A 114316-nucleotide genomic window follows, 5' to 3' on the forward strand; every position below is an offset into this window, starting at 1 on the left:
CAACGATGTGCTGCAGGTGGTGATTGCAGATGCGGTGGTAGGGGCTCCGGGCGAGGTGGTCAAAACGGACACTCCGGCGGATCGCATTCGGGTGGAACGCTTTGGAAAACCTTCGCTGGTGCTGGCACGATGCGCAGGGGTGGACCAGTCCGCCTATGAAGCGACATTTGCTGTGGCGAATGAAATTTTCAGGAAGTACCGCGGAGCGATGGGCGTGAAGAGCTTGATTCCAGCTGAGTTGTCGCGCTTGCCGCGGAGCAAAGAATCAAAACCCGCCGCGGGGAATCATTAAGAAAGATTGTGAGAGGACGATGACAGAAGAAATTCGCAATGTGGTGATTCTTGGATCTGGATGCTCGGGATTGACGGCGGCAATCTATGCGGCGCGCGCAAACCTGAAGCCACTGGTGCTGGAAGGTCATGAGCCGGGAGGCCAGCTATCGATGACAACGCTGGTAGAGAACTTTCCCGGCTGGCCGGATGGAATTCATGGGCCGGAACTGATCGAGAACATGCGCAAGCAGGCAGAGCGGTTCGGGACGGAATTCAAGCTGGGGCACGTGGATGCCGTGTCGGCGACGGAGCGCCCGTTTGTGCTGACGGTGGGCAAAGAACAGATCAAGACTCGCACGATTATCGTGGCAAGCGGCGCAAGCGCGCGCTGGCTGGGGCTTCCAAGCGAGCAGGCGCTGATTGGTCATGGCGTGTCATCGTGCGCGACTTGCGATGGATTCTTCTTCAGCGGCAAAGAGATTACGGTGATCGGCGGCGGTGACTCGGCAATGGAAGAGGCACTGTTTCTGACGCGCTTCGCAAGCCGGGTGACGTTGATCCATCGTCGTGACGCGTTCCGGGCCAGCAAGATTATGCTCGATCGCGCAAAGGCGCATGACAAGATTCACTTCATGACAGATACGGTGGTCGAAGAAGTAATGGACGTAAACGCAAAAGAAGTCACGGCGTTGAAGCTGCGCAACCTGGTCACAGGGAAAGTTTGGGATTTTCCTACAAGCGCGATGTTCCTCGGCATTGGGCATACGCCGAACGCCTCGATGTTTAAAGGCATTCTGGAGACCGATGCCGACGGTTATTTGAAGACTCGCGACTACGTTCACACAGGCGTGCCGGGGATTTATGCGTCCGGCGACGTGGCGGACAGGCGCTATCGGCAGGCGATTACGGCCGCAGGGACTGGCTGCATGGCGGCACTCGAGGTGGAGAAGTATCTGGAAGAGATAGGAAGGTAAGACGCCTCTCAGAGCGTACAGCGCAAGGCAGGAGGCGCTCCCCACATCCTGCTAGCCTCACATATGCCGAAGGATGGCATATGTGAGGCTTTCCTCTACTCCACATAGCAAAGAAAAAACATCAGCACATGCCGCACGGTACTGCTCGCGCAGAAGATCCCAGAGTTGGAAAAACGCCAACTCTGGGCCACCCTGGATGAAGATTTCTTCGCCTACACCTGCTCGAGTTGGGCGGTGAAGTGGCGCAGGAAGGGCGGTTCGTAGGTGAGGCGGAGGCCGCGGATTCGGTCACGGTTGTGCCACACCTCGGTGATGACTTCGATGACGTAGTCGATGTGGCTCTGGGTGTAGGTGCGCCGTGGAATGGCGAGGCGGACGAGATCCATTTTGGCAACTTTGCCGAACATGAGTGAGCCGATCTCGACGGAGCGGATTCCGCCCTCAAGGTAGAGTTCCGCGGCGAGCGCTACTCCGGGAAACTGCTCGAGCGGGATGTGCGGAACGAAGGCGCGAGCATCGAGGTAAACGGCGTGGCCTCCGGGCGGCAGCACGAGAGGAATTCCCTGCTCGGCGAGGTGGTTGCCGAGGTATGCGGTGGAGGCGATGCGGTAGCGGAGATAGTCTTCATCGACTGCTTCCTGCAAGCCGACGGCGATGGCTTCGAGGTCGCGTCCCGCGAGGCCGCCGTATGTTGGATAGCCTTCGGTTAGGATGAGCAAATCTTTTTCCTGCTGCGCCAGAAGGTCGTCATTGGTGCAGAGGAAGCCACCGATGTTGGCCATGCCGTCTTTCTTGGCACTCATGGTGCAGCCATCACCGAGGGAGAACATTTCCTGCGCGATCTGCTTGGGAGATTTGTCTTCGTAGCCGGGTTCGCGCAGCTTGATGAAATACGAGTTTTCGGCAAAACGGCAGGCGTCGAAGTACAGAGGAATGCGGTGCTTGCGGCAGACGGCACTGACGGCGCGGGCGTTGGCCATGGAGACCGGCTGGCCTCCGCCGGAGTTGTTGGTAATGGTGAGCATGACGAGCGGAATGCGCTCGCGACCAACGCGTGCGATGGTTTCCTCGAGGGCAGCGACGTCCATATTGCCCTTGAACGGATGAATGAGTCCGGGCTGCTTGCCTTCCGGGATGACGAGATCGAGCGCTTCGGCGCCGACGGTTTCCACGTTGGCGCGGGTGGTGTCGAAGTGGGTGTTGTTGGGAACGACATCGCCGCGCTTGAGAATGGTGCTGAAGAGAATGCGTTCGGCGGCGCGTCCCTGATGGGTGGGGATCACGTGCTTATAGCCGAAGATGCTTTGCACCGAGTCGCGAAACCGTATGTAGCTGCGGCTGCCGGCGTAGCTTTCGTCGCCTTCCTGGATGGCTCCCCACTGATAGGTGGACATGGCTCCGGTGCCGGAGTCGGTGAGCAGATCGATGAGCACATCGTCGGCTGGCAATAGAAACAGGTTGTAATGCGCGGCGCGCAGGAAACGCTCGCGATCTTCACGCTGAGTCCAGTGGATGGGTTCGACACTCTTAATGCGGAACGGCTCGATGATGGTGCGAATGGGCATGGGATGTCCTTTTAAGCAAACTGGACATTTTAGTGCGGGGAAGGAAGATCGGGAAAGAACTCTGGAAGCCCGGGCAGGACGAGAATCCACAAAACAAAAAGCCCGTGGGATTGGATCCACGGGCCAAGGTCGATGTAAAACGCTATTCCTTGAAATCGAAATTGATGACGCAGAAGTCGCCTTCGAACTTTGCCTGCTTTACGGCTTGTTGAGCGGCAGAAGCAAGGACAGGATTTCCGCCCAGCACTTTGGCCTCACGCACACTGCCCGTGGACGTGAGCTGAAGCTGGAGACGCACAGTTCCGGTGATCTTCATCTTGCGGGCCACGTCAGGGTAAACGACCTTGAGCGGTCCGCTCTTGCTTCTGCAGACTGGTTCCTCTGCAAAGGCCGAGGCCGAGAAGAGGACCAGGGCAGCAGTGAAAATTAACGCAGCTACGCGACTTGAAAACAGTTTCTTTGGATGTGCCATGGCCTATGCCTGGAAAAGTAAGTTGCTGATCTATGTTACTGATCCAGAGCTGAATGGGAGTAGTTACTTTGGGACGTGCACTAACGAGGTTGATTCCCCGCAAAGGCATGCCCCCGTTGTCGCGGTCAGAGTTGCGATGAAATCAGCGCATGATACTGCTCCTCGCTGAGCGGAACGACTGAAAGGCGTCCCTGCCGCAGGAGAGGCGAGTCGGCAAACAATGGGCTCTGCTTGATGTGGGCCAGGGCGGCAGGATGCTTGATGGCCACGCCAGCCTTGATCTTCACCACTGGAAGCTTTGGATCGGAGGCATCAACGGAGAGCACGGATGCGGTGCCTACGGCCTGCCGCTCGTCTCCAGTGTGGTAGATGATGAGCTTGTCTCCCTTGCTCATCTCACGCAGATGTTTGACGGCTGCGGGGTTGCTGACACCATCCCAGATGGTTTCCTTTTCCTGCTGGAGCTGCTGAAAGGAATAGACGTCGGGTTCGGTCTTGAGCAGATAAAACATAGCCTGCATTTGTAGCACAGGTGAGGCGGATTGCGCTCAGTTCCGGAGCCGCCCGATTGCTACTGTATGGCGGTTTTCGGTGTCGAGACTTGGAGCAGCAACTTTTGTAGCTGCGGAGTCAGGGCCTGAACCTGATCTTCGAGGAGCCGCCATTCACGTTTCGCCTCGCGCTTGCGTCCGCAGCGAACCGCAGCATCGAGCGCCTCGGCCGTCATGGAAACCGTGCCAAAGCCAAAAATCATGAGGCTGTTGCGCAGTTGCTGCACGGCGTGATCGGTAGCAGGGTGTGTGCAGCTCTCGATGGTAGATCGCACGGCCTGCATGTGCCGAGGCAGCTCGCAAAGAAAGCGGGTGCAGAGCTGGATGAGTAGTTCAGGATCTCCTCCGGTGTGGGCGAAGAGGTGGTCGCAATCGAGAGTAATGGAGTCGGTTGTGGCGGCTTGCACTCGGGTCAGCTTGGAGAAATTCTCATTCATGGCGCTTTCTGCCTCAATTGGTGTTATCGGCAGAACAGGTTGAGATCTGAAGTGAGTTCCGGGCGAAAAGAGCTTAGTTTTCGCGGGTGCGCAACTTTTGATATTGAGCTGAGTTCATGTATGCAACTTCGGATTTTCCGAGGCTTATTTCAGAGAGAGCTCTTGGAGGTAGCGCGACCGAGGGAGTAGTATTTTGGCAACGGCCCTAAGGGCCTCACTGGGGTGAAACCGATTTCCAGGAAGTGAACTTAAGGTGGAGAGGGTATCTGTCTCTCTATCCGCGAAGGTTTTGCCTGTAAACACAGCAAGGCCGGGTTAGCCGGCTATTTCGAATCACTAGGAGACGAATCAGTGAAACGCTTTATGACGATCACCGCAATGCTGGCTCTGAGCACCGGAATGATGTTTGCTCAGGATGGCGCAACGCTGTTCAAGAAGTGTGCCATGTGCCACGGCGCCAATGGCGAAGGCAAGTCGGCCCCGGCCATCAAGGGCAAGGACGTGACTGGCGTTCTGACCAATGGCGGCAAGAAGGCTCCCCACGCCAGCAAGTACGCTGGTCTGACTGACGACCAGATCAAGACGGTCGCAGAGTACGTTAAGAACCTGAAGTAGTAATTCATTCGCGCTTCGTCCCAGGCCAGCCACTCATCGGCTGGCCTTCCTATTTTCGGTGAGCAGAAGTCAGAGGCAAAAAAAGCCGGCATCGCTGCCGGCTAATCGTCACCTCAGGAAACGAACTTACTGCATCCGCACCCTGCGGCTGCGCTGCTGAAGCAAGGATGGAGGAACGCCAAACTTGGCGCGGAACAAATTGGAGAACGTGGGAGCACTGTGGTATCCGACAGCACGGCAAATGGCGGAAACCGGAGTGTCGGTGGTCTCAAGCAGCTTGTGAGCCATCTGCATGCGGCGGTCGGCTAGAGCACGCAAAGGCGTGATGCCATAGACCTGGCTGAATACACGATGGAAATGATGCGGCGACATGCAAGCGACGCGAGCAATCTTCTCGAGACAGAGCTCTTCGTTGTATGCGTCCTGAATGTAAACGTACGCACGCTGGATGCGTCGATAGAGCTCGGCACGCGTTCCGGGACGCACGCTGTCGATGGACTCGATCTGCCGGCTGGCGGCGCTATACACAAGCACAACGCATTCGGCGACGGCACGGAACTTATCGGCAACGCTTTCAAAGCTGTCGCCACGCAGACAGGCACTGCTCAAAGACCGGAGCTTGGGGCCAATCTCAAAAGCTGTCTCGTGCTGAATGCATTCCGGGAAGCGCACGACGATGCCATCACGATCCATGTCGAGCGATGCGGTGAGCGGCGCACTGAAACTGCGCGCGATCTCCGACATGTACTTCTGCTCGAAGACGAGAGAGACGGCCCGAGGAGTTGTGTTGGGCTCGACACTGATCTCGCCGCGCTGGCCTTCATTGAGCACAAGGAAAGTCGTGGGGGAAATCTCGTAGTGGCCGCGGTCAGTGCGAATCTTGAAACGATCCTGCAGCGAATACCGCAACGAGAGCGGGCTGACAAACGAATGTGTACCCGGGCGCAGAAGTCCGCTGGCGAAAAGGTTTTTACCGACCACGGTCTGGTCGGTCACCTTTCTGGCCTCGCGATCTTCTACACAAACCATGTTCAAATCGTTCATCTGCAATGCTTCGACTTCAAGTCCGTTCAACATTCTGCTACTCCCAGGCTTAGTGATCTTGGTGATCATGTTCCCTACCCATTGGATTGCCGCGAGACTTTCTCAAAGTTCCCGGAAGATCGAAAAATCGTATTTCTTTACAAAGTCTTTACAAATCCGGGAAATTGTTAACCGAAACGAACTGTAAAAGCTCGCGCAACTCTACAGAAAACCACCGCAAACAACGCAAACACAGAGCCGGCGAAAAAGTCGCTGCAAAAAAGACGGGAAAAACAGAGCTAAGTTTACGGGCCGCCCGTTTCAATACGGCGCGGCCCAGAAAAATTCCGGTACTCAAGCGCTTACATCAGTGGCCCACGTGGACTTCGCCAGCCTTTGGCTTACGAGCCAACAAAACCAGCGGCATCACAGCCAGAGTGACAAAAGCCATGATGAGAATTGTGTCGCGATACGACAGCACCGCTGCTTGCTGCTGCAATGTGCCGTAGATCGCTCCGTAGGCGCGCTGCATGGAACCTGGTCCGGACCCCATGCGGGACGCATACATCCCACTCATACTCCTGAGCATGTCCTGCATGTGAAGATTGTTTGCTGTGTGGGAGGCGAGATTGGACTGATGGACCTGCATCCGTCGAGCAAGCATGGTCACAACAAATGAGATTCCAAAGCTGCCGCCAAGGTTGCGCATGAGATTGATCATGGCCGAGATTTGATTGTTCTGCTCCTGCGGCACTCCCATGTAAGAAATCGTATTGATGGGGATGAAGAGGAACGCCAATCCAATCGACTGATAGACGCGGTACATCATGGCAGTCTTGAAATCAACGCCAAGGTACAGCGAACTCATGTGAAACATAGACACGGCCAACGCGATGAATCCGATTGTGATGAGTTTGCGCGGATCGACGCGCGATACGAGCACGCCAACGATCGGCATCATTGCCATGACGACCAGACCACCGGGAGATAGAGCCATTCCGGCAAGCTGCGCGGTGTATCCCATCACAGTTTGCAGGAACTGCGGAATGAGCACGGTGGTGCCGTAGAGCACAGCTCCGAGAGCAAACATGAGCAGATTACTGACGGCGAAGCTGCGATTTTTGAGCAGGCGCAGATTGAGAATCGGATGCTGCTCGCGCCACTCCCAGACGACGAATGTAACAAGGGCAATCACGGTGAGAGCGGTGAAGAGCTGGATGAAGTGAGAAGACAGCCAGTCTTCACGCTCGCCCTTGTCGAGCACCACCTGCAAGGCTCCGAGGCCAACAGAAATCAACGCAAGGCCCATGTAATCGACAGGCGAGTGCTTGGCACGCTCGCGCGCATCGTCGATCCACGGTGGGTCTTCCACCATTCGCGATGACAAGAATAGAGACAGTATTCCTATGGGCACGTTGATGAAAAAGATCCAGTGCCAGGAATAGTTGTCGGTGAGATAGCCTCCGAGCGTTGGACCGATGGCGGGCGCGAGGACCACGGCCATGCCGTACATGGCGAATCCCATGCCTCGCTGTTCGGGCACAAACGTATCGGCAAGAATCGCCTGCTCGCTCGGTCCGAGACCTCCGCCGCCAGCGCCTTGCAAGATGCGGAAGAAGATCAACATCGGCAGCGATGTGGAGAGTCCGCACAGCAACGAGCTGAGTGTGAACAGTAGGACGCAAGTCATGTAAAAACGCTTGCGGCCCATGCGATCACTGGCCCAGGCGGAGATAGGAAGCACGATGGCATTGGAGACCAGATAACTGGTCAGCACCCACGTGGATTCATCCTGTCCGGCTGAAAGCGACCCAGCAATGTGTGGCAGTGCAACGTTTGCAATGGATGTGTCCAACACCTCCATGAACGTGGCGAGCGTTACCGTCATCGCCACAGCCCATGGATTGTGACTGGGGCGCCATCGGGGGCTGGCGCCTGCCGTCGCTACTTCACTCAACGAACTCGCACCTCGGGAACCACTGAGAGCCCTGGACGCAAACGATCATCGCGATTGAAATCGGGCTTGTTTCTATCATCAAAGTCGAGACGCACAGGAACACGCTGAACCACTTTCACGTAGTTTCCGGTGGCATTTTCAGGGGGGAGGAGACTGAACTTCGCTCCGGTTGCGCCGCCAACACTGGTGACATGCGCGTGGAATTTCTGGCCTCCGAGTGCATCGACACTGACCTCAACGGGCTGGCCGGGACGCATGTGCTCGAGCTGAGTTTCCTTGAAATTCGCGGTGACCCAGATGTCGTTGAGCGGCACGATGGAAAGCATTTCCTGACCAACCTGAACGTTCTGTCCGACCTGCGCATTGCGGTTGCCGACTACGCCGTCGACGGGCGCAACGATCTTGGTATAGCCAAGATTGAGTTCAGCCTGCTGAAGTGCGGCGTTGGCGCGAGCAGCCTGCGCTTCACCGGCGCGGGCGCGTGCCTGCGTAACGGAAATCTGCTTGGGCGTGACCTTGGCATTGGAGAGGTTCGCGTTGGCTTGCGAGAGTCGCGCCTTGGCCTGATTGACGACTTCCTGTGCGGAACGCACGCTAGCCTCGACGGCCGTTACAGTGGCATTCGCAGAGGTGGCGGCAGCAACAGCCTGATCATATTGCTGCTGAGAAATTTCTTTTTTGGACACGAGCTGCTGATAACGCTGCAAATCGGCATTGGCGGTCTTCGCGTTGGCCTGGGCCTGCACAAGGCGGGCTTGCGCTTCTTCGACCTGTTTGGTGGCTCCGGAGATAGCTGCCTGCGCGTTCAGAACATCGGCCTGCGCGGAGCTGATCTGGCTGCTTGAACCTACCTGCGAAATCGGCACGTTGAAACGCGCAGCTTCAGAGCCGGCAACGGCGTCCATGTAGTCGGCACGGGCGCGCTCAACTGCCACCTGATAGTCGCGATCATCGATTTCGACGAGTACGGTGCCGGCCTTTACAAACTGTCCCTCTTCCACGTTGACCTTGGTGACGTGGCCGCTGACGCGAGCGCTGATGGGATAGATGTAGCCATCAATCTGCGCATCGTCGGTGCTCTCAAACTTGCGGCTGTGCCACCAATAGACGAGCGCTCCGATCACGGCCACTACGACCACGACGCGAAGCACCGTGGAGAGCCACGGCTTGCGCTCAAAAAGTCCTGCTTTCCGCTCGGCCTCAGCCGGTGGGTTCTGTTGTTCGATCGCCATTCAATTTCTCCGAAAAATGCATTTAGAACGGGCGGCCATGTGGCGCCGCAGTCAATTTCGAGTTACTTCACTGGAGCCGGGTTTGGCTGCGCTGCTCCGGGAGCAGGGTTGCTATCGCTGAGCACCTGGCGCAACGTCTGCTCGGCTGCGCCCATGGCGCGCGCAAGCAGCACCTTGGCAATGTTGTGCGAATAAAGGCTGCTGATGTACTGCTGATTGGCCGTGGCCAGCGCTTCCTGGGCCTGGATGACTTCAATGTTGTTGGTAACGCCAGCGGAGAAGCGATCTTGCGATTGCGTTAACGTCTGCTGTGCGTAGTCAAGCGTGGCCCTTGCCACCTCTACCTGCTCGGCGGCGGCGTTTACATCGAGAATGGCGTTGGCCACATCTTGCTCGATGCGTCCCTTGAGATCGTTGCGCTGCGCCCGGCGCTGCTGCAAAACAGCTTCGGCCTGGCGAATATCAGCCTCGATCTTGCCACCCTCGAAGATGGGAATACGCACCCCGGCGCTCACTGTCCATGTGGAGAAAGCGTTGCTTGGCCGCGTGCCGATGGCACCGTAGTCACCGTTGATGCCGAGCGACGGAAGCCGTTCGGCTTCGGCAGCTTTCTTCTGCAACTCGGCGGCCTTCACTTGCTGATCAGCAGCAAGGAAATCAGGACGTGCAGCAAGCGCGCGTTGGAGAGCACCTTCCTCGGAGAGCGCGGGGAGCGGCTTGTATGGAACACGGCTCACAAGCGCAATCTGCTGATGCACGGGAAGCCCGAGAACACGCAACAAGGTGATGCGCTGCTTTGCGAGATTGTTATTCGCCTCGATGAGATTCTGGCGCCGCACCTGTAGTTCGACGCGCGAGCGAAGTGTATCCACGTTCGGGCTGAGTCCGGCGTTCTCACGATCGGTGGCAAGCTGGAACAGGGCTTCGGCGGTCTTGAGTTCCGCGGTAGAAGCCTCGACCTGGCTCTCAGCAGCAATAACAAGCAAGTAACTGGCAGCGACGGCCAGGGTGACCGTCTCCTTGGCGGAGGTGAAGTTGTACCCTGCTGCACGCACGTTGGCGCTGGCGGCACGAGTGTTCTGAATATGATTGAAATCGATCAGGTTCTCGGTCATCGAAATACGCGCGTCGGAGTTGCTGAAACGGACGGCCGGAGCGATGTTGATTCCCGGAATCGAAAGGTTAAAACCCTCCGCCTGAAGGTTTGCCTTGACATAGCTCTCACGCAGACTGCCATCGAGGTGAGGCATTAAGTTGCTCAGTTCGCGAAGACGCGCGGCCTTGGCTTGCTCGGTGGCCTGTCCGCTGAGCACGATTCCCAGGTTGTAGCGCAAGCCGCGATTGATAGCGTCTTCGACGGAAAGGTTGAGCACGCCGGGCTGAAGTTTCTCTTCGGAAACGCTGCCTGAAAAAGGGCTCTGATTGCCAGACGCCAGCAACTGATCGAGGGATTGTGGGACGTTGAGAGAGGAAGCGCCACCGCTAAGTTGCTGAGCACCGGCGGGAAGGGACAAAAGCGAAATTAGCAGCCAGCCGTAAATTACTCTTGCGTGCATTATTGAATCTCCAACCGACTTCGACTATCCTAGAAAATCATACGCTTGATTTAATTGTCAAACAGATGGATTGTTAAAAAGCGTAGAAGGATTCAGCAGAGCGCGAACAAAATGACGAAGTCGGAAAAACTAAAGTGCGCCCTTGGACGCTTGGCCTGCCAGGACCGAAGCGAGCGAACTCGCCAGCGCCTGATCGAAGTTGCAGTGGAAGTCTTCTCCGAACTGGGCTACGAAGCAGCGAGCACGCGAACCATTGTAGAGCGAGCGCAGGCAAACCTGGTCTCGATTCCCTATTATTTCGGCAGCAAACTGGGCCTGTATCACGCAGTAGCCGAGTACATTGGGTCGAACATCATCGAGCGGTTTGGGCCAACGTGCGAACGGGCACGCCAGGGACTTTCAAAACCAGACCTGACGCGAGATGAAGTTCTGCGAATGTTCATCGAATTCATGGTCGAGTTTGCCCACGTAATGCTCGGGGAAGAAACGCCAACCGCGTGGGGCCAGTTCATTTACCGTGAGCAGTTCGATCCCACGCACGCTTTTGAGATTATTCACTCGAAGTTCCTGCCCATGCTGGAGTTGGGTTTCGATTACGTTTCGCGGCTGACGAACCGGCCAGCAACGGCTCCTGAAACACGCATCCAATTCATGGCTATTCTTTCGATGGTGAAGTTTACCCGCGTGGATCGCGCATCGGTATTCAGGACGATGGGCTGGAAATCATTTGGCAAAGAAGAAACCCGCATTGTGGAGAACATGATGCGGAACAACATTAGTGCAATATTTGCCCATTCAGCCTGAGTTTACGGGCATTGAACGGCTGAAATTGGCTGTCGGATTCGGCAGTGGATTGCGGCAGGTGCGGAATCAGTTACCATAGCTATGGAGGATGTCGCTAAATGGCAGTTCCAGTCTCTCAAATGTGGGCGGTGAGTAGTTATGTGCTCAAGAACCGACTGCAAGGGCGCAAACACTACCCGCTTGTCGTGATGCTGGAAGTGCTCTTTCGTTGCAATCTTGCCTGCGCAGGCTGCGGCAAGGTGCAGTATCCCGCACACATCCTGAAAAGCCAGCTAACACCGGAAGAATGCTTCCGCGCAGTGGAGGAAGCAGGCGCGCCCATCGTGAATATTCCCGGGGGCGAACCGCTGCTGCATCCACAGATTGGCGAAATTGTGCAGGGCCTGATCGATCGCGGCAAGTATGTGTATCTGTGCACGAATGCACTGCTGCTGAAAGAAAAGATGCACCTGTTTAAGCCGAGCAAGTTCTTCACCTTTACGGTGCATCTGGATGGCGAGCGCGACCACCACGACTTTTCGGTCTGCCGCGAGGGCACGTATGACATCGCGGTGGAAGCGATGAAAGAGGCCATCGCAAAGGGCTTCCGGGTAACGACGAACTCGACACTGTTCGATGGCGCTGATCCGGCGAGCGTGCGGCACTTCTTTGACGACATGATGGAAATGGGCGTCGAGAGCATGATGGTTTCGCCGGGATATAGCTATGACAAGGCTCCAGACCAGGAACACTTCCTCGGCAAGGAACGCACGCGCGAGCTGTTCCGCCAGATATTGAGCAATCGCAAGCGAAGCTGGAGATTCAACGCGACTCCGCTGTTCTTCGAGTACCTGATGGGCAAGCGCCAGTACGACTGCACTCCGTGGGGCATTCCGACGTACACGATGTTTGGCTGGCAGAAACCTTGCTATCTGCTGCAGGACGGCTACGCAGATTCGTTCAAGGAACTGATCGAAGAAACGAATTGGGACAACTACGGCGAGAAGAGCGGAAATCCGAAATGTGCGAACTGCATGGTGCATTGCGGATATGAGCCCTCGGCCGTGAACCACACCTTCGGCTCGCTTGGCGGACTGGCGGCAACGGTGAAAGGCATGCTCTCGACCTACGACGATCCCGAGGCGCTGGCCGCATTGCAGGCTCCGCGCAAGGCCGCACAGCAGGCTTCGCTGGTGCAGATAGATGGCACGCCGCAGGAGACGCGATGAGCATCGAGGGGATGACTACCCAGGAGATGGACGTGACGCGCGAGACATTGCAGGGATGGGTTCCGACGCTGGCAGATGAAAAGGAGTTGCGCACGGCACTGGAACAGGCGTTTGACTATCGCGGGGATGTGACCGTCTCGCTGAAGAACGGTGAAACGGTGGTGGGATTTGTGTTCGACCGCCGACCGGGTGACACGCTGGCAAACTCTTATGTCCGCATCCTGCCGCAGGACAGCTCGAACAAACGCGATATAGCTTATGCCGACATCGCGGGCCTGGCTTTTTCGGGACGGGACACGGCGGCTGGAAAAAGCTGGGAAGCGTGGGTGAAGAAGTACATGGAAAAGAAAGCGGCAGGCGAAACGGGAATCGGACTGCATCCGGATGAACGCGAGTAGGTGCTGGTGTTCTGCACAGCTTTGCGTTCGCCGCTCGATTTGTTATATTGAAGCTGTTCCTGTGGCGCTATCGTCTAGGGGTTAGGACGTGAGATTCTCAATCTTAAAACCCGGGTTCGATTCCCGGTAGCGCTACCAAAGCCTTTTCAACAAGTTAGGCTTCCTCTTCTAAGGTCTGATTTTCCTCACCGTGACGTGAAACGTGACGTAAGCCTTCCGCACGCTCCGCGTTTCTCTTGTTCAGAAGATCTTTTGCTTTTCCAATGCTCGGGTGCATATAACGCGCCGTGGTGGTGACGTTGCGATGCCCCATCAGTTTTCCGACGAACACAATGTCCCCGCTCATTGCCAGCATGTCGGTGCCGAAGGTGTGCCGCGCTGCGTACGGAACCAGATCACTCGGCAGCTTCTTCTCTTTCCGCATCTTGGAAAACGGACGCCAGAGATTCGGCCAAAGGTGCCCTGTCTTCGCCTTTTTCGACGGAAACACCCATTCGGACTTCTGCTCCCACTTCGTTCTCTTCTTCTTCCGCTCCTCAAGTACCTGCTTTAAGCGGTCGCTCATGGGAATCCAGCCGTCCGTGTCCTCGGCTTTGACCCGTGGATTGTAGATGTGTTGGTTTTCGAAGTTGATGTGTTGCCACCGCAGCGCGACCGCTTCCTGATTGCGCATCCCGGTATCGAGCATCAGCAGGAAGACATCTTTCCAGGGCTGAGGCAGTGATGCGAGGGTTAAGCTCTCAGTCTCGCCGCTGAACGTTGCCGTACGCTTCTTTTCTCGCGCCAGCTTGATCTTGGGCGGTTTCGCCAGGTAACCCCACTCACAAGCTAAATGCATCATGCGATTCAAAGTGCGCAAGCTGCAGTTCACGTGCGAACCCGATCCCTCGAACTGGGTCGTGTCGATCACCTTGGTCGTGATCGCGTCCAGACGCATTGCGGCGAGCGGCTTCGTGAGCAAGATGTTCAACCCGGTGCGGTAGTACGCTTTTGTACCGGAACCTCGCCGCGTCTTTTCCATGTATTCGGTAAAGGTGTCGGCGAAATCGCGAAACAAAGGCGGCTTTTTCGCGGTGGGCGAAAGTTGACGGTTTCGTGCTTTCGCGATCAGCTCAGACTCCACCGATCGGGCACGGGCCTGCGTCTTCTCTTTGGTTGACCCGCGGTAGCGGACTCCCCCTTCCGTGAAGTCGTACCAGAAGACGTCGCTATCTTTACGCCTGAAAAGCGCCAAGGCATTTCTCCTATGCGGCCCGCACGGATGGAATGCGCTTGTTGGCTTTGACGTAGGCGTGTACGTCAGCCTCATCATACTTGATTCTTCCGCCTAATTTGACGTACGGAAGCCCTAGTCCCGCACACCGCCAATATCGAAGAGTGCTCTCCGGAAGACCGAGAATCTCGGAGACCTGCTTTGTGCTCAACAACCTTACTGTGTTGCTCCAGTCGGCTTTCATTGCTGACGCTCCTTTCCGGAGCGATGAGCCGATTGGAACCAGTGGTCGAGATCGGAGGCCCGGAAACGCCAGAGCTTCCCAATCTGCGTTCCGGCGATCTTCCCCTGGCGCGCCATGCGCTGGAGAGTTTTTGGGTGGATCTTGAGCAGAGAGGCCGCTTCGTCGCTGTCGAGTAGGCGCTCGAACTCCACGGCTTTCTGCAAGGACAGGTTGGGCTTTTGAACCGCAACGGACATTTCGGAACTCCTTGGGCTGGTCAAGGTGTTTTCGCAGATTCGGAGAACCTGCCAGAGTGCCCAGAGAGTAGTGCGAAATGAGGAGAGTGTCTAAGACTTTGCGGGAACGGATATATAGACGGCAGCTATAAGGAGGAGTTCGCGAGACTCGATTCAATCGGCGATGTTTGCGGCCCCCACCACATCTTAGGACGACCATGCTCCTCAGGCTGCGCGCCTGAGGAGCATACTTGCCGCTTACGTAGATCGATCTGATGACCAACCGAACCGTCTTGAATTAAGATTTCAGGAAAGGACTCAAAGTCAGACGGTTTTCCCCAACTCTGCGAGCATCGCCTCAATCAGCTTCGTGGCCATGTTCTGTTGCTCGCAATGTTTGTAGATGAGCTCGAACGCGTGCTCATACACATTTCGCTTGACGGCAGAAAGCTTGCGTAAGTTACGATGGGCTTTCTGTGCCCTTATCGAGCGACTTGTGCTGTTGCACATTCTCTCGACTTCTGCAGAGAGCTCCGACCTCAAGCTCTCGGGGAACAGAGACTTGACTGCGATCTTACGAAGCTCGTCAAATTCGCACGCCATCTCCGCTTCAAGTGTTCGCCGACCACTTTCCCCAAAAGCGCCTTTCGCGAGGATGTCGAGCTTTTCCTGAATCTTGCTTCTATGTTGTTCGAAGCGTCTTACCCAGTTTCGTTGAGTGGAACTGGTTCGGCACCGTGCACCAATATCCCTAGCAACAACTGAAATATGATTTACGAGATTGTCGAAGTGGATGTTGTGTTCAAAATGGTCACGCCTTCCATTCGGAACAATTCGCCGGTCAACAATGTGAATTTCGCCGACTGTCCATGAGTTGAATCTTGGCTCCTGAAAGCAGTCCTGCACCAGATCATTTCCACCCACTTGGATGTTTCCGGTTCTGAACCTTAGCCCGCGGATCTCGGGAAAAGGAATGGCCCCTCTATATTCGTGGTGCAAAACCCAACCGACAGCCGCCTCTCCACCATCGTTTGCAGGAATACGCACAATCTCAGGTTTTTCGACAAGTTGCAGCTGTCCACCAGACGGGAGATTAAGCGTGTCTCGGTGCGGACGCAAAACGAGCCCTGTCACGCCGGAGACACTTACATTGAGGCGATTCTTCGCAAAAACATCGCCCAAAGAACCCTCGATGAATTCGCCTTGCGTGAAATCAGGTGAGAATGGAACGGGAGCAACTTGTGACAGGTAATGGTATACGTGGTGTGGGTTCAACAGCGCGTCGCTACTGTGCCTTACGACACCCTTAAGCTCAACCTCAAATCCATGATCGCGAAGGTCCGAACAAGTAGTCGGTCGTATTTCGACACACTGAGAAACAACATCCTCAAGAGTCTTACAATCCGAGGCCCGCAGAGCAATCTTGATTTTGCGGCAGTCCCATTTCATCTCATAAGCAAAGCTCTCACCGGCAGCGCGAGAGCGGAAAGTCAACTCTTGGCAGAAGCCGAGCGCTGCTAGTCTGCCGACACCTCGGAACCCCCGAGCATTAGTGCCACGCTTTGTGCTCGCACCAAATGCACTCAATCGCTGCTCAAATTCGCTAGAGCCCACCCCCGTGCCGTTGTCCCTGATTCGAATTCTGCGGTTGGCTTGATCAATTATTACATCTACCTTGCCGGGGTCAGAGCTACTAAGAACTCCGATTGTTCGGGCGTCATCGATAGCATCAGCAGCATTCTGGATATATTCCCGGTACAGCGTGATCGGATCCACGTACATAGAAGTACTGAGGAGTTCCAGTATGTCCTTACCGACCGTAAGTGGTGTCGAGCGCTGTTTCCAAGGATGCTCGGGCAGCTTCAAGTCTACAACCGCTGTACTCATAGCAGTGTCAATTGTCCTTCCAAAGCCATTCTCTTGTTTTCGCTCATTGATGCCTCCGACAAACCTGCATCTTCAACGCGTTCGTCGTCTGGAATTTCGATATCTCTTCTTGTCTGTTTTGCACGCTTAGACCACAGCTTTGCCTCTTTCTCTTTTGCCAGTGGGATGTAATGTTGAAGCACATCCTGCACTGCTCTGTTCTCGGTATTCATCGTGAGCTTTGAAAATTCCCTGGGATCTGACGAGGACAGAAGCGATAGAAGCTCCCGCTTTTCGGAGTCAGACAGATGAGACATTTTCGTGCGATATTCCTCGAACTCCGCTCTCCCGCCCTCATGCTTGTACCAAAATCGGTTGAAAATGTAATGATGTGGGTAGAGAAGGAGCTCATCGAAGTGTTCTACGCTTTCACCAAAGGCCTCGAAGAAGAACTCGGGATTGCCACTGACCACACCATGTGTCGCTTGGAGAATGATTTGCATTGAGCGAAGCTGATATCTTGTCCATTTTTCGCCAACGTGACCCCGGTCGGCTCTGTCAGTGGGCTGAAACCGCATCGGAAACGACCAAATGCGAATACCTAATTCATTGTTCAAATCTACATTCAGGCGCATTCTCTCGTACAAATCGGCAGGTGTGTCATGGAAGTTATAAAGCATGTAATTCGATAATTCGTCTAGTCCAAACCCATGTGCAATCCTGATTGCCGTTTCGTATGGCTTGCGGACCCCGAGATGATCGAAGGCAATCCTGAGAGGCTTAATGCAGATAGAAGCAAGTTCGCGCAGATACATCGGGTCCTTGCACAGTATCCGTGCGTCAACTCCTTGATTGAAGTCAACCCGCCTCTGCACGGGGATCTTTCTGGATCTGAGCTTTGCGCCAGGAGCGAACCCTAAATCACGAATTTCCGCGATAATTTCTTTGAATTTCGCAGACGCGACGACGTTGTTGTCCATCAAGGTGAGATCTTTCTTTTCACCGTACAGGCGGCTCACGCCGTTAACTATCGCCGTAATAGACTCTGTGTCTCTCTGATCACCTTCAAGCTTTGGCACGCCACAGAAACTGCATTTGCGAATGCAGCCGCGCGAAGCATAGGCGAAGTAGGCATCTGAGACAGGGTATTTGTATGAAATCTGATCGAGAATACTGTAATCAGGAATCAAGTCCTCAATCGGAGTTCCGAAGCGGTCGTCGGAGTAAAGCTCTTCCGAGAACTCGTCAAGGTGCAGAGCTTCGGCAGGTGAAGAACCAAGGAGTCCTTTTATAAAGCGAATCCCATGCCATCGAGGCTCCTGGAGGAACTTTTCGTGCATAAGCGACGCAGCTATTCCGCCCACAAAAACTTTGTCTGCTTGACCATTAGCGGCATATAGCGCGAAGTCAATTGCTTCTGCGATTCTCGCGAACTCGAACGAAAATAACGTCGTCACATAGATGCGATCCCATGCACTAGTAAGAACAGTGCGGTCTTCCCCCTTAATGAAACGCACTTCGTCTTGTTTCCCAAAGGGACCGTGGTACTGAGCAATCTTCATCAGCCCAAGAGGGGGATATTTGTTCCGGTAACCAGGTTCAATCAAAAGGATCTTTTTTCCAGCCATTAGACCACCCTAAGCTTTCGTTGCGCTCGCTCATTCCGAATGATTGTTATTGCGGTTTTCACTCCGCCTTCCCCGCCCAATCCACTTAGGATCCCACGAGAGCTCCAATCCAACTCAGGCAGAAACTCTGATAGCTTTGCCTCAAAGTAACGCTTATCAGGCACTTGCCCACTAGCTTCCTGGTATAGGTCCGCGGCGATCGACATAAGTGCGTATACGCCAACGCCCTTGGTGACTAGATACTTTCGCGGATTATCCCAGGCATCTCGGATTACAACAGCTACGGCAGCCCAGAAATCGATGACGACTCGCGCGACCTCTGCCGCTCCATTAAGACGCAGAGCCTTGGTCTGAAGCAGAAATCTCTTCACCGCTTTTTGCATTGTTCTCAACGATGCACGACGTCTCAGGCCCGAGGTGCTAGTTCCGCCGAAATCAAGCTGCCGGTGCCAAGGCGAGTCGCTGTTGTTATTCAGCTGAAGGGCGATGAAGAGTTCAGGTCTTTCGGCCGCGAGGTCCTGCGCAAGCCCAGCATCGTGAAAATCAAGAAGACTCGTGCTCAGCCCTTTGGCTTTACTGTTGATAACGCTGAACACTTCCATTTCTGCTCGTTCGTTGAGACCCAGAAAGCACATGAAAGGAAGTTCCACGTCCAAATCGTTCAAGTACCCCAGTCGATGTTGGCAGTCAACTTGCGCCAGTATTTTGCCCGCGTCCGGCGAGATGTTCATGAATGCAAGGTTCTGCGGCCCCGTTTCGATTGCACAGACAGCTTCGTTCCCAGGGCGCAAATTGAAGGTCAGCGGAATCGTCGAGCTAGTCGATTTTTGTATGTACTTCCGGAAATCGAGGCTGTGTTGTGGGTTGAACTTGCGCTGATAACCGCGACCCGTGTCTTGATCAAGAACATCAGCGAAGCTGAGCCTGTGAAGTAGACTTGCCGGAGCAAAACCGAGGAAGACATCTCTTGTAGCTGACCTTCCAATGACACCTGAAATGCGGACTGGAACAAACATGTTCATCACCCGAGCGTCGTACTTGAACTGATTTCCGTAGCAAACTGCATTCATCCGATGCAAGTATGCCACGATAAGCCTGCACATGGAAGGCTCGAATTGCTGCGCTGCGCTGGTGGGCGTATCAGTTTCATGTTAAAGGACTTACATCTTGAACTCCGTTTTAAAGAGCAGTACTCTGATTGAGCTCTTAATTTGCAAATATTGAGGGAAAAATGACGAACGCCGGAGTGTGCGTTGGTTCGAATGTTGGATCTGCCGTAGTTGAGGTACTACGCATTAAAGACATCCAACTGGACAAGGACAATCCGAGAATCCGTAAATTCTTGGAGGCCTACGGCGACAATCCGACACCAGAGCAGTTCTACCTTGCTCTCGGTGCGGCTGGCGATGACGAGAGCGACAGCAGTACCACCTTTGAAAAGCTCAAGAATTCCATTCTTAGCAATGGTGGGATCATTCAGCCCATCATTGTAAACAGACGCAGTGACGGCACACTAATCTGTGTCGAAGGCAACACCAGACTCGCACTCTACAAGAACTTCCTCGAAGAGAACAGACCCGGCAATTGGGCTCAAATCCCAGCTCTGGTTTACGCGGGAATGGCTGAACTTCAGGTCGATTCTATCCGGCTACAAGCGCACCTCGTCGGAATTCGGCCTTGGGATCCTTACTCCAAAGCCAAGTACCTACACCATCTGCACGTTGATAAACAGGTTCCACTTTCCCAACTCTCGGAGCTTTGCGGCGGTCGAAGTAGGGAAATTGGCGAATTCATCACTGCCTACTCGGAGATGGAGAGGTACTACAGACCGATTGTCCCCGAAGGAAGTTTCGACACGAGCCGCTTTTCAGGTTTTGTGGAATTACAAAAACCCGGCATCAAAGAAGCGGTTCTCCAGTCAAATCATTCGTTAGCAGATTTCGCTAAGTGGGTTCATGAGCAAAAGCTCTATCCTCTGAATACGATCAGGCTGCTCCCTCGGATATTCAGGCACCCGCAAGCAACTGAGGTATTTCTACGACTAGGTGCACGCAAAGCTGCCGAGCTACTGGAAAAGCCCTCCCTCGATACTGCACTGTCGCAAGCAACTATCAGCCAGCTCGCTGGAGCGATCAGCACCGCAGTATACAACCTCACCTTCGCAGAACTCGAAACACTTAAGAAAGACCCCGGTGGTGAAACGGTGCAAAGCTTCACCGAAGCGGTGGACGCTCTGAATTCTCTTTTGAAAGTTGTACAAGAAGGATGAGCGAATCAGCGGAACATATTCAACTCGTCAACCGGATATTGCAGTACGTTCGGTGTGGCTTTCCACCGGAGCGTTTTGTAGTTTGTACCGATCTCCCGGGAAGCATCGACAAGCCGCCAAGAGTGTACGGGTTTGTTCCTGACGTCTTTGCACAAAATGCACCTAGGACCACGGTCATCCTGGGAGAAGCAAAGACAGCTACGGATTTGCAAACGGCGCACTCTCAGAAGCAGATATATGAGTTTCTCCGGTTTGTCGCGGCGCAAGAGCAAGGGCTCTTCCTGCTCGCCGTTCCTTGGCAAGCTTCGTTGTTTGCTCGAAGGCTACTTTCGAGCTTTTTGGTTGATTGCGGCGCAATTCAGAACCCTACGACGGTGATACTCGATGGAATCACAAACGGAGCCACGGTTACACCTCAAGCGTGAACGTGATGACAAGCTCGTTGCCAAACTGAATGCGTTTGTATATCAGTCGGAAGCGGTTCAAGCTCTCGCCAATCTTGACTATGGCGCGGTGTTTCACGAACCAGGGCTAGGGAAGACGAAAATTGGGGTTGATCTGATTCTTTTTTGGTTGACCCATGACGTCGTTGATTCCGCAATAGTTGTAACGAAGCGAGCGCTCATTGAGAACTGGAAAAGCGAATTGTCCGCTCACTCCTATCTTGAACCAAGAATTCTAGGGCAAAATCGTCACGCGAATTTCTATGCGTTCAACAGTCCCGCGCGGCTGTACCTGACCCATTATGAGGTCTTCCATAAGGAACAGAAACGTTTAGATCTGTTTTTGAAAACTCGCCGCGTTGGCATTGTGCTTGACGAGGCACACAAGATCAAGAATCCAGAATCAGGGATGACCAAGGTGTTCTTTGCTCTCGCAAAGGGGTTCAAACGCCGAGTGATAATGACTGGGACACCCGTAGCAAACCGACCGTATGATATCTGGGCTCCGATATTTTTCTTGGATGCTGGCCGGTCGCTTGGTAATCAGTTTTCCGAATTCAAAAGTCAGCTGGATCTCTCAAATAAGTTGTCATTTGATCCCGCACGCGTAGCAAGATTTCAGGACGCTCTTGCGTCCTTATTCGGGAAGATTTCTCCGTTCTCGGTTCGTGCGACTAAGGCATCTGCGGGAATCGTTCTTCCACAGAAAGAGATTTTCAATGTTGCCGTGACGTTGGAAGACCGACAGCGGGAACTTTATGACCATTTCAAAACAGAATGTGCAGCTATAGTCGTACGAAATGGAGTTCCTCAGCTCGATCAAGCGGACGAGATACTCAAGCGGTTGATACGGCTCGTCGAAGTTGCCTCTAATCCTGCGCTCGTAGACCAATCTTATCGCCGTGAGCCGGGCAAACTCCCGGTGCTGCGCTCCATGATTGAAGAAATAGCTGATTCGGGTGAGAAAGTAATTGTATGGACATCCTTTACTGAGAATGTGAATTGGTTAGCCCGCGAATTGCATGAATTCGGAGCTGTGCGGATTAGCGGGAAAATGGTGTATGAGGAACGAGCCGTATCGCTCAATCGATTCAAGCAAGACTCAGACACCCGGGTCTTGATTGCTACTCCTGGCTCTGCGAAGGAAGGTCTTACTCTTACAGTCGCAAATCATGCGATTTTCTACGACCGCGTCTTCAGCCTTGATGATTACTTGCAGGCACAGGATCGAATTCATAGAATTTCCCAGGAACGCAAATGCTTCGTACACAACTTGGTCGCGGATGACACGATAGACGACTGGGTAGATGTGCTGCTCTCCGCAAAGAAACTCGCAGCGATGCTCGCCCAGGGCGATATAACCCGTGCTGAGTATCAGAAAGACGCTAGCTATGTGTTCGGAGCAATGATTCATGATGTCTTGGGCTTGGGAGATGAACAATGACCGGTGCAGCAACGGCTGAACAGGCGAACAATGTACTCCTCGTACGTGGGGTAGAGATACCTACGCAAACGCGAATGCTGGAACAGACCAAGCTTCGGTTCTATGCTGATAATCCACGCGTGTATTCGGTTTTACGCGGTGATGGACACGTCCCTAGCCAGCAGGAAATTCAGGACCGGCTGCTGGAGATGGACCATGTAAAAGCACTCGTGCAGTCCATCAAGACGAATGGGGGCCTGATAGAGGCGCTCGTGGTGAAGGATGGTGGCTTCGAAGTGCTCGAAGGCAACAGTCGACTTGCCGCGTATCGACACCTAGCAAAGGTGGATCCGATCAAATGGGGGAGAATTAAATGCACAGTCCTGCCGGCCGACGTTGACGAGTCCTTGATATTCGCTTTGCTTGGGGAGTTCCACATAAAGGGGAAGAAGGACTGGGCACCTTACGAACAAGCCGGGTTTCTTTATCGTCGCCTTCAGCAACATCGTCAAGACGTCAAGGCACTTGCGCTCGAGATTGGAATCTCCTCTCAAAAGGTTAAACATCTCGTGGAAACCTATGGGTTCATGCTTTCTCGTAATGAAATGGATATCAATAGATGGAGCTACTACGACGAGTACTTGAAATCAACTAAGATCAAGCAGGCTCGTGTCACGTATCCTGACCTCGATGACCTTATCGTAGGGAAGATCAATTCTGATGAAATTGAGCGAGCAGTTGATGTCAGGGACAAGTTACAAGTCATATGCTCCGCTCCCGGGGCTGCACTAAGCAAATTTGTATCCGGCGAGTGGAGCTTCAATAAGTCATATCGCCATGCATGTCGGTGCGGTGGCGACAACGTACCCTTGAAGAAATTAATCGCTTTTCGGAAGTGGTTGACGTTGAAAGAGACTCGGGACGAGCTTTCGTCCACAGACGGTCAAATGCGATCGAAACTTCGATTTGAAATGAGAAAAATCAGTGCGGGCAGTTCAGCACTGCTGCGCAAGCTGAAATAAACGCAGAGTGCAGGCGGAAGTGCTGGCAAAAGGTAAACTGAAAGGCTATAACGTGGAACAGACTAGGAAGCCCACCACAACAAAAGACAAGAGCGCGCCAGCAATCCTATTGCAAACCACGCCCGCCGTCTATTTGACTGTTCTTCCCGGCTCATGGCTTCTGACGCACACAACCCCTTCGTGGCGACTGAAAGATCCACAAAGAGGTTTCCAGCGGTTGGTGCGGGAAGACCGCGCGAAGCAGATTGCTCGGACCGTACTCGATCAAGGGAGAACGTTCCCTAACGCTATAACGCTGGCAACGGACATCAAGGCCCTAAAAACCGAGGGTAATGACATTGTTCTCACAGATAAGGCAAAATTCCTCGTCGTAGATGGACAGCATCGGCTGTGGGCACAGAATTTCTCGCAAAAGGATGGACAGTATGCATGCATTGTTCATCTGGGGAAATCCGAGAAAGAGATGGCGGAGCTATTTCTCGAAATCAATGACAACCAAAGGAAAGTTCCTTCTTCGCTACGATGGGATCTCGTCAGGTTAGTTCGGCCAGCTGGGGATCAAGCAGCGGTCACAGCTTCGGAGCTAGTCTTCGAGCTTTCAACACGAAACGATAGTCCGTTTTACTATGCAATCGACCTTACAGGAGAGCAGAAGGAGGTGAGCATAAAGCAAGGCTCGCTTGCCCCGGAACTCAAAACTCTTGTAAGTCGGGTGAACAAGGCGATTGAACCCACTTTCGAAGAGTATGCCACTTTACTCATTCGCTTTTTCTCTGCAGTGCGGTCGCTGAACCCCGCTGGTTGGGGCGACCCAGCTAGCACCTATTACAAGGCAAGGGTCCTCCGTGCATTGGTCCGCCTCCTCCTTGACCTAGTTTTGCAGACCAAATCACTCGATAAATTGACAGCCGATTTCTTCTTGAAGGAGCTTAGGAAGATCGATCCGGCGACCTTGTCTGAAGAGCGGGTCCGCGCGGCACAGGGTTCCGCAGGCGTCACAGATCTTTATCAGGAAATGAAGAAACAAGTATTCGCATAGGACCGTGATGCGCCTGTTAGATATCACCGAAGCTAAATATTTCTGTAGGCCACTTCCCGCGCATGTGCCAGGCGCAGGCCAGTCCTTGGCGGCGTTTCACGAGAGCCTCAGCCCAAGGATCACGAGACTTACGGAAGGTACTGCATACTTCGACGTACACCGAACTAGCCTCCTGAACTCTGTGGAAAGATGGATTCTGTTTGGGGTGGCCGGATATAGGCGTGCGCTAGACATGTTCATACCCAGCAACGCTCCATGGGCACATGTAACCTTGTACTATTCTTCTTTTTTTGGGGCAAATGCGATTCTCGGCATGTTCGGCGTATGGTCCCACTTCAGCCGTCTCGTAGATGTCGAGCAAGGAAGTCCTAACACTCAGATTTTTAGAATCACGCGCCGTGCGCAATCTCCTTCCGGATACACAGGAAGTCACAAGGTATTCTGGGATTTCTTTTATGAGGGCTGCAACGCTATCTCTCCCTGGGTTCCCTCCGAGCTGGTATCCGTGACAATCCCCGTAAATCACGACCGTGCTTGGCAGATAGGTGCACGCAATTTGATCAACTATGACACCTTCGAAGCCTTCAGTTCTGCTCTCCATCTCGACTCCACCTTCTCGCCCAAAAAGCTGAGGTCTATAACCGGTCCTTTGGCTCAGCAATTGGAGGTGACTGAAGGGATGTTGAGGCTAGCGCTGTATTTTGCTAATTATCTCGGGGTTGACAGTTTTGCGTATCAAGGACTGGGGAACGGTAAGCGTAGTAAGGTGTTGCGGTCTCTCGTTACCAAGGTCCCACCTGGTCTAATCACCCAATCTGTATTGCAAGAGCTGCTTAAATAGGCTCTCGCGTAATCCTAATCCTCCTGACATCGTATTCGGAAGCTATTGGGGGAAGATTGCATAGCTGGCTCCGCGTCTTCTTTCCACTTCTGACTCGTCAGGTGGACGCCGCTGCGCGGCTCGGACGGGCGCTTCGGCAGCGCCGGTTTCGCGCCAAACAAAAGACACGTTTGTCACTCACCGCGCCTCCACTCGCGCCCTGCCACCCTCCGGAGTCCTCCGTTCTGTCCTTTTCACCGTTCCGCCCGTTTTTGTCCGCTGTCGCGGCAAGTGAAGAACAAAAACAGCCGGAACCGGCAGAAAAGGAAAAAACAATGGAATTTACAAGCAACAACGACAGCAACCGCAGCAGCAACTCTTCGTTCGTCGCCTCGCTTCGCGCCGACGGAAGACCGAGCACACAGGCCGTCATTGCCGCCAACATCGAGCACTTGATTGAGCAGCTAGAGCAGGGACACTCCGAGGTTCTCGCGCAGTACCTCACCACCATGGCCCGTTTCCATAAATACAGCTTTGGCAATGTGCTGTTGATTGCCAGCCAGAAGCCCGATGCAACCAACGTTGCCGGAATCTACACATGGAACCAGCTTGGCCGCCGTGTTCGTCGTGGCGAGAAAGGCATCATGATCTTTGCTCCGATGATCTCGAAGAGGCGCCGCCAGACAAGCGACGAGAGCGATTCGGACAGCCGGAGCCCCGAGCGCCCGTTGGTCGGATTCCGTCCGGTTTACGTTTGGGACATTACGCAGACCGATGGCGACCCGCTGCCGAGTTTGCATGAGGTTTCGGGCGATGTGGGCAAGAACCTTGCACGGCTGGTGCAGTTCGTCATGAGCCGAGGCATTACGTTTGGCTACTCGGAAGAGATTGCCCCCGCACGTGGCGTTTCCTTCGGCGGCAAGATTCAGCTTCTTCCCGACATGACCGAGGCCGAGCAGTTCACCACGCTAGTGCATGAAGTGGCGCACGAGTTGTTGCACAAGGCCGAACGCCGCAGCCTGATTACCAAGCGAGTACGTGAAACCGAAGCCGAGGCAATCGCGTTTGTCGTCGCGAAAGCTATTGGACTCGAAACCGGGACCGCCGCCAGTGACTACATCCAGCTTTACCACGGAGACGCCAAGCTCTTGCAGGAGAGTCTCGAAATCGTGCAGCAGACCGCAGCCGTGATCCTCGGGGTACTCAGCCCCGAGGAGGCACCGCGACAAGCCGCCGCCTAACCGAAGAGAACCGAGAGACGAAGGAGAACCCCGCGATGAGTTCACAGCCGAAGTGTGTCTCGATGCCGAAACCCAAACCGCAACCCAAGCCGAAAGGAGCTATTGCCATGTCCACGAATCCCGCCGCTGTCAGTGAATACCGCAACCTGCCTATCACCGCGCTGGTTGAGTCTGCGACCAACCCGCGCCGCCGCTTCAATCAAGAGCACCTTCACGAGTTGGCGAACAGCCTGCAAAGCCAGGGCGTGCTTGCGCCCCTGCTGGTCCGCCAGGTGGAGGAAGACAAATACGAAGTCGTAGCGGGAGCACGCCGCTTGCGTGCCGCCCGCATCGCCGCTCTCGAATCCGTTCCGGTTCGAGTCGTCGAACTGTCCGACGCCGCCGCGATTGAGGCGCAGTGCGTTGAGAACTTGCAGCGCGAAGACATTCACCCACTGGAAGAAGCGCTCGGCTTTCGCGCCCTTCTCGATCTAAAAGACGCCGCCTACACTCCCGCGACCATTGCCGCACGCAGCGGGAAGAGCGAAGCCTATGTGCTAGGCCGCATCAGGCTAACCGAGTTAATCCCGCCGATTGCCGAAGCATTCCTTGCTGACCGCATCGGCATCGGTCATGCTTTGCTCATTGCCAAACTTCCTGCCGCGCAGCAACAGGCCGCATTCACCGCCGCTTTCCGCAGCATGTGGACGAGCGAAGGCAATCAACAGGTATTGATTCCGGTACGCGAGTTGGCAGCGTGGATCGAGTCGAACATCCTGCTGGAGCTTGCGGCAGCACCGTTCAGCAAGCAGGACGAGAAGCTATTGCCGGAAGCCGGAGCTTGCACCAATTGTGCGAAGCGTACCGGGTTCAACACGCTTCTGTTCTCGGATGTGCGTAAAGATAGCTGCACCGATCCGGCGTGCTTCCAAGCCAAGTTGGACGCGCATATCGCCCAGACCATCGAATCGAAACCCAAGCTAGTGCAGATATCGTCGGCATGGAGCAGCCGCGAAGGAGCGCCTCTCGGACGCAGCCGCTACACGGAGTTGGAGATCAAGAAGGCAAAACCGAATGGAAGTGGTGCGAAGCTCTCTCCCGCACAGAAGCCGTGCGAGAAGATGGCTGAGGCTATCGTGATGGACGGCGGCAAGCGCGGCCAGATCGTCAAAGTTTGTTCCGATCCCAACTGCCGGGTGCATCATCCCGAGCGCCCCTCTCCGCAAAAGCTGGAACGCGAACGCGCCGAGGAACGCAAACGCATCGAGCAGGACAAACTCGCCATCACCATCCGGCACCGCATCCTAGCCGCAGTACTGGCCAAGGTGGGAACGCCGCTCAAAAAGGCCGACCTTGTGCTGATTGCGCAGTATGCAGTGGCAAAACTGCCGTACTCGCAGGCGCAGACCTTGGCGAAGCGGCACAAGGTAGAAGCCGACAAGAGCAGTGCCTCGGTGGAGTCGTTGCTTGCAAAACGTATCGCAAGCTATGACGAAGCCGGAGTCTGCCGTGCTCTGTTGGAAATCGGTCTTCTCGATGTGGCGTACCAGCGCAGCAAGGGAGCCGAAGATCCTCTGCTGGAGGCGGCAAAGCGGTATCGGATCGACACTGCCAAAATCGAAACCATCACCAAGGAACAGGCTGCCGCCAAGAAGCAGCAGAAAGCAAAGTCACAGACGAAGAAGACGGCTGCCTAACCTATCACAATAACCTTGGTAAACAGCGGGGTGCATTGGCACTCCGCTGTTCTTTTGTGCAAAACATTCAGGCCACAAGCATACAATCAAACGAATGCTCCCGAAACTGTCCGCCAGTGCCGCCCAGCTAGTCGAGGAATTGTATCGGCCTGACTCCTTCTGGAGGCGATCACAGCAGACGAAGATTGAAGCGCTCTCGGCAATCGCGCTGCAAGGCGAACTTGCGGCTCTCCCTGAAATTGCTCCGATGTTGGTACACAGTTCTTCAGAGATTGTTCGAGCTACCGCATCCACCATTGAGGCTCTCTTTCAACGCGCGGAGGTGATCGACCTCCCATCGCTGGATGAAGCCGTTCGAACTATCTCATGGTATCGACGAGGGCAGTTCTCCGAATGGGTTGAATTGAAACCGGACGTCCTGAAACGGCTAGACAGACTTGCAATTGATTCGACCTCCGTCCTGGGTATCTTCTCGTTCCATCGCAATGGTTTCGTGCGTGAGCACGCAATTCGCCGCTTGGCGAAAAAGATCGGAGGCGCTGAGCTCCCCTTTCTTCTGCTCCGGATTAATGATTGGGTGATCCCGGTGCGAGAAGTTGCCCGGCAGTTTGTACGGCAACGATTCAATCCGGAATACGCGTCGGCGTTCGTTCAGTATCTTGCCTTGATCAACCGCTTAAGGGCTGCGCGGCGCAGTGACCATACGGCCCTGATAAGTGAAGTCGAGGAATTCTTGCTTGCGGCAGGAATTGAAGCTCTTCAAACTGGGCTGTCATCGCCGAATACTCAAACCAAACGAACCTGTTTCAAACTTCTGTTGACGTCGCCCAGTCCAGCACAGCTTCCAACACTATCCCGAGCTATCGGAGACATTGATCCAACAGTTCGACTTACTGCGGTAGCTCAGGTTCGTTTTCTGCAGAACTCGAATTCTCGGAAAGAGTATTTGATCACGGCAGCACGGGATCGATTTGCTCCCGTGCGCAAACTTGCACTAGAGATCGGAATCGAGCTCTGTGAATCACCAAAAGAGCGACTCATGAACGCTCTCTGGGATTCCCATCCCTCGGTCCGTGGAGTTGCGCAGTTTCATCTAGCGCAATTAAGTGTTGACGTAGCCGCTGTGTATCGAAGAATTGTGCAGGACGCAAAAGGTGATTTGGCCCCTGCAATATCCGGACTCGCCGAGGTTGGAAAGAGTGATGATGCTGAACTCCTCGCCCCCTTTGCTGAATCGGAGCTCATCCCAGTTCGCCGTGCGACAGTTCGTGCCATTGCCCGCCTAAATCCTGATCGCCACATTGACCTGCTCCTGAAGTCGCTCGCAGATCATTCCGGAAGTGTGACGCGGGAATCTGTCAAAGGACTCCTCAAGGTACTGCCGATGGTTCGGGGCGAGCAGCTTTGGCAGGTCTTTGCGACGACAACCGATCATCACGTCCGCGGGCGTTCTCTGTTCCTCCTTGCTCGGCTGAGCAAATGGGAAAGTCTTGGCTATCTTCTGAGAGCTATCAGTGAGACAAGCGGCACGACCAAGGTGAAAGCCGATCAGTATCTGGAGCGTTGGCTTTCGCGCTTCAACCTCACGTTTGTCACGGCGACCACAACCCAGAAGGAACGCGTAACAGCGGCGCTCAGAACGTGTGATGACAACGTTCGTAAACGACTGCAGTTCGTGCTAAACGAATAGAAAGTTTGAGCTGCGATTCTGCTCCAAGCAGTTCCTTCGCTGCCTTAGAAATCCGTGGGCAGCCGTATCGTTTTCTCCAGTTCCGTCCTCATAGACCACGGCTATAACACCCGCGCCTAAGAAGTATTAGACAGCCACTCGCAACGGCCATACTCTCTCGCTACTCGAAGCCGCTTGCAACGCAGCTTCGCAACAGTTCACGAGGATGGCAGATGAAGATCAAGCGAGTTTCCTTTTCCAATATCACGCGAACATCGGCGGTCGTGCTCGGCTCGTCGCTCGCCGCATTCGCACAGAGCGCGGGCGGTTCTCCCTGGGAGAATGCGGTCAATGTCCTGAAGCAATCCATGACCGGCCCGATCGCCACAGGCTTGAGCCTCGTGGCGATCGTGATTGGCGGTCTGACGTTCGCCTATGGCGAAGGCCATTCAAAACGGGCCTTGGCGGGCATCGTCTTCGGAGTCGGCATGGCCATCGGCGCGGCTAACTTCATGGCGTGGATGTTCCCCTAATCCGCGAGGGGATTCGCATGCTGGTGCGGCGCACGAACCGGGTTCACAAGTCGATGAACCGGCCATTGACGCTGCTGGGAGCGGAGCGGCGCTTGTTCTTCACCGCCCTGATCGCAGCAGCCGGAGTATTCAACCTTCTGCACAGTCTGTTGGGAGCATTGGTTCTGTTCATCATCGGTCTGGTCGCAGCGCAATGGGCCACGCGGTATGACACCGAGATTCTGCGAGTGCTGCTGAACTCTTCGAAGTTCCGCGCACTCTACGATCCGGGCAAGTATTCGGCGGAGAAGATCGAGATTCACGATGCTACGTTTGGAACCAATTCGGAAGCCGTTTCTGGAAGCTGGCGCTCTGCATAGGCAGATCAACCTGTTCGGCTTTTGGGACGAGCACACCTTCCTCACCAAGGCTGGCGGTCCCGGCCTGGTATTGAAGGTCGAGGGCATCGATTACGAGAGCCTTGATTCGGCGGCACGCGATTCGTCAGTGAAGCGTCTCGAAGCGGCATTCCGGACTTTGGACGAGCGGACACGCGTCTATCAGATTCTCCAGAAGGAGCCCGCCGATCCAATTCCCGCAGAAGTGGCTTCGAACTCGCTGATCGAGGCCGCCGCGGAACATCGCGCGCGGCATCTCGAACAACGCACGAAAGAGCTCTACAAGCTGAGCGTATATTTCGTGCTTATTCGCGAGAGGTCATCGGGCGCATCCGGCAGGTTCGCAGTGTTGCAGGAGCTTCCCAAGGCTCCGTTCAGCACAATGCGACGCCTCTTCGAGAGCTTCGTATCGGAACAGACCCGCATCCTCATCGGTGAGCAGATTGAGGCGAGCGTGCAGCAATTGCAGCATCGCGCAGCCAGCTTCATGAAGCAACTTGAGGACTTGCTGCAGATCGAGAAGCTCGGCGCAGCGGAGGCGTTCCGCGTCCTCCATCGCTGCCTCAATTTCGACAGCTGGAAGCGCGATGCCGCCCAACTTGTCCGCTCCGATGCTCTGGATTTCCAGTTGTGCGACAGCCAGGTCGAAGGACATCGCGGATATCTGCGAGTCGGCGATCAGTTCGTAAAGGTGCTTACGCTCAAAGAAGCACCGGGTGAAACGTGGCCACTCATTCTCCGCGACCTTCTGGAAGTTCGTGCGACGTTCTCTGTCGTGAGCGAATGGAAGGCCATCGACAACAACAAGGCACGCAAGATCATCCAGAGCCGCAGGCGGCACTTCCATAATTCAAAGACCTCGTTCTTGAGCAACCTCAGCGTTGCCGAACATAAAGGCCCGGCCGATGAGTTGGTCGATGATTCGAAAGAGGCGGCGGTGGCCGATCTTGGTGATTGCCTCACCGCGATCGCCCACGATGGCAAGTACTTCGGCGAGTTCTCGCTCTCGTGCATTCTCTACGGCGACAGCTTGCGTGAGATTGACCGCGCCACACCGGAATTCGTGCGGGCCTTCACCAAGTACGACGGAGCCTTGTTGGAAGAACGCTTCAACCTGCTGAACGCCTTCTTTGCCACTGTTCCCGGCAATTCGGCATTCAATCTTCGCAAGCTATATCTGCTCAACACCAACTATGCCGACCTCTCGTTTCTTTTCACGGTTCATACGGGAGAACAACGCAACCGGCATCTTGGACGAGAGTATCTGGCCGTGCTGGAAACCGATCAGGCGACGCCCTATTTCTTTAATCTCCATCAGCAGGATGTCGCGCATACGTTGATTCTTGGCGCGACCGGTTCGGGCAAATCATTCCTGCTGAACTTCCTAATCCAGAATCTGCAGAAGTACAGCCCACAGACCTACATATTCGACCTTGGCGGAAGCTTCGAGAACCTGACCGGGATGTTTGGAGGATCTTACCTGAACGTCGGATCGTCGAACCAGGACTTCACGATCAATCCGTTCAGCCTGACGCCGGATCAGACGAACCTCAACTTCCTATATGCGTTTTTGAAGGTGCTGATCGAAGGCAGTGGCCGCCACGAGATGAGCGGTACGGAGGAGCGCAATCTCTACACCGCGATCGAGCGCATGTACAAGCTTGATCCGAAGACACGGGTCCTCACCAATTTCGCCGCCATGGTCGGCCCACTTGGCGAGCATCTTTTGCGCTGGACACGCGCTGGGCAGTTCGGTCATGTCTTCGACAACCACGAGGACACGCTTACGCTCAAGCCGTTTCAGACGTTCAATTTCGAAGTCGCCTCGATCTATCCCGATGTACTCGAACCGTTGCTGTTCTACGTCCTGCATCGGGCGAGCAGCCAGATCGAATCGCCGGACAATGCTGGCCAGTTCAAAACGTTCGTGCTGGATGAGGCTTGGATGTTCATTCGAAATCGGACCATTCGTGACTATGTGACCAAAGCGCAGAAGACCTGGCGCAAGAAGAACGCCGCGATGATCTTGGCCACGCAATCTCTTCACGAGTTGGCGCGCTCCGAAATGCTTGAAATCGTTACGGAAAGCTGTCCGACGAAGATCCTGCTTGCGAATCCCGATATTGACGTTCCGCTCTATCGCGACGCATTCCATTTGAACGACACGGAGCTGGAGCTTCTGGCGTCGCTCGTTCCGAAGCGCGACCTGCTGGTGAAGACTCCGCAGGGAGCAAAGAAGCTGCATTTGAGCGTGGACTCGTACTCCTACTGGATGGCGACGAACACGCCCAGAGACAACATCCAACGGCAACAATACTTCCGGCGCTACGGCGTTCAGGAAGGACTGCTGCAGCTTGCTCGCGATCATCCGGTGGAGACGCGGGCGAGCTAACCCAACACACTGAGATTGGCGAACCAACACAGTCCAGACGACCGATAGGAGAACTGCGCTTTGAAAACGATTCTGACCTCAATCCTGTTCATGGCGGTGACAATTGTCGCCAGTGCCCAGAGCACCGCGCGAGTGGTCAAGTACCACGCCAACGACATCATCTCGATCAAGGCGAAGATGCGTTACACGACCATGATTCAGATTCCGCCCACGGAGAAGATTCTCCAGGTTGCTACCGGCGACAAGGACTTCTGGATCATCGATGCCGTGAACAATTTCTGCTTCTTGCATCCGGCGAAGAGCGGTATTCACAGCAACCTCAATCTGATCACCGACAAAGGGAACGTCTACACGTTCACGCTTGATGAAGCCGATTCCAATCCCGATCTGAAGATTGTGATCGAGCCATCGGACGGTGCCGTTCTGACGGCTGCGACAGGGATGCCGCAACTGGTGCCCGCTGCCGAGGTCGAAGGCTACAAGGCGCAGCTGCAACTTGCCCAACTGCGTACCGTTGAAGCCATCGATCAGGTCAAATCCGAGTATCCGACCAAGAACGTCAAGTTCGACTACCAATACAAGAACGACAAGCCCTTCGAGATTGCGGCGATCTATCACGACGAACGCTTTACCTACATCAAGTCCGATGCCGCCGAAAAGTTCACGATCTACGAAGTGAAGGATGACAAGCCAAACCTCGTGGAATTCCAACTGCGGGACGGAACCTACGTTCTGCCGAAAGTCGTGGACCGGGGCTATCTCGAAATTGGCAAGAAGCACATGAACTTCGAGCGGAAGCAGTAGGAAGGCAAGGAGTAAGGCAATGTCCAGCACAGCAGCCAATTTGCCCGAACGGGATGGAACGGTCGCCCAGGTCCAAGATAAGACGCGCCTGCCAGAGGGCGTCATCTCGCGACGCGCGCAACAGTATCTCGTTCTCGGAATCGCGGTCGTGATCGTCCTCGTCGCGCTGTTCTCACGCAACCGCCAGCCGAGAGTGGTAGCCGCTACCCCGGCAAGCGCCACACCGCGGATCCGCGAGGGCAACGAGCGCAAGCTCGCCGACTATCGGGAAGAGTTGGCAGCGCAGCAGCGAGCCGCCGACTCGGCCCATGCACTGCCGCAACTGCCGCCTCCGTCGAATCCTATCTCGGAGAAGAACGGAGGTACGGTGAACGGCACGCGCTCGGGGATCGGCCAAGCGGAGAACCAATCCGCGACGGCCCAGGAGCGTGATCCTATTGCGGATGCCGAGCGCCAGCGCTCGTATACTTCACGCTTCGCGTCGAATCTCGCGTTCTCCACTGCTCCGCAATCACTGAACAAGTCCGAGGAGCTGTCACGGCTAGCATTGGCCGAACCGCGTACCCCATTCCCAATTGCACCGGAGAAGGAGGAGGCGAAGAAGCCTGTCAATGCCAACGTGAACAGCGCAATCGGACAGCCCTATGTACTGTTCGAAGGTACGACGGTCGAGACCGCTCTTGTAAACCGGTTGGACGGTGATTTCTCCGGCCCAGTGAAGGTAATGGTAACCAATCCGGTTTACTCCCACGACCGCCAGCATGTGGTGATTCCGGAGGGGACCAACATCCTCGGGGAGGTTCGGCCGGTTCAGGGCCTCGGCCAGCGAAGACTTGCCGTCGTCTTCCACCGGATGATTATGCCGGACGGCTACAGCGTGGACCTCGACCAGTTCCGCGGGCTGAACCAGCTTGGGGAGACCGGCTTGAAGGACAAGGTTAACAACCACTATCTCCAGATCTTCGGGGTTTCGATTGCCTTGGGGGTGATTGCCGGGGCGGCAGAGGGCTCAGCATCGAACGTCGGGATTTATGCCAGTGGCACGGACGCCTACCGGCAAGGTGCCGCTGCCGGAGTCTCCCAGTCTTCGACGAGAATCCTTGATCGATTCTTGAACATCAATCCTACTCTGACAATTCGTGAAGGACACCGGGTCAAGGTCTACCTGACCAACGACCTGCTGCTGCCCGCCTACGAAAATCACACGGTCCCACCCAACATCTAGGAGACAGACATGAGGATCACGGTGACGTTCATTTTGGGGCTCTTGATGTTCATGGCAGGCTGCAGTTCATCAAAACCCGCGCCCAAACCGCTCAGCGAATACAAGAAATTGACTCCTGAGGAAGCGGCGAAGATCGTCCGCGATGCAGAAGCTCAGCAACCCTGCTCGGAACGGAATCTCGTCAACGCTACTGAAGAACAGAAACGGAAGTGCGATCCGACAAGGGGAATGCTGGACAATATCAAGCCGAAGCAGCCCGTGAAGAAGGTCGCGAACACAACTCAGAAGCAATAACCGTTTAAAAGTCTAATTTGACCGGAGGTGCTCCCATGCGGAGGACAACAGTAGCCCTTGTTTTCTCTTTTTTGACCTTTCTCACCAACATCGCGCATGCGCAGTGGGCGGTGTTCGATTCGACGAACTACGCCAACGCTGTTCGAGAACTGCATCAGGCAGAGCAGCTCTACACAACCGCGAATCAGACACGAGATCAGATCATTCAGGCGTACAACCTGGCACGTTACATGTCACAAATGCCACAGAACCTTGCCCAACGGTATACAGCGCAGTTCTCGACATGGAAAACGCTGACCTCCAACAACAGTTTCGGAAACACGAACCAATGGATATTGGCTGCGAACGGACAATGGAACACCTCGCCTGCCGGATATCAATCTGCTGGAATCACTCTGCAGACGCCTACTCAGTCCGCTCTGTCAGGACTCGACGACAGATCACAATCGCTCGTGAAGGCTCAATACGCCAGTGCGGAATTGGGCGACGGCGTTTCGACTAATCAACTTGCAACCGTTAGCGAAGTTCGCGCAAGATCTGTTGCCCTGAATCAGCAGCTCGACAATCTCACCAGAGATTCGTACTCCACAGACCCTTCGCAGCAGTCAGAAATGGCAGTGCTCGGCAAGATCAACGCCGCAACGCTCATGCAACTGCGCTCACAGCAAGACACTAACCAGATCCTTGCAACGAGTGCGCTTCAACAGCTGATTGCGGCCAAGGAACTGTCGGACCGCCAGAAGCGGGCACTCAATTCCGCGCTGTATTTTCAACAGAACTTCCGGGATTCCAACAGCAAAGTCACTTCAGGGATGACCCGCAGTATCGAGTCCATTTCGTTCGACACGCATTGAGCTGATGTTGTGAGCTACGCCAAGGGAGGGTTGCGCAAGTGGAGCAAACGAACGTATTTCAGTTCATCAACAACTCAATATCTGATTTGTTGACCAACAAACTCGGCTTCCTTGAATCGTCTGGGTTGAATCTTTTCCGAAGCCTCGCGGTCATCATGATCGCCTGGTTCGGAATCAAAGCTGCCCTTTCGAGTTCACAAGGAGGCGGCGGATTCAATTTCGCAAAGTTTGCAGATCTGTTGCTTTTGATCGCCGTTGGCTTTGCGATGATGACCTACTACACCGCGCCACTCCCCGGCATGAATAACAGCTTCAGTGAACTGGTTACGAGGGAAGCGAGTTATGTTTCAGCACAAATTGGTGGAAACCAAGCCGAACTCATCAGCACGGCGATATCCAGTGCCGAAGAACAGCTTGGAAGTCCTCCGGGTGTGTTCAGCTTCCATGAGGAATTGACATACTTCTTTGTCTACACGGTTCTTGCAATCACGGAGGGTGTTGCCATCGCCGTAATTGCGTATGGGTTCATCGCGACTGCAGTTTGCGTTCTGGTGGGTCCGTTGTTCATACCGTTCTTCATAGTTGGAAAGCTCGACTGGCTTTTCTGGGGATGGTTCAGGGCTTTTCTGGGGTTCGCCCTCTACCAAGTCGTAGCAAATGCCTTCATATACATAGTCGCGAAAGTCTTGCTCGGATTACTCGCCGTCATCGGGCCAGTCACGATCTCAAACGCTTACGTTCTCATGCCCGCGCTCGTAGTGACGTTAGCTGTGTGCGTCTACGGGCTGGTAAAGATTCCCGAACTTACAAGCGCAATTGTCAGCGGACGCGTGGGGATCTCCGCGTCTCCGTTGGGGTAATCCATGAGCGAATCGAAAGTCTTGATATCCGGTCGTGCCGACGCCTTGAAGTCGATTGGCCGAGAGAAATTCCTAGAGGCGTACGCCGAGCCGGTGGTGCTCAACTCCTATCTCAGGGTTGCCGTCTTGGTTCTGGCGATCGCCGTCCTTGCTTTGGCATACGTTGCGATCCGCACCAACCAGTCGATGCGGGCGGTGAAGCCGCTTGTAGTTCGCATCAACGACGTCGGAAGGGCCGAGGTGGTCAACTATGAAGTGTTCGCGTATCAGCCGCAGGAAGCTGACAACCGCTACTTCCTGTCGCAGTGGGCGCAGCTCTTCTACGGGCGCAACCGTTTCACTGTCCAAAAAGACTTCACCAAGTCGTTGCAGTTCCTCAACGGCGACATTCAGAGCGCGGTCATCGAGCAGAGCAAGAAATCGAAGACCATGGAGACGTTTCTGACAGATCCATCCGCACCAAACATCGACGTGGAAATCAAGAACGTCGCTATCGAGGACCTTCGCAAGGCGCCCTACCGGGCTCGAATCGAGTTCCTGAAGATCTATTCCAGCCCCGTCGATCATGCCGAACTGAAGCGTGAGCGGTGGACCGCGAACGTCGTGTACGCCTTTCGCGATCAGGTGCCAAATGACATGCTGCTCATCAATCCTCTGGGATTGACTATCACCTATTTCCGACAGGATCAGGCGTTCGAGGCGGAGGCCAAATGATCGCCAATGCCCTCCTGGTCGCGACGGCGATTCTGCTAGCTCTCCTGTTCCTCGTGATGGGACAGCTGCGCTTCCTGATTCCGTGGCGAGACTACATCGTGCGCCAGTATTGGCCGGCAATGAGTCTGTATTGCGCCATGCTCTTCGTCAACATCACCGCCGTGGTCGTCGTGCTGCAACGGAAGTTCCTGCTGAAGGATTCTGGACAAAAGCTTGTCCACTTCGACAAACAGATTCACACCGGTCAGAACGCATTGTCTGACGAGATTCGCGGGATTGCTCCCGAGGAGGATTGAGATGTCGCGCACCGATGAGTTTGGATTGAATTCACCACACCCAGGGGAGAAGCCGGAAACACGGACTTCACACGAACGAACTGCCGAGATTACGGACCGGCTTGGTCTCACCCGCGAAGCAGCGCACCGGGAGATGGAGCGTTTCCGTGGCCTCGCCGAGTACGAGGTTCGAAAGATCTTCGGCCAGCGCAGCGCCTTGCGTGAACCGGTTACACCAGAGCCCAAGCGGAAGAAGAACAACCGGGCGTCGCAGACCGAGCAATACCGTGCGGAGCGCTCCAGTACCCCCAAAGATGAAAGCCGTCGCGACACTGACCGTCAGCAGAAGTTGGCGCTGGAGTAGTGGATGGACAATCGCAGAGACATCAATCGGCCGGACATTCGACGGGTACAGATTGGAGCCGAAGAGGCGGCACTAAATGGAAACGCCGCTTCGCCGGTTCCACCGACGCTGGAGCAGCAGATGGAGCAGCTTCGGAATCAGCCTCGCCGCGAGGTCTTCAATCCCAGAACGGAGATCAAGAGAACATCCTCAGCAGAAAGTCCTGAAGAGCCAAATAGGAGAATCCCTCGCGACCCCGGACGTCAGTCTCTCCCCCGTCGTCCAAGTCGCGAGCGCGGACCGGAGCAGGCTCCATCTTTGCATCTTCGACCGCAGGAACAATCGATTCTGTCGGATGTTGGCCGCTTTCGAGTGGTCAGTGTCGCCGATCTCGAACGGTCCTTGTATCCCGGCCAAACTCGACAGCTCCAAAACGACCTAGCCTATCTTCGAAATCAGGGGTTGATCGAGACACACACCCTCAACATGCGTCGCGACGGAAAGTCGAGCCGCATCGAGCAGTTCCAGGCGGTAGTGCTCACAAAGGCTGGGCGGGACCTCACACAGCGGATCTGCGAACTTCCCTCAGACCAACGGCTCTATCACGGCATGGTTAAGCACCGCGACGCTGAACACGACAGCCAGATCTACCGGGCGTATCAGAAGGAGCTTCCTGCCATTGTTGAACAAGGCGGCAAGAACGTACGGGTCCGACTGGATTTTGAATTGAAGTCTGAATTCAACCGCCGTGTTTATCAGCAGGGAAAGCAAGATCCCGAAGCTGAACTCTCAACGCTGAAGCATCAAGTTGCCGCCGAAATGCAGCTCCCAATGCACAACGACCGGGTGGTTGTCCCCGATGCGCGCATCGAGTACGACCGCGCGGACGGCATGGCAGGCCGTGTTGAGATCGAAGTCGTGACCGCTGCCTATCGTCATGGTCACGTTGCAACCAAAGCTCAGGCTGGATTCAAGCTCTACATGTCGAACGGTGACATAGGCCGACTGGGTGGAGCGGTCGCCGACGATCACGACCTCATGTCCGAGGTGTTGAGCCTGTGATTTACGACGACAAGATTCAGGATCTGATCCGGATGGGATACACAGCTAGGGAAGCTGCTTTTCTCGTGCTCGTATGCCGGGTCTCCGGCTACTTCACGCGCGCACAATTCAATGCTTTCGTACGCAGAGAGTCTGGCGGATTGGCGCAACAGCTGATTGACCGGGCAATCCAGAAAGAGCACGTCCGCGTGATCGAGTGCAGCCGTAATTGGCATATCTACCATGTCAAGGCGCCGGTCATTTATCTCTGCGTTGAAGGTTCTGATTCGACCAGCCGACGACTCAAGGGCGACGAAGAGATTCGTCGGAGACTGCTGGTGCTTGAGTCCTGCATTCGGCGAACTGGCTCCAAGATTCTTGCCACTGAAGACGAAAGGGCTCGCTTCTTCTGCGAGCTCGACATTCCCCGAGAGAAGATTCCTTGGCCATGGAACTCTGCTAAGAGCGCTGCTCGTGAAACAAGTAATGCTTCGCGGCGACTACCAGTCCTAGTCACCCAGCAGAAGGCTTCGATTTCCAAGATCACGTTCATTTATGCCGACCCTGGATTCGGCTCTACAACTCCGTTCGAGCGTTATCTCCATACTCTTATGCCGCTCTTCATGTCCCTTCAGTCTGCTGAGCTTGTATATGCCTGCGAGCCTGGATCGAGCGCTCGCACAGCGGAAGCAGTTTTCGAGAAAACCCTCCGCACTACTCTCCCTGGAAACTCACGAGAACTGTTTGCGCTGGGCGTCGAGCACTTCATTTCCTTTCTCGAAGCTGAACGGCGGTGGACGGAAAACGCCTCTGATCTTTCAACCGAGGACGTGCGACTTCTGAACGAGGGCGAGCCTCTGTATACCGCCCCGTTGCACTCCGAACTCCGATCAGCGAATACAAAAGGCACTGAGATTTTGCTGCGGAGGTTGGCGGAAGTGGGCATTGCATCAAAGTCTCGCTTTGCATTTGTGCCGGAAGTGGTTCAACTGCCTCGAACATTGGAGCGCGACAGAAAGAAACGAAATGCACGAGTTTCACAACTCAGCATGCCGCTCAGTGCGTGAATCAGGTTGAGGCATTGGATGTGGTGGAGAGCAAAGATGTTATGCCGATCAACATGGCCACACAGAAAACGCGAAACAGGCCGGAACGACCCCGATTTCGCTTGGCTCAACCGCTCGCACGAGGATTCGTGCTGGTCGTTCCGGCCCGTTTCGCAAGTAGTCGAGAAATGAGCACTGCAATACCGAACCAATGGGACGTCAGAAGGAGATGGAAATGACAAGACTAAAAATTGTACGTAATAACCGAGATGAACGCAGACAGCTGCTGCAAGCCAAACTCAGCACATCGCTGATCGATGACATCAATTTGATGTGCAAATGGTCAGGCAATGAAAAGAGCTATGTGATTGGTGAACTCTTGCGCTATGCCTTGGCAATGGAGCCGGATTTTCAGGCATACAAACAGTCTCTGCAAACGAGCGGAACGACGGCTATTAAGAGGGACGCGGGCACGGAAAAGCCGGCCGCAACACCGACGCCTTTGGCGAAGTAGTCGGGGAAGCACGGGAGCCACAGATGCAGCGTGAAACTTCGTCCCTCCAGCGAACACTGCACTCGGTATTCGTCGAGCAACGTTTGTTCACGTGCGCCGTGCTGAGTGCCTCCATTGGAACCGCATGGCTGATCGGATGGCCATTTCCAACGGATAACGTGTTCTTGCTCCACATCCAGGCGATGCGGCCGGCAATCTACAACTTTTTGCTCTGGAGCTACCAGGTGCTCGCCTTCGCGACACCGTTTGTCCTGCTCTCGGCATTGGCATCGTTTCTCTTCGTGCATTGGTTCCAGCCGCGAGCATTGGAGAATGCTGGACAGCTTCCACCCTACCCGGCGATCAGAGAACGACAACATCTCACCGCCATACTCGGCGAAGTCCATCACCAGACCGTCATCAAGCCTGCCACCAATCCTCTTTGGCTGACCGTACCTGAACAGGGACTTTATACGGGTATTGCGATCTTCGGCTCTATCGGTTCCGGCAAAACACAAGCTGCCATACTTCCGCTCATGCGGCAGCTATTTGGCTACAAGGCTTCGAGCCATACCGAAAAGCTGTCCGGTCTTGTGCTGGAAGTAAAGGGCGACCTGTGCAGGCGGCTGCGCGGAATACTTCTCCAATGTGGGCGTGAAGATGATTACGTCGAGATCGGGTTCAACACCAATTGGCGTTACAACCCATTGCACAATGATCTGGATGCGTATGCTCTCGCGTACAACATCGCATCGCTGCTCACCAATATCTGGGGACGGGGCAAAGAGCCATTTTGGCAGCAGTCCTACACGGACCTGGTGAAGTACATCATCATTCTCCACAAAGTGAAGAACGATTACGTGACGCTGTTCGATGTCTATGCAACCGCAATCAGTCCCGCACTGTTTGAGGAGTTGCTAATCGAAACTGGTGCCAAGTTCAAGTCGCCATCGTGGGTGTCCATTCAGCGCGATGATTATCGACGCTTCGAGTCCCACTTGAGCCGCTATGGATTCCAGTTCGATCGTGAGCTGGGTGTGTTCATGTCGAAGCTAACGCGAGAATTGGAGCAGGCCATCGCCACGGAAACTGATATCGAAGCAACGGTCTATGAACCAGTTCCTATAGACGGCATCAAGCGTCAACTGTTCGAAGCCGTTGACCGTTGGTATTGGGAGCATTGGAAGCACCTGCGCCCGGATATCAAGACCTCGGTTGTCCAAGGCATCGCCGTCTTCCTCTCGTTATTCGATACCGACCCCATTGTGAAGCGCATCTTCTGTCCTCCCAAGGAACTCTACGAAGGCAAACGCTGTGCCGATGATCCGGATGGAGTTGTCATGCCGCCGTTCAGCGATTTGATCGAAGAGGGTAAGGTATGCGGCTTGAACTTCCCGGTCGCGCTGAATCCCGGTGTTGCCAAAGCAGTAGGAACAATGATGAAGCAGGACTTTCAGCGTGCTGTGCTGCTACGCATCCCGAAGATGGAGGAGCATCCTGAACAATACTTCCGTCCTACCGTCTTCATGTGCGACGAATACCAAACCTATGCGACCGTCGGCGCCAGCGATCCGAATGGAGACGAGCGCTTCCTTAGCCTATCGCGCCAGCCGAAGTGCATCCCGATCATTGCAACGCAGAGCGTGAACTCCATAAAGGAAGCACTGCCCGGAAGCGGATACAAAACGCTACTCCAGGCATTCCGAACGAAGGTGTTCCTCACTACCTCCGATCCTGAAACAGCGCGTTACGCCTCGGAGCTTTGCGGCAAGGTGGATAAGACTCGGATTAATTACAGCATCTCCGAGAGCAGCAGTGATGCGCACGTGGGTTTGCTCAGCGGAAAGGCATCCTCGAATCGTGCCTCGGTCTCAGCATCGAAAAGCTATCAGCGACAGAAAGAAGCATTGTTCGACGACAAGGTTTTCTATCAGCTCAAGAACGCACAGGCCGTGGCTGTGGCCTATGACGGCATCAATCCACTGCCGCCGACCTATCTCTTCCTCAAGCCTGACTTCATGCCCACTGAACTGACATGGTTTGAGCAAAACGAGAGCGGGTTTGATCCGCAACATGCGTCTGGAGTCGCAGCATGAGCTTCGAGCTGATCATTCCGTTTCTTCGTCCCATCGAGTCGCTATTCGCAGATGATGAGATCAGCGAGATCATGTGCAATCCGGATTCGACTTGCTGGATCGAGCGCGAAGGCATCGTAACGCGATGGCAGGACAGAAAATTCGCCACTGGAGAACTTCACGCAGGGCTGGAGGTGATCGCCAATCGCTTTGGCAAGCAGTTGGACGCGAGCCACCCAATCCTGAACGTACGGTTGCCAGATGGGAGCCGACTATCGGCAATCATTCCGCCGGTAGTTGGACCGGAGCCGTTGTTGAACATTCGCAAGTTCGGGAAGCGCCAATTCTCATTAGATGACTTGGTACGATGTGGCACCGTAACCTCGGACATCGCCGATACACTCCGCAAGTCCATCGTTGCACGCAAGAACATCCTTATCTCGGGCGCAACTGGAACGGGCAAGACCACCCTGCTCAACGCCATTGCCAACGAAATACCGGACGAGGAACGGATCTTCATGATCGAAGACACAGCGGAAATTCGACTGAACAAGCCGCACGTCATCTCGTCGGAGTCGCAATCCGATACCCACAAGCAAGAAGTGTCGTTTGACACCCTGCTGAAAGCCGCACTACGCCACCGCCCCGATCGCATCATCCTTGGCGAAATACGTGGACCAGAGGCGAGGACATTGCTTGATGCCATGAACACCGGCCACGACGGTACACTGACCACGATTCATGCCAGCAGCCCGGAAGGCGCACTGAACAGAATTGCAGCGCTTGCGATGAGGTCAAGCGGACAAGTCAGCGCTATGCATACCCAGGAAGAGGTACGGCGCAGTATCGATGTCGCCGTGCAAATCGAGCGTAGGCACGGACGGCGCATCGTTACCCAAGTCTTACAATCCTCTATCTAGTTCTGCGCACGGAGCTGAGCAGTACTGTGGCATACAGGCTGAAATCGGATATCTTGCCAACATGCGCGACAATTTTCTCAAGGTCGTCCGACCTCTCGAAACCGATTACACGCCTTACGGCAAGGCAGAGCGCGACGGCTCCGATTGCTCGTCAGGGTGTCGCCACTTCGCACCACTGGCTGGCGAGTTTGGAGAGGACTGGGGAGTTTGCAGCAATCCGAATTCGCCACGGGCTGGGTTGCTTACGTATGAGCATCAGGGATGCGCCGCGTTTGAACCGATCGTGCTCGATCGAACGCTCACCGATGCACAGCTCAGAAGCCTGATCGGAGAAGCAAGCGAGATCCTGAATGATCGTCGTGGCAAACGTTTTGATCCGCATGCGCGAGACTCGTTAGCCTTGCCCAATAAAGAAGGCGAGTTCTCCTATGACGTGAGGACGTTGTATCTCACGCGTCTGAAGGGACACTTTCCTCGAATCTTCCGGTTGGAGCCGCACGCTCGTGGGTTCGTCGCCATTCCTCTGCGGACCAACTCGCCCGGAAAAGACTATTCCATCATCAGGGGGCGTTACTCTGCAAAGAATGGCGAGGTGTTCAAGATCGTCCGCGAAAGTGGCGAATACTCGTATCAGGTTCCTTTCAACGGCGAACTCCATAATCTCAAGCAGTATGGACATTTGCCGCACGTCGGACTTTCTGCGCTCGAAGCGCTCAGGAGCTTTCTGGAAAACGTAGAAAAGGAAGTGTTCGAGAAGATCAGTCAGGGTGCAGATTCATCGCTGGCGTACGCCAAGGGAGAACTCGAGCGAACCCGGGATAACATCCAGCGCTGGTCGAACCGCGAATTCCTGGCTCATGAGGTTCCGAAGAATGCGCAGGAATTGCGGGAAATGTTTGATGCCGAAGAGAAGTATCTCGCGGATCTTCCAACCCGGATCACAGATGCCACGGCACTCATTGAATGGCTGAAGGGGATCGATCGCTCCAATCCGACGCTTCATTCTGTTCCGCCACCGCTACCAAAGCGCACCACAAGGAGGTAAGTCCTTCCGCCGGGTCGAGATGGTCGGCGCGTGGAGGATCACAACTCAGGGTCGTGTTCGGAATCCACGGAAGACGCGTGTTCCGGACAACGCGTCTGAATCCAGCCACCACGATTTGGCTTTCCCGGTTTTCCGCACTCCTCACAAGTACTGAAAGAGTCTCGTTCTGCGTCGGCGATCACATCCAAAATGGCGTCGCTTGCAAGATTCGGATAGAAGCGAAGTCCGCCGTACTTTTCCTTGACCTGAACGATCTCGAACTTCTCGCCCGTCTCTTCCTCAAACTGTTTCGCGAGTGGTTCCAGTCGTTCGCACAGGTTCCAGACGATCTCGAACCAGCCATCACCGTGCTCAAAGCCAAAAGGCATGAGCGTGTGCTGGATCGATCCATGAACGTCGAACCACGATGGCCAACGCTCGACAATTCGCTGCTCTAGTTCTCGTCTCATTGATACTTGACTTCGCAAATTTAACCGGCCATTGCGACGGAGAGGCATGGGTGCCAGTATCTTCTATTTCTGATGCCAGGGACCTGCTGGTGGCCATCTCATTGAGACCTCGGCGCCCATCGCGATTGCAGTTACGACTGGCATCAGAAAGGTTCTCAGGGCTGCGATCACGTTCTCAAGTTCGATCGGCTGGATGTAGCTTTTATTCTTGTTGACGAATGCTCTCCACTGCGTCTGTTTTGCGGGATCGCGTGAGAAATCTTCAGTCAAAACTAGCGGAATACTGCCTGGCCGGGGAGGAGCCGTTCGCCTCCGCTGGAAGGTGTTTGCGATTGCCTTCTGGAGTGTCGTTCCCTCGAATGGAAACTCGCGCTGCAAGATGAAGATGTCATACAGATCTTTCATCCTGCTGTTGGCGATGCCGAGTTTCACCATGGCCTCGAACTTCTCGGCAATAGACGTTTCCATGGGATATGCCAATAGCTTCGGGCGAGGCAATTCGAGCATAGTGGGATACTCGGCAGGTAGCGCTTTGGGCGTCACCGCATCCCCGAAGCCGATGTCAATCTGCACCGGCAGTTTAGCGTTGCCGAGACTGCCAGTGAACGTGACACGAATACCTTGATACTCGTCCTGTTCCTTAATTCGTTCGGCTACCACCGTCGCGCCGTCGAACTGACATCCGTCATCTATGGGTACTTCTAGGCTGCAGACATCTTGGAAGATCCGGACAAATCTTTCCGGAGCAGCATCGCCGTGGGCGAGGAAGTCCGCGTCGCGCGTCGGACGGTAGCGCTGAGCGGTCCAAAGCTCAAAGAGCAATGCGCCTTTAAGAACGAAGGTTTCGCAGTGCCTGGATATTGAGAGTCGGTAGAGCAGGCGTTCGAGACCATACTTCGTCAGAGTGAGGGTGAAATCCTCGGCACGTTCTTTGGACAGGTTGAGGAGGCGCTGATGAATCGATGCGATGACGTTCTTGATCTCAGCCATCAGAGGCTCTCCAAGTACGGTCGCATGACATTGGCGACGCGGCAGACCTTAGCTGCAGCCCAGATATCGTCCATTGAGGCTTTCTTTTTACGATGAGTGTCTCGCAGTGCCTCAAGTGCGATGTCGATTCCGATCTTGTTGCGGAACTTGAAACAGTCCGCGACTGTCTTGGCGGGACTGAAGATATGCACCTGTTGCCCTTCGATCCGGTGTTCCTCAACTCCAAACTCAAGTGCCTTGGAAGAAAGCCGGACAAGGCGAACCGGCGGATAGCCTTGTTTCGGAGCCCATGCTTTGATACCCAGCGCAACCCAGACCTCGTGCGGGCTTTGGGTCGTAATCTGATGGTAGCGCAGAGCCGAAAGAAGGCAGATCACACCCTTTGGGATCTTCTGGCTCACTTCGATCAGGCTCTGGTGTTCGGAGACTTCGGCATCGCTCGGAGCATAAAGTCCTCGCTGCAGTTTGCGAAGCACTCCCTCATGCACAAGTCGGCCAAGATAGTTCCGTGGGATCCCGAGCTCATCGAGGTCTCGCGGCCTAAGCATGCCTCTACGTCTGGCAAGAGACTTGAGCACTTCCGCTTTTGTTTGAGCCTTTTCAGTCATGTACCAAATCCTCGGTAATTATACATAACTACCGAGAAAATGAAACATTTGACAGCTCCCGCCTGCTTGGTTGGGCGGCGACTACTTCTGCAAAGAAGGCGTTCGATCACGCGAATCTCAAGATTTCGCGGACGTCCATGACCGCACAAACGTCGTGCTCAGAAACCCAGCCCTCTAACCACCTGCAAACACGCTTATTCATGCGGCGACCGATCCTCCATCTGTCGTCAGCGTGCTGCCGAGGCGTTTCAGCGATGAGAGAAATGCCTCTAATTGCGGGGTCTTTCGGCGTCTCAAGTGCGCCACACCAGTGTGCAGTGTCAAGGGATTGCCCTTGATCGGCCGAAGCACGACGCCCGAACAGACGAACGGAGTGAAGCACTTCCGGATAAATGTGTATCCCGCGCCATCCGCTACAAGGCACAATGCCTCCGGAAATGTTGTGACCTCGTGCGCGATATTGGGCTTCAGTCCCGCACGTTTGCAACTGTCCGACAGTTGCTGAAAGACCTCGGGATGGAGGTTCTGCGGGAACGATACCACTGGCAAATCTTGGAGATCGGCGAGTGCCACTGCGCGATGACGAAGAAGCGCGTGCCCATCGGGAAGAGCAACGTATAGTGACTCCGCCAGTACCGGTTCGATCACAAGCTCGTTGTCGATCACAGGGAGGATGACCAATGCCGCGTCAATTCTGCCCTCGTGTAGCTTCGATAGTTGCTTCCGCGTGAAGTAGCTCTTCGTCGAAAGGGTGAACTTTGGAGTCGTCGTTCCCGATAAGGAGCGAACGGAAGCGATCAGATCGGGATTCACGTATGGGGAATAGCCAATCTGGAGGTGCGTGGAATGACGCACGAAACGAACGACCTTGGCCGCTTCTTCGCTATGCTGCAGAGCCTTGCGCCCTTGCTCGACAAAGAGCGTGCCCGCCTCAGTCAGACTCACATCGCGCTTAGTGCGTTCGAATAGTCTGGTCTCAAGTTCCTCTTCAAGTTCAATGATCTGCTTGCTCAATGTCGGCTGGGAAACATGCAGCCTACGAGCGGCCTTTACAAAGCTCAACTCCTCTGCAACTGCCACGACATACCGTAGCAATCGCAACTCTATTCCTGGGTACATGTCTTTCTTTCGCTCCCACTATTAATTAGTGCCTATCGGAAGAATGGCGAGAGCGGATTGGGAGAGTGATGCTGCTTCAGGTACACGGGTTGGCGAGAGACATTCTTCTTGGGCGGAAAATTTTGCAAAGATTACCGGCAGTGCCAAACCGTTCCAATGGACTCCCTTGACCGCCAGCCGCTGAATGGTAGGTATTCAACATCGTCGGCGATGATCGGGATCGCGAAGCGACGCTTATATCAAGGTCTTCGTTTGCCACGCACCGGTGACGAAGAATTGAATCCGACGAATTTTCAAACGGCGCGCGGAAGAATTCCTGAACAAAAGGCGTTCTCAGGGCTGATCTCAATGGTTGGATGTCCGGGTACCCGCTAGGCCGAAGTGCTTTACCAAGGCAGAGCTGCCGATGCAGAATACCTGCATGCCTCTTTCAAAGCAATCTTCCGGGGTCACGCTCGCGGTTGATGCATTGATCCGGATCATGTCGGTTGATGGTTTCCGGAAGTTCTCGGTTTTACTTGGTGCCGGTGCTTCCATCTCCTCGGGTATGCCGACTGCGCAACGGTGCATCTGGGAGTGGAAACGAGAGATCTTTATCACCCGGAATCCCACCCTGAAAGATGCCGTGGGCGAGATCTCGCTGCAAGGCACACAGCGCAGAATCCAACAATGGCTCGATCAAGCCCGAGAGTATCCAAAAGACGGTTCTGCCGAGGAGTACTCAGTTTATGTGGAGCGCTGTTTTCCCACCCAACAGTCACGGCGAAGCTTCTTTGCAAACTATGTGAAAGCGGCAATACCTCACACCGGTTATCAGCTGTTAGCCATTTTTGGGGCCCACAATCGCCTTTCCACAATTTGGACGACGAACTTCGACGGACTTTCAGCCCGGGCCTGCTCTGCGCTGAATGTGTCAATTGTCGAAGTGGGTATCGACACGCAGCATCGCTTCACCGAAGCTGCGAACGCTGATTCTTTTCGCGTCGTTTCAATGCACGGGGACTACCGCTATGACGCCCTTAAGAATACGACAGAAGAGCTCAGGGAACAGGAACGCCAGATTCGGGAGGCACTCACAGAAGAAATCATAGATCGTGACCTTCTCGTAATGGGCTACAGCGGTCGGGACCAATCTCTGATGAAAGCATTAGCTGAGGGCTACAGTCGGCCAGGAGCGGGCCAGCTTTTCTGGGCGGGGTACGGGCCGGAGGTAGACCCGGCGGTCGAGGACTTGATTCGTGTGGCGCGGAGTCACGGTCGCGAGGCGTTCTTCATACCAACCGATGGGTTCGACGACATTTTGACCCGGCTAGCCCTGCGCACCTTCACAGACATGCCGCTCGCCAAGGTGAGGGCAATTCTCGAACAGTTTCCTTCACGCACCATTGAGACGCAGGCGTTCAAAGGTCCGTCTCAAGCTCCAACGGCGCTGATCAAGAGCAATGCGCACCCCCTCAACTTTCCAAAATCCGCGATGAAGTGTTCGATCCGCCTTGCCGACGGAGTGGACTTGCGTGAGTGGGTCGACGAGATTTCTTCGCGGGTCGATGTCCCCTTTGTAGCAGCGCGAGATCATGTCTTCGCCTATGGCGACCAAGCAAAGACCTCAATGGCATTGGGTTCGGCGGCACAAGGAAATCCGACGCCGATTACCCTGAGTGAGTTGGATGTCGAAAAGGATGGGCGACTTCAGTCCTTGGTCCGGCGTGGTTTGTTGAAGAGCATCACAGACGAACTTGAACTGGATACCGATCACGACCGACGCAGCTGGGAACGCCAAGCATATAAGACGATCAATGTCGACGGAGCCCTGTTCCACTTGCACCGCGCATTCTCGCTGCGCGTCCTGCATGTAGCGGGTAAATCACACGTTTCCTTTATGCCTGAGGTCGTCGCGAAGGATCAGTCCGGAGCGTTCCCCGAGGATGCCCTCCTCATGATCATTCGGAATCAGGTATATGGGTATCAGCACAACGATGTGTTCGACAGCGATCTGAAGCACTGGCTGGGGAAAATCGTGAATCGAGAGCTCGCATGCGGCAATGCGGGTTCATTCAAAGTCCTCGCAACCCCGCTGTGCGCAGGCTTAGTGCAGGCGGGACGTAGACCTCTGCCGGAATCTCAGAGGAAGTTTTTGCACCAAACCGGTTTTGTCGCGAAAGACACTGATCTGATCTTTGCCAGTACCGATGCACGGAGAGAGGTTCACGATCCAAATCCGCTCAGAGGCCTCGTTCAGAACAAGCCTTGGGATTTCGAGATGACTCATTCCGGCCTGGCGAGGAATATCGAAATCGCTGTTCTTTGTCCCCGTGATTTTGATAACCGCATCCTCTCGTTTTTGCAGCAACTCCATTCGCACGCGACACCGGAAAGGACCGAAGCTGATTATCTTCAGGAATTTCCTGGATTCTCGCAAGCCTTCGGTTTGCCATTGCATATACCCTCCCCCAACGATGCTACTTGGATTCACGTTGACGATTCTGGGATTGGAGTTAGCTCGTTCAGTGGGAAGCAATTGGCTGAGCGCATTGCGAGTGGTCTCGATGTCATTCGAGCGGCTAATCCGGCAGCCATTTGCCTGATCTTTATTCCAAAGCGCTGGCAACATCTGGAGAAAAAATCCGACAGCCAAGAGGAGTTCGATTTACACGATTTACTCAAGGCGTACGCAGCGCGTCGCGGTCAAAGTTCGCAGCTAATCCGCGAGAAGACTTTGACTGGAGGGCAGGTGTGCCGTGTGCGTTGGTGGCTTGGTCTCGCGCTTTATGCTAAGGGCATGCGCACGCCTTGGCGCATCGACACGCTCGACAGCGACACCGCCTTCGTCGGGATCGGCTACAGCATTGACCGGCAACGCTCAGATAACGGTCATATCCTTCTTGGATGCAGCCATCTGTATAGCGCACGAGGAGAGGGGTTGCAGTTTCGACTCGGCAAGATCGAGAATCCGATATATCGCAACAAGCGCCCATATATGTCCCTCGACGATGCCCGCAGAACAGGTGAGACAATTCGTCAACTGTTCTTTGATGCCAAGCTGAAGCTGCCAACCAGGGTCGTGATCCATAAGCGCACACCGTTTCGCAAAGAAGAGCAAGATGGACTTACGGCCGGTCTTGAGGGCGTTCCACAGGTCGAGATGTTGGAAATCAATTTTGAAGAGTCTTTGAGATATCTTGCCTCTTCGATGCGAGATGGTAAGCTCACCGTTGACAAGTTTCCCGTGTTCCGCGGAACGACAGTTGTGCAGAGCGACGACACTGCACTGCTTTGGGTACACGGTTCTGCGCCGAGTGTCGTAAATCCAAATTTCCGTTACTACCAAGGTAAGAGACGAATTCCCACGCCGCTCATTCTTCGTCGCTACCGCGGTCTTTCTTCGATTGAACAGCTTTCGGCTGAAGTATTGGGGCTGTCCAAAATGAACTGGAACCATTTCGAGTACTACTCACAGCTCCCAGCCACTCTTCTTTCCGCCAGTGCGATAGCAAAGGTTGGTCCGTATCTCAGCGGCTTCTCTTCAGCGCCATACGACTACCGCCTTTTAATCTGAGTGGAGTGGCGGATCCACGATTACGAGGCCAAAAAGGCCGCAGCGAACGTGACGCTGTGTAATTACTCTCGGGTCGTGGGGGCATAAATCAGGCTGTCTAAGACGTCGTATCTATCAACCTTAACGTGGCAAACACGTGACATAGAAATACGCGTTCCGACCAGTATCGACGTCGGGGTCTCCTTAAACTTGATCTTAAAACCCACGAAGAAGACGTGACATAAACGTGACATGAGCCATCAAAATTGCCCGTCTCTTGCCAACTTTTCCAGCGATTTACAGCGTCATTCCGTCCGTGCGGGCCAGGTTCGTAAAACATTGTAATTTCGGCAGTTGCGAGATACTGAGAACGTTGGATCCAACATGCAACCGGGTAAATTCTCAATCTTAAAACCCGGGTTCGATTCCCGGTAGCGCTACCAAAAGCTCTGAAAACCGCCTAGTTGGGCGGTTTTTGCATTTGTGGCTATTTGACTCTCGATTCCGTAGAACCCAGAGTTGGAAATTCGCCAACTCTGGGCCACCTGCCCCTGGGTTTGTAGTCAATGTGCCGGAAGAAGCGAGGCACAAGCGCATATTGTCAGCTTGTACCCCGCCTCACTACTAGGCCACAGCTTGAGATTCCAGAGCTTGCTCCGCTGTCTCTGCCATCTGGGAGCTTGTACAGCTCCTCTGCTCTAGGTAGGCATCTACGGCTACTGTAGCGAAGGCAAACATCTGGTCGATTAGTTTCTTCAGACGGGCATCCGAAATCGGTTCCCCATTCTCTTTGATTTCTCGACCAAGAGCCAAAAGCCGTTCTGCCCCGGTTGGGCCACCACGATGTGACCCCGCAGCCTCGCTCGTAGCTGCGCGTTTACGTGACCACACGGAGGAGGACTGCAACTAGCTGACAGGCACTCTTCCGTTATGGCTTCTTCTGTGTGTTAGACATTACCTGCAACATACGTCATCGGGCGGGTGCTTCGCAATGAGCACGAATGATCTTGGTACGACAATGCCTCTGAATCCTTCTCAACGTACTCGATTCCGATAGATTCGTACTTTTACAGTACTACGAGCCTTTTCGCTATAGGGAGCAGCCCCAATGTTTATGCGCTCATTTGTTATGCTTGAAAACTACGAGTGCGACGAAACAGCCCTTCAAGACACTAACCACAATGATTCTCTATACCTACAGTCAACTAGCCTTAAAGAATCGTTTATGTAGCGGTACGTCCATACTATGAGGGAGCAAACCTGTTGACAGCTCTATTACTTGTACAGCTTTGTTCCGGTACCACCGCGTAGACATTGAGTAGGGACGAGCCCTACCATGAGTGCATCGGTGGTTCAATTCATGGTTGGGAGTGTGGAGACGCTTGCGGACTGCACTCTTGTGCTTCGGTTCTGTGCCGTATGGCGAGGGAGGGAGCAACATGCTACAGCGAGTGACTGAACTTTTTGAACGAATCCTAGCGGAACTCCCCGCGAATACAGCGCGACTGAATGTCTATCGAGTGTCCAAGGGTGACGGGAGCATAGTTGAGCTACTGCCGACAAATCCCAACTCCGCATCTGTAGGAGTTCACACGGAGGACAACCTTGATCGCTTCGTTGATATCAGCTTTGGGCGAATTGGAACTTGGGAGTTTCCTTGGGAGAGTCGCTTCAAGAGTGACGACGAGGAGCAGATATTAGCTGAAGTCGAGGACATGTGCCGAGCGGTCATTGCAGGCAGATGCGAGGAGATTCGCGGTCTGTTTTCGCTAACGAGCAAAATCTTCGTTGAAGGCTACACGTACACCGTCATAGATATGCCGATGTTGCCGATTCCCCCGTTCGGGACGCGGAAGTATGAGCCTTACTCCTCACCCCAATCTTCCTGACCTACTTCGGTGGTTGTTCTGCTTTCTCATCGTCCATATTCCCGGAGATAGCCGAGCAAACCACAAACACCAAGAACGCTCCGAACATCATCACAACCTGTCCAAACGAGCGCATCGGCATGACCAAAAAGACCACGAAAGCAACTCCAGCCAATGCCCTTAGAGCTTTGACCACGGGGCGTTTTGCCATGTGTCTCAACTCCTCGCCTCGATTATCCTCTCGATCAGCAATTCTGAACACTGTGCATTTTATGCAATGCTTCGGCGAGACGTTCAATGCGAGTTAGCCATTCCCAAAGCTGGTTCCAGTTCAGAATGGTTTGCGCTACCAAAAGCTCTGAAAACCGCCTAGTTGGGCGGTTTTTGCATTTGTGGCTATTTGGCTCTCGATTCCGTAGAACCCAGAGTTGGAAATTCGCCAACTCTGGGCCACCTGTCCTGTCCTGTCAGTTACTCATCAGGTGGTCTACCAACTGCACTCATAAACAAAGCCGCCGAAAAGGCGGCTTTGTACTTTGCAGGTGCGGCGAGAACACTCAGGTCGCGGAAGAAGCTTACGCCGGCCTTCCGTCCACACTCGCTCCCAAATCGAGGAGAAGCTGATCCAACTGCTCAAATTGCACGGGATACCCGCTGGTGCTTCCGGAGGCGATCCCTTCGTCGAGCGCTTCTTTCGAAGGATAGAGGTCGTGCAGGACCACGACGGTCTCACCGGCGTTTTCTTCGAAGGTCACTGTCGTGACGGCCCCGGGTTCCTCCCCTTCATCGTTCGTCCAGACGATGCGCTTGGGGGGATTCACTTCGACGTAGCGACCAAAGAAAGGCATTGGCTCCCCGGTCGAGGGATGGCGGAAGACCAGACGGTAGGTGCCCCCTGTGCGGGCATCAAGCTCGCAGGAAAGTAAGGAGACTCCGAACGACTTCGGTGCCCACCACCGCTGGAACAGTTCGGGTTTGGTCCAGGCACTGAAAACGACATGCGCCGGGCCGTTAAAGACTCGAGTGACGACGAGTTCACGATCAGACTTGCGTTCCACGGTCGTGTTGTTCTTCGTCGCATTGGTGTCGCTATCTTTTCTTTTGTCCATGGGGTTTCTCCTTCTGTTTCAATTCCTCGACGATCTTGTCTAGTTCATCAAAGCGTTCGGCCCAGAGCTGGCGGTATCTCTCGATCCATTCCGCCTCTTGGTCCAGCGTATGCAGGCCCAGCCTGCAGGTCCGCACGCGCCCAATCTTTTCGGTCGTGACGAGCCCCGCCTGCTCCAAGACTCCGACATGCTTCTTCATCCCTGTCAGGGTCATGTGAAATTTTTCGGCAAGGTGGGTGATCGAAGCGTCCTCGCGTGCGAGCTGTTCCAGAACGCCGCGCCGGGTGGGATCCGAAATCGCGGCGAAGGTCGCATCGAGAATGGGCTCACTATACTGAACCATGTGGTTCAGTATATAACAAGAGTACGGCGACATGCAAGGGGCCGAGGCGCGCTTGGCTGCCCGAACTCGGCGGGGGCGCAAGCGCCCTGAATCCGCCCCGTTGGGTTGAGCGCATGTTGGAACCGCGCCAACTTAGGGGGGCGCCCGTCATCTTTGTCTCTGGGTCAGACGATGATTCATACTCACGGAATGAGCCCACGCGAAAATTGTGTAGTTGAAGCGATTCGGTGCAAGGTGCAGGAGCAGATTGAACGGACGGGACACCTGATTCGGCTAGTGCCGCAGGACAGACTCGAGTGGAATCCGCAATGGTATGGGAATTCGTGCGATCCAGGGCATCTGCTCGGGCATTTGCTGGAGTGTCTTGCAGGATTTTGTGCGGTGTTTAACGCAGCGTTTCCAGGGCAGATGGAAGGGGTGGAAGAGCTTCGCCGGCAGCAGGTGAATCATCGGTGTGCTCCGGAGGAAGCGCTGGATCGCATGGGGGCGTATGAGGCGGTGATCAGGCAGGGATTCGATCTGTGTGACGATGAGGATTTGAGACGCGAGCTTCCGACGCTGTTTGCGGCCTCGGAATCAGTGGCAACACTGCTGCTCGGAAATTTGGAGCACCTGATCAACCACAAGTATCAATTGTTTGTGTATCTAAAGATGATGGGAGTTCCAGTCGGTACGCCGGATCTTTACCAGTTTCGCGGTGAGGGCTGATGAACGGTCTGGACCGCGCATCATGAAGGCGGTCCAGGCATAGGCTATCCGGGGAAATGGAAACGAAGCTGGCGGCGTGAAGCGATGGCATAGCCGTTGACCTTGGCCGGGACGAAGATCCAGCGGCGGAGGGTTTCCATGATGGCTTCTTCGACTCCGTTGCCAACCGCCTGTACGACCTTGACCTGCGCGACTGCTCCCTGATCGTCGATGATGACGTCAAGCACTACATCCTTGCCGCGGACCGGTTCCGGAATCTTGCCGTGAAGGATTGGCGGGTCAGGCGTAAAGACTGGAAGCGCGGTCTTGATGGTGTGGTGGAACATGGTGAAGCTGCTGGGGGCAGCATTCATGCGCCATTGGGGGAACGGAACGATGCCCTGCAAATCTTCACCCTGGGAGTTCTCGTCGCCGGGATCGCTGGCCGTTGCGGCACCATCGGCTTTGGCGGAAGCCAGAGTCGGAGCGGGCTTTTCGGGTTGCGACTTGGGCGAGGCCTCCTCGGGCTTGGGTTCAGGCTCCGGGACAGCGGCGCTTTCTTTCTGGAAATAGATGGGCGTGACGGTTCGAGCGGTAACGGCCGTGTGACGGAACGATGGGCCCATCATCGGCGACTGCGGAAGCATGCAGAGGAGTATCAGCGCCGCGGATTGCAGCCCCAGAGAGAAAGCAACCGAGACAGTTTGCTTCGATTCGGAATTGCGATCGACGAACGTAAACATATGGAAATACTCAGGAGTATAGAAGCCAGACTCCGGCGCGAACATCAGCGCTTTGCCTCAGCGCCGGGCATGGTGAATACATTAGTTTCGCTGTAATCCAGTGTAACCCCACCAGAGCTGGTGTAGCCAGTTTGACCGGGCGTCGAGGGAGCCCGGCGGCACAGGTTTGCGTGGCTTAGCCGTTGGCTCCTTCACGAACACGACGGGCCTCGTAAGACTTGAGGTGGACGTAGGCGACGCGCAGCATGGGACTGGCAATTCCCTCCTGATCGCCACGGCTCAGGAGGTCTCCGACCATGTGATCGGCCTCGGTATGAGCGCCACGTTCCATATCGCGGAACATGGAGGCGGCGAGGGCGGAGCCAGGCGCGGTCAGCAGGGTCTGGCTTTGCTGCAACGAGGCGGGGCGGGGCGTGTAGCCGTGGGCGGTGGCGATGGCCGCGCACTCGGCGAGGATGGTGGTGGCAAGGTCGGCACCACCGGCGGTCACGATGTCTCCGATGGGCGCGCGCATGAGGCAGGTGATGCTGGCAAGCGAGGCGATGAAGACCCACTTCTCCCACATCTCCTGCAGGATGCTGTTGCTGAGGCGTGCGGTGAAATTGGCACCGGAAAAGGCAGAAGATATCGCCTGAATGCGCTGCGAACTTGAGCCGTCACGCTCACCGTAGGCCATGATGTGGAAGTCGTTGAGGTGCGCGATGCGGCCGCCGGGTTCGAGCACGGTGGAGATCATGGCGAGACCTCCGAGAACGCGGTCGGAGCCGAACTGCCGATCGAGCACGTCGAGATGACGCATGCCATTCAGGAGCGGCAGCACCACGGTGTTGATACCGACGGCGGGCGCGAACGAGGCGATAGCGTCATCGAGATCGAAGGCTTTGCAACTGAGCAGGACGAGGTCAAAAGGTGTGGAGAGTTTGTCGGCGAGGACGATGGCGGGTTGCGAAATGCTTACGTCACCGGCGCGGCTTGTAATCTGCAGGCCGGAGGCGGCGAGTTCAGCAGCGCGGCGCGAGCGCACGAGAAAGGTCACATCCTGTTTTGCTTCGAGCAATCTGCCACCGAAGTATCCGCCGATGGCTCCAGCACCCACCACGAGAATTCGCATCGCTTGACCTCTTGCTTAAGTTGATGATTCTAAGATCGACTGCTCCAGCAGAAAGATTCAACAGTTCGCTCAATCGCACTGAGGCGAACGTGGCTGTTGTTTATACGTGAACATGAAAGAGATGGTCGAGCAGGAAGAGCATTGCCACTCCGACGAAGAGAAGGAGGGGCATCCTGATTCCGGGCTCGCGGTTGACCTCGGGCACGATGTCAGAGGCGGCGACGTAGATGGTTACACCGGCGGAGATGGGCAGGCCGACAGCGACTCCGTGGCGAACCATGACCATGCTGAGCACGCCGAGCAGGGTTCCGCCACCGAGGACGACGGAGGAGGCAAAAGCGCGCATGGCGCTGCTTCCGCTGGCGAGCATGACGGAGGACACGGTGAAACCTTCGGGAATCTTGTGCAGAAAGATGGCGATGAAGACGATCCAGCCAAGCCAGTTGGAAACAAGGAAGCCGGAGGTGATGGCGATGCCATCGAAAAATGCGTGGATCACTAGTCCGAAGAGGACTGTGACGCTCTTGTGCTCGGAGACGAATTCGTCGTGGTGGGTCTCTTCGCCGAAATGGAAGTGGCCGGAGACGACGTGTTCGCAGAAATGGATGATGAGATAGCCGAGCAGCACGAGAAAGCCGGCACGTCCGCCGCTGCCGCCTTCGAGATCGACGGAAGCGGGAACCATCTCGGTGATGGAGGTGGCCAGCATGAAGCCCGCCCCGAGGGCCATGAAATATTTGAGGTAGCGCTGCTCCCATTCACGATGGGCAAGCAGCGCGCCTCCGGCGATATTGGCGGCTCCGGCTGTGAGTCCAAGAACGACGCTGAGTGCGACGGGTGTCATCGCTTAGCCGCTGTGCCGGATGTGGAGAACGTCACCATCCTGCACGATGTATTCCTTGCCTTCGAGCCGCAACTTGCCGGCGGCGCGAGCAGCAGCCTCTGAGCCGAGTTCGAGAAGCGTATCCCAGTGGATCGTTTCGGCGCGGATGAAGTGCTTCTGGAGGTCAGTGTGAATGGCTCCGGCTGCATCCTGCGCGCGAGTGTTCTTCTCGATGGTCCAGGCGCGGCATTCGTCTTCGCCAACTGTGAAGAACGACATGAGGCCGAGCAGCTCGTAGCTCTTGCGAATGAGGCGGGTGAGGCCGCTCTCGGTGAGGCCGTAGCTGCCGAGAAATTCGGAAGCTTCTTCGTCGCTCATCTCGGCTAGTTCGGCCTCGACCTTGCCGCAGATGGCGGTGACGCCAGTGTTGAGCTTGGTGGTGTATGGAGTAAGACCGTACTTCCCTACCGCAGCTTCGAGGTCGGTTCCGAGCGTGGTGCTCTCGCTGATGTTGAGGACGTAGAGGATGGGCTTCTCGGAGAGGAACATGAAGCCGCGAACGATCTTCTTCTCCTCTTTAGTCATTTCCATTTCGCGCAGAGGGCGCTCGGTTTCGAGGAATGCCTTGGCGCGAATAAGGAGCTCGTTCTCCTTTTCCAGCTCGGGAGTCTTGCGCTTGAGAAGGTCTTTCTTCATGCGCTCAAGACGCGACTCGACCTGTGCGAGGTCGCTGACCATGAGATCAAATTCGACGTTGGAGATGTCGCGAACGGGATCGAGAGTTCCGCCGACGTGAGGGATCGAATCGTCCTCGAACACGCGAACCACGTGCATGAGCGCATCGACGGTGCGAAGGTTGGCGAGATAAGCAGATTCCTTCAGCGCTTCCTGGCCGATTGCTCCCATGTCGGCAAACTCGACCTGCGCGTGCACAAGCTTGCGGGGATTGCACTGGGCGGCGAGGCGGTCGAGCCGGTCATCAGGCACCGTAGCGATACCAATATGCGCTTCGCGCGGGTTGGAGCTGCGGTTAGAGACATCCGCCTTGGTAAGTATCTTGAACAGCGAAGTTTTGCCTACCTGCGGCAGGCCGATGATTCCAGTCTTCATAGGGATGATGATCGATTCCGTTTCACGATTCGCGCCGGATGACGACGTCTTACATTACAGATCGGCGCGACAACAAGGCCCACAGATGAACGCGTCCTCATCCATGATAAACGAGAGAAGGGATTGCGAGCCGCAGCTTGTGAAAAGAGAGCTTATAGATCCGGAAAACCGCTGCTAGTAACGCCTTACGTTGACCGTGTGCTCGCGCGCTACAAGGAACAGCAACGCCAATCCGCAGACGAAAACGGTGCCCTCCATGCGGGTACTCCAGACGTGGAGACGATTGAACAGGACACGACGCGGATCATCGTGCGGAATGTTGTCGATGACAACCATCTCATTGCGCAGGTTGTTCATATGGCGTTCGACGCCGAAATGAGCGAAGAGCGTGATGGCCAGCATGGCGACAAGCAGAAGGTCGCGACCGTGAAAGGCAGTGTCCTCGCGCTGGAGCATTCCGAGAAGTATGGAACAGACGAGGAAGACGATGCCGCAGACAATACCGATCCAGTGCAGATGGTAAAGCGAACGGGTGACGACCATTCCGGCAAGCTGGCGGGTAGGCAGGATGGAGAATAACGCGGGCGCGACCACGGCGGCGAAAAAGAAGATGGAGCCGATCCACAGGGCCAGCGAGAGTAGCTTAAGAAAACGCAGTGCGGTCACGAATCGTCTCCGAAATGATGATTGCTGCTTAAACCGGAACAGGAACGCTGTCCACGACCTCGCGCAGGATCTGCTCTGCCTGCTCGGCACGGCGCAGCGTGGAGGTGTAGCGGGCGCTGATGACCAGGCGGTGCGCAAAGGTCGGAATGACGAGGCGCTTGAAATCGTCGGGCGTGCAGTAGTTGCGCCCTTCGAGGAAGGCCATGGCCTGGGCCGCGTGATACAGCATGAGTGAGCCGCGGGGCGAAACGCCGAGCGAAAGCTGCTCGTGCCGGCGCGTACGCTCAACAATGGCGAGGGAGTAGTCGATCAGGGAATCATCCACACGCACGGCGGAGACTTCATCCTGCAACGCGAGCACATCGTCAACCGAGAGCACGGGATGCATTTCGTCGAGACGGGCGGCACCAGCATTTCCGCGCAAAATTTCGCGCTCGCCACCAGCTTCCGGATAGCCCATGCGGGCGCGGATAAGGAAGCGGTCAAGCTGCGATTCGGGAAGCGGATATGTGCCGTGATGCTCGACGGGGTTTTGCGTGGCGATGACTAAAAATGGATTGGGCAGTGGATGAGGGTGGCCATCCACGGTGACCTGGCGCTCACTCATCGCTTCCAGCAGCGCAGATTGCGTCTTAGGAGTGGTGCGGTTGACCTCATCAGCTAGAAGAACATTGGTGAAGATAGGACCGCGCTTGAACTCGAAACGCTCCTCAGAAGCCGAGTACACGGAAATGCCAAGTACGTCGCTGGGAAGCATGTCGCTGGTGCACTGTACGCGGCGGAAGTCGCAATCGATGGCACGCGCCAAGGCATGGGCCAACGTCGTTTTGCCGACGCCGGGAACGCCCTCGATGAGGAGGTGTCCGCGAGCGAGAATAGCCACTAAGGCAAGGCGAACGACGTCGTCTTTGCCACGAATGATAGAGCGCAGTGCGCGCTCAAGTTCAGCCGCGTGTTGAAGAGTGATTCCCGGTGCCTGCGACATCCAGTCGATTGTATCTGCTCTGGATGGCGGGCGAGTAAATAAAAACGCCCGCCGGTTCCCTGTCGAGAGTTAGAAAGTGCTCGGCTGCATATGAGTGAGCCGTGCAATGCGCTCAGCCGTGGGCGGATGCGTGGAGAACAGGCTCCCGAAGCTGATTCCGCCAAGCAGCGGCTGAATGATGTACATGTGCGCCGTTGCCGGCGAAGCCTGCAGCGGTACCCGCGTGGCATAGCTCTCGATCTTGCGCAGAGCACTCGCCAACGCATACGGGTTGCCGGTGAAGTGCGCGCCAGTGGCATCGGCCTGGTATTCGCGCGAACGCGAAACCGCCATTTGAATGAGCATTGCCGCAATTGGGGCAAGGATCATCATGGCCAGAGCGCCTAGAGCTCCCCCGCCGCCTTCACGGTCGCGGTCGCGCCCGCCACCGCCGAACATGGCAGCGTATCCGGCCATGCGGGCGAGGATGGTAACGGCTCCGGCGAAAGTCGCAGCAATGGAGCTGATGAGAATGTCGCGATTGCGCACGTGTCCAAGCTCGTGAGCCAGCACGCCTTCGAGCTCATCGTCGGTAAGCAGGTCGAGAATGCCAGCTGTGACGGCGACGGACGCGTGCTCCGGGTTGCGCCCGGTGGCAAACGCGTTGGGCGAGGCGGTCGGGATCACGTAAATCTTGGGCATGGGCAGACCGCTCTTGGCACAGAGGCGCTCGACGATCTGGTACACGCGAGGAAGCTCCTCCCGTGAAACTGCCTGGGCGCCACTGGAAAGAATGGCCAGCTTGTCGCTATAGAAGTACGAGAAAAAGTTCATGACGGCGGCTAAACCAAGCGCCATGACGGCGCCGTGCTGTCCGCCGATGGCCTGCCCGACGAGAACAACGAAGATGGTCATCGCCGTAAGCAGGAACGCGGTTTTCAGATTGTTTCCCATGGCTGTCTATGTAGATGCTACCCCAATGCGATTGGACGCGCCAACGCGCGGGAGGCGAGCAAGCCCCTCAGTAGCGGCAACCTGAGATAAGAGTGGCCCTAGGCGGCGTAATCGCGATAGAAAGTCTGCTCTGATTCCTTCTCTTCGCTACTGGTGTAATCGGTGAACCCCGTGGCCAGGGTTCCGGCGATGGCCGTAGCTTCGAAGAAGCGCGATTGGGCGTCATCGTCAAAGCCCATGAGGTTTGGGATGGCTGCTGAAATCCCGGCAAGTCCAGCATCGATGCGTCCGTGAGTCTCAAAGCTCATGGCCGGAACGACTCCGCCGGGGTAATCGGTGAACAGCGCGTTGAGCAGGGTTCCAGCACCACAGAGAATGGCGGAAAGAGCAGCGCTCTTGTGCCGACGCCAGAACAGCACGCCCGCGGTAAGCAGCACTCCGGCAACGGAATAGTCAATGACAGCGTGGGCTCCGGGTCCGAGCACTTTTGGCAGACGGTTGGAAACGATGGATGCACCCTTATGCAGCAAGGCCATGTTGATCAGTCCCTCTGCTAAGGAAAGATGCAAGGCGAAAGCTGGGTGTTGGCGAGGATAGGAAGCCGGAGAGGGTTGCGATCCCAGGCTCACGCCCAAAGCGGGCGTGGACCTGGGCAAGATCATAGATTCATGACTAGGAGTTTCGGGTACGGGACAGGGCGCGCTGGAGGGTTTGCTCAATGGCGGAACGTGCCTTGGCATATTCCTCGGGCGAAAGTTTTCCCTGCTGATGTTCTACTTCGAGTTCGAACAGCTCCTCCTTGAGCGCGGCAAGAAGCAGGTTGCCCTGCGGAACCGCCGGCGCAGGCGAAATTGCGACTGCGGCACGCGAGGAAGGCTGTGCAACAGGCATGGAAGCCGCCACGAGTTCTTCTTCGGCTTCGGCCTGCTTCGTGCGCTCGTGTGTCCAGATGCCGCCGCCGACGAGAACGGTCAGCAGCAGGGCGAGGATGTACCAGCGATACTTGGCGAGTGCGTCGGGAGCATCGATTGGCTTGCCGAGTCCGCCGCCGGGACGATTTTCAGCCGCGCCGCCACCCATGGCTCCTCCGCCCTGATTGGGAGAGGCGTCGGCTTGCTCTTCCTGAATGGTGCCGGTGCCGGAAACAGAGTAGCTGAGATCCTGACCGGCTTTGGCCTTGAGGCTGACCTGCACGTTGCTGCCGGGCTGGTTTGTCATGGCCTGGAACTGCTTGGCATCGCGCGGCGCAAACGTCATGGTCGTGGGCAGCACCAGAACGTAGTGATCGAAATCGCGGGTGAGCGCAGGAGTGACCGACAGCTTGCCGCTATAGGGCATGTGATACGAGACCTGAAAGCGCGTCTCGCCGGGCTTGAGCGGATAGGAGAAGGCGTAGTGATTCTTCTCTTTCCCGGGGGTGGTAGTCGTGGTAATGGGCTGTCCGTTGGGCCCCTGGGCATCGGCACCATCGATCTGTGCGCCATCGGGGAGGACAAATTCGAATGTGGCGGGGGCCGCCAAGGTTTTCGGCGGGTTGCTGGCGTTGCGAACAGCGAAAAGCTCGATTCCCTGCAGCGTGGAACCCTCCGCCTGGAAGCGAACAACATCGGCAGAGCCGCTGATGCCCTCGACCGAAGGTGCGGCGTCATAGACGCTTACATCGACATTCGTCGATCCGGGCGGAAGCATCTTGAAATAATTCACGCCGCCGCGCTCGGCACGGACGAGACGCGGGCCTTGGGCGGCGGGGGCATCGATCTTGAACTTGCCTTGCGCGTCGGTCTTGGCAGTTCCCAACTCGGCCATGCCGCTGGTCGGATCGACAAGCGCAACGCTTGCTCCGGCAGCGGGCTTGCCGGTGGTGGTGTTGGTCACGGTGCCGGTGACCGGATCGGCATAGGATGCGGCAGCAAACAGTAACAACGAAGCAAGCAGCGAAGTGAGGCGGGTGAGTTTGCGCATCAGGCGTGCACCTCGCGGCGGCGGCCGGTTTCCTGCTCGAGCTGCTCGATTTCGGCAAGGATGTTGGCGGCTTCCTGCTCCATGGAGTCGCGCATGGAGCCGAAATCGGCATCGCTCAGCTTACCTGCCTTGTATTCAAAATTCAGGTCGCGGAGGTTCTCGAAAGTCTGCTCCTTGCGCTCGTAGAGGAAGGCGAGCCGAGTTTTCTCCTCGGCGTGTTCGGCGCGCGCGGGCCTGAATACATAGGCAAACATCGCTACGGCAAAGACGGCACAGACGAGGATGAGAAAGCTGGTGCCGGTACCGTCAGGCGGTGTGGACTGCATTTGAAGCATGGCGATCAAAGCGTTGTCTCCTCGCGTGCGCGGCGGCGGAACTCATCGAGTTCGCCGGGAGTAGAGCTGGCGGAATCCGCAGAGGTAGCGGGCGGGGCTGGTGGGGTACGTCGCTTCCAGGCGCGGACGACCAAGACGACGGCGACAAGCGCGGCAATGAAAATGACGACTGGCATGATCCAGGCCACGCGATTGAATCCGGTCGTGGTCGGCGCCGAGAGCACGGCGGGGCCGTACTTTGCAACGAAGCCTGCGAGCACCACATCGTCGCTGTCGCCGCGATCCATCGAGAGCTTGAGTTCGCGGCGCATCTCTTCGGAGGTGGAGCAGCCGACGTGATTGCACTCGAGCAACACCTGTCCGCATCCACACTCGCACATCAGGTTGTGTCCGAGGCGGTCAAAGCGCTGGCCGGTGCGATCTCCCGCCGCGCCCATGAGCAGCAGGGCGCTCGCGATGAGCAGCATAAGGGTCCAGCGGTGAAGCGTATTGCGCAGCAAGGTTTTCATTAGTCCGATCCGGCCTCCACCGGAGCACGACTTTCGACTACGCGATCAATAGAGGCACGCGGGCGCTGCGGCAAAGGCTCCTGCTTGCGCTTGGCCTGCATGTTGGGGAACAGGGCGATGATGGTGCCGATCAATATGAAATGCGCTCCCGACCATATCCACCAGACGAGCGGATTGAGGTGCGCCTTGATGATGGGCCGTCCGGTGTCCGGATTCTTGCCGGTGTACACGAGGTAGAGGTCTTCCATCACGGTGGAGCGGTTGGCAACGATGGTCGCCGGCTGTCCGCTCGCTTTGTAGAATCGCTGCTCGGGGAACATGGTCGTGATCTGCTTCCCGTTCTTATAGATGTCGAGGATGGCCCACTCGCTCGAATAATTTGGCTTGTCGTCCTGTGTGTAGGAACGGCAGACGAGCGTGTAGGGTCCGAGGGACATCTTGTCGCCGAAGCCCAATTCCTGCTCGGTGTTCTGGTAGAAGGCGACTCCGGCGAAGCCGATCATGGTGACAATGACGCCGAAGTGCACGATGTATCCGCCGTAGCGTCGCGTGTTGCGGCGCGTGAGCAGATACATGCCATGAAAAACATTGCTGTTGTTGTGGCGCGCAATGACCCGTCCGCCGCGAATGAACTCACTGAAGATGGTCGCGGCGACCAGCACGGAAAGCATGATGGTCATGAGCGCGTAAAAGTAGCTGATATCCACCCAGGGCTTCATGCCACGGGCGGCAAGCACTAAGGCAACGGCGATTGCGATAAGCGCGGGAACAAGGAAGTTCCTGCGAATGCTTTCGGTCGAAGTCTTGCGCCATGCGAGCAAGGGGCCAACGGCGGTGAGCAGCAGCAGGCAGAGCGCAATGGGGATGTTGACCTTATTGAAGAACGGCGGGCCGACGGTGACCTTGTGCCCGGTAACCCACTCGCTCAAGACCGGGAAGAGCGTTCCCCATAGCACGGCGAAGGCGGCGACCAGCAGCAAAACGTTGTTGAACAGGAAGCTGGATTCGCGCGAGACCAGCGACTCGAGCTTGTGCTCGCTCTCCAGATGCGAGCGATTGCGCAAATAGAAGTACGTGCAGGCGGCGAACGTAATCGCGAGGAAGACTACGAAGTAAGGACCAATGTCCGATTCGGCGAAGGCGTGCACGGAGCTGACGACGCCGGAACGCGTGAGGAAGGTGCCGAAGATCGCAAGCAGGAAGGTGGAGAAGATCAGCCACATGTTCCACACCTTCATCATGCCGCGCTTTTCCTGCATCATGACGGAGTGCAGGAACGCGGTGCCGGTGAGCCATGGCAACAGCGATGCATTCTCAACCGGATCCCATCCCCACCAACCGCCCCAGCCCAGCACCTTGTAAGCCCAGTAGGAGCCAAGGAATATGCCGCAGGTGAGGAACAGCCATCCCACCATGGTCCATCGGCGAGTGATATGAATCCACTTTTCGCCGGGATAGCGCATGATGAGCGCGGCAAGGGCGAAGCTGAAAGGTACGGTCATGCCGACGTATCCGAGATAGAGCATGGGAGGATGAATGACCATCTCGGGATACTGCAGCAGAGGATTGAGGCCGTTGCCGTCAGGCGGTATGGTTCCCGCAACGAGCGCAAACGGGTGCGCGGCGAAATTCACCAGCGCGAGGAAGAAGATCTGCACGGCGCTGATGATGACCGAAGCATGCGCGACGAGTCGCGTATCAACCTTGTGCCGCAGGCGCAGGATTAATCCATAGGTCGCCAAAAGCCAGCACCAGAAGAGCAAGGAGCCCTCCTGACCGGACCAGAGCGCGGCAAACTTATAAGGCCCCGGCAGGGCGCGGTTTGAGTGGTGCAGGATGTAGGCTACCGAGAAATCGTTGTGAAACGCACAGTAAACCAGCACCGCTGAAGCCGCGGTCACAGTCAGGAACACCGCGATTCCGGCACGACGGGCGGTTTCGCTGAGCCGGTCATCGTTGCGCAAAAGCGCAAACAATCCGGCGGCGAACGCGTAAACGCTTAATGCCAGCCCGAGCAGTAAAGAGAAGCTTCCAATTTGAGGCATCTTGGTGAGGGACAACAAAATCTGGAGTTATTGTGCACGATAACTAGACGATGTCACAAGTCCGGTACCAAAGCGGCACTGCATGGAACCAAGTGCAATTTCGAAAACGGCGAAACGGTATTACGACGAAAATGCGGCCGGTACTAGGGTCGGGAACTTTATTCTGAGCAGGTCATCATAACGGAATCCAGATAGGAGTCCGGCCAATGAGACCTCCTGAATTACTGAGTTCGCTCATGCGGACTCTTTTTTATTTCTGGCTGCGTTTTTGACTGCCGGCCCGGTCTTATTCATCTCTCGCAACAGAAGTTTTGACCATGCGAATGAACTGATCGGGAGGAAAGGGCTTTTGCTGCACGCTTACGTTCAACCCCTCGTATTCTTCTTCGATTCCAGGCATGCCGCTGAGCACCAGAACCGGAACCGACGGCTGGGTGATACGTAGCTCACGCACGAGGTCCGCGCCAGTGCGTCCGGGCAGGAAGTGATCGGTCACGACAATACCGATCTTGTCCCCCATGGTGCGCAGAAAGGCGAGCGCGCTCTCGACGTTGGTCGCAACGTGAACGACGAAACCAGAATTGCGGAGGATAGCTTCTCTGATCCGCAACTGCATGGGGTCATCATCGACCATTAATACTTGTAGTGAATTCACTATGATTTGTACTTCGCGCGCACCTCGGCCTCCGCGCGGTGCCAATCTGCTTCGTGGGAACCATGCTGGCCGCCGCGAGCGCAGTAGAACTCGTATGCGCGACGGCGAATTTCATCGTACAGCTCAGCCGCTGTGGGCTGTGGAGTGCGCGCCGACGAAGGCTGCGGAGCCGGTGACGGAGCGGTCTTGGCGATCTGCTCGGCGACAGAGTTCTTGGATGCCTTAGAGGCAGCGCTCTTTTTCGCGGCAGTCTTCTTTGCAGCCGGTTTATCTGCAGACTTCTTTTCTTTTGCCATCCTTCTCTCAATCTCCAATAGCACGAGTCAGGTGAATGAAAAAACTCAATCTCATCCCCTGCCTGTTTCTAATATACCGCTTGAAGACGGCGCAAAATCACTCTCTCAGGCAAATTGCGCGATTTGCAATGTTGAGCACAAGGATGCGTGATGATGTTTCGCTTGGTGCATGCAGAGATTCAGTCGCCACGTTTCGTTTGCTAAATGACGCGCATTCGATGTGGAGCACGCAGCGAGGCAGCAGTCCCTTGCTCCTGTATATTGTTCCATTCGGAGGAGCACTATGCGTTTGCGTCTTTTCATCATGCTGCTGATATCAGTTCCACTGATCGCACAACTCAGCCCGACGAAAGCGAACAACTTTGATCAGAAGACAGCGCAGTTCATGTACGAGTGGCTTGCACTGTCTCCGGTGAATGCATCGCAGGCTGGATATCACAAGCATGTCGAAGCGCGGACAGGAAAAACAGTAGAGCTGGATGCTGTGCTGGATGATCTTGGGCCTCAAGGTGTGGCGGCGCAAAAGACGTTTTACCAGCAGTGGCAGCAACGGTTCCGAGCCGTCGATCGCAAGGCTCTCGACAAAGAGCAGGCAGCGGACTGGCAACTGATCGACGATCAGATTGGTTATGCGCTGCTCGAACTGGACCGCATCCAGAGCTATCGGCATGACCCGACGATCTTTGTTGAGTTGATCGGCAATGCACTATTCCTACCTATGACGCAGAGCTATGCACCACAGGAAGTGCGCATGGGGCATGTGCTCTCGCGCATAGAACAGATTCCACGGGCGCTGGAACAAGCGAAGCAGGCGCTCACGGATGGCGACCCGATCAAGACATCGACGGCAATCGATGAAAACAAGGGCAACATCGATCTGATCGAATCGACGGTGAAGAACGCGATTCCTGCAGGCTCTCCGCTCGAGGCCCGCTACAACGCTGCGGCTCCGAAGGCAGTTGCCGCCCTGAAGTCGTTCTCGACATGGCTGCACGATGTGTATGAGCCACGAAAAAGTACGGTGACGTGGCGGCTGGGTGCTCCGCTGTATGCAGAAAAGTTCCGGCTGGTGATGGAGACTCCGGTAACGCCAGAGCAGATGCTAGCGGCCACCGAACAAGAGATGCGCGACGTGAGGGCCGACATGCTGCGATTGGCCGAACCGATGCACAAGGAGATGTATCCCACGCACGGAGCGCACACAGACCTGCGAGGCGAAGAACGGGAAAACCTGCTAATCCAGGAAGTGCTGACGCGAATTTCTGACGATCATGTGAAGCCCGCAGATTTGCAGAGCCACATTGAAGGCGATCTGAACAGCATCATCGCCTTCATCCGGCAGAAGAAGATCGTCGATCTTGGACCGCGAAATAACTTGAAAGTGATTCCGACGCCGCCTTTCATGCGCGGAACATACTCGGTAGCAGGTTTCCATGCACCTCCGCCGCTGGAACCTGCAGCCGAAGCGCAGTATTGGGTGACGCCGATTGATCCCAGCACGCCGGCGGAGAAAGCTGAGTCAAAGCTGCGCGAGTACAACAACTACACGCTGCTGTGGCTCACGATTCATGAAGCTCTCCCCGGTCACTATGTACAGTTTGAGCATGCAAATGACGTGCAGCCCGAATCGCGACGTCTGCTGCGGGCCACGCTGGGCAATGGCGCCTATGTCGAAGGCTGGGCCGAGTACATCGCGCAAGTCATGATGGACGAAGGATTCATGAATAACGATCCGAAGTTCCACATGGTTATGCGCAAGATTCGTCTCAGGGTTCTGGCCAACACAATTCTCGACATTCGCATGCACACCTTGGGAATGACGGACGAGCAGGCGATGGACCTGATGACCAAACGGGCGTTCCAGACGCAGGCTGAAGCCGAAGGCAAACTGCTACGAGCAAAGCTGACCTCGGTGCAACTGGTGACCTACTACGTTGGACTGCACGACTGGCTGGCGCTGAGAAAAGACTACATGGCTCAACAGGGTGCGGCTTTCAGCAATGTGGAATTTCACGATCGCGCGCTGAACGAGGGACCGCTGCCGATTATGCTGCTTCGCGGAATCCTGCTCAAGAAATAGAGGCCGATAGCTAGAAGGGCACAGCTTTGGGTTCGCGGCAGGCGAGTGCGGCGGCGCGGAATGCTTGTTCCAGCCGGGAGGCGGAGGCAGGGTCACCATCGAGTTGCAGCAGGAAGGTTTCTTCCCGTTTCTGGCTGGCAATAGCGCAATCGGTGGTCATGCCTTCCTTGCCTCGGCGGCTGCAAGTAGAAGTGGAGAACACGCACTTTTCCCGCCCGGCGCACGGAAGCTCAAGCCAGCTCTTCTTGGGTCCGATGCCGTATGGCTCAAGAGCTCCGAGCGAGAGACTCACGGTTTGAACGCGCACGGTGTCGTCGCCAAAGGTGCTGGCGACGCGCACGGAAAACTGAGCACGGCAACCGGAGAACCTGTCTACCCTGGTGCTCCAATGAATAGTTTCATTACCGAGGACGCGATCGCCATGGGCGACAAGCTCAGCTTGGATCTGCGCTTGTAGTTCGTCCACCGATGCGCGCGTGGTCGCATCCTGCGCGAACGCAAACGACGGGAGAAGGCATAGCAGGGCAAGCAGCAGGGGAAAACGCGTCATGGTTGGAGTCCTTGAGGTCAACCATGACGTTAGCGGAGCCGAACAGGCACATAAAGATTACGTTGGTTACCAGACAAGCCCTGAGCACAGAGAGTCTAGGCCGGGATGGCGGCGTCGAAAGAGGCCGACGGCAGGTGCCCGGGGGCGGGTAGAACATGGCGGATCAACCGCTCGCCCAACTCACCATAGGAGAACTTGGGAATGTTCGGCTTTATCCTGGTCATCTCATGAACAAGCTCGCAACCTGCGCTGCCGCGCATCGGGAGGCCCAGGATGACGGCGTCAAACGGGCAGGCGGCGAAGGCCTCAAGAGCAACGCGGCTGTCGAGCGCCGTAAGCACGCGGCAGTTCTGCGCCTCGAGTTCAGCGCGCATGATATCGAGCGTATCCCGATCGCGATCGACACAAAGAATCAGGGGCTTGTATAGCTCTTTCCAGCTCAACACTGTTCGACCTTCTTACAACTTCAACAAACAGCAGAGCAGTTTCCGTTCCACAAACGAATTTTCCGGCAGGTGCTTGCAAGTGATTGCAAGCTGCGCAGTTGAGATCAAGCACAGAGCAGAGACACGGCTTGGACGCGCAGCAGAGCAGGGCAAAATGTACAAGGGCGAGAGTTCCTTACACGGTGGAGATGATCCCGGCAGAGGGCACATCGCGCCGAAGCTGTTATGATAGAGGAACCGCGAACAATATGGGCCGGGCTGCATTGTGCGGCTTGAGAATGACCGAATTTACGGTGGGGCGCACTCAATGGAAAAGCAACAAGATCGATATGTGGTCTCGATCCAGTCGGAACCGTGCCGCAAGAAGATGCGGTTTCACTGGATGATTTGCTGGAAGGATAATCCGGACGAACTTATCTCCTGGGGCCACGCGCCCACACAGGAGCTGGCGGAGGCAGAAGCTCGCAATGAGGTTCGAGACCTGATCGCCGGAATCACCGAGGGCGGCCGCGTTCCCAGCAGCAGCTACACGGCAATCCACCACTGCTAGTTCCCTTCTTGATCCTCCACACCCGGCGGCTTTAGACCGCCGGATGGGATCGAACTACTCCAACACCTGCACTTCCAGCCCTGAGGCGTGTCCGGGCTCGTGATAAATGCGCTCGGTTGCAGGATGGAAGTCCTTGGGCTTCGCTTTCGGAATTTCAACAAACGTTTGCGGATTCAGATCTATCAGCGGAAACCAGGTGCTCTGCACCTGAACCATGATGCGATGGCCGCGACGGAACGTGTGGTTGACGTCGGGCATGGTAAAGTCGATCTCTTCGACCTTGCCCGGGGTGAACGCTTCCGGCCTCTCGAAGCTGTGGCGGAACTTGCCGCGGAAGGGCTCGCCTCGAATTAACTGCTGCCATCCGGCGAGGTCGTTTTCGGGCACGCCTACGTCCTTCTGCCCGCGGCGATCCTGCTCTTCGAGGTCGTGCGCTGGATAAACATCGATCAGCTTGACGATGAAATCCGAGTCGGTGCCCGAGGTGGAGACAAACAGCTTGGGCGCGACCGGGCCAGCGATGGTCACATCGCGCTCCAGCACATCGCTCTGGTAAACCTCGACGTCAGAACGAGTGGCGGCAAAGCGTTGATCGCTCACCATGTATTCGGAAGGAACCGCGAATGTCTGGTATCCCACGTAGGGTACGGGCTTGGCTGGGTCGCTCACGTATTCATCAAAGGGCTTGCCCGCCGAAGGCGCATCAAAGGCCAGCTTGTTCCCCGCCTGCAGGTAAAGCATGCGCTTTGTGGCCTTGCGCGGAGGCCAGGCGTCATATTTGCGCCAGACGTTGGTTCCGGTTTCGAATACGTACGCTTTGGGTAGCTCTTCGGCGGTCTTGTCCTTCAGGTACTTTTCGAAGAATGGCAGCAGGATGTGAGCTCGGAAAAACTCTCCGGTGTTCTGCGCGAAATCTGCGTTACCTAGTTTGTGGCCATCGAGTCGTGACCACCCGCCGTGCACCCATGGTCCCTCGACGAGCAGGTTGACCGTGTTGGGATTCAGGGTGCCGATGGCTCGATAAAGCGAGAGCGGGCCTTGGAGGTCTTCGGCGTCGAACCATCCGCCGACGGTAAGCACGGCGCAATGCACGTTCTTCATGCGAGGAGCCAGATCGCGCTCCTTCCAATGGCCGTCGTAGGTCGAGTGCTCGACCTGCTCGTTCCAGAGCGGGTTGGAACCTTTCAGGTACTTGCTTTCCAGTTGTTGCAGGGGACCAGCGTTCAGATAGAAGTCGTAACCGTTGCTGGTGCCGAACTTCATCTCTGGGCCCCGGCGCTCGGTGGTGGGATTCTTCTGCGGGAAGAAGAAGGTATAAAACTCGAAGTTGCCCGCCAGCATGAACGCACCGTTATGGTAGGCGTCATCTCCCTTGTAGAGATTGACCATGGGAGCCTGGGGCGATGCAGCCTTGATTGCGGGGTGGGAATCGATGATGCTGGCCGCGGTATAGAAGCCGGGATAGGAAATGCCCCAGATGCCGACGCGTCCATTGTTGTTGGGCACATTCTTCAGCAGCCACTCGACCGTGTCGTGCATGTCGGTCGTCTCATCGACGTCCTTCGGACCTTTGTTGTCCTTGTGCGGAGATTCCTCGACAAACTGGCCCTCGCTCATGTTGCGGCCACGAACATCCTGCGCGACGAAGATGTATCCGGCGGTCATCAGTTCCGTGGGCGCAACCCGCGGAGGATAGTTGTCCGGGCCATAAGGGACGATGCCGTAAGGAGTGCGCGAGATAAGAAATGGCCACGCCTGCGACTGATCTTTGGGTACATACACGGCGGTGAAGAGATGAACGCCGTCGCGCATCGGAATGCGGTACTCGTACTTGGTGTAATGCTGGCGGAGATCGTAGGACGGCGCTTCTTGCGCGAGGCAGACAGAGCACAGCAGAAGCAGAGCAGAAAACAGCAGGGCAAATCCGGAAAGCTTACGCAATACTCACCTCTGAAGATTTGAGTTTATGGCAATGGAAAGCGGCCACTGCGGGCCGCTCTCGTAAATCGATTCGGCAATTCCCTACTCGACTTCGTGGCGGGCGGTGTAGCCTTCACGATAAAGCAGGATGGGCTTTACGTCCTTGCCGCGCTGATCTTTTACGATCAGGGGCTTGTCGGTTCCCGGCTGCACGAGTTCAACCTTGAGCTTGCGGTAGGTTCCGTCGAGTTTCTGGTTGGTGGGGCGATACGTAATGGTGTACTGGTTGCGCACGGCGGCGGCGATTTCGCGGAAGTCTTCGGGCAACTCGGCCTCAAAACGCGGATTGAACCAGCGCCCGCCTGTCATCTTGGCGAACGTGCTCATCTGGTTGTCAGCCTGGAGGTAGTTGAGCTCGCGAATCGAGGACCCCATGCCGCCACTGCTGTGCGCTTCCATGTAGGTGCGCCATAGGAATCCGGTGCTGATGGTGTAGATTGTCACGTTGGGCGTGGCTTTGATCTTCTTGAGAATCTTGTCGTAGTTGATACGGCTGAAGGTGTCCACTCCGCTGCTGACGAGAATAATCTCTTTGCGTCCCTCAATGCGCTCGAGCCGGTCCAGCGTGTCGTACAGCGCGTCGAAAAGATTAGTTTCGCTGAAGCCAGGGATGCGAAGAGTGTTCAGCGCACCGTAGATGGCCTGCTTGTCGTTGGTGAAGTCCACCAGGATGCTGGACTTCATGTCGTACTGAATCACAGCAACATAGTCGTTCTTGTCCAATTGGTCGGTGAATGCGTACGAGGCGCGAAGTGCGTCATAGAGAAACTGCCTACGGCTCACCTGAAACGCCGGAGTGGACGCAAACTCGACCAGCAGAACCGCTGTGAATCCGCCTTTGGTGAGTCCAAAGGTCTGGATGGGCTGAGCGACGTTATCTTCAAGAACTCGGAAATGCTGCTTCTGCAGCCCGGGAATGAACTGGCCGTCCTTGGTCAGCACGAGCGCGTCCACCGTGACGAGGGGAACATCGACGTTAATGGAATAGCTCGGCATACCTTCAGTGGGCTTTGGCGCGGGCGGCGGAGTGGGCTTGGCCGGCTGACGGTCGGGATTGACCTTGGGAATGGCGTAGGGGCCAGTGTCGCTCTGCGGGCCTCCAGCTTCGGGCGGCGCCTGCTGCTTGTTCGGATTCTGCGCCTGACCGCTGGAACTCGAGTCCTGGGTCGATGCTGTACTTTGCGCAGCCAAGGTTCCAGGGGACAGGGTGAGGCAGGCAGCAACCAACGCCAACCCGAGCAAGGAACTAAGTTGCACAACCCCGGAAGTAAGGCGATTTCGTACGGGCATGATATGTGGTTCCCCGGAAGACTCCAGCAGAGTCTTTGGTATTATAGATGCAACTTTTTCTGCATATCACGAACTCAGTCGCGCGCTGCTTCGGGGTTCGCAAGTCGAAGTAAGCAAGAACTGGCAAGCAGGAAGGTCATCAAACGTGATCTCCTGAGGAGTATCAAGCCATGTGCAGTGCGGGCCCACCCTCGTCACCTTCCAAACATCTTCTGCGGGTTGTCTCGCGGGTAGTATTAGCTGCGACCCTTTCCGCGGTTCCTTTTGCTGTGCAAGCACAGCAGACCGCATCTCGAACGCAGACAGCAGAGCGACTGAGCGTGCCGACCATGCCACTTTCCGAGATCAAGATCGGAATGACGGGCGAGGCGTACACGGTATTTCAAGGCACGAAGCCCGAGAAGATGGGCGTGACGGTGCTCGGAATCCTGCGCAACATGGCCGGGCCGAAGGGCGACGTAATACTCGTGCGACTCACGGGTGCAAAGGCTGAATACACCGGAGTTGTGGCGGGAATGAGCGGAAGTCCGGTGTACATCGATGGCAAGCTGGTGGGCGCTTTGGCATATCGCATCGGAGAGTTCAGCAAAGAACCGATCGGCGGTGTGACTCCAATCCAGTCCATGCTCGAGATCAATGAGTTCGACCGATCTTCCTCCATAGCCGATGCCATCTCTGAACAGACCAGCGCAGGCGCGAGTGCGAAACAGTCAGGCGGCCCCGGAGAGCAGGCAGCACTTCCGCTGGCGTCGATGGCGCAATACCTCAAGCCGATTGAGACTCCACTGGTGTTCAACGGCTTCAGCGAAGAGACCATCCGGCGCTTTGCTCCGCAGTTTGCCTCTGCTGGAGTCGTTCCGGTGATGGGAGCAGGATCAAGCAGCGATGCACCGCAGCCGGAGGCGATTGAGCCTGGCTCATCTGTGGGAGCTGTGCTGGTGCGTGGTGATATGGATATTGCAGCCACATGCACCGTTACCTATATCGACGCAAATCATCTGCTCGCCTGCGGCCACCCGTTCCTCAACTTCGGCCAGGTGCAGATGCCGATGACGAAATCGACCGTGCTTGCTACTCTGCCGTCAACTTCCAACGCATTCAAGATTGCGACGACTACTGAAACGATCGGTTCCTTTGTGCAGGACCGCCATACGGGCATCCTGGGACGCTTTGGCAAGGCTCCCGAGATGATCCCGGTCACGATCAACTTCCATGGCATCCCGCATCCTCGCAGCTATCACATGGAAGTCATGAACAATGCGCGCCTGACTCCAGTGGTGATGATGAGCAGCGTGTACAACGCCATTCAGGGAATCAACGAGTATGGTGAGGACACCACGTTCCGCGTCGCAGGGGCAATCAGCGTAGCCGGGTTCCCGAAGCTGCAGATCAACAACATGTATGCGCCCGCGGACGGGCAGAACCCGACGGCCTCAGCCATAGCGATGTCGCTGGGCGATCGCTTCAGCCGCATCTTCGAGAATCCGTATGCGCGTCCGGACATCACGGGCGTAGTCTTCGATATTGATCTTGTCCCTGAGCGTCGTGTCGCACGACTCGAGACGGCACGTACCGACGTCACCGAAGCAAGACCGGGCGATGAAATCATGGTGGAGACCGTGCTTCGTCCCTATCGCGGCGAACGCATGGTGCGGCAGATTCCGGTGCGCATTCCGACATCGACACCACGCGGTGTGTTGCGCATCCTGGTGTCGGATGGAGACACGCTCGACAAAGGACGCCGACCGGTTGCGGGGTTCGCGCGCAACTACGATCTTGCATCGACCATTGCACTGTTGAATAAAGAGCACTCGAACTCGAGCCTTTATGTCTCGCTGCTCGAAGCAAGTCCGCAGGCACAGGTTGGCGATAAGGTGATGCCTACGTTGCCGGTTTCCGTGATGAACGTGATGGAAGGCATGCGCGGTACGCAGGACATGGTGCTCGTAGGAGAATCGAGCGTGAGCGAATCTTCGGCTCCCATGGGTTACGTGATCAGCGGGGCGCAGGTGATCACCGTAAACGTCCGGTAAAGCGAACAAACCCATGCTTGAACCGAAACTGCTTTGTCGGTTTCGGGAGAACCCACCCTCCAGCGAAGGCATCCTAAGTCAAGCGCTGCGATGCCATGTCGCATGCGCCTGGAGGACTGATGAAAGCACGCTGGATCATAGTTCCACTCCTTTGCTTCACATTGCTGCCTCTCTCAGCAATGGCACAGTACGTGGGCCCGTCGAGCTACCCGCAGGAAGCACCACGCGACCGCGATCATGACCGCGATCGAGACCATGACTGGGAACACGATAAGCGCTTCGAAGGACGTCGCCCAGGATACCGGCAAGGCTTCCGCGATGGATTCAACGACGGTCGCGATGATGCCGCTGCGCATCGGCGCTGGCACTACGGCCCAGGGTACAAGCATCCGGATCGCGGATATCGCGACGATTTTGGTAACCGAGGCGAATACAAGCGCGACTATAGGTCAGGTTACGAACAGGGATATCAGGAAGGTTTTGGCAGGCGCCGCTAGGCTGGATGAGCCCGCGTCGCAGCGCGGGCTCGCATTGCGTCAGTTGTTCAACTTCATTCTGTCCGGTATGTCTCTTGCCGGATTTTGAGCAGCCGCCGGGAATAGTTGCTTCAGAGTCTGATCGATTCGGGTAGTGCAATCCAGCACGATGGCCTTGTGCTCGCAATCACGTTCACCGTAGTGCGCCAACACGATCACTTCCAGCGAATTGCGAATGGCGTGATTCAGTTCGGCAACTCGACGCAGCTCGTCGGCGAGGATTCTGCGCCGTTCGAGCAATCCAAGCAGGAAGAGTAATAACGCAAACCCTGCAAAGAGCCCTACGATCGCGGCTTGTAGTGCCGCATGCAAATTGGGCGCGATGTTTACATCGAGCAGCCAACGCGATACCAGGAACTCAAATATCCCAAAGAGAAACGCGGTCGCGATAACCGCTCCCCACAGCCGAAGACGACGCTCCAAGACGTGCACGACGAACCCTGAAAGAGTTGCGCGCATTTGTGGCCTCTCTGTTCCGGGAACCCCTGAAGCAGGCGAGCTCCCACGGAAGAAGGGCTAGAGAACGAGGCCGTCCGCCTCAACAACTTGGCGGATGGCAGTGTCCGGAACCGACTATCACCAGGCGTGAAGTTATACCGATGTAGCACTTTTGTGTCGGTGACTGTAATCACCTCCGGGAGTGATTGAGAAACTCCGGTTCAGCAGAATCGACGTTTAGAAGGGGATGTGCGTTGGCATCGGAAGGGTGCACCAGCGAGCGCGTGAAAAACCGCATGCTTATGCCAGACAGGCAAAGGGATGTGAGGAGCTGGGACCTGAGGTGCGCTCAATTCGTAGATATTCCTTTCTGGGGCCATCGCTTTTCCACGTGACGCGCCTCTGCTACTCTTTCCAACACCCTCGATCGATGAATAGTTCGCGAATGAAATCTCTCAATACGCTGCCTGGTTCACTGCTCCTGCTGTTCTGCCTCACGGCTCACGCCCAAACAACGCGCACATGGGAGCAATCGTCTTTCGATGAGTTCGAGAAGGGCACATCGCATGGAGTGGCGATCCGCAGCGATGGCGTGCTGGAACTCGCACCAGCATTTAGGGCAATCACCACGACTCCTTCCACTTATATCTGGTCAGTGGCCAGCGATATGGACGGCAATCTGCTGGCTGCGACCGGAGCGCCTGCACGCGTCTATCGCATTAGCCCACAAGGGCAGCTGACGACCTTATTGCAACCTGCCGAACTGGAAGTGCAGGCAATCGCTGTGGCTCGCGATGGCACGATCTATGCCGCCACGTCGCCGGATGGCAAGATCTATCGCATACAACGCACCTCCTCTGCACGACCAACCGCACCAGGCAAGTCGCAGAAGAACTCGGCTGCCCAGGCTGCGGCGGCGAAGAATCCGACGGCACCGAACTCTCCGGCAGCAGAGGCACCGAAGCTGGCGCTCGATCCTGATTACACGGCCAGCGTATTTTTTGAGCCGCACACAAAGTACATTTGGGCGCTGGCTCTGGATGCGCAGAACCGGCTATATATCGCGACCGGCGATCGAGGCGAGATCTATCGCGTCGATCCGAATGGGAACGGTTCACTGTTCTTCAAAAGCGATGAGGCACACATCCGTTCCATCGTGTTCGATAAGTCAGGAAACCTGATTGCCGGATCAGACGGGTCCGGACTCGTATATCGCATCTCGCCTGCGGCGGAAGCTTTTGTGCTCTACAGCGCGCCAAAGAAAGAGATCACGGCGCTAACTCTCGACGCGCAGGGAAACATCTATGCCGCTGCCGCCGGAGACAAGCGCACGAAGAGCAGCACTCCGGCTTCAGCTTCGCAGCCGCAAACGAATCAGGCACCGACGATCACGGCCATTGCGCAGCTCCCGGCGCCGGGAGTTGGGAGCACGGGCTCGGAGGTGTATCGGATTGCGCCCGATGGCTCGCCACGTCGCATATGGCACTCGAACGACGACCTTGTGTATGCCCTCGCGTTTGATTCGGCCGGACGCCTGCTGGCGGGAACCGGGAACAAAGGAAAGATCTATGCGCTCTCCATTGGGGAGTCGCAGTTCACCGACCTGCTGCGCGCGAGCGCGAACCAGATTATCGGATTTGCCGCGGCTCCCAATGGCGGATTGTGGGCGGCGACAAGCAACTTGGGAAAGCTGTTCCTGCTGGAAGAGTCCGCGGAACATGAAGGCACATATGACAGCGATGTTTTCGATGGAAAGATCTTCTCGCGCTGGGGGCGCGCCGAACTTCGCGCCAGCGGCAACATAGAACTTTTTGCGCGTAGCGGAAACGTCGATAATCCCGACAGAAACTGGAGCCCGTGGCAGAAGATCGACCTGACACGAAACGCCACGCTGCAAACCCCTGCTGCGCGGTTCGTGCAATGGCGCGTTGTGCTGCATTCGGGGCGTCCGTGGCCGCTGGTGGAATCGGTGACACTCAACTATCTGCCGAAGAACGTCGCGCCCGAGGTGGACGACGTCACTGTTTTCGTGGGCCACAGGTTTCAGCAGAATCCGCGAATGGTGAACGACATTGACAGTTCAGAACCGGACACAGCGCCGAATTCGCAGTCGAGCACCGCAGCAGGTACGCAGCCACAGCGCGACCGCGAGTCGATTGCGGTGCGGTGGAGCGCCCAGGACAATAATGACGATCAGCTCAGCTATTCGGTTTACTACCGCGGGGAGAATGAGAGCCGCTGGCAGTTACTGAAATCGGGACTGGCCGATAAATTCTATTCATTCGAAAGCGGGCTGCTGCCGGATGGCCGCTATACGCTTCGCATCGTCGCCAGCGATGCGCCTTCGCACTCGCCCGAAGAGTTCCTGACAGGAGCGCGGGAAAGCTCTACGTTCGATGTCGATAACACTCCGCCGGTGATTGGCGGACTTGCAGCACGCATTGATGAGACGGGGCTGCACGTCACTTTCCGCGCCAGCGACAACTACTCGATCATCCGACGTGCCGAATTTTCGGTGGACGCCGGGGAGTGGCAGTTTGTTGCGCCGGTGGGCGGCATCTCCGACTCGGTGACCGAGAATTACGATTTCACGATTCCAATTCCCCGCAACACGAGCATAGCGGCACAGGAGAGCGTCGAATCAGGATCGCCATCGGCTGCTCCCTCTGCAGCGGAACAGTCGGCAGCGCGCCGCACGGCAGCGACAGAGGAGCACGTTGTGGTGGTGCGTGCTTACGACCGCGCAGACAACGTAGGCACGGCGAAGGTTGTAGTGCGAGCAGGTGGACGCCGATGATGCATGTCCTGCGGCTTGCCTCCTGGCTCGCCTGCGGTATCTACGCCACGATTCCTGCGTACTGGATGGCGGTGCATCCTTTCGCTGGTCGCTGGCGCAGGGCACGACGCAAGCTCGCCGTACTTGGGCCGCTATGGATGGCGATGTGGTGCGTGGCGTGGGCACTGTCGTATCCGTGGCGCGATGCGATGCTCTACGAAAGTGCAAGAGGTTGGTGGGCGGCGCCGCCGTTGTGGGCAGTCTCCATATTCATGTATGTCAATGCAACCCGCGATCTATCGCTGCTGCGCGTGATCGGACGGCATGAGCTGGAACCAGAGAAACACGCGAATGAGCTGATCACGTTTGGAGTCCACCGCATCGTGCGTCATCCCATGTACCTGGGACATGTTTGCACGATGCTGGGATTTGCGGTGGGCGCCGGGACGGTCGCATGCTGGGCACTGTTCGTCTTTGCACTGGTGTCCGGGGCGATCATGGTCAGCTTCGAAGAACGCGAACTGCATGCTCGCTTCGGTGCGGTATGGGAGAACTATCGCAGGAGGACTCCGGCTATCATTCCTCTGCCGCGAAGCTGACGAGCGCAGGCAAATCACTTATTGATGCGGGGAATATCAGCTCCCAGACTCTCGCGCTCACGATTAGCCGAGCGCTGATCGCAGGCAAGACGAATCTTCTGATAGTAGCTGGCCAGCTCCTCGAGTTCCGCATCGCTTAGCTTCTCAATGTTGATCATTTCGTTGTGGGCGAGATTGTGCGAGCGGATGATCTCATCCAGTTTCAGGTGAAGGGCACGCGCATCCCGGTTCTGAGTATTCTGAATCAGGAACACCATGAGGAACGTGATAATTGTGGTCGAAGTGTTGATTGCGAGCTGCCAGCCATCAGAATAGTGGAAATATGGGCCCGTGACCGCCCACAAGATGACACCCACGACCGCAACGATGAACACTGAACTCGATCCCATGACGGCCGAGGCATCGGCAGCAAAGCGCGAAAAGCTGTACTTAGGACTGGAGGAGTCGGGCATCGGCGGCTTCTGATCACTGACCTCTTGATCGCTAAACTTTGGCATTCAGTGAGAGAAGGTACAGTAGTCGCGGAAAGTTGCCTAGCCGGGTGCGTTGCAGTCAAGCTCGTGTCCAGCTTCTATAATGAATCATGCGTTTTGAGATATTCATCGCCGCCCGTTACCTTCGCGCTAAGCGCCGTCAGGCGGTGATTGGAGTCATAACCGCCATTTCGGTTCTCGGCGTCGCCGCCGGAGTCGCATCGCTCATTATCGCCCTGGCCATCAACAACGGTTTCCGCGAAGACATGCAGCAGCGCCTGCTCGGCTCCACTTCGCACGTTAACCTGATGCGCGTTGAGAACGACGGCATCCACGACTACGCGGCTCTGCAACAGCGGCTCGAAAAGGTTCCACATGTGCAGGCAGCCGCTCCGGCGGTGTATGAGCAGGTGCTGATCTCGCGGGGAGCACAGGCGAATGGAGCCGTCCTGAAAGGCATCGTTCCCGCCGACGAGAGACGGGTCACCGCGCTACTGAACACCGTGCGCGAAGGCAGCGCCCAGCCACTGACGGATTCGCAGGAGCGGAGTCTGAAATCGGCAGCGCAGCCCGTGGCGAATGACGCCGATCCTTCTTCCCTGCAGGGTGCCGCCGACCGCGTCGCAGCCATGCCACCCATCGTGCTTGGCAAGGACCTGGCGCAGAATCTGGGAGCGACAGTCGGCTCGGTTGTGCTTGTAACGAGTCCCCAAGGTGAGCTGACGCCTTTTGGGATGGTGCCGCGCTACATGCGCTTCAAGGTGGCCGGGGTATTCCAGTCCGGGTTCTATGATTACGACTCGACCTGGGCGCTTTGTTCGCTGACCGACTCACAGCAGCTATTCAGTCTTGGGGATATCGCCAGCGTGCTGGAATTCAAGGTGGACGATATCTACAAAGCTGGCGCCATCGGCCGCGATATCGAAGCCGCCGCCGGAAAGGGCTTCCAGACGACGAATTGGATGGACCAGAACCGCGCATTGTTCCGCGCACTGCGGCTGGAGCGGGTGGTTACGTTCATCACCATCGGGTTGATCGTCTTCGTGGCGGCGCTTAACATCCTGATCTCGCTGATCATGATGGTGATGGAAAAAACCCGCGACATCGCAGTGCTGGTCTCAATGGGCGCACGGCGGGAGCAGGTGCGGCGAATCTTCATCTGGCAGGGACTGCTGATCGGGATTATCGGTACAGCTCTGGGCCTTGTAGTGGGCTGCACGACGGCGGTGCTCGCCGGTCATTATCACTGGATCACACTGTCGGCCGAGGTTTACGCCATCGACTATGTACCTTTTGTGCCACGGGTGACAGACGCGGTGCTGGTGGCAATTGTGTCGTTGGCAATCAGCTTCATAGCAACGGTTTACCCGTCGCAGTCGGCGGCGCGCGTGCTTCCGGCCGAGGCTCTGCGTTACGAGTAGCGGGCCAAATCGCGAAAGTAGGGACTAATACCGATTGTGCGGAGCCCGGCAGAGCAGCAACATCGCGGAAACCCGAGCTCTCCGTCGTGGTCTAATGATCTGGCAGGCAGGACGGTCCAGAAAAGAAGCCGCAAGTTCACCAGTAAAAACAATCGTTTGCGCTGTTTTGAATTTGCACCAGGGAGAACGTAGGGTGCATCCAATACCTAAAGACGAGATCCTCCGAGTCGAGGGTCTTCGCAAGGTCTATCTGTCAGGGACAACAGACCTTGTGCTCTTTGACAACCTGTCTTTCCGGGTTCGTGAAGGCGAAATGCTGGCGATCGTGGGCCAGAGTGGGGCAGGAAAGTCATCATTGCTGCACATTCTGGGCGCGCTCGACAAGGCTAGTTCCGGCGAGGTTTTTTTCAGCGACATCCGGCTGAGTTCGTTGTCCGAGGTCGCCGCCGCCGAATTTCGCAATCGTCAGATCGGGTACGTATGGCAGTTTCATTACCTGCTTCCCGAGTTTACGGCGCTGGAGAATGTGGCGATGCCTTTGTATCTTCGCGGCGAAAACCGGCGAAAGGCCGAGGCGGAGGCCGCCAAATGGTTGGACGAGGTCGGGCTTTCCGATCGCGCTCATCATCGGGCGGGAGAGCTTTCCGGCGGCGAACAACAAAGGGTTTCGCTGGCAAGGGCGCTAGTGACGTCTCCGAGGATGTTGCTGGCAGATGAGCCAACCGGCGATCTCGATAATCGTACGGCGGAGTCGGTATTCGAATTGATATCGAGGCTTCACGCCGATTACCGGCTGACGTCGATCATTGTCACGCACAATCTGGCGTTCGCTCGGCGTTGCGGTCGCATTCTTTCGTTGCAGGGCGGCAATATTACCGAAGTTAAACCCGAGTCGTTATCGTCCTCTTCGGGTTAATTGTCTTACGGGTCAGTTGGTGGCATAGTGGCGTAACACTCACGAACAGCGGAGCAAGGTAACACTGGCCGCAGGTTTTCGCGGCAGCAGAAAGACAGGGTGTAGTATTTTTCCGATCGGCATTTTCGCCGTTCGGTCGGAGTCCGGAAGCGGATTCTGTCACGGTCCCCGGAGGATTGGTTCTCCGTTGGCACCAGGGGTGGGGCAGGGAGAAAGTCTCCCGTCACCGGTAATGGCCGGGGCGGAGGGGCTTGGAGATACAAAATGTTCGAACGGTACACCGAAAAAGCAAGGCGCGTGATTTTCTTCGCACGTTATGAAGCCAGCCAGTTTGGCTCTCCGTATATTGAGACGGAGCACCTGCTGCTGGGTCTGCTGCGCGAAGACAAGGCGCTGACCAACCGCTTCCTACGCCAGCACTCGTCGGTGGACTCGATCCGCAAGCAAATTGAAGCCCACACGACGATACGCGAAAAGGTTTCGACCAGCGTCGATCTGCCGCTCAGCAATGAGTGCAAGCGAGTGCTGGCCTACGCTTCAGAAGAAGCCGAGCGGCTCAGCCATAAGCATATTGGCACTGAGCATCTGCTGCTGGGTCTGCTGCGCGAAGAAAAGTGCTTCGCAGCGGAGATCCTTGCAGAGCGCGGGCTGAAGCTTGCCGCCATTCGCGAGGAATTGCAGCGCACGACGCAGGAAAAGGTGCAGCAACAACCACAACGCGCCGCTAACCGCGAGTCTTCGTTGCTCGCGGAGTTCTCGCGCGACCTGACGCAGGCCGCGATGGAGAACCAACTCGACCCGCTCGTGGGTCGCGATGGCGAAGTGGACCGTACGATTCAGATTCTGTGCCGCCGCACCAAGAACAATCCGGTGCTTATCGGCGAACCCGGCGTGGGTAAGACGGCTATCGTCGAAGGACTGGCGCAACGAATCGCTGACGGTGAGGTTCCGTCGTTCCTCGCCGACAAGCGCGTGCTGGCACTCGATCTTTCGCTGATCGTGGCCGGTACGAAGTATCGCGGCCAGTTCGAAGAGCGGCTCAAGACGATCATGAAGGAGCTGATCGAAAATCAGAACTCCATCATTTTCATCGACGAGTTGCATACGCTGGTGGGCGCGGGTTCGGCGGAAGGCTCGCTGGACGCGGCCAACATCCTGAAGCCGGCTCTGTCGCGTGGCGAGATTCAGTGCATCGGTGCAACGACGCCCGGTGAGTATCGCAAGTCGATTGAGAAAGATCGCTCGCTTGAGCGCCGCTTCCAGGCCGTGAAGGTGCCGCCGCCAAATGAGAACGACTCGATCAAGATCCTGATGGGCATCAAGGATCGCTACGAAAAGTTCCACGCGGTCAGCTACACGGACGAGTCGATCAACTTTGCGGTGTCGCATTCGAACCGGTACATTCCGGATCGCTTCCTGCCAGATAAGGCGATCGATCTTATCGACGAGGCAGGTGCTCGCGTGAAGTTGCGCCAGTCGGCTCTGCCGGAAGAGATTACCGAGGTGCAGAAGCGGATCAAGTTCATCGTTCATCGCATGGAAAACGCCATCGCGAACCATGAATTTGAAAAGGCTCGCTTCTACTCCGACGAGGAACGCAAGGAGCGCGAGAACCTGCGTGCTCTGCGCGAAAAGTTCCACCTGGATGAAAGCTCCACGGGCATCGTGCAACGCGAGGACATCGAAGAAGTAGTGTCGCGCTGGACGGGAGTTCCGGTAGCGGCCATCAAGGAAGAAGAGTCGGCAAAGCTGTTGCGCATTGAAGAGGAACTGCACAAGCGCGTGATCTCGCAGTCGAAGGCGATTTCGGCCCTCGCCCGCGCTATCCGCCGCTCGCGTGCGGGACTCAAGAGCCCGGCGCGTCCGATTGGCTCATTCCTGTTCCTTGGCCCGACCGGCGTCGGCAAAACCGAAGCCGCGAGAACCTTGGCTCAGTTCATGTTCGGCAGCGAGAAGAGCCTGATTCGCTTTGATATGTCGGAGTACATGGAAAAGCATTCGGTCAGCAAGTTGATCGGCTCGCCTCCGGGATATGTGGGTTACGAAGAGGGTGGTCAGCTTACCGAGCGCGTGAAGCGTGCACCGTATTCGGTGGTGCTGCTTGATGAAATCGAGAAGGCGCACCCGGATGTGTTCAACATTCTGTTGCAGGTCTTTGAAGACGGTCAGTTGACGGATGGTCTCGGAAATACCGTGGACTTCAAGAACGTCATCCTGATCATGACCTCCAACATCGGTGCAAGGCACATGATCAAGCGCGAAGGTCTGGGATTCTCGTCCAACAAAGACGAGAACATCAGCGAGAAGGTCGAGGAGATGGTGCGGAGCGAGGTCAAGAAGACCTTCAATCCAGAATTCCTCAATCGTCTGGATGAAGTCGTGATCTTCAACGCCCTGAGCGAGCAGGATCTGAACCAGATCGTCGAGCTCATGGTGACGCAGTTGAATCACAACCTGGCACAGCGCGCGATCACGATCACGGTCACGGAAGACGCCCGCAAGTGGATTCTGGAAAAGACCATTACGGATCGCAGCTACGGCGCTCGTCCTTTGCGTCGCGCCCTCCAGAAGTATGTGGAGGATCCGCTGTCGGAGGCACTGATCCAGGGCAGCATCAAGACACGCCCGGCGTTCGTCGAGGTTTACCTCGAGAACAATCAGCTCTTCTATCGCGAAGTGGGCGAAGAGAAGACGGATGGCGCTCTGCTCTGCAACAACTAACTGCTCGACACAAAAACCAACGCCGTCGGATCGCTCCGGCGGCGTTTTTCTTTGCCCTGAAGTACTCTAGCTGGCGCGCTTGCGAGGGGACCTATCACCCACAGGACGCGAATCGGCGGGAGAGACTTTTTCCGATCCTACGACGGGTTTGTAGGCTTTTGTGTTCAGTCCGTCGCCATCGAAGATGGGAGATTCTACCAGTTGTAACCCAGCATGCTTCACGATCTCGGTCGCGTTCTCTTCGCCGAGTTCTTCGTCCACTCCAGTGGAGTCGTTGAAGAACTGATCGACCAGACCCGGAGTTGGAGCGATGGTGCCAATCGAGAAGGCGGGCTTGTCCATGGTTTCCAGCGCGGCGGTAAAAGCCTTCATGTGCGTGATCTCGCGCGTCATCAAGAACTGCAGCGCTTCCTTCGAACCAGTGTCATCGGTGAAATTGATGAGCCGTTCATACACGATCTTGGCGCGGGCCTCGGCGGCAATGTTGCTTCGCAGGTCCACCGCAAGGTCGCCCGTGATCTTCAGGTAGTCGGCTGTCCACGGATCTCCCATCGAGTTGAAAATTGCGACTCCACCACCCCCGGCGATGGAGACCAGCGGATCGGCTTCAGCAGCCTGACGGCCTGTTTTCATCGGCTGGAGGTGCATGCGAATGAGAGCGCCGACGACTTCCAGATGACTTAGTTCTTCTGTACCAATGTCCATCAGCAGGTCTTTGCGTTCGGCATCTTCGCAATTGAATCCTTGAATTGAATATTGCATGGCAGCGGCAAGTTCGCCGTTTGCACCGCCAAACTGTTCTAAGAGCATGTTGCCGAACTTAGGATCTGGCTCGCCGATTCGGACGGTGTACATCAGCTTTTTGATGTGATGGTACATAAGGCTCCTTGTGGGGGAATTCTCCCCATGAGAGGGCAAGAAGTGAGCAGACGTTGCACGCTCGCAGCGATTCGAACAGTCCAATGATTCAGCAACATACACGCGAGAAAATGTGCAACACAGGCCGGGTATTTTGAAACTTCTCTAATGTGAGGTCATCTATTAGGTATGCAACTGCTCGTGTACTCGGCCCCCTGGTGTTATGACTGCCGCGAAGCCAAGCGCTTCCTCGACAAGAACAACATTTCTTACACGGAAATCAACATTGAGACCACACCCGGCGCTGCCGAAGAGGTCATCCGCAACACGGGCAAGCGCGCGATTCCGCAGTTTGTAATCGATGGCAAGTGGGTGCAACCTTATCGCCCTGGCCGTGGCTTTTTGTACGAAGAGATGAGCGAGCTGCTTGGCGTTTCCGAAGGCAACGCTACCAGCGCGCGTTGATTCCCAAAGGTTTGCAAGACCCGGTTCCCTTTTCCGCCGGTTCCAGACAAGTTCAAGAGAAAAGGACCTCCTGTTCAAGGCCGGGACGCACCCGGCCTTATTTTTTTGCCTGCGGCCCCGCCTATTCCAAGCGCCTGGGATTGCTAAAATAGATAATTCAGCCCGCACGATAGGAGTTCGTCTTGATCCCTCGCTATACCCGCCCCGAGATGGGCAAGATTTGGAGTGACGAAAACAAGTTCCGCACGTGGTTGCAGGTGGAGGTGGCCGCCAGCGAAACTCTCGCTGAAGCAGGCATCGTTCCTGAATCCGCAGCGCGCGCCATCCGCGAAAAGGGTGCCGCGTTCGATGTGGCGCGTATTCACGAGATTGAAGCCGAGGTGAAACACGACGTCATCGCCTTCACTACCGCCGTCTCCGAAAAGGTAGGGCCTGAGTCGCGCTGGCTGCACTATGGCCTCACTTCCAACGACGTCGTCGATACCGCGCAGGCCTTGCTGGTGCAACAGGCGTCGGTCCTGCTGCGCGCCGATATCGAAAAGTTTATCGAGGTGCTGGAACGCCGCGCATTCGAGTTCCAGCACACTCCGCAGATCGGCCGTACGCATGGCGTGCACGCCGAACCCATCACCTTTGGACTGAAGATCGCGAACTGGTACAGCGAGATGAAACGCAATCTCGAGCGCTTCGACTTCGCTACGGAACAGATGCGGGTGGGCAAGTTGAGCGGAGCCGTGGGCAATGGCGCGCATCTCGATCCGAAATACGAAGAGCTGATCTGCCAGCGGCTGGGCCTTGAACCCGCTGCCGTTTCATCGCAGGTAATCCAGCGCGACCGCCACGCCTTCTACGTTGCTACTATGGCTGTGGTCGCCAGCACGCTGGACAAGATTGCCACTGAGATTCGGCATCTGCAAAAGACCGAGGTGCGTGAAGCGGAGGAATACTTCAGCGAGAAGCAGAAGGGTTCGTCAGCCATGCCGCACAAGCGCAATCCCATCACCTGCGAGCAGATCTCAGGATTGTCGCGTGTGATCCGCGGCAACGTGCAGGCCGCGTTCGAGGACGTGGCACTCTGGCACGAACGCGACATTTCCCACTCGTCGGTGGAGCGCGTCATTCTGCCGGATTCCACGATCCTGCTCGACTACCTGTTGGCCAAAACGACCTACATTGTGGACACCATGCTTGTGTATCCGGAACGCATGTTGCGCAACCTGAACTCGACGGGCGGACTGGTCTTCAGCGGACAGCTGCTGCTTGACCTGGTCGAGGCGGGCGTGCTGCGCGAAGATGCTTACCGCATCGTTCAGCGTAATGCTATGAAGGCGTGGCGCGAGGAGAAGAACTTCCGCGAACTCGTCTCATCGGATCCCGATATCACCTCGAGGGTGCCGAAAGAAACGCTGGATTACGCGTTCGACCTTACGCGGCAACTTCGAAATGTGGACAAGATCTTTGAACGCGTATTTCACAAGCAGGAAACAGCAGCAGCACAGGGCAGCGCAAAATCCAAGACAATAAGCTAACCAGATCAGAGTAATTCGCTGAAATGGAAGGCGCGCACGGAACGCGCCTTTCGCATTTTTCACTCGAAAAGCAGCCGCACAGAAACGGCATTAAGCAGTAACATAGTCGATCAGCATGACGCAGATTCTTGACGATATCCACTCCCCAGCCGACGTAAAGCGCCTTTCCCTCGTCGAACTGAACCAGCTTGCAGAGGAGATTCGCACCGAGCTCATCACGGTGCTGGCACGCAACGGCGGTCACCTCGGCCCCAATCTTGGAGTCGTCGAACTGACGATCGCCATGCATTTTGTCTTCGACACGCCGGAGGACCACTTCCTCTTCGACGTGAGCCATCAGGCGTATGTGCACAAGTTGCTGACGGGGCGACGCGACCGATTTGCCACGATTCGCACACCGGGCGGGCTAAATGGCTTCATGTTGCGCACGGAAAGCGAGCACGACTGCTACGGCGCTGGCCACGCCGGCACGGCACTCTCGGCTGCGCTGGGGATGGCGGTTGCGCGCGACCGCCTCGGAGGCAAGGAACACGTCGTGGCCCTTGCGGGCGATGCGGCTTTCACTTGCGGCATCACGCACGAAGCTCTCAACAACATTGCTTCGCAGACCAAGCGCCTAATCATCGTGCTCAACGATAACAAGTGGTCGATCGACAAAAACGTCGGCGCCATTGCCACCTACTTCAACAAGATCGTGACCACGCCGCAGTACCATCGGCTCTACGAGAAGGCGGCGAAGCTGGTTGAGAAGGTGGGTGGAAAATCCGCCGCGCAGGTTGCGCGCAAAGCCGAAGAGGCCGCAAAGAGCATGCTCTGGCCTTCGGTCATTTTCGAAGAGTTTGGACTGAAATACTACGGCCCGACCGATGGACACGATATCGCTTCGCTGATCCGCACGTTCCAGTTCTTGAAGACGCTCGAGCGCCCCGTCATTCTGCACGTCATCACCGAAAAGGGCAAAGGCTTCGAGCCAGCAATGGAAAAGCAGAAGAAGTTTCACGGGCTGGGGCCATACAATCCCGAAACCGGTGAAACCAAGCCGCTGACTCAGCGCACGTACTCAGAGGTCTTCGCCGATTCCCTCTCGCAGATCGCCTCGCGTGACAATCGCGTTATCGCGATCACGGCGGCCATGCCCAATGGCACTGCGCTCGACCGCTTCCGCGCTGTTCATCCGGACAAGTACTACGACGTGGGTATCGCGGAAGAGCACGCAGTGTTGTTCGCGGCAGGGATGGCGACCAAAGGGTTCAAGCCGTTCCTTGCAATCTATTCGACATTTCTACAGCGCGGCTTCGACCAGATTGTGCACGATGTTTGCCTACAGAATTTGCCTGTAATCTTCTGCATGGATCGCGGCAGCCTCAGCGGAGACGATGGCCCAACGCATCATGGGTTGTTCGACATCAGTTATCTACGCGGCATTCCAAACATCGTTCATATGAGTCCCAAGGATGAGGACGAACTCGCCGACATGCTCTACACCGCGCTTCAGTACAACGGTCCGATTGCGGTGCGTTATCCGCGCGGAGTTGGCCCCGGGACGGCGGTGAAGAGCGAGCCTGTGGCAATTCCAATTGGGCAGGCCGAATTGCTTGAACATACCGGCAATGATCGAGTCGCGATCTTCTCACTCGGGTCTATGCTTCCGATTGCGCGCGAAATGGCCAGCACGCTTGCCGCTGAAGGTGTGCATGCGGCGGTGATCAATGCGCGTTTCGCAAAGCCGCTGGACACGGAGATGATCGCCCAGTTCGCGCGCTCTGCCGACATTCTCGTTACCCTGGAGGATCACGCCCTGGCTGGAGGGTTCGGCAGCGCAGTGCTGGAGGAGTTGAATCAACTCGGCGTCAGCACTCCGGTGATCCGCGTCGGCTGGCCCGATCATTTTATCGAGCACGGTAAGCCAGATGAACTGAAAGCGAAGTACGGATTGACGGCCGAAGCAGCGCTGGCGCGAGTGCGCCAACAGCTTGGCATTGCCGTGCAGGCCAGCGAGCGCTACTGAGCCCGGAAGCTTCGCAGCATGGTCTGGAACGTTCCCCGCATGCGGTTGTAATCGCGATCTGGAGCGGTGAAGATCAATGCCACGATTGATCCATCCTGGCGAGGAATTGTGATCAGCCAGTCGCGTTCGCGCAGAGGAGTGTTGCCTCTGCGCACGGGACTATCTCCGACGAGATCGTATGCAACCGCATCCCCGCCATTCACCCGCAGACGATTTGGGCCGCCGAGAATCTTCATCCCGGGATTGCTCTGCACGATGTCATCAGCGAGCGCCCGGGCGACCTCGCGCATGTCCGCATTCTGAGCCGAGGGGCGCGCCGCTTGAATGGAGACACCGTAGGCAAGCGCTCCGTCGCGTCCAATCCCGGCAGGAGGCGCGACAACGATTCCACCTCGACGCCCCGAAAGCTCCCAGTTGGAAGGATAGTCAAACTCGACGCCGCCTTGACGGAACTGGCTCCACGTACCGGAAGGACGGACCTGCTCATAACTCACAGCCTGCAGCGATCCATCCGATACCGGGGCCGCTGAAGACACTGGCTCGCCTCCGCCGAGATTCCAGGGGCCTTTGTGCTGCGAGATCTGTTGTGCCGTGTACGTGCGTGTGCTATCGGCGACCCGCTTCATGGAGACGAACTCAGGACTGTCTCCACGTGGATAGTTCTTCGGTGGGAAGCGCTGAATTGCCTGGCGCACATTTTCGGCGCGATTGCCGGGATTGGGGTGATCGCTCAGGAACTGAACACTGCTTCCTCCCTGCTGCGCCAGCTTCTGGAAAAATTCGGCGAGCGAGTAGGGATTGTAGCCAGCGTCATACATGATCTGAGCGCCGAGCAGATCGGCCTCGTTTTCGTCGGCGCGCGAATACTTCATCGAGATTGCGCCAGCGCCGAGTTGAATCGCGCCCGAGGCAAGATTCCCGGCCATTCCGTTGCCAAGCAGAACGCCGGCGACAAGGGCTCCCAGCGCGCCAATGGTCTGCGTTGTCTGTTGCTTCCCCGCATCGCGCGCGGTGTGCTGCATGACGACGTGCGAGATCTCGTGAGCCATCACACCCGCGAGTTCATCCTCGTCGGCGGCCTGGATGCTTCCGACATTGATGAAGATGGGACCGCCAGGCAATGCGAATGCGTTGATCTCCTTCTGCGCGATCACATGAAATTCGAAGGGCCACCGATATCCCGGGGCTCGCTCCACTAGCCGCGCGCCCATGCGCTGCACGAATCGCGTCACAGGACTGCTGTCCGGCAGAACCGGCATCTGCTTGTAAACTTCAGCGACGGCTTCGCGGCCAACCTTGATCTGCTCTTCCGGAGTGGCGCGAACGCCGCTGAGTTCGGGCACCACTCGCCCGTTCTCGTCCTGACGGATGTGCTGCGCGATAGCGGCTGGCGAAGCAAAAGAGAGAACCAGCGTGAGAACAACGGCTCGAAACATGTATGGATATCGGACTCGCATCACAGTCTCCCTCGCTTAACGATTCGCTTTCAGAACGCATGCCACACAAGCAATGAGGGAATGGCATCCGCCATTCCCTCGGGTTTCGCACGCGATTACTCGCGTTACTTATGATCCAGCAACGGCCCTCCCGAGGCAGCAACATCGCGACGTGCGGGACGTCCAGCCTTGGCTACATGCTGCGAAGCAAACTCGGGCCCGTACTTCTCAAGCAGCACCGGAACCAGCGCACCCTCAGCCTCTTTGACGAAAGTCATGGTACCGCTCTCGTTCAGATCGATCCGGATGAAGTCTCCAAGTTTGATCTGCGCCGTTGCAACAAGGTTCGCCAAAGGGAACACGATGTTCTTTTCGATGGAGCGCTTCAGGTGACGCGCGCCGTATTTCGGATCGGTGCCCTCGCGCAGCAACAGCTCCTTTACCTTTGGCGTGCAACTGAAGACGAACTGGTTATTGCCCGTCGCTTGCAGAATTCTCTGCTGCACAAGGCCAAGCTCAATCTCAAGAATCTTTTCCAGATGATCCTGACGCAAGGTCTTAAACACCACGACCTTGTCGATGCGGTTCATGAACTCCGGCGAGAACTTACGCCGGGCCGCTTCGATGGCCGTGCGATTCATCTTGTCGTCGATCTTGTTGTCGATCTCTCCGCTGGGTTGCGCAAAACCCATGCTGCCGTTGAGCAGCTCATTCATCTCGCCTGCGCCCAGGTTGGAGGTAAGCACAATCAGGCACTGGGAAAGGTCCACGCGCCGGTTGTCGCCAAGCGTCAGAGTCGCCTTGTCCAGAATGCCAAGCAGCAACTGCCAGAGAGCGTCACTCGCCTTTTCAATCTCGTCGAACAACAACAACGAAAGCTTCAGACGATCGGTATGCCATTGGTTCAGCGCCTCCTGGGTCAGCAGGGGGTGCGTCTCACGATGCCCCAGGTAGCCCGGAGGAGAACCGATCAGCTTCGCGATCTCATGCGAATGCTGAAACTCGGCGCAGTCGATCTTGACAATGGCGCGAGGATCTCCGAAGAGGGCCTCGGCGATTGCTTCTACCACACGAGTCTTGCCCGATCCGGTCGGTCCCAAAAAGAGTAGGTTGCCAACCGGACGTCCGGGCGGATTGAGCCCGGCTAAGAACATCTGGTAAATCTCGGTCACTTTTTCGACCGCATCATCCTGCCCCACTATCTTGCGGCGTATCGCGTTATCGAATTCCTGTGCGTCCGCGGAGCGCCGAGTAGGATCAAGAGCGGCATTGAGTCCGGTTTTCATAGTCTTACCCTGTAAATGAGGGACAACCTCCGGCATAAGAGGCTGAATTCTGAGATGGAGAAACGGGAGTTCCGCGTTGTATCTGCAGCTTTTCAGTGCCGATTACATGACTGAGATAAGAACTGCCGAACACTCGCCCCAAACCACCCATTGCTGATGTTAGATGCAGACCCGTGGCAAAAGAATCGTGGTAGGTCCGGTCATACTGCGCCGTTGCCCTTTGGCCCGAACACCTTTGATTACCTTTCGTAAGAAAAAAATCTTCAACTCAGGTGATCTACTCTCATTGCTTCCAGCAAATTGGTGCTAGTATCCGGCTCAGATTCAACTCTGGATTGGGAATCATGTCTCGGAAGCAAGTCGCGCTGTCAGTTCTAACCTCCGCCGCAATTTTGATTGTGGTATTCGCCGTCATCCTGAAGATCTCGCCCCGGTCGCATACGGTGAAAGCCGCCACCGTGGCTCCCGCGCTGCCGACCCCTGCTCCCGACACAAAGCCTGCGGCTGCCGCTCCCACGATGACACCCGCGCGCGTTGTTCCGCCGGATACGCACATCCACACGGTCGCAAAGGGCGAGAGCCTGCCCGGCATCATTCACCACTACCTGCCGCTGACGAAATTCATGACGGGCAGCGAATTGGAAAAGGCAATTCGCGCAGCCAATCCGGATATTAAAGGCATCTGGCCCAAGCCCGGCTCGGAGATCACAATCCCCTCCTACCAGGAGAACTGGTCGGAGAAGTCAGTACTGATATCGAAAAACTTCGAGGTTCGCGCCGTGTATCTCACCGGAACGATGGCGGGAAGCGCAAAAGGCCTCGAGATCATCCGCAAGTGGCGCGATGCGGGCGGCAACAGTGTTGTCTTCGACATTAAGGATTCTGACGGTTCGGTGAGCGTTCCCACAGGACTGCCGCTGGCGCCTGAACAGAAGGGCTATCCCATCCGCAATCTGCCGAAGTTCACCGCCTACCTGCACTCGCTGGGGCTGCATGCCATCGCGCGCATTGCGATCTTCCGCGATGATGCGTTAGTAACAAAGCATCCTGAACTCGCCGTGCAGTCGCGTCGCGGAGGCGCGTGGCGCGAAAACGGCAAACTCGTTTGGACGGACTCGTCGAATCCGAAGGTTTGGGACTACAACATCGCTCTCGCGAAGTTCGCAGCAGCCAGCGGCGCCGATGAAATCCAGTTCGACTACGTCCGCTTCCCTGCCGAAGGCGATCAGAAGGATGCCAAGTTCGTCTTCGAAACTCAACATCCAGACTGGAAGCGTGCCGACGCGATTACGAATTTCCTGAAGAAGGCGCAATCCGAACTGAAACCCTCAGGCGTACTGTTCTCGCTCGATGTTTTCGGCGTGATGGCGTGGCAACGACCCGTCGATCTCTCTCACACTGGGCAGGACATTCCGCAGATGGCGAAGTATTGCGATGTGATGTCACCGATGATCTATCCCTCGCACTTCTATGGGATGGACGGCTACAAGCTCCCGGGCGATGCTCCGGAACACTTCATCGGCGAGTCGATGGCGCGCTTCCAGAAAGTGACTGCCGACAGTGGCGTGGTACTGCGGCCTTGGCTCCAGGCATTTGGATGGAAAACGAAAACCTATTCGCCGGAATACATCCGCGTCCAGGTTGCGGTAGCGAAAACCAAGGGCGGCAACGGTTTCCTCTTCTGGAATGCGAACAACGATTACAGCAAGCCGTATGCTGCAATGCCCGAAATGCGCCAGGAGAAAGCGAAGTACTTCCGCGGCGATGAGGTTGCCACATACAAGGAGGCCGCTGCCGCCACCAGCGGCGCTCCCGGCAATGGCACGCGCCCGGCTGCCAACTAGGCTCGGCGCAAATCTGCCCAAAACAGGCGGTCGGAGTACAATCCCGGAGTACAGGTTTTGCACTCTGACCGTCCATGCCTATAATGAACCAGTTGGCCATGTCCCCCGACCAAAGTCCCATCCAGTACGCGCTTGTTGCATACGTGAGAAGTGCCCTCGGAGAGTTCGTCGAAGGACTCCGCCGGGAGCTCCACCCTGTGCACGCGCACCTTCCAACTCACGTGACAGTGCTCCCCCCGCGCCCTCTCCAGGGCTCAGAGGAAGACGCGATTGCCATGCTGCGCAGCCTGACCTCGAAGGTTGCTCCGTTTGAGGTGGAACTTGGCGAGGTCGAGAGCTTTCTGCCCATAACGCCAACTGTCTTTATTCGTGTAAGTTACGCGGGTTATCGAATGCGCGAGCTGCATGATCTGCTGAATCGCGAAGGGCTGACCTACACGGAACCACTTCCCTACATGCCTCACGTGACCGTTGCCAAGATGGACACTAACGAAGAAGCCGAGTACGTGCTTCGCACCAGCAAGGAGCGCTGGGCTAACTACAAAGGCTCCCATCGGATTTGCGTCGAACACCTCACCTTTGTTCGCGGGCGCAACCACACATGGACCGACCTGGCCGGAATGGATCTGGCCGCCCCAAAACGCTGACTCTGAAGACGTAAGACGAGCGGGACACGATTGGACATGCCCGTCTTTCGCATTGCATATCCGTCGGGTACAAAGCTTAATAGTCTCACGCTACGCTACTAGGATTGAACGGGGCCCGAGAATCGGACTCCGGGAGGTTCGTACTCAGAGGGGCGTTGCAGTGAGGTTGCAATGCATATTGTCGTTTATGGCGCTGGATACATCGGGACAGTTCTTTCGGCTTGTCTGGCAGACTTCGGAACTCCCATCGTGTGCTGCGACTCCGCCACGGACAAGATCTTGGGCCTCGCGCAAGGACACATACCCTTCTACGAGAAAAACCTCGAAGAGATTGTGAAGCGCAATGTGCGAGCGGGCCGCCTTACCTACTCCACTGAAATCGAGGCGCAGGTATCGCGCTCGCAGGTCATCTACCTCGCACAGGACGACCCCGGGCAGACAGAAGACGTGGCTCTGCGCCTGGCTCCATCAATGCAGCCCGGATCGTTACTGCTGATCTGCACGCCGACACCGGTGGGAACCTCAACCCAGATCGCGCGCAAACTCTGTGCGCTCGGCTACGAAATTGCCGTGGTCTCGCATCCGCTCACGCTGACCGAGGGATGCGCAGTGGAGGATTTCAACTGGCCAGACCGCCTGCTGTTCGGCACCAACAGCCCGCAGGCAGTCTCCATGCTGAAGCTCATCTACCGCCCCCTGGTCATGCGCGGCACGCCCGTCATCGTCACCAATCCTGAGACGGCTGAACTCGTGCGCGAAGCAGCTACTGCCTTTATCGCGACAAAGATCTCGTTCATCAACGAAATGGCCTCGCTCTGCGAGCACGTCAACGCCGATGCGCTCGATCTTTCGTTGGCACTCGGGCTGGATAAACGAATCGCGCCGCGCTGCCTGCAAGCCGGCGTTGGACTCGGCGGCACCTACGTCGAGAGCGACATCTCGAGCTTGACCTCGCTGGCCAAGCGTACGGGAGTGCAACTGCAAATGATCGACGCGGCGCAAGCCGTAAGCCGCCAGCATGCCGAACGCACGCTGCGCGTTATTTCCGGCGTAATGCCGGTCTTGCGCGATAAGCGTCTCGGACTGCTCGGGCTCTCAATCAAGCCCCACACAAGCTCCGTCGCTGGCTCCGCCTCGGTGGCGCTGGCGCGTCAACTGGTGGAGAACGGCGCGGTCGTGCGCGCCTACGATCCTTTTGCGATGTCGCATGCGGAGCGCGAACTGGAGCAGGCTGTGTCCTTCTGCGACTCGGCATACAAAGCTGCGGAAGGCGTGGACGCCTTGATCGTGGCAACCGGATGGCCGGAGTTCCGCAGTCTCGATTTCATGCGCATGAAATCAACTCTCCGCCGCCCCTTGATCGTGGACACCAAGAACCTGCTCGACCCGGAGAAGCTCCGCGGCATGGGATACGAGTACATGGGCATCGGCAGGATGCATTGATCGAACTCGCGAACGTGCTTCATTCTCCTTTGCGGTGGAAATGACGTGATTGCTGGCCCGGAGCGAATCCGGGCCTTTTTTGTTACCGACGCCAGAATAGCTCTTTTCCACAACAAGCCCGTCATGCACGCCGCTTAGGATCGTAGGCGTCTGCTATAATCGATTTCGGTTCCATGGTGGGTATAGTTCAATGGTGGAACGCCGGTCTGTGGCACCGGATGGTGTGGGTTCGAGTCCCACTACCCACCCCAAAAGAGATTTAAAAAGCCTGCTCTCAGCAGGCTTTTTCTTTTTGTCGACTTCCTCTACCGAATTCTGGTGAGGGGAGTCACGTGCAGCAGCCATGCGAGCGCGGCCAGCAGTCCCGCATAGTACAGTTGCACGGTCACAGATCCATCTTGTGGTTGATCCTTCTGGAACACTTGCCACGCAAAGCCAGCCGCGACAAAAAGCATTGAGGGCTCACCAACCCACCAGAACAGCAACAGGCTGAACACCAGCAGACTTACCCGCCCCACCCTGTCCAGAGGACGAACCGCTCCGGCGCCATCCAGTATCCAGACAGGTATCAGGTTCAGCAGGTTGAGCCAGGCTCCGGTATGCGCCAGCGCCGCCCAGATTGGGGTCTGAGTGCGCCAGAACAGTAGCGCGGCGGCAAGCGCAGCGACTCCTCCCAGCGCGGGCCCGGCCAGCGACACCATCGCACGAACCTCGGCCGAAACTCCAAGCGCCTGCCACTTTACGTAGGCGCCCAATCCGGGAAGGAAGACCGGCATATCCGCCGGCAATCCCCTGCGTTTCACCTCGGCAAAATGTCCCATCTCGTGCAGCAGGATCATCATCGCGAAGCCGATCCCGAACCAGGCGCCGTAGAGCGCCCAATAAACTCCCAGGAACGCCACGAAGCTGAAGAGGAACTTCAGCTTGAACAACGCAAATATCAGCGTCTTCCCTTTTGCAAGCAAGAACGCGATTGGAGCCAGAGGCCCGAGTTTCTTCGCCCAGGAGTTGGGTCGGGTCGGAGAATTCGGCGTGACGGGGCTTTGCTGAAGAACTTGTATGCGGTTCTCAATCCACTGTGCCTGTTTCGAGTCTGACGGCAACAGTTGCCACGCGCTCTGCCATGCTTCGCGGGCTCGCAGCAGGTCACCCTGGTTTTCCAATTGGAGCGCCATTGCGCGCAACTGCTCGAGTTGCGCCGCATGCACCAGCGCATGGCATTGCGGGCAAACCTTGTCCTCGGGCTGCAAAGGCCCAAGACAGCGAATGCAATTCAACTCTGACAATCGAGATTCCTTTAGTAAGGCCCTTCAACCGCAGGCAACACTCGTCCTGCTGTAATCTGCCAGGCAATCCGTAGTCCGACCGACAGGATCACAACCCCGAGCAATCCGTTTACCGGACTCTGCATGAGAGACATGAATGGCGATGCCATACCATACATCACAAGCATTCCCAGAAGCATTCCAGCGCGACCCAAGGTAAGGTTCTTCGCAACTCTGGTTGCTCTGCTTGGCTGCGATGCTGACGACTGCGCTCCATCCGCGTTGTGCGTTTGCACCTGCGCCGTCTGCGGCCTGTGCTGAACGTACTGTGCAATCGCTATGGGAATGGCAGATACGGAAACGGCCGCATACGTCAGCAGAATGGCCGCCCATTGGTAGCGCCGCCCTCCCATGTTGCCAGAGCCTTTCATCATGGCCTTGCCAACAAGCCATCCCACGGCGAGCGAGACAAAACCAATCTCCACATGCAGCAGAATGCCCACCGCGGAGTAAAGGATCAGGCCGAGCAACGCCCCGCCCACGCCCAGCAGAATGGCGCGCGAGAACGCTGCGTGCGTGTCCCTGGGCTTTTGGGACTTCACGAGCTGCGAACAGGCGTCGCAAGCACGCGAGCCGTTAATTCGGTAGTAGGTTCCGGTGATCGGCTGATGGCAGATGAAGCAGGCGTCCGCCGCAGGCTGCTCGTGGAACTCAGCCGTCTCAAACTGCGGCACTTGCGAATCGTTTGTCTCTGGCATGTGGCGAACGCTATCACACCCCGGCTTCAAGGAGAACCGAAATCAGCCGGAGCGAGACACTGATTAATTCATCCCGCAGCCGCCACCGCCACACGAACCAGCGGGCATGCCACAAGGCATTTTAGGAAGCGAACTCGACGAACGATCCGTACCATGCGCGGCAAAGGTCGAGAGTTGCTGTTCCAGATCGGTGCCTTTGCACTCCGGACACTCCGACTGCTTGCCACCGTAAACAATGGCCTCAAACTTCTTGCCGCATCCCTTGCAGATGTATTCAAAAATAGGCATATCGACCTCTCACGCCGCAAATTCCGCAGGCAGACCACCCGCCGCGGCGAAACTGATACATTCATTATACGGGCGCACGGCACCCCAAACCGACCCATGTTCAGCAAGGAAATCGATCATCCCGCAAACTCCGGCTTGGCCAACGACTTTGTTCCGCGCCGCTTTCTTCGCGGCGGCCACCTGCAGACAATCGCCGGAAACTTCATGCGCCGCACCACTCACCTTCCCCCACCGGAAGAGCGCCTGTTTCAGATAGAGGCCGACGTTCAGTTAATGTGCCATTGCCACTGGCAAGCTGAGCGCCAGCAGCGCCTCACGCTCATGATCGTGCACGGTCTCGAAGGCTCCAGTAACTCGGGATACGTCATCGGCACGGCCAACCGCGCCTGGAACGCTGGATGGAACGTCGTGCGCATGAACATTCGCGGCTGTGGCGGTACCGAGCACCTGTCGGCAACGCTTTACCACTCCGGCCTGTCGCAGGATATCGAGAAGCTTGTCGCTGAAATGATCTCCACCGACGGACTGGAGCGGGTTGCACTGGTTGGATTCTCTATGGGAGGCAATCAGGTCCTGCGCGCCATGGGCAAGTGGGGCTCAGCCGTTCCTCCGCAGGTAATCGCGGCGGCAACGGTCTCACCAGCCTGCGACCTTGCGCTCTCGTCCGATCGCATCCACGCCCGCGACAACACAATTTACGAATGGTGGTTCCTGCATTCGTTGCGCCGCAGCTATCGCCGCAAATCGGCGCTCTGGCCGGGAAGGTACGATATCGAGCCGCTCCAGAACATCCACTCCGTTCGCGATTTCGATGATCGCATCACGGCGCGCTACATGGGATTTGCTGGGGCAGATGACTATTACGACAAGGCGAGTTCATCGCATGTGCTGGACCAGATCGCCGTCCCCACGCTCGTCATCCACGCCGAAGACGATCCGTTCGTGGTGCTGTCCGCCGAGACGCGACGCAAACTGCACGAGAATCCCAACATTACATTTCTGCTCACCGCACATGGAGGCCATTGCGCCTTCGTTACCGAACCCAGCATCAATGGCGACGACGGACGCTGGGCCGAGCGCAAGATTGTTGAGTTTCTGGAAAGCGTCGAGCGCCGCTCTCTGCAATAGGAAGGAAGAATGGACGCCGACACGAGCATCGAGCTAGGCCCCTCCGCTCCCGCACTGGAACTTCCCTGGTATGACCCGGAAGGCCGCGTGCAGTACTTCGACCTGCGCAGCGACCCAGCCGCACTCGAACAGAGCTTAAGCCTCATCCCTGAGTCGCAAAACTATCCCGCTCTGGGCGAGTTCCTCAAAGTAGTGAACTCCGAACCGAGCCCGTGGCAAACGGCAAAATGCGACGTCTGGTGCGAGGAGTCCGACCCTGCAGAGAACCTCTATTCATCCGCATTCGCCCAACATTCATACGTGGACCTAGTGCTGGCCCGCAGGTTCTCCGCACACCGCGACGATCTCGACCTGCACCGCTCCTTCGCCGAAACTCTCGCCCGCCGACTCGAGGACAACGAAGGCCTCGCAGCCTCCGTCGAAATTGTCCTCCGCCGCTGCTACTTTCATCGCGACTCGGCAAAGGACGGTGCCACCGAATCCGACCCCGGCTACTGCCTCAGTATGTTCGTCACCGGCCACGGCACCTCGACCACAGAGGCTGCGGACAACTGGAATCTCGCGATGAACTACGCTGCAGAATGCATCCTGAGCCTGCCCCTGCACGAATCATGAGAACTCAGCTAAAATGATCACGGGTGCCCACCCGTCCTCATATGGGAGCGTAGCTCAGTTGGATAGAGCATCTGCCTTCTAAGCAGAGGGTCGCAGGTTCGAATCCTGCCGCTCCTACCATAAGAATCAATTAGTTAGCTTTCGCGCTTCCGGCTTTCTCTTCCAATTGCGGTGAGAATTGCGGGTACCCTGCCCCAATTTTGGGTGAACTGATAGCTTCAACGGCACCGCGTAGCTCGTCCATTCCGAAGTGACCATAGCGCGCCGCCATCTTCGCCATAGTTCCGGCAGACCATCCAACAATCTTGGCGATGATGGGCAGCGGGACGCGGGCGGCAATCATCCGGCTTACTGCCGTGTGGCGTAGATCGTGGAAGCGAACGGAGAGCAGCGCCGCTGGCAGTTCTTCTGTCTCCCAATTGCACGATTCGCAGATGTAGCCCTTCTTTGCGGGCTTCTGCCTGTCCACCAGGAGACCATCTTTGCAGGATGGGCAGTGACGCTGTGTGCGCCGCTTCGCGCCTTCCCACGCCTCTTTAACGTCTCCGATGGGCTCCAGTGGGTCTGTCTTGTAATCAACCTTGCCCGTAAAGCCAAAAGTCTCTTCCGTTCCCGCCTGTCGGCACTTCTCTAGCGGAAAGACGTAATGATGGGGCTTTCTGTCTGGGAACTGTTGCGCCCAAAAGGTTAGGGTCTCGATAGCGCGCTGATTCAGTGGGACCGTTCGCCCCGTTCCTGCCGCTGTCTTGTCCTTGCCAAAGGTGAGGCAGCGATTTACGAAATCAATGTTGCCCCATTGCAGGGTGCGAATCGTGTTATAGCGCGCGCCTGTCTCCAGAGCGAGAATGACAAACGGCAGAAGGATGCGGGAACGCGATTGGCTGCACTCATGCACCAGGGCCGTCTCTTCTTCCGATGTGAGCGCACGTCCCACGTCCTGCCGTTCGGGAAGCATCTGCACATCTGCCTTGATCCGCTCCCACGCCCCGCGCTTCCGCATAATCTGTCGCAGCATGGCCACTTCAAGGTTTACCGTTCGGCCTGACGCGCCCTCTTCCAATCGCGCTTTCTGATATTTACTAACATCCCGCGCTTCGATATCCACTAGTAGTTTCTTGCCGAGAACTGGCAACAGATGGGCCACGCTGTTCTTGGCGATTAGAGCCATCTTGGGAGACCATGCGACCGCCTTGGCCTCTTGCCACTCCGAAGCGGCAACAGAGAGCAGACGCGGCGATTGTGCCTTGCGTATGCCCGCCCCGCCATCCTTCAAGGACTGTTTACGCTTGCTCTCCACTTCGCGGGCGCGAGTAATCGAGGTCATGCCCGTAGTCTCTCGGACGCGCTGTCCGTGGAACATGAAATCCATTGTCCAGACTTTCGTACCCTTCGCCCGATAGAGTGACATGGCTATTTCTTTCCTTTCGACTTCGCCGCTGTTTTATGAAGAGACTTTCTGTCGTCTGCGCTCACACCTGTCTTCTTGATTGGCGTTTTCTTGCGCTCTCGCCACGCCCGCACGGCAGCAGTGTGGGCACATTCCGGCGTGCAATATTTCTTAGCTCTCTGGCTTTCAACTCGGAAGAGTTCCCGGCACTCCGCCCTACCGCAGAGTCGAAACTCTGCCCCGCCCGCTTTCTCAAAGAACAGAACTGCGAAACAGATGTCATATCCATCCGCACTGCTCACGCGACCTTCGACAGCGCCATGTTCATAGTCATACTCCACTATCAATGCGCACTGGAGTTCAGGAAGGTGGTCGAAACTGTGAAACTGAAGGTTTGCGTCGAAGGGTGGTTGCACCTGATCCCAAGCCGACATTGGAGTTGTGGCGGTACGGCGTAAGATCCTTTGAAATCCAACAAAGTCTGAGAATCGAAGCTGCGGATCAGCCCAATACGTTCCAATCCACTTCCTAATCTTTGGATCCCCATATTTCTCCAAGAAGTTCAGTGCGTCCTCAGGAGAAGAAATTGCCATGAATGCCTTGAGATAGGCTGGCCCATCAATGAACTCCACTTCGAGTTCTTCATGGAGATTCATACGGTCGAACCTCTTCTTCGTTTCTTTTTCCTGTTCTTCACTGAATGGAATCGACTCGAAGCGCCAATCTTGTCCTTCCGGCAGCATCTTCCACTTATTGCGTTCATCAATTCCACGATAACCAAGCGCGTACTCGACTCGTAAGGGAACCGGCGGCAATCTGAATTCGCTAGTGACATGCTTTGTGACTTGTGACTGTCTCATGCAACATATACTGTCACATACAACAAGTTGAGTCCATACCATGAAAGCCTTAGAACCGCAGGTTCGAATCCTGCCGCTCCTACCATTTCTGAATACATGAAGAGCGCTGGCCAATTATCTTGGGCAGAGTTTCTGGTTGACATGCCTGGTCTTGACGGAAACAATCGCACAGCGGCATCAAGCCTAGTCCCCTCCATTCTTTCGAGGAGCGCGTCTTGACTGTAAAAGGAAATGAAGCATCGGCTAGTTCGCGCGACTACACGCTTCTGATCCTCGCGGCAGTCGTAAACTTCCTTTGCTTTCCGCCGATTACGTTGGGATCGCAGATTGTGAGGGACTATCGGGTTTACTACGCGGCTGGAAAATCCGCGGCGTCTCCCTCGCTGATCTACAACCACAGTGCCCAGCTTTCGCTGCAGCGAGCCCTCTTCGGAGACGACCGCTTTCTTCCATTTCTCCACGCACCACACGAACTCGCCATCTTCGGACCGCTCTCGATGTTGTCGTTGCCTGCGAGTATTGCAATGTGGCGGGCTCTCAGCTTTTTGCTCGTGATAGCGACCGCATTCCTCCTTGCGCGCAGCACGCAGAGCGACCTCCTGCCGAATCTGATCGTAATGCTCGCGATGTCTCCTGTTGCGTTCACGATCTTTCACGGCCAGGATTCCCTGCTGCTGGTTGCCGTGCTGGCATGGTCGTTGTATCTGGAAAACCAACAGAAACCATTAGCAGCGGGAGCAGTTCTTGCGCTTGCCTGTTTTCGTCCGCAACTCCCCGTGCTGGTGGCACTCGCTATGCTCATCAATGGGCGGAGGCGATTCTTCGCATCGTTCGTCGGCACAGCACTCTCCATCGCTGGCGCGAGTTACCTATACCTCGGAGCCTCGGGGTTGCGCGACTACCTGAGCCTTTTGAAGTTTACCGAAACTCACGCCCCAGTCACGGACATGACGAATCTGCGAAGCGTGGTGTTTCTGAGTGGACATAGTGCCCCGGCGATAGTCACTGCGTTATCACTGACGGCTGTCATTGCGTTTGTCCCGGTGTGGTACAGAGAACAGAGTGCGAACGCAGTCATGGGCAGCGCGATCTGCCTGGCGACTATCATCAGCCCACACTGGTTCAGCTACGAACTCTGTGTACTGGCAATTCCCATCGCGATTGCTTACAGATCGTTGCGCGCGTGGGACTGGCTGGCGCTCAGCCCACTGTTCTTAGCACTCCCATTCATGTATCTGCTGCTGTCCGGCTACATCCCCTTGCTTACGTTGTCGTGTGTTTACCTTGCAGCGCTGTTCTACATAGGCAGGTCATCAGATAAGAGTGCACTGAACTTAGAAGTCACTCAGATTCCGGCCGCGCTCAAGAGTTAAGCCGTCTGAGCCGCACTCACGCTATCGAAGAACTGGAAGAATTTCTCGACTCCTGTAACCTTCAGTGCTTCCCGGATCCGATCGATTACTCCTACCAGCGCCAGTGTGCGCCCGCTGTTCTGGCGTGAAACGTAGGCGCCCACGAGAGCTCCAATGCCCGCCGAATCGACATATGGCACATTCGTAAAATCAAGAATCAGCGACTGCGATGTATCTTCGCGAACTGTGGACTGAAAGGCGAACACATTGTTCAGCACCAGAGGTCCGTTCAAGCTCAGAATACGGCGTCCGGCACCGTCGGCGGGTGTGTCTTCGATGTGAAGGGGATCGTTCCTCATCGCCGGATAGTACAACTGAAATGATTCAGTAATGTTACAACCCCGTGAAAATATCGCGGGTTCGGCATCGCACCGCTCGCATGATTGCCACGTGAGTAGCTGTCGCAATCGGATACACTATTCTGCTGATTCGTATGCATGCAAGGGAGCGGCAGATGGACGAGGCATTAGCAACGAAAGTGATTGCCGAAATCGCAGCCGTCAAACGCATTCCGGTTGAGAAGGTCACAATCGACAGCACGTTTGAGGATCTCGCAATGGACAGCCTGGACGCCATGAACCTGCTCTTCGCCCTGGAGGAGCACTATGGAGTCTCAATCCCCGACCAGGCTGCTTACTCGATCAAGGACGTTCGCGGAGCGGTCGCCGAAGTGGAGAAGATTCTGGCCGAAAAAGCCGACGCACAGGACTGACCCGAACTGGTAAGCCATCGATGACCATCAACCCACGACGCGTCGTTGTCACTGGAACAGGCATTCTTTGCGCGCTTGGCCGCAACTCCGCCGAGAGCTGGAGCGCGATGTGCGAAGGGCGCTCAGGAATCGCGCAAATTCAATCGGTGGACATGCAGGGACTCCGCTTTCAGAACGGCGCAGAGGTCCACGATTTCCGTCCAGAAGATCACTTCGAAGCTGCACGTTGCGACCTCATCGACCGCTTCGCGCAGTTCGCAGTCGTCGCCGCACGCGAAGCAGTACGGCAGGCAGGGTTTGATCTATCCCGCCCCGCGCCTTTCGGCGACATCAGCGCTCAAACTGCGGTCGTCACCGGAACTTCCATGGGCGGCCAGACCAGCCTGGACCGCGGCTTCGAAGCCATCTACAAGGAAGGTCGCCCCCGCCCGCATCCCTTCACGATTCCTCTCACGATGTACAACGCCGGCGCGAGTCACATATCGATGGAACTCGGAACGACCGGACCTGCATACGCCATCTCTACCGCGTGCGCCTCTGCCACGCACGCCATCGGGCAGGCGTTCTGGATGGTGCGTTCCGGTGCGGCGAAAGCAGCAATCTGTGGTGGCAGCGAAGCTCCGTTCAGCCCAGGTATATTGCGCGCCTGGGAAGCGATGCGGGTGGTAAGCCCCGATGTGTGCCGACCTTTTTCGCGAGACCGCCGAGGACTCACGCTCGGCGAAGGCGCCGCGATGCTCGTGCTCGAACCCCTAGAATCGGCTCTCGTGCGGGGTGCGCAAATTTTGGGCGAAATCGTAGGATTCGGAATGTCCTCCGATGCAGGACACATCACGCAGCCCAATGTCGCGGGGCCGTCGAGCGCCATGGCGGCCGCCCTCAACGATGCTGCTCTCGCGCCCGAAGCCATCGGCTATATCAATGCACACGGCACCGGCACCACAGCCAACGACGTGACGGAGGTGCAGGCCATCCGTAAGATTTTCAGTGCTCACTCGGACTCGCTCGCCATCAGTTCGACAAAATCCATGCATGGCCATGCCCTCGGCGCAGCAGGAGCTCTCGAGGCCTTCGCCACGCTGATGGCATTGCGTGAAGGAGTGCTTCCGCCTACCGTCAACTTCAACGAACCCGATCCAGACTGCAACCTCGACGTCATTGCGAACATCGCACGCCACAGCCCGGTCGAGTACGCGCTCTCAAACTCTTTCGCATTCGGAGGATTGAACGCAGTGCTGGCCTTTCGACGTTGGCAATGAGGAGGATTCTTGAAGCGCGTTCCGCAACGCGAAGTTTTGGACGGCGACAATGAAAAGCCCGCAGACGTTCTCGAATCGCTAGAGGACCTGCGCATGGTCAACCGCTGGTTCGGTGGCATCGCGACTGCCACTCACCTTCTTCGCCGAGCCATGAAAACCTTCCACCTCCGCTCGGCTTCCGTCCTAGACGTTGCATCGGCAGATGGATATGTGATCACCCGCGCAGGAGAGCGCCTTCGTAGCGAAGGATTACAGATCGCTCCAGTGTGCCTCGATCGTCGCGGCCTGAATCGCGATGCGCATTGCTGCGAGCAGGCCGTTGTAGGAGACGCACTCGATCTGCGCTACCCTCCTGACAGCTTTGATTTCGTCAACTGCGGATTGTTCGTCCACCATCTCTCGCCCGGCGAAGTCATCCGATTCGTCAACGGTGCGTTGGCGGTTGCGCGCCACGCCCTGCTCATCAATGATCTGCGGCGCAGCCCCGTTCATCTCGCGCTGGTGTACGTAGGAACGCCCTTATTTCGCAGCTACATTTCCCGCTTCGACTCAGTGGCCTCAGTGAGGCAGGCATACACGCCGCAGGAGCTGCGCGAGCTACTGCTCAAGACCGATGCTTCACACTTCGAGATTGGCACCCGCTACCTGTACCGGATGACTTCCATCATCTACAAGTAGATAGGCAGCATGCGTAGCAACTAGGGCATTTCCGCCTCAGTTTTCCTCAAGCCCCCCATTTAGAATTGACTCACATGTCTGAACTGAAAACTCTTTCAACGGAAATCCTTCAGCACGTCTCGCAGAGACTCGAAGTCCCGCTGCGCAGCCTGGTCTCAGTAATCGAGTTGCTCGACGGCGGCGGCACCGTTCCCTTCATTGCCCGGTATCGCAAAGAGGCGACGGGCAACCTCGACGAGGTGAAGGTTCGCGAAATCGAAGAACAGCTCGTTTATTTCCGCGATCTCGTCGCGCGGCGAGAAACCATCCTCAAGTCCATCGAAGAGCAAGGCAAGCTTACGGATGAACTGAAATCGCGAATCGAAAACGCATTTGACAAGAGCGAGCTTGAAGATCTCTATCTCCCCTACAAGCCCAAGCGCCGCACCAAGGCCACCATCGCGCGCGAAAAGGGCCTGGAGCTGCTGGCCAACTACCTATGGGCGCAGCAGCCGGCAGAGCTCCCGCTCAACGAGTTTGCCGCCACATTTGTAAGCGAAGAGAAGGGTGTCGCCAGTATCGACGAGGCGCTCGAAGGCGCACGCCATATCATTGCCGAACTGATCAGCGAAGATGCCGACCTGCGTAAAGCGCTGCGCCAGCTCATGCTGGACGAAGGTATCGTGAGCAGCCGCAAGGCGACCGACGCCATCGATGAGCAGGAAAAGTTCAAGATGTATTACGACTACCGCGAGCCGGCCAAGACCATCCCGTCGCATCGCATGCTGGCCATCCGCCGCGGTGAAGCGGAGAACGTCCTGTTCTTCCTGCTCGAACTCGAGGCACCTCGCGCCATCGCCGTAATCTCGTCGCACGTCCTGCGCACGACTGGCGATTGGACTCCGCAGCTCACGCTTGCAATCGAAGACGCGTGGAACCGCCTTCTCAACTCGTCTATCCAGGGTGAGATCCGCCTCGAACTCAAGAAGCGCTCGGATGCGGATGCCATCGCCGTGTTCCGTGACAACCTCCACAACTTGCTGCTCTCGCCTCCAGCGGGCCCCATCTCGGTGCTTGGCATCGATCCCGGCCTGCGCACCGGATGCAAGCTTGCCATCGTCGATGAAACAGGAAAGTTTCTTGCTCACGATGTGATGTATCCGTTCACATCTAAGAATGGATTGCAGGAATCAGGCAAGGTGCTCGAGCAACTGATGGCCAAGCACAACGTGCGCGCCATCGCCATTGGCAACGGAACCGCCGGACGCGAAACCGACCAGTTCGTTCGCGAATTTTTACGCGAACGCAAGCTCGACAATATCTTCGCCGTCACCGTCAGCGAGAGCGGCGCCAGCGTGTACTCCGCTTCCGACATCGCGCGCCAGGAGTTCCCCGACCTCGACCTCACCGTGCGTGGAGCCATCAGCATCGCCCGCCGTCTGCAAGATCCGCTCTCCGAACTCGTGAAGGTCGATCCCAAGTCCATCGGCGTCGGCCAGTATCAGCACGATGTCGATCAGCGCAATCTTCAGCAATCGCTCGAAGCTGTCATCGAGAGCTGCGTAAATCGTGTCGGTGTCGATCTCAACACGTCTTCGTGGACTCTGCTGCGCTATGTCGCCGGAGTCACCGAACGCACTGCGGTCAACATCGTGAAGTACCGCGACGAAAACGGACGCTTCCACTCCCGCGCGCAGTTGATGAAAGTCCCCGGCGTCGGCCCGAAAACATTCGAGCAGGCTGCTGGATTCCTGCGCATCCGCGACGGCGAGAATCCGCTCGACATGACCGCCGTTCACCCCGAATCCTACCCAGTCGTCGAGCAGATTGCCGCGTCTCTGCAAACCCCGCTGCCCGAACTGATCCGCCGTCCCGAGTTGCTCGAGAAGGTCAACCGCGATCAACTCACGGTTGGTACATTCACACTGAACGATATCCTCGAAGAGCTGAAAAAGCCCGGGCGCGATCCTCGCGACAAGTTCGTCGCGCCCAGCTTTGCCGAAGGCGTCCGCGAGATCTCAGACGTGCAGACAGGTATGGTGCTCGAAGGCGTCGTCACAAACGTTACCAAGTTCGGAGCCTTTGTCGATATCGGCGTGCATCAGGATGGCTTGGTCCACATCAGTGAGCTTTCCAATCGCTACATCAAGGACCCAAGCGAGGCCGTGAAGGTGGGACAGATTGTGAAGGTGAAGGTGTTGAGCGCGGATGCAAAGACAAAGCGGATTGCACTTTCTATCAAGGCGCTGCTGGAACCTGCTCCCCGCGCGCAGAAGCCTCAGCAGCCCAAGCCGCAGCAGAAACCGCAACTTTCCATGGATCAGAAGCTGTCCATGCTCTCCTCAAAATGGAAGGTGCGATAACCACCGAAGCATGAAGAAGGGAGTCCACGATGGACTCCCTTCTTACTTTCTGCCAATCTGCAGCCGTGTCAGTGCAGCGTAATCCAGATGCGGGCGAGGCTGAATAGGGCGATGGAAACGCCAAACAGGAAAAAGACGTTCTGGGCTGTCCGTTTCGACAGCGGCTCAGGCATGGGCACGCCGCGCGCACGAAAAACAGCCACCAGCGCCAAGTCCTGCTCGCGGATGAAGTCCGCCAATCGCACGTGAAACAGAGCAATAGTCAGACCGACAAGGACGCGAGTGAATTCCATCAGCATGTCCAAAAATATATTTCGCGCCGGGCGCGTGCACCATCCGGCAAATTCCTTAGTCACCGACCATCTCATGCCGGTTCGCCTGACGTGCTAATATTTTTACTCCAATAGGCTTACGCCAAAAGATGCCAACTGATCTCGAAAAGCTCGTAGAACTGCAGAAAGTCGACCTCGAAATTACGCGCCTCAACGCGCAGCTCGCCACCGTTCCTAAGACGCTTGCGCGGATCGAGGCTCAATTGGCCACCGCCCGCAAACGCGTGGAAGACGCACGAGCCGCCATCAAGGCCGGAGAGGCCAGCAAGCGCAAGTTCGAGCAGGAAATTCAGTCTCGCAACGAGCAGATTATCAAGTTCCGAGGCCAGTCCTCCAGCGTCAAGAACAACGAGCAGTACAAGGCCCTGCTCTCCGAGATCGCCCACGCCGAGGGCGAAATTTCGAGCTTCGAAGAAAAGATTATCGAAGTCATGCTCAAGGCCGACTCGTTACAGGGCGAACTGAATCTCGCCGAAGCAGCGCTGAAATCCGAGAGCACCGAGATCGAGCGCCAGAAGGCAGAGGCCGAGAAAGCTTCCGAATCTGACCGGGCTTTACTCGAAAGCGCGAAAGTCAAGAGCGAGTCCCTGCGACGGGACGTCGATGATTCCTTGCTCGCGAGCTACGACCGCATTCTCAAGACTCGCGGCTTTGCCGTGGCCGAGGTTGTCGATCATCGCTGCACCGCCTGCCAGTTCATGCTGCGCCCACAGGTAGTCTCCAACGTCCGTGCCGCGCAGGAAGTAATCACCTGCGATTCCTGCGGACGCATGCTCTACTACCTCCCCGAGCACAACGTGAAGACCGCTGCTGCCAACGTTTCCGGCATCGCACACCAGGCTGAGCGCGAGTGGATGTTCGTTCCTTCGATGGGCACGCAGGGCGCATTTGTGGTGTTTGTCAATCACAAGGGCAATGCCAGCATGAAGGCCTACGATGCGACCACCGGGAAAGTTATCTCCCGTCGTGTTGAGAAGAACGCAAACTTTCAAAGCATTTTTGCCCATGAGATCAGCGATGCTCGCAATCTCTTCGTTGACGAGCCGAATCTCGACGAGAAGTACAAGGAACAGTTGCCGCCCGAGGTCCTCGACGATCTTCGCCACCAGCTCCCAGCGTCGTAGGGCCTCGACAGTCCGGCCCTGAACACTTCGTATGAAACCTCGAAAGAATCTATCCACCGCCCCGGCTGCGCGCGTCATTGTCAATGCTCATGCCCTCGCGCGTCTGCGCTCGGGACATCCCTGGATTTTTAAGTCAGACATCGAACGCGTTGAACAAGCCGCGCCCGGTGCGCTCGTGCGCGTCGAAGACCAGCGCGGCAAGCCCTACGGCTCTGCGCTCTACAGTTCGCGTTCGCAAATTGCGCTTCGCATGGTGGCCCCCAATCCGGTCGAGCCCGAGAAGTACACGGATATGCTGCGCTACCGCATACGTCAGGCGATTGCCTATCGTGCGCGCGTCGTCCGCGATTCAGATGCCTTCCGCGTTCTCTTCAGCGAAGCCGACATCACTCCGGGCCTCATCGTCGATAAATACAACGACGTGATCAGCTTTCAGGTGCAGACGCAGGCCATGGATGCGCCTTTTGCACGCGAAATCCTGATCGAAGAACTCAAGGCCGCCTACAATCCAGCGACCATCCTCGAACGCGTCGATCCCCACATTCGCGAACTCGAGGGCCTCGCTCCACGCGAGGATCAGACTGCCTATTCGCGACTCAAGAAGCCCAAGACCGCTACTCAGATTCACATGAACGGCCTGACTTTTCACTACGACGGCAGCGCCGGGCAAAAGACCGGAGCCTTTCTCGACCAGCGCCAGAACTATGCTGCGGCTGAGCGTTATGCGAGCGGAAACGCGCTTGAAATCTGCACTTACCAGGGCGGATTCTCGCTTCATCTGAACCGCGTTTGCGAGCACGTAACGGCCGTCGATATCTCCTCTGAAGCACTCGCGGTGGCCGAGCAGAATCGCCAGCTCAACAGTGAGAAGCCCATCGAATTTGTTGAGGCCGACGCCTTCGAACTGATGCGCCAGTATGCCGACGCCGAGCGCCGCTACGAAACCATCGTGCTCGATCCGCCAGCCTTCGCCAAATCAAAGAAGAATGCCGAAGACGCACTACGCGGCTACAAGGAACTGAATCTTCGCGCGCTCAAGATGGTGCGCAACGGTGGACTGCTCGTCACATGCTCGTGCTCCTTCCACGTCAGCGAGCAGGACTTTCTCGCCATGCTGTCCTCCGCCGCGCTTGATGCGCGCCGCAATCTTCACATCACCGAAAAGCGCATGCAGTCAGTCGATCACCCCGTGCTGCTCAATGTCCCCGAAACGCACTATCTCAAATGCATCGTCTGTTCCGTGTTTTAAACTTCGCAAAGTGAAAGGCCGCCTTGTGGGCGGCCTCCGCCTCTCGATGCCTGCTTTCAGCATGGAGGCGTAACCTCGATCTCAGTGGAAGTGTTCTGGCTTACCCGATGTGGCCGTGACGCCGCCGCGCCCCTTGTGCATCTGCTGCATCTTGTTCATCTGGTCGGGTGTCAGGATGGTCGCCAACTGTGCCTTCGTCGTCTGGCGAATCTGTGCCAGTTGCGTCATCTTCTGATCATTCGTAAGCGACTTGTTTTCCAGCACGGCCTTTCGCTGCTGATGTGCCGTTTCGAACAACTGCTTCATCTTGCTTTGCTGATCGGTGGTCAATCCCAGCTCTTCTGCAAAGCGGCCTTTTGCCGCCGCACGACGGCTCTCAAATGCGGTCTGCTGTTCCGGCGTCAAAACAGACTTCATCTGTTCGCGTGTGCTGGCGCGCAGATCCTTGAGCTTCGCCTGTTTCTGTTCTTCAGTCAGCGACTGGTCATGGCGAATCACCGCAGCCTGATCGCGCGCGGCCATACGCATGTCCATCAACTTTTGTTTTTGCTCCTGGCTCAGCTGAGGCTTCGCAGCC

The 114316-nt window shown here is 56.3% G+C and carries 109 protein-coding genes and 3 tRNA genes (2 of these 112 cut by a window edge); 60 read left to right on the plus strand and 52 right to left on the minus strand.

Annotated elements, in window-relative coordinates; translation table 11 throughout:
- Both AC6IY8_RS10495 and trxB read left to right on the plus strand, forming a co-directional pair.
- Positions 1-292, plus strand: the 3' portion of a protein-coding gene (locus AC6IY8_RS10495; RefSeq protein WP_497774396.1) for a hypothetical protein. 368 nt of this gene lie to the left of the window's left edge; the window shows 292 of its 660 coding nt (coding positions 369-660); its start codon lies off the left edge, out of view; it ends in the stop codon at positions 290-292.
- 19 nt (positions 293-311) lie between these two features.
- Positions 312-1247 (plus strand): thioredoxin-disulfide reductase, encoded by a 936-nt coding sequence (gene trxB, locus AC6IY8_RS10500; RefSeq protein WP_497774397.1) that lies wholly within the window; start codon positions 312-314, stop codon positions 1245-1247.
- A gap of 212 nt (positions 1248-1459) precedes the next feature.
- On the opposite strand, the gene AC6IY8_RS10505 is transcribed toward trxB, so the two are convergent.
- The 4 genes from AC6IY8_RS10505 to AC6IY8_RS10520 all read right to left on the minus strand — a co-directional run bounded on the left by AC6IY8_RS10505 (position 1460) and on the right by AC6IY8_RS10520 (position 4272).
- Positions 1460-2812: a tryptophanase gene (locus AC6IY8_RS10505; RefSeq protein ID WP_497774398.1), complete on the minus strand. Its 1353-nt coding sequence runs from the start codon at positions 2810-2812 to the stop codon at positions 1460-1462.
- A 142-nt stretch (positions 2813-2954) separates the two neighbouring features.
- Positions 2955-3284, minus strand: coding sequence for an energy transducer TonB (locus AC6IY8_RS10510; RefSeq protein WP_497774399.1), 330 nt, complete (start codon positions 3282-3284; stop codon positions 2955-2957).
- Positions 3285-3409: 125 nt separating this feature from the next.
- Positions 3410-3805: an EVE domain-containing protein gene (locus AC6IY8_RS10515; RefSeq protein ID WP_497774400.1), complete on the minus strand. Its 396-nt coding sequence runs from the start codon at positions 3803-3805 to the stop codon at positions 3410-3412.
- Between the two features lie 50 nt (positions 3806-3855).
- Positions 3856-4272, minus strand: coding sequence for a hypothetical protein (locus tag AC6IY8_RS10520; RefSeq protein WP_497774401.1), 417 nt, complete (start codon positions 4270-4272; stop codon positions 3856-3858).
- Positions 4273-4623: 351 nt separating this feature from the next.
- Here AC6IY8_RS10520 and AC6IY8_RS10525 point away from each other — a divergent pair, with 351 nt between their 5' ends.
- Positions 4624-4887: a c-type cytochrome gene (locus AC6IY8_RS10525; protein ID WP_497774402.1), complete on the plus strand. Its 264-nt coding sequence runs from the start codon at positions 4624-4626 to the stop codon at positions 4885-4887.
- A 126-nt stretch (positions 4888-5013) separates the two neighbouring features.
- Here the strand turns inward: AC6IY8_RS10525 and AC6IY8_RS10530 are convergent, their stop codons facing one another.
- From AC6IY8_RS10530 to AC6IY8_RS10545, 4 genes are all read right to left on the minus strand, one after another.
- Positions 5014-5964: a helix-turn-helix domain-containing protein gene (locus AC6IY8_RS10530; protein ID WP_497774403.1), complete on the minus strand. Its 951-nt coding sequence runs from the start codon at positions 5962-5964 to the stop codon at positions 5014-5016.
- Positions 5965-6277: 313 nt separating this feature from the next.
- Positions 6278-7867: a DHA2 family efflux MFS transporter permease subunit gene (locus AC6IY8_RS10535; RefSeq protein ID WP_497774404.1), complete on the minus strand. Its 1590-nt coding sequence runs from the start codon at positions 7865-7867 to the stop codon at positions 6278-6280.
- Positions 7864-9099, minus strand: coding sequence for an HlyD family secretion protein (locus tag AC6IY8_RS10540; RefSeq protein WP_497774405.1), 1236 nt, complete (start codon positions 9097-9099; stop codon positions 7864-7866). Before AC6IY8_RS10540 ends, AC6IY8_RS10535 begins: the two co-directional genes overlap by 4 nt.
- 62 nt (positions 9100-9161) lie before the next feature.
- Complete coding sequence (locus AC6IY8_RS10545) at positions 9162-10655, minus strand: TolC family protein (RefSeq protein WP_497774406.1); 1494 nt, start codon at positions 10653-10655, stop codon at positions 9162-9164.
- A 111-nt stretch (positions 10656-10766) separates the two neighbouring features.
- Here AC6IY8_RS10545 and AC6IY8_RS10550 point away from each other — a divergent pair, with 111 nt between their 5' ends.
- From AC6IY8_RS10550 to AC6IY8_RS10565, 4 genes are all read left to right on the plus strand, one after another.
- Positions 10767-11459, plus strand: coding sequence for a CerR family C-terminal domain-containing protein (locus tag AC6IY8_RS10550; protein ID WP_497774407.1), 693 nt, complete (start codon positions 10767-10769; stop codon positions 11457-11459).
- Positions 11460-11557: 98 nt separating this feature from the next.
- Entirely contained in the window at positions 11558-12667 is a 1110-nt protein-coding gene (gene hpnH, locus AC6IY8_RS10555; protein ID WP_497774408.1) for an adenosyl-hopene transferase HpnH, read from the plus strand.
- The gene (locus AC6IY8_RS10560) at positions 12664-13065 is read left to right on the plus strand and encodes a hypothetical protein (protein ID WP_497774409.1); all 402 of its coding nucleotides are present in this window, start codon (positions 12664-12666) and stop codon (positions 13063-13065) included. Before hpnH ends, AC6IY8_RS10560 begins: the two co-directional genes overlap by 4 nt.
- Positions 13066-13128: 63 nt before the next feature.
- A tRNA-Glu gene (locus tag AC6IY8_RS10565) sits at positions 13129-13203 on the plus strand.
- A 16-nt stretch (positions 13204-13219) separates the two neighbouring features.
- Here the strand turns inward: AC6IY8_RS10565 and AC6IY8_RS10570 are convergent.
- From AC6IY8_RS10570 to AC6IY8_RS10595, 6 genes are all read right to left on the minus strand, one after another.
- Entirely contained in the window at positions 13220-14299 is a 1080-nt protein-coding gene (locus AC6IY8_RS10570; RefSeq protein ID WP_497774410.1) for a tyrosine-type recombinase/integrase, read from the minus strand.
- A gap of 10 nt (positions 14300-14309) precedes the next feature.
- Entirely contained in the window at positions 14310-14522 is a 213-nt protein-coding gene (locus AC6IY8_RS10575) for a helix-turn-helix domain-containing protein (RefSeq protein WP_497774411.1), read from the minus strand.
- Positions 14519-14758 (minus strand): helix-turn-helix domain-containing protein, encoded by a 240-nt coding sequence (locus tag AC6IY8_RS10580; RefSeq protein WP_497774412.1) that lies wholly within the window; start codon positions 14756-14758, stop codon positions 14519-14521. The genes AC6IY8_RS10575 and AC6IY8_RS10580 overlap by 4 nt, the downstream gene beginning before the upstream one ends.
- 303 nt (positions 14759-15061) lie before the next feature.
- Complete coding sequence (locus tag AC6IY8_RS10585; RefSeq protein ID WP_497774413.1) at positions 15062-16624, minus strand: ATP-binding protein; 1563 nt, start codon at positions 16622-16624, stop codon at positions 15062-15064.
- Entirely contained in the window at positions 16621-18231 is a 1611-nt protein-coding gene (locus AC6IY8_RS10590) for a radical SAM protein (RefSeq protein ID WP_497774414.1), read from the minus strand. The genes AC6IY8_RS10585 and AC6IY8_RS10590 overlap by 4 nt, the downstream gene beginning before the upstream one ends.
- Positions 18231-19319, minus strand: a complete 1089-nt coding sequence (locus AC6IY8_RS10595) for a DGQHR domain-containing protein (protein WP_497774415.1) — start codon at positions 19317-19319, stop codon at positions 18231-18233. Before AC6IY8_RS10595 ends, AC6IY8_RS10590 begins: the two co-directional genes overlap by 1 nt.
- A gap of 143 nt (positions 19320-19462) precedes the next feature.
- On the opposite strand from AC6IY8_RS10595, the gene AC6IY8_RS10600 reads away from it, so the two are divergent.
- The 24 genes from AC6IY8_RS10600 (at position 19463) to AC6IY8_RS10715 (ending at position 45124) form a co-directional block, all read left to right on the plus strand.
- A complete protein-coding gene (locus tag AC6IY8_RS10600) occupies positions 19463-20500 on the plus strand; it encodes a ParB N-terminal domain-containing protein (RefSeq protein ID WP_497774416.1) in 1038 nt (345 codons plus the stop codon).
- A 384-nt stretch (positions 20501-20884) separates the two neighbouring features.
- Complete coding sequence (locus AC6IY8_RS10605) at positions 20885-22387, plus strand: DEAD/DEAH box helicase (RefSeq protein ID WP_497774417.1); 1503 nt, start codon at positions 20885-20887, stop codon at positions 22385-22387.
- Positions 22384-23388, plus strand: coding sequence for a hypothetical protein (locus AC6IY8_RS10610; RefSeq protein ID WP_497774418.1), 1005 nt, complete (start codon positions 22384-22386; stop codon positions 23386-23388). Before AC6IY8_RS10605 ends, AC6IY8_RS10610 begins: the two co-directional genes overlap by 4 nt.
- Positions 23389-23395: 7 nt before the next feature.
- Entirely contained in the window at positions 23396-24427 is a 1032-nt protein-coding gene (locus tag AC6IY8_RS10615; RefSeq protein ID WP_497774419.1) for a DGQHR domain-containing protein, read from the plus strand.
- A 1155-nt stretch (positions 24428-25582) separates the two neighbouring features.
- A complete protein-coding gene (locus AC6IY8_RS10620) occupies positions 25583-26488 on the plus strand; it encodes an ArdC-like ssDNA-binding domain-containing protein (protein WP_497774421.1) in 906 nt (301 codons plus the stop codon).
- A gap of 107 nt (positions 26489-26595) precedes the next feature.
- On the plus strand, positions 26596-28164 hold the full coding sequence (locus AC6IY8_RS10625) for a ParB/RepB/Spo0J family partition protein (protein WP_497774423.1): 1569 nt from the start codon (positions 26596-26598) through the stop codon (positions 28162-28164).
- Between the two features lie 1039 nt (positions 28165-29203).
- Positions 29204-29854 (plus strand): HEAT repeat domain-containing protein, encoded by a 651-nt coding sequence (locus tag AC6IY8_RS10630; protein ID WP_497774424.1) that lies wholly within the window; start codon positions 29204-29206, stop codon positions 29852-29854.
- 212 nt (positions 29855-30066) lie between these two features.
- Positions 30067-30366 (plus strand): TrbC/VirB2 family type IV secretion system protein, encoded by a 300-nt coding sequence (locus tag AC6IY8_RS10635; RefSeq protein WP_497774426.1) that lies wholly within the window; start codon positions 30067-30069, stop codon positions 30364-30366.
- Positions 30351-30725, plus strand: a complete 375-nt coding sequence (locus AC6IY8_RS10640) for a VirB3 family type IV secretion system protein (RefSeq protein ID WP_497774427.1) — start codon at positions 30351-30353, stop codon at positions 30723-30725. The genes AC6IY8_RS10635 and AC6IY8_RS10640 overlap by 16 nt, the downstream gene beginning before the upstream one ends.
- On the plus strand, positions 30670-33135 hold the full coding sequence (locus tag AC6IY8_RS10645) for a VirB4 family type IV secretion system protein (protein ID WP_497774428.1): 2466 nt from the start codon (positions 30670-30672) through the stop codon (positions 33133-33135). The genes AC6IY8_RS10640 and AC6IY8_RS10645 overlap by 56 nt, the downstream gene beginning before the upstream one ends.
- A gap of 60 nt (positions 33136-33195) precedes the next feature.
- Complete coding sequence (locus AC6IY8_RS10650) at positions 33196-33939, plus strand: TrbG/VirB9 family P-type conjugative transfer protein (protein ID WP_497774429.1); 744 nt, start codon at positions 33196-33198, stop codon at positions 33937-33939.
- A 19-nt stretch (positions 33940-33958) separates the two neighbouring features.
- On the plus strand, positions 33959-35164 hold the full coding sequence (locus AC6IY8_RS10655; protein WP_497774430.1) for a TrbI/VirB10 family protein: 1206 nt from the start codon (positions 33959-33961) through the stop codon (positions 35162-35164).
- A gap of 9 nt (positions 35165-35173) precedes the next feature.
- Positions 35174-35458, plus strand: coding sequence for a hypothetical protein (locus AC6IY8_RS10660; protein ID WP_497774431.1), 285 nt, complete (start codon positions 35174-35176; stop codon positions 35456-35458).
- Between the two features lie 35 nt (positions 35459-35493).
- The gene (locus AC6IY8_RS10665; protein WP_497774432.1) at positions 35494-36312 is read left to right on the plus strand and encodes a TrbJ/VirB5 family protein; all 819 of its coding nucleotides are present in this window, start codon (positions 35494-35496) and stop codon (positions 36310-36312) included.
- A 38-nt stretch (positions 36313-36350) separates the two neighbouring features.
- Positions 36351-37172, plus strand: coding sequence for a type IV secretion system protein (locus AC6IY8_RS10670; protein ID WP_497774433.1), 822 nt, complete (start codon positions 36351-36353; stop codon positions 37170-37172).
- Positions 37173-37175: 3 nt separating this feature from the next.
- On the plus strand, positions 37176-37886 hold the full coding sequence (locus AC6IY8_RS10675) for a VirB8/TrbF family protein (protein ID WP_497774434.1): 711 nt from the start codon (positions 37176-37178) through the stop codon (positions 37884-37886).
- On the plus strand, positions 37883-38182 hold the full coding sequence (locus AC6IY8_RS10680; RefSeq protein WP_497774435.1) for a hypothetical protein: 300 nt from the start codon (positions 37883-37885) through the stop codon (positions 38180-38182). Before AC6IY8_RS10675 ends, AC6IY8_RS10680 begins: the two co-directional genes overlap by 4 nt.
- 1 nt (position 38183) lies before the next feature.
- Entirely contained in the window at positions 38184-38525 is a 342-nt protein-coding gene (locus tag AC6IY8_RS10685; protein WP_497774436.1) for a hypothetical protein, read from the plus strand.
- Between the two features lie 3 nt (positions 38526-38528).
- Positions 38529-39566 (plus strand): hypothetical protein, encoded by a 1038-nt coding sequence (locus AC6IY8_RS10690; protein ID WP_497774437.1) that lies wholly within the window; start codon positions 38529-38531, stop codon positions 39564-39566.
- Entirely contained in the window at positions 39563-40612 is a 1050-nt protein-coding gene (locus AC6IY8_RS10695; protein ID WP_497774438.1) for a hypothetical protein, read from the plus strand. The genes AC6IY8_RS10690 and AC6IY8_RS10695 overlap by 4 nt, the downstream gene beginning before the upstream one ends.
- Positions 40613-40826: 214 nt before the next feature.
- Complete coding sequence (locus tag AC6IY8_RS10700) at positions 40827-41105, plus strand: hypothetical protein (protein WP_497774439.1); 279 nt, start codon at positions 40827-40829, stop codon at positions 41103-41105.
- Between the two features lie 23 nt (positions 41106-41128).
- Positions 41129-43180: a type IV secretory system conjugative DNA transfer family protein gene (locus AC6IY8_RS10705; protein WP_497774440.1), complete on the plus strand. Its 2052-nt coding sequence runs from the start codon at positions 41129-41131 to the stop codon at positions 43178-43180.
- Entirely contained in the window at positions 43177-44079 is a 903-nt protein-coding gene (locus tag AC6IY8_RS10710; RefSeq protein WP_497774441.1) for a TadA family conjugal transfer-associated ATPase, read from the plus strand. Before AC6IY8_RS10705 ends, AC6IY8_RS10710 begins: the two co-directional genes overlap by 4 nt.
- A gap of 61 nt (positions 44080-44140) precedes the next feature.
- Complete coding sequence (locus AC6IY8_RS10715) at positions 44141-45124, plus strand: hypothetical protein (protein ID WP_497774443.1); 984 nt, start codon at positions 44141-44143, stop codon at positions 45122-45124.
- A 38-nt stretch (positions 45125-45162) separates the two neighbouring features.
- On the opposite strand, the gene AC6IY8_RS10720 is transcribed toward AC6IY8_RS10715, so the two are convergent.
- The 4 genes from AC6IY8_RS10720 to AC6IY8_RS10735 all read right to left on the minus strand — a co-directional run bounded on the left by AC6IY8_RS10720 (position 45163) and on the right by AC6IY8_RS10735 (position 48290).
- Positions 45163-45573 (minus strand): hypothetical protein, encoded by a 411-nt coding sequence (locus tag AC6IY8_RS10720; RefSeq protein WP_497774444.1) that lies wholly within the window; start codon positions 45571-45573, stop codon positions 45163-45165.
- A gap of 63 nt (positions 45574-45636) precedes the next feature.
- Positions 45637-46563 (minus strand): nucleotidyl transferase AbiEii/AbiGii toxin family protein, encoded by a 927-nt coding sequence (locus tag AC6IY8_RS10725; RefSeq protein WP_497774446.1) that lies wholly within the window; start codon positions 46561-46563, stop codon positions 45637-45639.
- Complete coding sequence (locus AC6IY8_RS10730) at positions 46563-47171, minus strand: type IV toxin-antitoxin system AbiEi family antitoxin domain-containing protein (RefSeq protein ID WP_497774447.1); 609 nt, start codon at positions 47169-47171, stop codon at positions 46563-46565. The genes AC6IY8_RS10725 and AC6IY8_RS10730 overlap by 1 nt, the downstream gene beginning before the upstream one ends.
- 198 nt (positions 47172-47369) lie before the next feature.
- Positions 47370-48290 carry a LysR substrate-binding domain-containing protein gene (locus tag AC6IY8_RS10735; RefSeq protein WP_497774449.1) on the minus strand — a complete coding sequence of 307 codons (921 nt, stop codon included), beginning with the start codon at positions 48288-48290 and terminating at the stop codon, positions 47370-47372.
- 421 nt (positions 48291-48711) lie between these two features.
- Between AC6IY8_RS10735 and AC6IY8_RS10740 the strand changes: the two genes are divergently transcribed.
- Positions 48712-51846 carry an SIR2 family protein gene (locus AC6IY8_RS10740; protein ID WP_497774450.1) on the plus strand — a complete coding sequence of 1045 codons (3135 nt, stop codon included), beginning with the start codon at positions 48712-48714 and terminating at the stop codon, positions 51844-51846.
- Positions 51847-53264: 1418 nt separating this feature from the next.
- Positions 53265-53714, plus strand: coding sequence for a hypothetical protein (locus tag AC6IY8_RS10745; RefSeq protein ID WP_497774451.1), 450 nt, complete (start codon positions 53265-53267; stop codon positions 53712-53714).
- Between the two features lies 1 nt (position 53715).
- Here the strand turns inward: AC6IY8_RS10745 and AC6IY8_RS10750 are convergent, their stop codons facing one another.
- The 3 genes from AC6IY8_RS10750 to AC6IY8_RS10760 all read right to left on the minus strand — a co-directional run bounded on the left by AC6IY8_RS10750 (position 53716) and on the right by AC6IY8_RS10760 (position 55145).
- Positions 53716-53904, minus strand: a complete 189-nt coding sequence (locus AC6IY8_RS10750; protein ID WP_497774452.1) for a hypothetical protein — start codon at positions 53902-53904, stop codon at positions 53716-53718.
- Between the two features lie 364 nt (positions 53905-54268).
- A complete protein-coding gene (locus tag AC6IY8_RS10755) occupies positions 54269-54802 on the minus strand; it encodes an SRPBCC domain-containing protein (protein ID WP_497774453.1) in 534 nt (177 codons plus the stop codon).
- On the minus strand, positions 54783-55145 hold the full coding sequence (locus tag AC6IY8_RS10760; RefSeq protein WP_497774454.1) for an ArsR/SmtB family transcription factor: 363 nt from the start codon (positions 55143-55145) through the stop codon (positions 54783-54785). The genes AC6IY8_RS10755 and AC6IY8_RS10760 overlap by 20 nt, the downstream gene beginning before the upstream one ends.
- Before the next feature lie 189 nt (positions 55146-55334).
- On the opposite strand from AC6IY8_RS10760, the gene AC6IY8_RS10765 reads away from it, so the two are divergent.
- The gene (locus AC6IY8_RS10765) at positions 55335-55853 is read left to right on the plus strand and encodes a DinB family protein (RefSeq protein WP_497774455.1); all 519 of its coding nucleotides are present in this window, start codon (positions 55335-55337) and stop codon (positions 55851-55853) included.
- 44 nt (positions 55854-55897) lie between these two features.
- Here the strand turns inward: AC6IY8_RS10765 and AC6IY8_RS10770 are convergent, their stop codons facing one another.
- The 14 genes from AC6IY8_RS10770 to AC6IY8_RS10835 form a co-directional block, all read right to left on the minus strand.
- Entirely contained in the window at positions 55898-56620 is a 723-nt protein-coding gene (locus tag AC6IY8_RS10770; RefSeq protein ID WP_497774456.1) for a TonB family protein, read from the minus strand.
- Between the two features lie 130 nt (positions 56621-56750).
- The gene (gene panE / locus AC6IY8_RS10775) at positions 56751-57686 is read right to left on the minus strand and encodes a 2-dehydropantoate 2-reductase (protein WP_497774458.1); all 936 of its coding nucleotides are present in this window, start codon (positions 57684-57686) and stop codon (positions 56751-56753) included.
- A gap of 100 nt (positions 57687-57786) precedes the next feature.
- Positions 57787-58530, minus strand: coding sequence for a ZIP family metal transporter (locus AC6IY8_RS10780; protein WP_497774459.1), 744 nt, complete (start codon positions 58528-58530; stop codon positions 57787-57789).
- 3 nt (positions 58531-58533) lie between these two features.
- Positions 58534-59619, minus strand: a complete 1086-nt coding sequence (gene ychF / locus AC6IY8_RS10785; protein WP_497774460.1) for a redox-regulated ATPase YchF — start codon at positions 59617-59619, stop codon at positions 58534-58536.
- 174 nt (positions 59620-59793) lie between these two features.
- The gene (locus AC6IY8_RS10790; RefSeq protein ID WP_497774461.1) at positions 59794-60285 is read right to left on the minus strand and encodes a DUF4149 domain-containing protein; all 492 of its coding nucleotides are present in this window, start codon (positions 60283-60285) and stop codon (positions 59794-59796) included.
- Positions 60286-60313: 28 nt separating this feature from the next.
- On the minus strand, positions 60314-61270 hold the full coding sequence (locus AC6IY8_RS10795) for an AAA family ATPase (RefSeq protein ID WP_497774462.1): 957 nt from the start codon (positions 61268-61270) through the stop codon (positions 60314-60316).
- 69 nt (positions 61271-61339) lie between these two features.
- The gene (locus AC6IY8_RS10800; protein ID WP_497774463.1) at positions 61340-62203 is read right to left on the minus strand and encodes a zinc metalloprotease HtpX; all 864 of its coding nucleotides are present in this window, start codon (positions 62201-62203) and stop codon (positions 61340-61342) included.
- Positions 62204-62301: 98 nt separating this feature from the next.
- On the minus strand, positions 62302-62739 hold the full coding sequence (locus AC6IY8_RS10805; protein ID WP_497774464.1) for a hypothetical protein: 438 nt from the start codon (positions 62737-62739) through the stop codon (positions 62302-62304).
- A 136-nt stretch (positions 62740-62875) separates the two neighbouring features.
- Complete coding sequence (locus AC6IY8_RS10810) at positions 62876-64165, minus strand: carboxypeptidase regulatory-like domain-containing protein (RefSeq protein ID WP_497774466.1); 1290 nt, start codon at positions 64163-64165, stop codon at positions 62876-62878.
- Positions 64165-64500: a hypothetical protein gene (locus AC6IY8_RS10815; protein WP_497778625.1), complete on the minus strand. Its 336-nt coding sequence runs from the start codon at positions 64498-64500 to the stop codon at positions 64165-64167. Before AC6IY8_RS10815 ends, AC6IY8_RS10810 begins: the two co-directional genes overlap by 1 nt.
- 5 nt (positions 64501-64505) lie before the next feature.
- The gene (locus AC6IY8_RS10820; RefSeq protein ID WP_497774467.1) at positions 64506-65009 is read right to left on the minus strand and encodes a cytochrome c-type biogenesis protein CcmH; all 504 of its coding nucleotides are present in this window, start codon (positions 65007-65009) and stop codon (positions 64506-64508) included.
- Positions 65009-67069: a heme lyase CcmF/NrfE family subunit gene (locus AC6IY8_RS10825; protein WP_497774469.1), complete on the minus strand. Its 2061-nt coding sequence runs from the start codon at positions 67067-67069 to the stop codon at positions 65009-65011. The genes AC6IY8_RS10820 and AC6IY8_RS10825 overlap by 1 nt, the downstream gene beginning before the upstream one ends.
- Before the next feature lie 271 nt (positions 67070-67340).
- Positions 67341-67709, minus strand: a complete 369-nt coding sequence (locus AC6IY8_RS10830) for a response regulator (RefSeq protein WP_497774471.1) — start codon at positions 67707-67709, stop codon at positions 67341-67343.
- On the minus strand, positions 67709-68005 hold the full coding sequence (locus tag AC6IY8_RS10835; RefSeq protein ID WP_497774472.1) for a DUF2934 domain-containing protein: 297 nt from the start codon (positions 68003-68005) through the stop codon (positions 67709-67711). The genes AC6IY8_RS10830 and AC6IY8_RS10835 overlap by 1 nt, the downstream gene beginning before the upstream one ends.
- A 283-nt stretch (positions 68006-68288) precedes the next feature.
- Between AC6IY8_RS10835 and AC6IY8_RS10840 the strand changes: the two genes are divergently transcribed.
- Positions 68289-70085 carry a DUF885 domain-containing protein gene (locus AC6IY8_RS10840; protein ID WP_497774473.1) on the plus strand — a complete coding sequence of 599 codons (1797 nt, stop codon included), beginning with the start codon at positions 68289-68291 and terminating at the stop codon, positions 70083-70085.
- 10 nt (positions 70086-70095) lie between these two features.
- Here the strand turns inward: AC6IY8_RS10840 and AC6IY8_RS10845 are convergent, their stop codons facing one another.
- Complete coding sequence (locus AC6IY8_RS10845) at positions 70096-70635, minus strand: hypothetical protein (protein ID WP_497774474.1); 540 nt, start codon at positions 70633-70635, stop codon at positions 70096-70098.
- A gap of 95 nt (positions 70636-70730) precedes the next feature.
- The gene (locus AC6IY8_RS10850) at positions 70731-71081 is read right to left on the minus strand and encodes a response regulator (protein WP_497774475.1); all 351 of its coding nucleotides are present in this window, start codon (positions 71079-71081) and stop codon (positions 70731-70733) included.
- Between the two features lie 307 nt (positions 71082-71388).
- On the opposite strand from AC6IY8_RS10850, the gene AC6IY8_RS10855 reads away from it, so the two are divergent.
- A complete protein-coding gene (locus tag AC6IY8_RS10855) occupies positions 71389-71631 on the plus strand; it encodes a hypothetical protein (RefSeq protein WP_497774476.1) in 243 nt (80 codons plus the stop codon).
- A 54-nt stretch (positions 71632-71685) separates the two neighbouring features.
- On the opposite strand, the gene AC6IY8_RS10860 is transcribed toward AC6IY8_RS10855, so the two are convergent.
- Positions 71686-73572 carry a CocE/NonD family hydrolase gene (locus AC6IY8_RS10860; protein WP_497774477.1) on the minus strand — a complete coding sequence of 629 codons (1887 nt, stop codon included), beginning with the start codon at positions 73570-73572 and terminating at the stop codon, positions 71686-71688.
- Between the two features lie 81 nt (positions 73573-73653).
- A complete protein-coding gene (locus AC6IY8_RS10865; RefSeq protein WP_497774478.1) occupies positions 73654-74901 on the minus strand; it encodes a VWA domain-containing protein in 1248 nt (415 codons plus the stop codon).
- Between the two features lie 170 nt (positions 74902-75071).
- Between AC6IY8_RS10865 and AC6IY8_RS10870 the strand changes: the two genes are divergently transcribed.
- Entirely contained in the window at positions 75072-76934 is a 1863-nt protein-coding gene (locus AC6IY8_RS10870) for a SpoIVB peptidase S55 domain-containing protein (RefSeq protein ID WP_497774479.1), read from the plus strand.
- A 119-nt stretch (positions 76935-77053) separates the two neighbouring features.
- Complete coding sequence (locus AC6IY8_RS10875) at positions 77054-77431, plus strand: hypothetical protein (RefSeq protein ID WP_497774480.1); 378 nt, start codon at positions 77054-77056, stop codon at positions 77429-77431.
- Between the two features lie 39 nt (positions 77432-77470).
- Here AC6IY8_RS10875 and AC6IY8_RS10880 read toward each other — a convergent pair whose 3' ends face one another.
- Positions 77471-77929, minus strand: coding sequence for a hypothetical protein (locus AC6IY8_RS10880; protein WP_497774481.1), 459 nt, complete (start codon positions 77927-77929; stop codon positions 77471-77473).
- Positions 77930-78353: 424 nt separating this feature from the next.
- Between AC6IY8_RS10880 and AC6IY8_RS10885 the strand changes: the two genes are divergently transcribed.
- Positions 78354-80705 (plus strand): hypothetical protein, encoded by a 2352-nt coding sequence (locus tag AC6IY8_RS10885; protein ID WP_497774483.1) that lies wholly within the window; start codon positions 78354-78356, stop codon positions 80703-80705.
- Positions 80702-81283: a methyltransferase family protein gene (locus tag AC6IY8_RS10890; RefSeq protein ID WP_497774484.1), complete on the plus strand. Its 582-nt coding sequence runs from the start codon at positions 80702-80704 to the stop codon at positions 81281-81283. Before AC6IY8_RS10885 ends, AC6IY8_RS10890 begins: the two co-directional genes overlap by 4 nt.
- Before the next feature lie 14 nt (positions 81284-81297).
- On the opposite strand, the gene AC6IY8_RS10895 is transcribed toward AC6IY8_RS10890, so the two are convergent.
- Entirely contained in the window at positions 81298-81735 is a 438-nt protein-coding gene (locus tag AC6IY8_RS10895; RefSeq protein WP_497774485.1) for a low affinity iron permease family protein, read from the minus strand.
- A 131-nt stretch (positions 81736-81866) separates the two neighbouring features.
- Here AC6IY8_RS10895 and AC6IY8_RS10900 point away from each other — a divergent pair, with 131 nt between their 5' ends.
- The 3 genes from AC6IY8_RS10900 to AC6IY8_RS10910 all read left to right on the plus strand — a co-directional run bounded on the left by AC6IY8_RS10900 (position 81867) and on the right by AC6IY8_RS10910 (position 86814).
- Entirely contained in the window at positions 81867-83177 is a 1311-nt protein-coding gene (locus AC6IY8_RS10900) for an FtsX-like permease family protein (protein WP_497774486.1), read from the plus strand.
- Positions 83178-83370: 193 nt separating this feature from the next.
- Positions 83371-84093 carry an ABC transporter ATP-binding protein gene (locus tag AC6IY8_RS10905; RefSeq protein ID WP_497774487.1) on the plus strand — a complete coding sequence of 241 codons (723 nt, stop codon included), beginning with the start codon at positions 83371-83373 and terminating at the stop codon, positions 84091-84093.
- A gap of 264 nt (positions 84094-84357) precedes the next feature.
- Positions 84358-86814: an ATP-dependent Clp protease ATP-binding subunit gene (locus AC6IY8_RS10910; RefSeq protein ID WP_497774488.1), complete on the plus strand. Its 2457-nt coding sequence runs from the start codon at positions 84358-84360 to the stop codon at positions 86812-86814.
- Positions 86815-86880: 66 nt separating this feature from the next.
- Here AC6IY8_RS10910 and AC6IY8_RS10915 read toward each other — a convergent pair whose 3' ends face one another.
- On the minus strand, positions 86881-87693 hold the full coding sequence (locus AC6IY8_RS10915; RefSeq protein ID WP_497774489.1) for a manganese catalase family protein: 813 nt from the start codon (positions 87691-87693) through the stop codon (positions 86881-86883).
- A 168-nt stretch (positions 87694-87861) separates the two neighbouring features.
- On the opposite strand from AC6IY8_RS10915, the gene AC6IY8_RS10920 reads away from it, so the two are divergent.
- The 3 genes from AC6IY8_RS10920 (at position 87862) to dxs (ending at position 91674) form a co-directional block, all read left to right on the plus strand.
- Positions 87862-88137, plus strand: coding sequence for a glutaredoxin family protein (locus tag AC6IY8_RS10920; RefSeq protein ID WP_497774491.1), 276 nt, complete (start codon positions 87862-87864; stop codon positions 88135-88137).
- 182 nt (positions 88138-88319) lie between these two features.
- Positions 88320-89666 (plus strand): adenylosuccinate lyase, encoded by a 1347-nt coding sequence (gene purB / locus AC6IY8_RS10925; protein WP_497774492.1) that lies wholly within the window; start codon positions 88320-88322, stop codon positions 89664-89666.
- A gap of 115 nt (positions 89667-89781) precedes the next feature.
- Positions 89782-91674 (plus strand): 1-deoxy-D-xylulose-5-phosphate synthase, encoded by a 1893-nt coding sequence (gene dxs / locus AC6IY8_RS10930; RefSeq protein WP_497774493.1) that lies wholly within the window; start codon positions 89782-89784, stop codon positions 91672-91674.
- On the opposite strand, the gene AC6IY8_RS10935 is transcribed toward dxs, so the two are convergent.
- Positions 91668-93131 carry a M48 family metallopeptidase gene (locus AC6IY8_RS10935; protein WP_497774494.1) on the minus strand — a complete coding sequence of 488 codons (1464 nt, stop codon included), beginning with the start codon at positions 93129-93131 and terminating at the stop codon, positions 91668-91670. The two genes, dxs and AC6IY8_RS10935, sit on opposite strands and share 7 nt — an antisense overlap.
- 104 nt (positions 93132-93235) lie before the next feature.
- A complete protein-coding gene (locus AC6IY8_RS10940) occupies positions 93236-94396 on the minus strand; it encodes an AAA family ATPase (RefSeq protein ID WP_497774495.1) in 1161 nt (386 codons plus the stop codon).
- Between the two features lie 344 nt (positions 94397-94740).
- Between AC6IY8_RS10940 and AC6IY8_RS10945 the strand changes: the two genes are divergently transcribed.
- The 4 genes from AC6IY8_RS10945 (at position 94741) to AC6IY8_RS10960 (ending at position 98581) form a co-directional block, all read left to right on the plus strand.
- A complete protein-coding gene (locus AC6IY8_RS10945; RefSeq protein WP_497774496.1) occupies positions 94741-96240 on the plus strand; it encodes a putative glycoside hydrolase in 1500 nt (499 codons plus the stop codon).
- 98 nt (positions 96241-96338) lie between these two features.
- Positions 96339-96887: a 2'-5' RNA ligase family protein gene (locus AC6IY8_RS10950; protein WP_497774497.1), complete on the plus strand. Its 549-nt coding sequence runs from the start codon at positions 96339-96341 to the stop codon at positions 96885-96887.
- Positions 96888-97058: 171 nt separating this feature from the next.
- Positions 97059-98330 carry a UDP-glucose dehydrogenase family protein gene (locus AC6IY8_RS10955; protein ID WP_497774498.1) on the plus strand — a complete coding sequence of 424 codons (1272 nt, stop codon included), beginning with the start codon at positions 97059-97061 and terminating at the stop codon, positions 98328-98330.
- Between the two features lie 176 nt (positions 98331-98506).
- Positions 98507-98581, plus strand: a tRNA-His gene (locus AC6IY8_RS10960).
- 54 nt (positions 98582-98635) lie between these two features.
- Here the strand turns inward: AC6IY8_RS10960 and AC6IY8_RS10965 are convergent.
- From AC6IY8_RS10965 to AC6IY8_RS10975, 3 genes are all read right to left on the minus strand, one after another.
- Entirely contained in the window at positions 98636-99616 is a 981-nt protein-coding gene (locus tag AC6IY8_RS10965; protein WP_497774499.1) for a zinc metalloprotease, read from the minus strand.
- An 11-nt stretch (positions 99617-99627) separates the two neighbouring features.
- Entirely contained in the window at positions 99628-100353 is a 726-nt protein-coding gene (locus AC6IY8_RS10970) for a hypothetical protein (protein WP_497774500.1), read from the minus strand.
- A 63-nt stretch (positions 100354-100416) separates the two neighbouring features.
- Positions 100417-100641, minus strand: coding sequence for an FmdB family zinc ribbon protein (locus AC6IY8_RS10975; RefSeq protein ID WP_497774501.1), 225 nt, complete (start codon positions 100639-100641; stop codon positions 100417-100419).
- 96 nt (positions 100642-100737) lie between these two features.
- Between AC6IY8_RS10975 and AC6IY8_RS10980 the strand changes: the two genes are divergently transcribed.
- From AC6IY8_RS10980 to AC6IY8_RS10990, 3 genes are all read left to right on the plus strand, one after another.
- Positions 100738-101769 carry a YheT family hydrolase gene (locus AC6IY8_RS10980; protein ID WP_497774502.1) on the plus strand — a complete coding sequence of 344 codons (1032 nt, stop codon included), beginning with the start codon at positions 100738-100740 and terminating at the stop codon, positions 101767-101769.
- 9 nt (positions 101770-101778) lie between these two features.
- Positions 101779-102384 carry a hypothetical protein gene (locus AC6IY8_RS10985; RefSeq protein ID WP_497774503.1) on the plus strand — a complete coding sequence of 202 codons (606 nt, stop codon included), beginning with the start codon at positions 101779-101781 and terminating at the stop codon, positions 102382-102384.
- Positions 102385-102427: 43 nt separating this feature from the next.
- Positions 102428-102504: transfer RNA gene (locus AC6IY8_RS10990), tRNA-Arg, on the plus strand.
- A gap of 10 nt (positions 102505-102514) precedes the next feature.
- Here the strand turns inward: AC6IY8_RS10990 and AC6IY8_RS10995 are convergent.
- Both AC6IY8_RS10995 and AC6IY8_RS11000 read right to left on the minus strand, forming a co-directional pair.
- A complete protein-coding gene (locus AC6IY8_RS10995; protein WP_497774504.1) occupies positions 102515-103792 on the minus strand; it encodes a tyrosine-type recombinase/integrase in 1278 nt (425 codons plus the stop codon).
- A gap of 2 nt (positions 103793-103794) precedes the next feature.
- Entirely contained in the window at positions 103795-104514 is a 720-nt protein-coding gene (locus AC6IY8_RS11000; RefSeq protein ID WP_497774505.1) for a hypothetical protein, read from the minus strand.
- A 332-nt stretch (positions 104515-104846) separates the two neighbouring features.
- Here AC6IY8_RS11000 and AC6IY8_RS11005 point away from each other — a divergent pair, with 332 nt between their 5' ends.
- Positions 104847-106004, plus strand: a complete 1158-nt coding sequence (locus AC6IY8_RS11005) for a glycosyltransferase family 87 protein (RefSeq protein WP_497774506.1) — start codon at positions 104847-104849, stop codon at positions 106002-106004.
- Here AC6IY8_RS11005 and AC6IY8_RS11010 read toward each other — a convergent pair.
- Entirely contained in the window at positions 106001-106342 is a 342-nt protein-coding gene (locus AC6IY8_RS11010) for an STAS domain-containing protein (protein WP_497774507.1), read from the minus strand. The two genes, AC6IY8_RS11005 and AC6IY8_RS11010, sit on opposite strands and share 4 nt — an antisense overlap.
- Positions 106343-106497: 155 nt before the next feature.
- Between AC6IY8_RS11010 and AC6IY8_RS11015 the strand changes: the two genes are divergently transcribed.
- The 4 genes from AC6IY8_RS11015 (at position 106498) to AC6IY8_RS11030 (ending at position 111034) form a co-directional block, all read left to right on the plus strand.
- Complete coding sequence (locus AC6IY8_RS11015) at positions 106498-106755, plus strand: acyl carrier protein (RefSeq protein ID WP_497774508.1); 258 nt, start codon at positions 106498-106500, stop codon at positions 106753-106755.
- Between the two features lie 20 nt (positions 106756-106775).
- Positions 106776-108014 carry a beta-ketoacyl-[acyl-carrier-protein] synthase family protein gene (locus AC6IY8_RS11020; protein WP_497774509.1) on the plus strand — a complete coding sequence of 413 codons (1239 nt, stop codon included), beginning with the start codon at positions 106776-106778 and terminating at the stop codon, positions 108012-108014.
- Between the two features lie 9 nt (positions 108015-108023).
- The gene (locus tag AC6IY8_RS11025) at positions 108024-108692 is read left to right on the plus strand and encodes a methyltransferase domain-containing protein (RefSeq protein ID WP_497774510.1); all 669 of its coding nucleotides are present in this window, start codon (positions 108024-108026) and stop codon (positions 108690-108692) included.
- A gap of 74 nt (positions 108693-108766) precedes the next feature.
- A complete protein-coding gene (locus AC6IY8_RS11030; protein WP_497774511.1) occupies positions 108767-111034 on the plus strand; it encodes a Tex family protein in 2268 nt (755 codons plus the stop codon).
- Between the two features lie 68 nt (positions 111035-111102).
- Here AC6IY8_RS11030 and AC6IY8_RS11035 read toward each other — a convergent pair whose 3' ends face one another.
- Positions 111103-111390 carry a hypothetical protein gene (locus AC6IY8_RS11035; protein ID WP_497774512.1) on the minus strand — a complete coding sequence of 96 codons (288 nt, stop codon included), beginning with the start codon at positions 111388-111390 and terminating at the stop codon, positions 111103-111105.
- A 65-nt stretch (positions 111391-111455) separates the two neighbouring features.
- Between AC6IY8_RS11035 and AC6IY8_RS11040 the strand changes: the two genes are divergently transcribed.
- Both AC6IY8_RS11040 and AC6IY8_RS11045 read left to right on the plus strand, forming a co-directional pair.
- Positions 111456-112490, plus strand: a complete 1035-nt coding sequence (locus AC6IY8_RS11040; RefSeq protein WP_497774513.1) for a zinc ribbon domain-containing protein — start codon at positions 111456-111458, stop codon at positions 112488-112490.
- Between the two features lie 31 nt (positions 112491-112521).
- On the plus strand, positions 112522-113739 hold the full coding sequence (locus tag AC6IY8_RS11045) for a class I SAM-dependent rRNA methyltransferase (protein WP_497774514.1): 1218 nt from the start codon (positions 112522-112524) through the stop codon (positions 113737-113739).
- Between the two features lie 81 nt (positions 113740-113820).
- Here the strand turns inward: AC6IY8_RS11045 and AC6IY8_RS11050 are convergent, their stop codons facing one another.
- Positions 113821-114316, minus strand: partial view of a hypothetical protein gene (locus tag AC6IY8_RS11050; RefSeq protein ID WP_497774515.1) — the 3' portion only. 107 nt of this gene lie beyond the right edge of the window; the window shows 496 of its 603 coding nt (coding positions 108-603); its start codon lies beyond the right edge, outside the window; it ends in the stop codon at positions 113821-113823.

The sequence above is a fragment of the Koromonas soli genome, from assembly GCF_059726265.1.

Coding starts and splice junctions, on each gene's coding strand:
- trxB (WP_497774397.1), top strand. CDS start 312: ATGACAGAAGAAATTCGCAATGTGGTGATTCTTGGATCTGGATGCTCG.
- AC6IY8_RS10895 (WP_497774485.1), bottom strand. CDS start 81,735: ATGCCCGACTCCTCCAGTCCTAAGTACAGCTTTTCGCGCTTTGCTGCC.
- AC6IY8_RS10605 (WP_497774417.1), top strand. CDS start 20,885: ATGGAATCACAAACGGAGCCACGGTTACACCTCAAGCGTGAACGTGAT.
- AC6IY8_RS10515 (WP_497774400.1), bottom strand. CDS start 3,805: ATGCAGGCTATGTTTTATCTGCTCAAGACCGAACCCGACGTCTATTCC.
- dxs (WP_497774493.1), top strand. CDS start 89,782: ATGACGCAGATTCTTGACGATATCCACTCCCCAGCCGACGTAAAGCGC.
- AC6IY8_RS10755 (WP_497774453.1), bottom strand. CDS start 54,802: ATGGACAAAAGAAAAGATAGCGACACCAATGCGACGAAGAACAACACG.
- AC6IY8_RS10780 (WP_497774459.1), bottom strand. CDS start 58,530: ATGACACCCGTCGCACTCAGCGTCGTTCTTGGACTCACAGCCGGAGCC.
- AC6IY8_RS10705 (WP_497774440.1), top strand. CDS start 41,129: ATGCAGCGTGAAACTTCGTCCCTCCAGCGAACACTGCACTCGGTATTC.
- AC6IY8_RS11000 (WP_497774505.1), bottom strand. CDS start 104,514: ATGCTGCCGGAAGGACAAGATTGGCGCTTCGAGTCGATTCCATTCAGT.
- AC6IY8_RS10855 (WP_497774476.1), top strand. CDS start 71,389: ATGGAAAAGCAACAAGATCGATATGTGGTCTCGATCCAGTCGGAACCG.
- AC6IY8_RS10620 (WP_497774421.1), top strand. CDS start 25,583: ATGGAATTTACAAGCAACAACGACAGCAACCGCAGCAGCAACTCTTCG.
- AC6IY8_RS10600 (WP_497774416.1), top strand. CDS start 19,463: ATGACGAACGCCGGAGTGTGCGTTGGTTCGAATGTTGGATCTGCCGTA.
- AC6IY8_RS10610 (WP_497774418.1), top strand. CDS start 22,384: ATGACCGGTGCAGCAACGGCTGAACAGGCGAACAATGTACTCCTCGTA.
- ychF (WP_497774460.1), bottom strand. CDS start 59,619: ATGAAGACTGGAATCATCGGCCTGCCGCAGGTAGGCAAAACTTCGCTG.
- AC6IY8_RS10690 (WP_497774437.1), top strand. CDS start 38,529: ATGGACAATCGCAGAGACATCAATCGGCCGGACATTCGACGGGTACAG.
- AC6IY8_RS10810 (WP_497774466.1), bottom strand. CDS start 64,165: ATGCGCAAACTCACCCGCCTCACTTCGCTGCTTGCTTCGTTGTTACTG.
- AC6IY8_RS10740 (WP_497774450.1), top strand. CDS start 48,712: ATGCCTCTTTCAAAGCAATCTTCCGGGGTCACGCTCGCGGTTGATGCA.
- AC6IY8_RS10915 (WP_497774489.1), bottom strand. CDS start 87,693: ATGTACCATCACATCAAAAAGCTGATGTACACCGTCCGAATCGGCGAG.
- panE (WP_497774458.1), bottom strand. CDS start 57,686: ATGCGAATTCTCGTGGTGGGTGCTGGAGCCATCGGCGGATACTTCGGT.
- AC6IY8_RS10710 (WP_497774441.1), top strand. CDS start 43,177: ATGAGCTTCGAGCTGATCATTCCGTTTCTTCGTCCCATCGAGTCGCTA.
- AC6IY8_RS10800 (WP_497774463.1), bottom strand. CDS start 62,203: ATGGGAAACAATCTGAAAACCGCGTTCCTGCTTACGGCGATGACCATC.
- AC6IY8_RS10900 (WP_497774486.1), top strand. CDS start 81,867: ATGCGTTTTGAGATATTCATCGCCGCCCGTTACCTTCGCGCTAAGCGC.
- AC6IY8_RS10645 (WP_497774428.1), top strand. CDS start 30,670: ATGCTACGTTTGGAACCAATTCGGAAGCCGTTTCTGGAAGCTGGCGCT.
- AC6IY8_RS11020 (WP_497774509.1), top strand. CDS start 106,776: ATGACCATCAACCCACGACGCGTCGTTGTCACTGGAACAGGCATTCTT.
- AC6IY8_RS10840 (WP_497774473.1), top strand. CDS start 68,289: ATGCGTTTGCGTCTTTTCATCATGCTGCTGATATCAGTTCCACTGATC.
- AC6IY8_RS10520 (WP_497774401.1), bottom strand. CDS start 4,272: ATGAATGAGAATTTCTCCAAGCTGACCCGAGTGCAAGCCGCCACAACC.
- AC6IY8_RS10540 (WP_497774405.1), bottom strand. CDS start 9,099: ATGGCGATCGAACAACAGAACCCACCGGCTGAGGCCGAGCGGAAAGCA.
- AC6IY8_RS10770 (WP_497774456.1), bottom strand. CDS start 56,620: ATGTTCGCGCCGGAGTCTGGCTTCTATACTCCTGAGTATTTCCATATG.
- AC6IY8_RS11040 (WP_497774513.1), top strand. CDS start 111,456: ATGCCAACTGATCTCGAAAAGCTCGTAGAACTGCAGAAAGTCGACCTC.
- AC6IY8_RS10940 (WP_497774495.1), bottom strand. CDS start 94,396: ATGAAAACCGGACTCAATGCCGCTCTTGATCCTACTCGGCGCTCCGCG.
- AC6IY8_RS10725 (WP_497774446.1), bottom strand. CDS start 46,563: ATGGCTGAGATCAAGAACGTCATCGCATCGATTCATCAGCGCCTCCTC.
- AC6IY8_RS10880 (WP_497774481.1), bottom strand. CDS start 77,929: ATGCGCGCAACTCTTTCAGGGTTCGTCGTGCACGTCTTGGAGCGTCGT.
- AC6IY8_RS10985 (WP_497774503.1), top strand. CDS start 101,779: ATGGACGCCGACACGAGCATCGAGCTAGGCCCCTCCGCTCCCGCACTG.
- AC6IY8_RS10955 (WP_497774498.1), top strand. CDS start 97,059: ATGCATATTGTCGTTTATGGCGCTGGATACATCGGGACAGTTCTTTCG.
- AC6IY8_RS10890 (WP_497774484.1), top strand. CDS start 80,702: ATGATGCATGTCCTGCGGCTTGCCTCCTGGCTCGCCTGCGGTATCTAC.
- AC6IY8_RS10735 (WP_497774449.1), bottom strand. CDS start 48,290: ATGTACCCAGGAATAGAGTTGCGATTGCTACGGTATGTCGTGGCAGTT.
- hpnH (WP_497774408.1), top strand. CDS start 11,558: ATGGCAGTTCCAGTCTCTCAAATGTGGGCGGTGAGTAGTTATGTGCTC.
- AC6IY8_RS10510 (WP_497774399.1), bottom strand. CDS start 3,284: ATGGCACATCCAAAGAAACTGTTTTCAAGTCGCGTAGCTGCGTTAATT.
- AC6IY8_RS10715 (WP_497774443.1), top strand. CDS start 44,141: ATGCGCGACAATTTTCTCAAGGTCGTCCGACCTCTCGAAACCGATTAC.
- AC6IY8_RS10945 (WP_497774496.1), top strand. CDS start 94,741: ATGTCTCGGAAGCAAGTCGCGCTGTCAGTTCTAACCTCCGCCGCAATT.
- AC6IY8_RS10545 (WP_497774406.1), bottom strand. CDS start 10,655: ATGCACGCAAGAGTAATTTACGGCTGGCTGCTAATTTCGCTTTTGTCC.
- AC6IY8_RS11010 (WP_497774507.1), bottom strand. CDS start 106,342: ATGAGGAACGATCCCCTTCACATCGAAGACACACCCGCCGACGGTGCC.
- AC6IY8_RS10630 (WP_497774424.1), top strand. CDS start 29,204: ATGAACGCTCTCTGGGATTCCCATCCCTCGGTCCGTGGAGTTGCGCAG.
- AC6IY8_RS10950 (WP_497774497.1), top strand. CDS start 96,339: ATGTCCCCCGACCAAAGTCCCATCCAGTACGCGCTTGTTGCATACGTG.
- AC6IY8_RS10505 (WP_497774398.1), bottom strand. CDS start 2,812: ATGCCCATTCGCACCATCATCGAGCCGTTCCGCATTAAGAGTGTCGAA.
- AC6IY8_RS10765 (WP_497774455.1), top strand. CDS start 55,335: ATGAGCCCACGCGAAAATTGTGTAGTTGAAGCGATTCGGTGCAAGGTG.
- AC6IY8_RS10820 (WP_497774467.1), bottom strand. CDS start 65,009: ATGAAAACCTTGCTGCGCAATACGCTTCACCGCTGGACCCTTATGCTG.
- AC6IY8_RS10560 (WP_497774409.1), top strand. CDS start 12,664: ATGAGCATCGAGGGGATGACTACCCAGGAGATGGACGTGACGCGCGAG.
- AC6IY8_RS10970 (WP_497774500.1), bottom strand. CDS start 100,353: ATGCCAGAGACAAACGATTCGCAAGTGCCGCAGTTTGAGACGGCTGAG.
- AC6IY8_RS10680 (WP_497774435.1), top strand. CDS start 37,883: ATGATCGCCAATGCCCTCCTGGTCGCGACGGCGATTCTGCTAGCTCTC.
- AC6IY8_RS10580 (WP_497774412.1), bottom strand. CDS start 14,758: ATGTCCGTTGCGGTTCAAAAGCCCAACCTGTCCTTGCAGAAAGCCGTG.
- AC6IY8_RS10920 (WP_497774491.1), top strand. CDS start 87,862: ATGCAACTGCTCGTGTACTCGGCCCCCTGGTGTTATGACTGCCGCGAA.
- AC6IY8_RS10760 (WP_497774454.1), bottom strand. CDS start 55,145: ATGGTTCAGTATAGTGAGCCCATTCTCGATGCGACCTTCGCCGCGATT.
- AC6IY8_RS11015 (WP_497774508.1), top strand. CDS start 106,498: ATGGACGAGGCATTAGCAACGAAAGTGATTGCCGAAATCGCAGCCGTC.
- AC6IY8_RS10730 (WP_497774447.1), bottom strand. CDS start 47,171: ATGACTGAAAAGGCTCAAACAAAAGCGGAAGTGCTCAAGTCTCTTGCC.
- AC6IY8_RS10625 (WP_497774423.1), top strand. CDS start 26,596: ATGTCCACGAATCCCGCCGCTGTCAGTGAATACCGCAACCTGCCTATC.
- AC6IY8_RS10795 (WP_497774462.1), bottom strand. CDS start 61,270: ATGTCGCAGGCACCGGGAATCACTCTTCAACACGCGGCTGAACTTGAG.
- AC6IY8_RS11030 (WP_497774511.1), top strand. CDS start 108,767: ATGTCTGAACTGAAAACTCTTTCAACGGAAATCCTTCAGCACGTCTCG.
- AC6IY8_RS10530 (WP_497774403.1), bottom strand. CDS start 5,964: ATGTTGAACGGACTTGAAGTCGAAGCATTGCAGATGAACGATTTGAAC.
- AC6IY8_RS10745 (WP_497774451.1), top strand. CDS start 53,265: ATGCTACAGCGAGTGACTGAACTTTTTGAACGAATCCTAGCGGAACTC.
- AC6IY8_RS10665 (WP_497774432.1), top strand. CDS start 35,494: ATGCGGAGGACAACAGTAGCCCTTGTTTTCTCTTTTTTGACCTTTCTC.
- AC6IY8_RS10685 (WP_497774436.1), top strand. CDS start 38,184: ATGTCGCGCACCGATGAGTTTGGATTGAATTCACCACACCCAGGGGAG.
- AC6IY8_RS10660 (WP_497774431.1), top strand. CDS start 35,174: ATGAGGATCACGGTGACGTTCATTTTGGGGCTCTTGATGTTCATGGCA.
- AC6IY8_RS10875 (WP_497774480.1), top strand. CDS start 77,054: ATGAAAGCACGCTGGATCATAGTTCCACTCCTTTGCTTCACATTGCTG.
- AC6IY8_RS10675 (WP_497774434.1), top strand. CDS start 37,176: ATGAGCGAATCGAAAGTCTTGATATCCGGTCGTGCCGACGCCTTGAAG.
- AC6IY8_RS10590 (WP_497774414.1), bottom strand. CDS start 18,231: ATGGCTGGAAAAAAGATCCTTTTGATTGAACCTGGTTACCGGAACAAA.
- AC6IY8_RS10885 (WP_497774483.1), top strand. CDS start 78,354: ATGAAATCTCTCAATACGCTGCCTGGTTCACTGCTCCTGCTGTTCTGC.
- AC6IY8_RS10845 (WP_497774474.1), bottom strand. CDS start 70,635: ATGACGCGTTTTCCCCTGCTGCTTGCCCTGCTATGCCTTCTCCCGTCG.
- AC6IY8_RS10700 (WP_497774439.1), top strand. CDS start 40,827: ATGACAAGACTAAAAATTGTACGTAATAACCGAGATGAACGCAGACAG.
- AC6IY8_RS11045 (WP_497774514.1), top strand. CDS start 112,522: ATGAAACCTCGAAAGAATCTATCCACCGCCCCGGCTGCGCGCGTCATT.
- AC6IY8_RS10835 (WP_497774472.1), bottom strand. CDS start 68,005: ATGGCAAAAGAAAAGAAGTCTGCAGATAAACCGGCTGCAAAGAAGACT.
- AC6IY8_RS10585 (WP_497774413.1), bottom strand. CDS start 16,624: ATGAGTACAGCGGTTGTAGACTTGAAGCTGCCCGAGCATCCTTGGAAA.
- AC6IY8_RS10975 (WP_497774501.1), bottom strand. CDS start 100,641: ATGCCTATTTTTGAATACATCTGCAAGGGATGCGGCAAGAAGTTTGAG.
- AC6IY8_RS10865 (WP_497774478.1), bottom strand. CDS start 74,901: ATGCCCGTACGAAATCGCCTTACTTCCGGGGTTGTGCAACTTAGTTCC.
- AC6IY8_RS10575 (WP_497774411.1), bottom strand. CDS start 14,522: ATGAAAGCCGACTGGAGCAACACAGTAAGGTTGTTGAGCACAAAGCAG.
- AC6IY8_RS10635 (WP_497774426.1), top strand. CDS start 30,067: ATGAAGATCAAGCGAGTTTCCTTTTCCAATATCACGCGAACATCGGCG.
- AC6IY8_RS10870 (WP_497774479.1), top strand. CDS start 75,072: ATGTGCAGTGCGGGCCCACCCTCGTCACCTTCCAAACATCTTCTGCGG.
- AC6IY8_RS10550 (WP_497774407.1), top strand. CDS start 10,767: ATGACGAAGTCGGAAAAACTAAAGTGCGCCCTTGGACGCTTGGCCTGC.
- AC6IY8_RS10655 (WP_497774430.1), top strand. CDS start 33,959: ATGTCCAGCACAGCAGCCAATTTGCCCGAACGGGATGGAACGGTCGCC.
- AC6IY8_RS10720 (WP_497774444.1), bottom strand. CDS start 45,573: ATGAGACGAGAACTAGAGCAGCGAATTGTCGAGCGTTGGCCATCGTGG.
- AC6IY8_RS10750 (WP_497774452.1), bottom strand. CDS start 53,904: ATGGCAAAACGCCCCGTGGTCAAAGCTCTAAGGGCATTGGCTGGAGTT.
- AC6IY8_RS10815 (WP_497778625.1), bottom strand. CDS start 64,500: ATGCTTCAAATGCAGTCCACACCGCCTGACGGTACCGGCACCAGCTTT.
- AC6IY8_RS10935 (WP_497774494.1), bottom strand. CDS start 93,131: ATGCGAGTCCGATATCCATACATGTTTCGAGCCGTTGTTCTCACGCTG.
- AC6IY8_RS10910 (WP_497774488.1), top strand. CDS start 84,358: ATGTTCGAACGGTACACCGAAAAAGCAAGGCGCGTGATTTTCTTCGCA.
- AC6IY8_RS10805 (WP_497774464.1), bottom strand. CDS start 62,739: ATGGCCTTGCTGCATAAGGGTGCATCCATCGTTTCCAACCGTCTGCCA.
- AC6IY8_RS10995 (WP_497774504.1), bottom strand. CDS start 103,792: ATGTCACTCTATCGGGCGAAGGGTACGAAAGTCTGGACAATGGATTTC.
- AC6IY8_RS10980 (WP_497774502.1), top strand. CDS start 100,738: ATGTTCAGCAAGGAAATCGATCATCCCGCAAACTCCGGCTTGGCCAAC.